The organism is Streptomyces endophyticus, from assembly GCF_035798155.1.
GTDB classification, from domain to species: Bacteria; Actinomycetota; Actinomycetes; order Streptomycetales; family Streptomycetaceae; genus Streptomyces; species Streptomyces endophyticus.
The window spans coordinates 57,672-170,482 of the sequence record NZ_JAOZYC010000013.1 but is presented as its reverse complement, the minus strand read 5'-3'; the positions used below and the strand labels follow the sequence as shown (position 1 = coordinate 170,482).

Annotated in this window: 108 protein-coding genes, 7 tRNA genes and 3 pseudogenes (2 of these 118 cut by a window edge); 81 read left to right on the top strand and 37 right to left on the bottom strand. The window is 70.4% G+C overall.

The genetic code is table 11. From position 1 onward, the window contains the following. From OKJ99_RS04140 to OKJ99_RS04130, 3 genes are all read left to right on the top strand, one after another. Positions 1–269, top strand: partial view of a PP2C family protein-serine/threonine phosphatase gene (locus OKJ99_RS04140; RefSeq protein WP_407700641.1) — the 3' portion only. It extends 817 nt beyond the left edge of the window; only the last 269 of its 1,086 coding nucleotides appear in the window; its start codon lies off the left edge, out of view; it ends in the stop codon at positions 267–269. A gap of 289 nt (positions 270–558) precedes the next feature. Then, positions 559–1,899, top strand: a complete 1,341-nt coding sequence (locus OKJ99_RS04135) for a tetratricopeptide repeat protein (RefSeq protein ID WP_326014341.1) — start codon at positions 559–561, stop codon at positions 1,897–1,899. Positions 1,900–1,971: 72 nt separating this feature from the next. Next, a complete protein-coding gene (locus OKJ99_RS04130; RefSeq protein ID WP_326014340.1) occupies positions 1,972–2,502 on the top strand; it encodes an NUDIX hydrolase in 531 nt (176 codons plus the stop codon). Between the two features lie 12 nt (positions 2,503–2,514). On the opposite strand, the gene OKJ99_RS04125 is transcribed toward OKJ99_RS04130, so the two are convergent. Next, a complete protein-coding gene (locus OKJ99_RS04125) occupies positions 2,515–2,712 on the bottom strand; it encodes a hypothetical protein (RefSeq protein WP_326014339.1) in 198 nt (65 codons plus the stop codon). Between the two features lie 253 nt (positions 2,713–2,965). Continuing rightward, positions 2,966–3,826, bottom strand: a complete 861-nt coding sequence (locus OKJ99_RS04120; protein WP_326014338.1) for a 3-hydroxybutyryl-CoA dehydrogenase — start codon at positions 3,824–3,826, stop codon at positions 2,966–2,968. A gap of 187 nt (positions 3,827–4,013) precedes the next feature. On the opposite strand from OKJ99_RS04120, the pseudogene OKJ99_RS04115 reads away from it, so the two are divergent. Continuing rightward, a pseudogene (locus tag OKJ99_RS04115) lies at positions 4,014–5,251 on the top strand (glycoside hydrolase family 10 protein). A 17-nt stretch (positions 5,252–5,268) separates the two neighbouring features. Here OKJ99_RS04115 and OKJ99_RS04110 read toward each other — a convergent pair. Together OKJ99_RS04110 and OKJ99_RS04105 are read right to left on the bottom strand one after the other, a co-directional pair. Continuing rightward, the gene (locus OKJ99_RS04110) at positions 5,269–5,466 is read right to left on the bottom strand and encodes a DUF1918 domain-containing protein (protein WP_326014337.1); all 198 of its coding nucleotides are present in this window, start codon (positions 5,464–5,466) and stop codon (positions 5,269–5,271) included. Positions 5,467–5,537: 71 nt separating this feature from the next. Continuing rightward, positions 5,538–6,491 carry a DMT family transporter gene (locus tag OKJ99_RS04105; protein WP_326014336.1) on the bottom strand — a complete coding sequence of 318 codons (954 nt, stop codon included), beginning with the start codon at positions 6,489–6,491 and terminating at the stop codon, positions 5,538–5,540. Between OKJ99_RS04105 and OKJ99_RS04100 the strand changes: the two genes are divergently transcribed. The 3 genes from OKJ99_RS04100 (at position 6,490) to OKJ99_RS04090 (ending at position 9,086) form a co-directional block, all read left to right on the top strand. Continuing rightward, positions 6,490–7,959, top strand: coding sequence for an aminotransferase-like domain-containing protein (locus tag OKJ99_RS04100; RefSeq protein ID WP_326014335.1), 1,470 nt, complete (start codon positions 6,490–6,492; stop codon positions 7,957–7,959). The genes OKJ99_RS04105 and OKJ99_RS04100 overlap by 2 nt on opposite strands. A gap of 10 nt (positions 7,960–7,969) precedes the next feature. Continuing rightward, positions 7,970–8,401, top strand: coding sequence for a GNAT family N-acetyltransferase (locus OKJ99_RS04095; protein ID WP_326014334.1), 432 nt, complete (start codon positions 7,970–7,972; stop codon positions 8,399–8,401). Between the two features lie 106 nt (positions 8,402–8,507). After that, positions 8,508–9,086, top strand: a complete 579-nt coding sequence (locus OKJ99_RS04090; protein WP_326014333.1) for a histidine phosphatase family protein — start codon at positions 8,508–8,510, stop codon at positions 9,084–9,086. Here OKJ99_RS04090 and OKJ99_RS04085 read toward each other — a convergent pair. Further along, a complete protein-coding gene (locus OKJ99_RS04085; protein ID WP_326014332.1) occupies positions 9,034–9,501 on the bottom strand; it encodes a DUF6314 family protein in 468 nt (155 codons plus the stop codon). The two genes, OKJ99_RS04090 and OKJ99_RS04085, sit on opposite strands and share 53 nt — an antisense overlap. A gap of 119 nt (positions 9,502–9,620) precedes the next feature. On the opposite strand from OKJ99_RS04085, the gene OKJ99_RS04080 reads away from it, so the two are divergent. Next, the gene (locus OKJ99_RS04080) at positions 9,621–12,134 is read left to right on the top strand and encodes an alpha-L-arabinofuranosidase C-terminal domain-containing protein (protein ID WP_326014331.1); all 2,514 of its coding nucleotides are present in this window, start codon (positions 9,621–9,623) and stop codon (positions 12,132–12,134) included. Here the strand turns inward: OKJ99_RS04080 and OKJ99_RS04075 are convergent. Both OKJ99_RS04075 and OKJ99_RS04070 read right to left on the bottom strand, forming a co-directional pair. Next, positions 12,121–12,948, bottom strand: coding sequence for an AAA family ATPase (locus tag OKJ99_RS04075; RefSeq protein WP_326014330.1), 828 nt, complete (start codon positions 12,946–12,948; stop codon positions 12,121–12,123). The genes OKJ99_RS04080 and OKJ99_RS04075 overlap by 14 nt on opposite strands. 4 nt (positions 12,949–12,952) lie before the next feature. Beyond that, on the bottom strand, positions 12,953–13,945 hold the full coding sequence (locus OKJ99_RS04070) for an aldo/keto reductase (protein WP_326014329.1): 993 nt from the start codon (positions 13,943–13,945) through the stop codon (positions 12,953–12,955). A gap of 140 nt (positions 13,946–14,085) precedes the next feature. Between OKJ99_RS04070 and OKJ99_RS04065 the strand changes: the two genes are divergently transcribed. The 6 genes from OKJ99_RS04065 to OKJ99_RS04040 all read left to right on the top strand — a co-directional run bounded on the left by OKJ99_RS04065 (position 14,086) and on the right by OKJ99_RS04040 (position 20,324). Beyond that, complete coding sequence (locus tag OKJ99_RS04065) at positions 14,086–15,306, top strand: hypothetical protein (RefSeq protein ID WP_326014328.1); 1,221 nt, start codon at positions 14,086–14,088, stop codon at positions 15,304–15,306. Between the two features lie 102 nt (positions 15,307–15,408). After that, positions 15,409–16,437 carry an N-acetyl-gamma-glutamyl-phosphate reductase gene (gene argC, locus OKJ99_RS04060; RefSeq protein ID WP_326014327.1) on the top strand — a complete coding sequence of 343 codons (1,029 nt, stop codon included), beginning with the start codon at positions 15,409–15,411 and terminating at the stop codon, positions 16,435–16,437. Next, positions 16,434–17,585 (top strand): bifunctional glutamate N-acetyltransferase/amino-acid acetyltransferase ArgJ, encoded by a 1,152-nt coding sequence (argJ, locus tag OKJ99_RS04055; RefSeq protein ID WP_326014326.1) that lies wholly within the window; start codon positions 16,434–16,436, stop codon positions 17,583–17,585. Before argC ends, argJ begins: the two co-directional genes overlap by 4 nt. Then, positions 17,582–18,556 (top strand): acetylglutamate kinase, encoded by a 975-nt coding sequence (gene argB / locus OKJ99_RS04050; protein WP_326014325.1) that lies wholly within the window; start codon positions 17,582–17,584, stop codon positions 18,554–18,556. Before argJ ends, argB begins: the two co-directional genes overlap by 4 nt. Positions 18,557–18,597: 41 nt before the next feature. Continuing rightward, complete coding sequence (locus OKJ99_RS04045) at positions 18,598–19,749, top strand: acetylornithine transaminase (RefSeq protein WP_326014350.1); 1,152 nt, start codon at positions 18,598–18,600, stop codon at positions 19,747–19,749. Positions 19,750–19,763: 14 nt separating this feature from the next. Beyond that, positions 19,764–20,324, top strand: a complete 561-nt coding sequence (locus tag OKJ99_RS04040; protein ID WP_326014324.1) for an arginine repressor — start codon at positions 19,764–19,766, stop codon at positions 20,322–20,324. 84 nt (positions 20,325–20,408) lie between these two features. Here OKJ99_RS04040 and OKJ99_RS04035 read toward each other — a convergent pair whose 3' ends face one another. From OKJ99_RS04035 to OKJ99_RS04005, 7 genes are all read right to left on the bottom strand, one after another. Then, complete coding sequence (locus OKJ99_RS04035) at positions 20,409–21,383, bottom strand: PfkB family carbohydrate kinase (RefSeq protein WP_326014323.1); 975 nt, start codon at positions 21,381–21,383, stop codon at positions 20,409–20,411. Then, a complete protein-coding gene (locus OKJ99_RS04030; RefSeq protein WP_326014322.1) occupies positions 21,380–22,855 on the bottom strand; it encodes a purine-cytosine permease family protein in 1,476 nt (491 codons plus the stop codon). Before OKJ99_RS04030 ends, OKJ99_RS04035 begins: the two co-directional genes overlap by 4 nt. 94 nt (positions 22,856–22,949) lie before the next feature. Further along, positions 22,950–23,969 (bottom strand): ADP-ribosylglycohydrolase family protein, encoded by a 1,020-nt coding sequence (locus tag OKJ99_RS04025; protein WP_326014321.1) that lies wholly within the window; start codon positions 23,967–23,969, stop codon positions 22,950–22,952. Then, the gene (locus OKJ99_RS04020) at positions 23,966–24,685 is read right to left on the bottom strand and encodes a GntR family transcriptional regulator (RefSeq protein WP_326014320.1); all 720 of its coding nucleotides are present in this window, start codon (positions 24,683–24,685) and stop codon (positions 23,966–23,968) included. The genes OKJ99_RS04025 and OKJ99_RS04020 overlap by 4 nt, the downstream gene beginning before the upstream one ends. Positions 24,686–24,780: 95 nt before the next feature. Then, a complete protein-coding gene (locus OKJ99_RS04015) occupies positions 24,781–25,806 on the bottom strand; it encodes a bile acid:sodium symporter family protein (protein ID WP_326014319.1) in 1,026 nt (341 codons plus the stop codon). Between the two features lie 150 nt (positions 25,807–25,956). Beyond that, positions 25,957–26,673, bottom strand: a complete 717-nt coding sequence (locus OKJ99_RS04010) for a L,D-transpeptidase family protein (protein WP_326014318.1) — start codon at positions 26,671–26,673, stop codon at positions 25,957–25,959. Between the two features lie 3 nt (positions 26,674–26,676). Beyond that, a complete protein-coding gene (locus OKJ99_RS04005) occupies positions 26,677–27,264 on the bottom strand; it encodes a pyridoxamine 5'-phosphate oxidase family protein (RefSeq protein ID WP_326014317.1) in 588 nt (195 codons plus the stop codon). A gap of 126 nt (positions 27,265–27,390) precedes the next feature. Between OKJ99_RS04005 and argH the strand changes: the two genes are divergently transcribed. After that, positions 27,391–28,818, top strand: coding sequence for an argininosuccinate lyase (argH, locus tag OKJ99_RS04000; RefSeq protein WP_326014316.1), 1,428 nt, complete (start codon positions 27,391–27,393; stop codon positions 28,816–28,818). A 100-nt stretch (positions 28,819–28,918) separates the two neighbouring features. On the opposite strand, the gene OKJ99_RS03995 is transcribed toward argH, so the two are convergent. Beyond that, positions 28,919–29,188 carry a hypothetical protein gene (locus OKJ99_RS03995; protein WP_326014315.1) on the bottom strand — a complete coding sequence of 90 codons (270 nt, stop codon included), beginning with the start codon at positions 29,186–29,188 and terminating at the stop codon, positions 28,919–28,921. Between the two features lie 121 nt (positions 29,189–29,309). Between OKJ99_RS03995 and OKJ99_RS03990 the strand changes: the two genes are divergently transcribed. Both OKJ99_RS03990 and OKJ99_RS03985 read left to right on the top strand, forming a co-directional pair. Next, complete coding sequence (locus OKJ99_RS03990; protein ID WP_326014314.1) at positions 29,310–29,861, top strand: TetR/AcrR family transcriptional regulator; 552 nt, start codon at positions 29,310–29,312, stop codon at positions 29,859–29,861. Then, positions 29,858–31,390 carry an MFS transporter gene (locus tag OKJ99_RS03985; protein ID WP_326014313.1) on the top strand — a complete coding sequence of 511 codons (1,533 nt, stop codon included), beginning with the start codon at positions 29,858–29,860 and terminating at the stop codon, positions 31,388–31,390. The genes OKJ99_RS03990 and OKJ99_RS03985 overlap by 4 nt, the downstream gene beginning before the upstream one ends. A 135-nt stretch (positions 31,391–31,525) precedes the next feature. Here the strand turns inward: OKJ99_RS03985 and OKJ99_RS03980 are convergent, their stop codons facing one another. Continuing rightward, a complete protein-coding gene (locus tag OKJ99_RS03980) occupies positions 31,526–32,215 on the bottom strand; it encodes a lysophospholipid acyltransferase family protein (RefSeq protein WP_326014312.1) in 690 nt (229 codons plus the stop codon). A 273-nt stretch (positions 32,216–32,488) separates the two neighbouring features. On the opposite strand from OKJ99_RS03980, the gene OKJ99_RS03975 reads away from it, so the two are divergent. The 3 genes from OKJ99_RS03975 to OKJ99_RS03965 all read left to right on the top strand — a co-directional run bounded on the left by OKJ99_RS03975 (position 32,489) and on the right by OKJ99_RS03965 (position 34,836). Continuing rightward, positions 32,489–33,700 (top strand): glycerophosphodiester phosphodiesterase, encoded by a 1,212-nt coding sequence (locus tag OKJ99_RS03975; RefSeq protein ID WP_326014311.1) that lies wholly within the window; start codon positions 32,489–32,491, stop codon positions 33,698–33,700. Between the two features lie 74 nt (positions 33,701–33,774). Next, positions 33,775–34,293, top strand: coding sequence for an RNA polymerase sigma factor (locus OKJ99_RS03970; protein WP_326014310.1), 519 nt, complete (start codon positions 33,775–33,777; stop codon positions 34,291–34,293). A 39-nt stretch (positions 34,294–34,332) separates the two neighbouring features. After that, complete coding sequence (locus OKJ99_RS03965) at positions 34,333–34,836, top strand: GNAT family N-acetyltransferase (protein WP_326014309.1); 504 nt, start codon at positions 34,333–34,335, stop codon at positions 34,834–34,836. A 3-nt stretch (positions 34,837–34,839) separates the two neighbouring features. Here OKJ99_RS03965 and OKJ99_RS03960 read toward each other — a convergent pair whose 3' ends face one another. Then, on the bottom strand, positions 34,840–35,316 hold the full coding sequence (locus tag OKJ99_RS03960; RefSeq protein ID WP_407700640.1) for a hypothetical protein: 477 nt from the start codon (positions 35,314–35,316) through the stop codon (positions 34,840–34,842). Continuing rightward, positions 35,297–35,656: a hypothetical protein gene (locus tag OKJ99_RS03955; protein ID WP_267071092.1), complete on the bottom strand. Its 360-nt coding sequence runs from the start codon at positions 35,654–35,656 to the stop codon at positions 35,297–35,299. Before OKJ99_RS03955 ends, OKJ99_RS03960 begins: the two co-directional genes overlap by 20 nt. Positions 35,657–35,727: 71 nt before the next feature. On the opposite strand from OKJ99_RS03955, the gene OKJ99_RS03950 reads away from it, so the two are divergent. The 7 genes from OKJ99_RS03950 (at position 35,728) to cbiE (ending at position 42,394) form a co-directional block, all read left to right on the top strand. Continuing rightward, the gene (locus OKJ99_RS03950; protein WP_326014308.1) at positions 35,728–36,378 is read left to right on the top strand and encodes an HAD-IA family hydrolase; all 651 of its coding nucleotides are present in this window, start codon (positions 35,728–35,730) and stop codon (positions 36,376–36,378) included. Positions 36,379–36,797: 419 nt separating this feature from the next. Next, complete coding sequence (locus tag OKJ99_RS03945) at positions 36,798–37,838, top strand: methionine ABC transporter ATP-binding protein (RefSeq protein ID WP_326014307.1); 1,041 nt, start codon at positions 36,798–36,800, stop codon at positions 37,836–37,838. Then, complete coding sequence (locus tag OKJ99_RS03940; RefSeq protein ID WP_326014306.1) at positions 37,835–38,566, top strand: methionine ABC transporter permease; 732 nt, start codon at positions 37,835–37,837, stop codon at positions 38,564–38,566. Before OKJ99_RS03945 ends, OKJ99_RS03940 begins: the two co-directional genes overlap by 4 nt. A 57-nt stretch (positions 38,567–38,623) precedes the next feature. After that, entirely contained in the window at positions 38,624–39,454 is an 831-nt protein-coding gene (locus OKJ99_RS03935) for a MetQ/NlpA family ABC transporter substrate-binding protein (protein WP_326014305.1), read from the top strand. Then, a complete protein-coding gene (locus OKJ99_RS03930; protein WP_326014304.1) occupies positions 39,454–40,272 on the top strand; it encodes a MetQ/NlpA family ABC transporter substrate-binding protein in 819 nt (272 codons plus the stop codon). Before OKJ99_RS03935 ends, OKJ99_RS03930 begins: the two co-directional genes overlap by 1 nt. A 147-nt stretch (positions 40,273–40,419) precedes the next feature. Then, positions 40,420–41,058, top strand: coding sequence for a GNAT family N-acetyltransferase (locus OKJ99_RS03925; protein ID WP_326014303.1), 639 nt, complete (start codon positions 40,420–40,422; stop codon positions 41,056–41,058). Between the two features lie 121 nt (positions 41,059–41,179). Further along, positions 41,180–42,394: a precorrin-6y C5,15-methyltransferase (decarboxylating) subunit CbiE gene (gene cbiE / locus OKJ99_RS03920; protein WP_326014302.1), complete on the top strand. Its 1,215-nt coding sequence runs from the start codon at positions 41,180–41,182 to the stop codon at positions 42,392–42,394. Between the two features lie 350 nt (positions 42,395–42,744). Here the strand turns inward: cbiE and OKJ99_RS03915 are convergent, their stop codons facing one another. Both OKJ99_RS03915 and OKJ99_RS03910 read right to left on the bottom strand, forming a co-directional pair. After that, positions 42,745–44,046 (bottom strand): hypothetical protein, encoded by a 1,302-nt coding sequence (locus OKJ99_RS03915; protein WP_326014301.1) that lies wholly within the window; start codon positions 44,044–44,046, stop codon positions 42,745–42,747. 141 nt (positions 44,047–44,187) lie between these two features. After that, positions 44,188–45,189 (bottom strand): hypothetical protein, encoded by a 1,002-nt coding sequence (locus tag OKJ99_RS03910; RefSeq protein ID WP_326014300.1) that lies wholly within the window; start codon positions 45,187–45,189, stop codon positions 44,188–44,190. Positions 45,190–45,459: 270 nt separating this feature from the next. Between OKJ99_RS03910 and cobT the strand changes: the two are divergent. From cobT to OKJ99_RS03895, 3 genes and pseudogenes are all read left to right on the top strand, one after another. Next, positions 45,460–47,190: pseudogene (gene cobT / locus OKJ99_RS03905) on the top strand (nicotinate-nucleotide--dimethylbenzimidazole phosphoribosyltransferase); the annotation flags it as partial. Between the two features lie 117 nt (positions 47,191–47,307). Then, on the top strand, positions 47,308–48,534 hold the full coding sequence (gene cobA / locus OKJ99_RS03900; protein WP_326014298.1) for a uroporphyrinogen-III C-methyltransferase: 1,227 nt from the start codon (positions 47,308–47,310) through the stop codon (positions 48,532–48,534). 64 nt (positions 48,535–48,598) lie between these two features. Beyond that, a complete protein-coding gene (locus OKJ99_RS03895) occupies positions 48,599–49,426 on the top strand; it encodes a TrmH family RNA methyltransferase (RefSeq protein ID WP_326014297.1) in 828 nt (275 codons plus the stop codon). 11 nt (positions 49,427–49,437) lie between these two features. On the opposite strand, the gene OKJ99_RS03890 is transcribed toward OKJ99_RS03895, so the two are convergent. Then, positions 49,438–50,724: a serine/threonine-protein kinase gene (locus OKJ99_RS03890; protein ID WP_326014348.1), complete on the bottom strand. Its 1,287-nt coding sequence runs from the start codon at positions 50,722–50,724 to the stop codon at positions 49,438–49,440. A gap of 199 nt (positions 50,725–50,923) precedes the next feature. Between OKJ99_RS03890 and OKJ99_RS03885 the strand changes: the two genes are divergently transcribed. The 4 genes from OKJ99_RS03885 (at position 50,924) to OKJ99_RS03870 (ending at position 53,278) form a co-directional block, all read left to right on the top strand. Then, the gene (locus OKJ99_RS03885; RefSeq protein WP_326014296.1) at positions 50,924–51,199 is read left to right on the top strand and encodes a hypothetical protein; all 276 of its coding nucleotides are present in this window, start codon (positions 50,924–50,926) and stop codon (positions 51,197–51,199) included. Between the two features lie 408 nt (positions 51,200–51,607). Continuing rightward, complete coding sequence (locus OKJ99_RS03880) at positions 51,608–51,814, top strand: hypothetical protein (protein ID WP_326014295.1); 207 nt, start codon at positions 51,608–51,610, stop codon at positions 51,812–51,814. A gap of 156 nt (positions 51,815–51,970) precedes the next feature. Next, the gene (locus OKJ99_RS03875; protein ID WP_326014294.1) at positions 51,971–52,921 is read left to right on the top strand and encodes a phosphotransferase family protein; all 951 of its coding nucleotides are present in this window, start codon (positions 51,971–51,973) and stop codon (positions 52,919–52,921) included. A 69-nt stretch (positions 52,922–52,990) separates the two neighbouring features. Next, on the top strand, positions 52,991–53,278 hold the full coding sequence (locus OKJ99_RS03870) for a TFIIB-type zinc ribbon-containing protein (protein ID WP_326014293.1): 288 nt from the start codon (positions 52,991–52,993) through the stop codon (positions 53,276–53,278). A 41-nt stretch (positions 53,279–53,319) separates the two neighbouring features. On the opposite strand, the gene OKJ99_RS03865 is transcribed toward OKJ99_RS03870, so the two are convergent. From OKJ99_RS03865 to OKJ99_RS03845, 5 genes are all read right to left on the bottom strand, one after another. Continuing rightward, positions 53,320–53,394: transfer RNA gene (locus OKJ99_RS03865), tRNA-Val, on the bottom strand. 19 nt (positions 53,395–53,413) lie between these two features. Then, positions 53,414–53,485 (bottom strand) — tRNA-Val (locus OKJ99_RS03860). A 24-nt stretch (positions 53,486–53,509) separates the two neighbouring features. After that, positions 53,510–53,581 (bottom strand) — tRNA-Val (locus OKJ99_RS03855). A gap of 1 nt (position 53,582) precedes the next feature. Then, positions 53,583–53,656 (bottom strand) — tRNA-Cys (locus tag OKJ99_RS03850). A gap of 37 nt (positions 53,657–53,693) precedes the next feature. After that, positions 53,694–53,766: transfer RNA gene (locus OKJ99_RS03845), tRNA-Gly, on the bottom strand. Positions 53,767–53,921: 155 nt separating this feature from the next. Between OKJ99_RS03845 and OKJ99_RS03840 the strand changes: the two genes are divergently transcribed. From OKJ99_RS03840 to OKJ99_RS03830, 3 genes are all read left to right on the top strand, one after another. Further along, positions 53,922–54,959 carry a chorismate-binding protein gene (locus OKJ99_RS03840; protein WP_326014292.1) on the top strand — a complete coding sequence of 346 codons (1,038 nt, stop codon included), beginning with the start codon at positions 53,922–53,924 and terminating at the stop codon, positions 54,957–54,959. 13 nt (positions 54,960–54,972) lie between these two features. After that, positions 54,973–55,797: an aminotransferase class IV gene (locus OKJ99_RS03835; protein WP_326014291.1), complete on the top strand. Its 825-nt coding sequence runs from the start codon at positions 54,973–54,975 to the stop codon at positions 55,795–55,797. Between the two features lie 138 nt (positions 55,798–55,935). Then, a complete protein-coding gene (locus OKJ99_RS03830) occupies positions 55,936–56,760 on the top strand; it encodes a GNAT family N-acetyltransferase (protein ID WP_326014290.1) in 825 nt (274 codons plus the stop codon). A 3-nt stretch (positions 56,761–56,763) separates the two neighbouring features. Here the strand turns inward: OKJ99_RS03830 and OKJ99_RS03825 are convergent, their stop codons facing one another. Continuing rightward, the gene (locus tag OKJ99_RS03825) at positions 56,764–57,267 is read right to left on the bottom strand and encodes a DsbA family protein (protein ID WP_326014289.1); all 504 of its coding nucleotides are present in this window, start codon (positions 57,265–57,267) and stop codon (positions 56,764–56,766) included. A gap of 178 nt (positions 57,268–57,445) precedes the next feature. Between OKJ99_RS03825 and OKJ99_RS03820 the strand changes: the two genes are divergently transcribed. Then, complete coding sequence (locus tag OKJ99_RS03820; protein ID WP_326014288.1) at positions 57,446–57,880, top strand: DUF2306 domain-containing protein; 435 nt, start codon at positions 57,446–57,448, stop codon at positions 57,878–57,880. 107 nt (positions 57,881–57,987) lie between these two features. Continuing rightward, positions 57,988–58,206, top strand: coding sequence for a hypothetical protein (locus OKJ99_RS03815; protein ID WP_326014287.1), 219 nt, complete (start codon positions 57,988–57,990; stop codon positions 58,204–58,206). 6 nt (positions 58,207–58,212) lie between these two features. Here OKJ99_RS03815 and OKJ99_RS03810 read toward each other — a convergent pair whose 3' ends face one another. Both OKJ99_RS03810 and OKJ99_RS03805 read right to left on the bottom strand, forming a co-directional pair. After that, complete coding sequence (locus tag OKJ99_RS03810; protein WP_326014286.1) at positions 58,213–58,773, bottom strand: CGNR zinc finger domain-containing protein; 561 nt, start codon at positions 58,771–58,773, stop codon at positions 58,213–58,215. A gap of 245 nt (positions 58,774–59,018) precedes the next feature. Continuing rightward, on the bottom strand, positions 59,019–59,432 hold the full coding sequence (locus OKJ99_RS03805) for an SsgA family sporulation/cell division regulator (protein WP_004002642.1): 414 nt from the start codon (positions 59,430–59,432) through the stop codon (positions 59,019–59,021). A 190-nt stretch (positions 59,433–59,622) separates the two neighbouring features. Between OKJ99_RS03805 and OKJ99_RS03800 the strand changes: the two genes are divergently transcribed. From OKJ99_RS03800 to OKJ99_RS03760, 9 genes are all read left to right on the top strand, one after another. Further along, positions 59,623–60,093, top strand: a complete 471-nt coding sequence (locus OKJ99_RS03800) for a TIGR02611 family protein (RefSeq protein ID WP_326014285.1) — start codon at positions 59,623–59,625, stop codon at positions 60,091–60,093. Between the two features lie 63 nt (positions 60,094–60,156). Next, positions 60,157–60,228, top strand: a tRNA-Val gene (locus OKJ99_RS03795). Positions 60,229–60,449: 221 nt separating this feature from the next. After that, positions 60,450–61,739 (top strand): ABC transporter substrate-binding protein, encoded by a 1,290-nt coding sequence (locus OKJ99_RS03790; protein WP_326014284.1) that lies wholly within the window; start codon positions 60,450–60,452, stop codon positions 61,737–61,739. Positions 61,740–61,771: 32 nt separating this feature from the next. Continuing rightward, positions 61,772–62,728 carry a carbohydrate ABC transporter permease gene (locus OKJ99_RS03785; RefSeq protein ID WP_326014283.1) on the top strand — a complete coding sequence of 319 codons (957 nt, stop codon included), beginning with the start codon at positions 61,772–61,774 and terminating at the stop codon, positions 62,726–62,728. Further along, on the top strand, positions 62,725–63,597 hold the full coding sequence (locus OKJ99_RS03780) for a carbohydrate ABC transporter permease (protein WP_326014282.1): 873 nt from the start codon (positions 62,725–62,727) through the stop codon (positions 63,595–63,597). Before OKJ99_RS03785 ends, OKJ99_RS03780 begins: the two co-directional genes overlap by 4 nt. Before the next feature lie 8 nt (positions 63,598–63,605). Then, the gene (locus OKJ99_RS03775) at positions 63,606–64,202 is read left to right on the top strand and encodes a hypothetical protein (protein WP_326014281.1); all 597 of its coding nucleotides are present in this window, start codon (positions 63,606–63,608) and stop codon (positions 64,200–64,202) included. 63 nt (positions 64,203–64,265) lie between these two features. Next, on the top strand, positions 64,266–67,010 hold the full coding sequence (locus tag OKJ99_RS03770) for an exo-rhamnogalacturonan lyase family protein (protein ID WP_326014280.1): 2,745 nt from the start codon (positions 64,266–64,268) through the stop codon (positions 67,008–67,010). A gap of 18 nt (positions 67,011–67,028) precedes the next feature. Beyond that, a complete protein-coding gene (locus OKJ99_RS03765) occupies positions 67,029–67,484 on the top strand; it encodes an SRPBCC family protein (RefSeq protein WP_326014279.1) in 456 nt (151 codons plus the stop codon). Positions 67,485–67,523: 39 nt separating this feature from the next. Then, a tRNA-Val gene (locus OKJ99_RS03760) sits at positions 67,524–67,595 on the top strand. Positions 67,596–67,670: 75 nt separating this feature from the next. Here OKJ99_RS03760 and OKJ99_RS03755 read toward each other — a convergent pair. Next, the gene (locus OKJ99_RS03755) at positions 67,671–68,396 is read right to left on the bottom strand and encodes a 3'-5' exonuclease (protein ID WP_326014278.1); all 726 of its coding nucleotides are present in this window, start codon (positions 68,394–68,396) and stop codon (positions 67,671–67,673) included. A 184-nt stretch (positions 68,397–68,580) separates the two neighbouring features. Here OKJ99_RS03755 and OKJ99_RS03750 point away from each other — a divergent pair, with 184 nt between their 5' ends. Together OKJ99_RS03750 and OKJ99_RS03745 are read left to right on the top strand one after the other, a co-directional pair. After that, complete coding sequence (locus tag OKJ99_RS03750; protein WP_326014347.1) at positions 68,581–69,147, top strand: DUF4365 domain-containing protein; 567 nt, start codon at positions 68,581–68,583, stop codon at positions 69,145–69,147. A gap of 36 nt (positions 69,148–69,183) precedes the next feature. Continuing rightward, positions 69,184–70,401, top strand: coding sequence for a hypothetical protein (locus OKJ99_RS03745; RefSeq protein ID WP_326014277.1), 1,218 nt, complete (start codon positions 69,184–69,186; stop codon positions 70,399–70,401). Positions 70,402–70,423: 22 nt separating this feature from the next. Here OKJ99_RS03745 and OKJ99_RS03740 read toward each other — a convergent pair whose 3' ends face one another. Then, positions 70,424–70,987, bottom strand: coding sequence for a DinB family protein (locus tag OKJ99_RS03740; protein WP_326014276.1), 564 nt, complete (start codon positions 70,985–70,987; stop codon positions 70,424–70,426). Positions 70,988–71,143: 156 nt separating this feature from the next. Here OKJ99_RS03740 and thrS point away from each other — a divergent pair, with 156 nt between their 5' ends. Further along, positions 71,144–73,123: a threonine--tRNA ligase gene (gene thrS / locus OKJ99_RS03735; protein ID WP_326014275.1), complete on the top strand. Its 1,980-nt coding sequence runs from the start codon at positions 71,144–71,146 to the stop codon at positions 73,121–73,123. 12 nt (positions 73,124–73,135) lie between these two features. Here thrS and OKJ99_RS03730 read toward each other — a convergent pair whose 3' ends face one another. Continuing rightward, entirely contained in the window at positions 73,136–73,819 is a 684-nt protein-coding gene (locus OKJ99_RS03730) for a potassium channel family protein (protein ID WP_326014274.1), read from the bottom strand. A gap of 67 nt (positions 73,820–73,886) precedes the next feature. On the opposite strand from OKJ99_RS03730, the gene OKJ99_RS03725 reads away from it, so the two are divergent. Next, on the top strand, positions 73,887–74,450 hold the full coding sequence (locus OKJ99_RS03725) for an HIT family protein (protein ID WP_326014273.1): 564 nt from the start codon (positions 73,887–73,889) through the stop codon (positions 74,448–74,450). 9 nt (positions 74,451–74,459) lie between these two features. Here the strand turns inward: OKJ99_RS03725 and OKJ99_RS03720 are convergent, their stop codons facing one another. Then, on the bottom strand, positions 74,460–76,208 hold the full coding sequence (locus tag OKJ99_RS03720) for a hypothetical protein (protein WP_326014346.1): 1,749 nt from the start codon (positions 76,206–76,208) through the stop codon (positions 74,460–74,462). Between the two features lie 187 nt (positions 76,209–76,395). Continuing rightward, positions 76,396–78,612 carry an elongation factor G-like protein EF-G2 gene (locus OKJ99_RS03715; protein WP_326014272.1) on the bottom strand — a complete coding sequence of 739 codons (2,217 nt, stop codon included), beginning with the start codon at positions 78,610–78,612 and terminating at the stop codon, positions 76,396–76,398. 192 nt (positions 78,613–78,804) lie between these two features. On the opposite strand from OKJ99_RS03715, the gene pgsA reads away from it, so the two are divergent. From pgsA to OKJ99_RS03640, 15 genes and pseudogenes are all read left to right on the top strand, one after another. Beyond that, positions 78,805–79,518: a phosphatidylinositol phosphate synthase gene (pgsA, locus tag OKJ99_RS03710; RefSeq protein WP_326014345.1), complete on the top strand. Its 714-nt coding sequence runs from the start codon at positions 78,805–78,807 to the stop codon at positions 79,516–79,518. Beyond that, positions 79,515–80,429, top strand: coding sequence for a phosphatidylinositol mannoside acyltransferase (locus OKJ99_RS03705; protein ID WP_326014271.1), 915 nt, complete (start codon positions 79,515–79,517; stop codon positions 80,427–80,429). Before pgsA ends, OKJ99_RS03705 begins: the two co-directional genes overlap by 4 nt. Then, a complete protein-coding gene (locus tag OKJ99_RS03700; protein ID WP_326014270.1) occupies positions 80,426–81,586 on the top strand; it encodes a glycosyltransferase family 4 protein in 1,161 nt (386 codons plus the stop codon). The genes OKJ99_RS03705 and OKJ99_RS03700 overlap by 4 nt, the downstream gene beginning before the upstream one ends. A 32-nt stretch (positions 81,587–81,618) precedes the next feature. Continuing rightward, complete coding sequence (locus OKJ99_RS03695; protein WP_326014269.1) at positions 81,619–82,164, top strand: LemA family protein; 546 nt, start codon at positions 81,619–81,621, stop codon at positions 82,162–82,164. A 108-nt stretch (positions 82,165–82,272) separates the two neighbouring features. Beyond that, positions 82,273–83,172 carry a pyridoxal 5'-phosphate synthase lyase subunit PdxS gene (pdxS, locus tag OKJ99_RS03690; protein WP_407700639.1) on the top strand — a complete coding sequence of 300 codons (900 nt, stop codon included), beginning with the start codon at positions 82,273–82,275 and terminating at the stop codon, positions 83,170–83,172. Further along, positions 83,172–83,777, top strand: coding sequence for a pyridoxal 5'-phosphate synthase glutaminase subunit PdxT (pdxT, locus tag OKJ99_RS03685; protein ID WP_326014268.1), 606 nt, complete (start codon positions 83,172–83,174; stop codon positions 83,775–83,777). The genes pdxS and pdxT overlap by 1 nt, the downstream gene beginning before the upstream one ends. 45 nt (positions 83,778–83,822) lie before the next feature. Continuing rightward, complete coding sequence (locus OKJ99_RS03680) at positions 83,823–84,575, top strand: YebC/PmpR family DNA-binding transcriptional regulator (RefSeq protein WP_326014267.1); 753 nt, start codon at positions 83,823–83,825, stop codon at positions 84,573–84,575. 105 nt (positions 84,576–84,680) lie between these two features. Next, the gene (gene ruvC, locus OKJ99_RS03675; protein WP_326014266.1) at positions 84,681–85,283 is read left to right on the top strand and encodes a crossover junction endodeoxyribonuclease RuvC; all 603 of its coding nucleotides are present in this window, start codon (positions 84,681–84,683) and stop codon (positions 85,281–85,283) included. Continuing rightward, complete coding sequence (ruvA, locus tag OKJ99_RS03670; RefSeq protein WP_326014265.1) at positions 85,280–85,891, top strand: Holliday junction branch migration protein RuvA; 612 nt, start codon at positions 85,280–85,282, stop codon at positions 85,889–85,891. Before ruvC ends, ruvA begins: the two co-directional genes overlap by 4 nt. Positions 85,892–85,938: 47 nt before the next feature. Beyond that, positions 85,939–87,018, top strand: a complete 1,080-nt coding sequence (ruvB, locus tag OKJ99_RS03665; protein ID WP_326014264.1) for a Holliday junction branch migration DNA helicase RuvB — start codon at positions 85,939–85,941, stop codon at positions 87,016–87,018. Positions 87,019–87,182: 164 nt separating this feature from the next. Further along, on the top strand, positions 87,183–87,695 hold the full coding sequence (yajC, locus tag OKJ99_RS03660) for a preprotein translocase subunit YajC (protein ID WP_326014263.1): 513 nt from the start codon (positions 87,183–87,185) through the stop codon (positions 87,693–87,695). Between the two features lie 140 nt (positions 87,696–87,835). Beyond that, positions 87,836–89,591, top strand: a pseudogene (gene secD / locus OKJ99_RS03655) (protein translocase subunit SecD). Position 89,592: 1 nt separating this feature from the next. After that, complete coding sequence (secF, locus tag OKJ99_RS03650) at positions 89,593–90,729, top strand: protein translocase subunit SecF (protein WP_326014262.1); 1,137 nt, start codon at positions 89,593–89,595, stop codon at positions 90,727–90,729. Positions 90,730–90,884: 155 nt separating this feature from the next. After that, on the top strand, positions 90,885–91,424 hold the full coding sequence (locus OKJ99_RS03645) for an adenine phosphoribosyltransferase (RefSeq protein ID WP_326014261.1): 540 nt from the start codon (positions 90,885–90,887) through the stop codon (positions 91,422–91,424). A gap of 170 nt (positions 91,425–91,594) precedes the next feature. After that, positions 91,595–94,120, top strand: a complete 2,526-nt coding sequence (locus OKJ99_RS03640) for a RelA/SpoT family protein (protein ID WP_326014260.1) — start codon at positions 91,595–91,597, stop codon at positions 94,118–94,120. Between the two features lie 63 nt (positions 94,121–94,183). Here OKJ99_RS03640 and OKJ99_RS03635 read toward each other — a convergent pair whose 3' ends face one another. Together OKJ99_RS03635 and OKJ99_RS03630 are read right to left on the bottom strand one after the other, a co-directional pair. Further along, a complete protein-coding gene (locus OKJ99_RS03635; protein ID WP_326014259.1) occupies positions 94,184–95,416 on the bottom strand; it encodes a DUF349 domain-containing protein in 1,233 nt (410 codons plus the stop codon). 202 nt (positions 95,417–95,618) lie between these two features. Continuing rightward, complete coding sequence (locus tag OKJ99_RS03630; RefSeq protein WP_326014258.1) at positions 95,619–96,398, bottom strand: peptidylprolyl isomerase; 780 nt, start codon at positions 96,396–96,398, stop codon at positions 95,619–95,621. Between the two features lie 142 nt (positions 96,399–96,540). On the opposite strand from OKJ99_RS03630, the gene OKJ99_RS03625 reads away from it, so the two are divergent. From OKJ99_RS03625 to rpsD, 5 genes are all read left to right on the top strand, one after another. After that, positions 96,541–97,251, top strand: coding sequence for an MBL fold metallo-hydrolase (locus OKJ99_RS03625; RefSeq protein WP_326014257.1), 711 nt, complete (start codon positions 96,541–96,543; stop codon positions 97,249–97,251). A gap of 12 nt (positions 97,252–97,263) precedes the next feature. Further along, positions 97,264–98,526, top strand: coding sequence for a histidine--tRNA ligase (gene hisS / locus OKJ99_RS03620; protein WP_326014256.1), 1,263 nt, complete (start codon positions 97,264–97,266; stop codon positions 98,524–98,526). 174 nt (positions 98,527–98,700) lie between these two features. Next, positions 98,701–99,342, top strand: coding sequence for a vitamin K epoxide reductase family protein (locus tag OKJ99_RS03615; RefSeq protein WP_326014255.1), 642 nt, complete (start codon positions 98,701–98,703; stop codon positions 99,340–99,342). A gap of 49 nt (positions 99,343–99,391) precedes the next feature. After that, a complete protein-coding gene (locus tag OKJ99_RS03610; RefSeq protein ID WP_326014254.1) occupies positions 99,392–100,759 on the top strand; it encodes a replication-associated recombination protein A in 1,368 nt (455 codons plus the stop codon). Between the two features lie 359 nt (positions 100,760–101,118). Next, positions 101,119–101,733 carry a 30S ribosomal protein S4 gene (gene rpsD / locus OKJ99_RS03605; RefSeq protein ID WP_266721773.1) on the top strand — a complete coding sequence of 205 codons (615 nt, stop codon included), beginning with the start codon at positions 101,119–101,121 and terminating at the stop codon, positions 101,731–101,733. A 54-nt stretch (positions 101,734–101,787) separates the two neighbouring features. Here the strand turns inward: rpsD and OKJ99_RS03600 are convergent, their stop codons facing one another. Next, positions 101,788–104,031 (bottom strand): ATP-binding protein, encoded by a 2,244-nt coding sequence (locus OKJ99_RS03600; RefSeq protein ID WP_326014253.1) that lies wholly within the window; start codon positions 104,029–104,031, stop codon positions 101,788–101,790. Positions 104,032–104,216: 185 nt separating this feature from the next. Between OKJ99_RS03600 and OKJ99_RS03595 the strand changes: the two genes are divergently transcribed. The 9 genes from OKJ99_RS03595 to aroB form a co-directional block, all read left to right on the top strand. Further along, a complete protein-coding gene (locus OKJ99_RS03595; RefSeq protein WP_326014252.1) occupies positions 104,217–104,663 on the top strand; it encodes a DUF948 domain-containing protein in 447 nt (148 codons plus the stop codon). A gap of 8 nt (positions 104,664–104,671) precedes the next feature. After that, complete coding sequence (locus OKJ99_RS03590; protein ID WP_326014251.1) at positions 104,672–105,040, top strand: DUF6167 family protein; 369 nt, start codon at positions 104,672–104,674, stop codon at positions 105,038–105,040. Continuing rightward, positions 105,040–107,712, top strand: a complete 2,673-nt coding sequence (gene alaS, locus OKJ99_RS03585) for an alanine--tRNA ligase (protein WP_326014250.1) — start codon at positions 105,040–105,042, stop codon at positions 107,710–107,712. The genes OKJ99_RS03590 and alaS overlap by 1 nt, the downstream gene beginning before the upstream one ends. After that, positions 107,712–108,176 carry a Holliday junction resolvase RuvX gene (gene ruvX / locus OKJ99_RS03580; RefSeq protein WP_326014249.1) on the top strand — a complete coding sequence of 155 codons (465 nt, stop codon included), beginning with the start codon at positions 107,712–107,714 and terminating at the stop codon, positions 108,174–108,176. The genes alaS and ruvX overlap by 1 nt, the downstream gene beginning before the upstream one ends. A 143-nt stretch (positions 108,177–108,319) precedes the next feature. After that, positions 108,320–109,990 (top strand): endolytic transglycosylase MltG, encoded by a 1,671-nt coding sequence (gene mltG, locus OKJ99_RS03575; RefSeq protein WP_326014248.1) that lies wholly within the window; start codon positions 108,320–108,322, stop codon positions 109,988–109,990. Further along, a complete protein-coding gene (locus tag OKJ99_RS03570; protein ID WP_326014247.1) occupies positions 109,971–110,804 on the top strand; it encodes a shikimate dehydrogenase in 834 nt (277 codons plus the stop codon). Before mltG ends, OKJ99_RS03570 begins: the two co-directional genes overlap by 20 nt. A 119-nt stretch (positions 110,805–110,923) precedes the next feature. Then, positions 110,924–112,108, top strand: a complete 1,185-nt coding sequence (aroC, locus tag OKJ99_RS03565) for a chorismate synthase (protein ID WP_326014246.1) — start codon at positions 110,924–110,926, stop codon at positions 112,106–112,108. Then, positions 112,105–112,623: a shikimate kinase gene (locus OKJ99_RS03560; RefSeq protein WP_326014245.1), complete on the top strand. Its 519-nt coding sequence runs from the start codon at positions 112,105–112,107 to the stop codon at positions 112,621–112,623. The genes aroC and OKJ99_RS03560 overlap by 4 nt, the downstream gene beginning before the upstream one ends. Continuing rightward, on the top strand, positions 112,620–112,811 hold the 5' end (the start) of the coding sequence (gene aroB, locus OKJ99_RS03555) for a 3-dehydroquinate synthase (protein WP_326014244.1). It continues 900 nt past the right edge of the window; the window shows 192 of its 1,092 coding nt (coding positions 1–192); its start codon is at positions 112,620–112,622; its stop codon lies beyond the right edge, outside the window. The genes OKJ99_RS03560 and aroB overlap by 4 nt, the downstream gene beginning before the upstream one ends.

Below are 112,811 nucleotides of genomic sequence, written 5' to 3'. Positions count from 1 at the left end.
AGGGGCTCCTGCTGCACACCGACGGCATAGAGGACGCCCGTGATCACCACGGCCGGTTCTTCCCGCTGCGGTCCACGCTCGACGGGGCCGTGCGGGGCCGCCCCATCACGCCGCAGGCCGTCATTCACGCCGTCTACAGCCGCCTCCTGTGCCACGTCGGCGGCCGGCTCGGTGACGACGCCGCGCTGCTCGTGCTGCGCAACGACCGGAGCCGGGTGCCCGCCCAGCACGCCGGACCCGTCGTGCGCACTGCCCACAAGGTGCTCTGAACCGCCCGCTGTTCAGGGCCGTACGAGGCCGGGGGCCGCGTCGTCCGCCCGCCGCGGAGTGTGTCGGGCAGGCGAGCGGGCGAACGACGCGGGATTCGGGCCGTCGCGCTGTACGAGGGGGAGCCGACGGCCCGGCCGGCCTCTTGCGAGGCAATTCAGTCAAGCGGGTCCCAACCAGCCACAACAGCGCGCACACGTCACGGACTTGGGCATTCCGATCACACCCCGTGTGAAGGCCCCTCGACTAGGCTGGCGGCACCGGGCCAATGAAGGGCAACGGAGGCTCTCGATGCAGCCCAACACCCTGCTCGACGCGATTCTCGACGAGGCCGGGATCTCCCATGCGGGACTCGCGGCCCATGTGAACCAGGGGGGCAAGGCGCGCGGCCTCGCCCTCCGCTACGAACACACCGCGGTCGCCCGCTGGCTGAAGGGCCAGCGGCCGCGCGGCCAGGTGCCCGACCTGATCTGCGAGGTGCTGGCGGCGCGGCTGCAGCGGCACGTCACCCTCGACGACATCGGCCTCGGCGTCTCCTGCGAGCCCCCCACCGCGCACGTGACGACGCTGTCCGGCTTCGTGGAGCGGGCCACCGCTCTGTGGCGCTCCGACCAGCAGCAGCGCCGGCACATCCTGGACGCCCCCGCCGTCACCGGCACCCCGGCCGTGATGCCCGTGTGGGAGTGGGAGAACCCGCCCGAGGACAACGACGTCTCGCGCGGCGGCCGCCACCCGGTCAGCGTCGCCGACCTGGAGATGATGCGCTCGGCCCGCGCCCACTACGAGCAGATGTACCGCAAGGCGGGCGGCATCGCGACGCGCAGCCGGATCGTCGGCTTCCTCAACGCCGAGGCGGCGCCGCTGCTGCGCGGCAGCTACACCGACGACACCGGGCGCCAACTGCACCGCGCCACCGGCGGCTTGGTGGCCATCGCGGGCATCTGCGCGTACGACTCCGACGCGCACGGACTCGCGCAGCGCTACTTCCACCAGGCGCTGCGGCTCGCGAAGGCCAGCGCGGACAGGGGACTTGGGGCCTACGTCATCGCGCTGCTCGTCAACCAGTCGCTGCACATGCGCGATCACCGGCAGGCGGTCGCCTTCGCGGAGGCCGCGCTGCGGGCCGCCGGGCGGCACATCTCGCCCGCGCTCGCCTCGGACCTGTACGCGATGCAGGCGAAGGCGTACGCGCACCTCGGTGACGGTACGAGTGCCCTGGAGTGCATCCGGCGTGCCGAGTCCGCCGCCGATCGCATCCGGCGCGGGCACGAGCCGGACGAGACGGGTTACGTGCAGCCGGGATTCGTCAACGTACAGGTGGCGGAGGCCCTGTTGAGCCTCGGGGACTACGCGGCCGCCAAGGAGCACGCGCAGGAGGCGGTGCACACCCCGGCGCACGATCGGGGGCGTGTGCACCGGCTCGCCGTGCTCAGCCAGATCCAGCTCAGACAGGGGAACGCGGAACAGGCCGTGGCCACCGCCGTGGAAATGGCCGAGACCGCTCGCGGCATGGAGTCGCAGCGCCTGCGAGACAGACTCCGGGCCGTCCGCGAACACCTTGTGCGCAGCGGATGCGCAGGTACGGCCGAGGCCGCCGAGCTCATCGACGGAGCGCTGCGCGTGCCACTGTGAGCCTTTGCGCGGGGACCCCGCGTTTGTCACTGCTGCGATATTGCCATCACCTCGACGGAAGGTGGCAGAACCGTGCAGTGGACGAAAAAGAACGAACAAACTGTGTATGCAAACCGATGGTTCAGCGTCAACCTGGCAGACGTCGCTCTACCCGACGGCCGGCACCTCGACCACTTCGTGATACGCCTGCGCGCCGTGGCCGTGGCCACGATCGTCAATGAGGCGCACGAAGTGCTTCTGTTGTGGCGGCACCGCTTCATCACCGACAGCTGGGGCTGGGAACTCGCCGCGGGTGTCGTCGAGGACGGGGAGGACATCGCGTACGCGGCGGCAAGGGAGTTGGAGGAAGAGACCGGCTGGCGGCCGGGACCGCTGCGGCACCTGATGAGCGTCGAACCGTCCAACGGCCTCACGGACGCCCGGCACCACATCTACTGGACCGACGAGGGAACGTACATCGGTCACCCCCAGGACGACTTCGAGTCGGACCGCAGGGAATGGGTCCCGCTCAAACTCGTCCCCGACATGATCGCTCGCGGAGAGGTCCCGGCCGCCAACATGGCGGCCGCACTACTTCTCCTGCACCACCTCAACCTCGGCTAGCGCCCTTCGGGGCTAGTGGCCGAGGGCCTGCCACACCGCGATGGCCAGCGCGCCGGCCGAGGTCAGCGCGGCCACCGTGGGCAGCGGCCAGCGGGCGTTCTCGAGTGCGCTGAGCCGGGTGCCGAGGTCGTCCTGATCCTTGGCGGTCTGGTCGTCGCGGTGTGTGTGCAGGGCCAGTTGACCGTCGATGCGGGCCAGTTGGACCTCCAAGACCCGTCGTAACTCTGCGAGTTCTTCAGGGACCACGGGATTATCCGGGTCGGTGGTCACGAAAACGCTCCTTCCTTGATCGTGGCATCAGTTGTGTCGTCACTGATGCACCACCGGAAGTCAACTCGCCTGGTGGACGCGGCGGGAGCGTGTGCGAAAGGCATATGCGGGTCAGTTGCGCACTCCCCGTGCGAACGCAGTGGGCCCGGTGCTCCGAAGAGCACCGGGCCCACTCGCGGATTACGCTGCGTGGTCAGGCGTAGGTGTAGAAGCCCGAACCGCTCTTGCGACCGAGCCGGCCCGCGTCGACCATCCGCTGGAGCAGCGGGGGAGCGGCGTACAGCGGCTCCTTGTACTCGTCGTACATCGAGTCCGCGATGGAGACGATGGTGTCGAGGCCGATCAGGTCGGAGAGCTTGAGCGGGCCCATCGGGTGGGCGCAGCCGAGTTCCATGCCGTTGTCGATGTCCTCGCGGCTCGCGATGCCCGACTCGAACATCCGGATGGAGGAGAGCAGGTACGGCACGAGCAGCGCGTTCACCACGAAGCCCGAGCGGTCCTGGGCGCGGATCGCGTGCTTGCCGAGGGTCTTCTCCACCATGACCTGGGCGCGGCTGATCGTGCCCTCGGACGTGGTGAGCGCCGGGATCAGCTCGACGAGCTTCTGCACCGGAGCCGGGTTGAAGAAGTGGATGCCGACCACGTGGTCCGGGCGGGACGTCGCCACGGCCAGCTTCACCAGCGGGATGGAGGAGGTGTTCGACGCGAGGATCGCGTCGGTCCGGGTCACGACCTGGTCGAGGACCTGGAAGATCTCCGTCTTCACCTGCTCGTTCTCGACGACCGCCTCGATGACGAGGTCACGGTCGGAGAACTCGCCGAGGTCCGTCGTGAAGGTGAGGCGCTCCTGCGTCTCGGCCAGCTCCTCCTCGGTGATCTTGCCGCGCGAGGCCGCCTTCGCGAGGGAGCTGAGCAGCCGGGTGCGGCCGTACTCCAGGGCCTCGCCGGTGGTTTCGGCCACCTTCACGTCGAGTCCCGCACGGGCGCAGACCTCCGCGATTCCGGCGCCCATCTGGCCGCAACCCACCACGCCGACGCGTTGGATGTCACTCAAGGGGTCCGTCACCTCGTGCCTTTCGCTCTTCGTCCGGGGATCACCGGTGCCAGGGGCACAGTGTCCAGCCGGGGGCTTCCGGATCCGCACGTTACCCCGTAGACATGAGTGGGGTGGAGCCCGGGTTAACGGCTGTTCATGCGGTCAACACCGTGTCACACGAGGTTGGGGGGAACCTATGGGACGTATCTCACGTATTTCGCGGCGCGGTTTCACGCTCGGCGCGGCCCTCGCACTGACCGCGGTGACGGCGGCGGACGCCGCCGCCTCGGCCCCGGTGCGGCGGGAGCTGCGGGGCATGTGGCTGGCTACGGTGGCCAACCGGGACTGGCCCTCGCGGGCGGGTCTGAGCCCCGCCGAGCAGCGCGCCGAGCTGATCGCGCACCTGGACACGGCCGTTCGCCGCCGGCTCAACACCGTGATCTTCCAGATCCGGCCGACCGCGGACGCCCTGTGGCCCTCCGCTCACGAACCGTGGTCCGCCGTCCTCACCGGGACGCAGGGGCAGGACCCGGGCTGGGACCCGCTGGGCACGGCGGTGGCCGAGGCGCACGCGCGCGGCCTGGAGCTGCACGCCTGGTGCAATCCGTACCGGATCGCCAACCACACGGACCCGAGCCGCCTGATCCCCACCCATCCGGCTCGGCTGCACCCAATGGGGTCTCCCCTGCTCGAGGCTGTTCGAGAGCTTGGGGAAGGGTCGTCCCCTACGGCGGCAAGCTCTACTACAACCCCGGGCTGCCGGAGGTCCGCCGCTTCGTCGTGGACGCGATGCTGGACGCGGTCGAGAAGTACGCCGTCGACGCCGTGCACTTCGACGACTACTTCTACCCGTACCCCGTCGCGGGACAGACCTTCGACGACGACGCGGCCTACGCGACGTACGGCGGTGGCTTCCCGGACCGGGCGGCCTGGCGGCGCGACAACATCGACCGGCTGATCCGGGAGATGGCGGCGCGCATCAAGAAGACCAGGCCGCGGGCCCGGTTCGGCATCAGCCCCTTCGGGGTGTGGCGCAACAGGGCGACCGATCCGCGGGGTTCGGACACCACGGCCGGTGTGCAGACCTACGACGACCTGCACGCGGACACCCGTAAGTGGGTGCGCGAGCGGTGGATCGACTACGTGGTGCCGCAGGTGTACTGGAACATCGGGTTCGCGGCGGCCGACTACGCGAAGCTCGTGCCGTGGTGGGCCCAGGTCGTACGGGGCACGGGCGTGCGCCTCTACATAGGCGAGGCGCTCTACAAGGCGGGCGACCCGGCGCAGCCCGCCGCATGGCAGGACCCGGCCGAGCTGTCCCGGCACCTCACGTTCGCGGACCGCTTTCCGGAGGTGCGCGGGCACGTCTTCTTCTCGGCCAAGGAGGTCGGGCAGGACAGGAACGGCGCGATGGCCCGCGTGGTCGCGGACCACTACTCCTGACTCAGGGCACTCCTGACTCAGGGCTTCTTCGCGGTGCCGTGCCGCACGACCGCGTCGGGCCCCGGCGACATGATCGCCTCGTGGCCGTCCTCGAACCGCACCCGGAACGGCGGATCGCCGTCCGTCCCGAGCACTTCGACGATCTGTGCCACCCGGTCGTGCTGCCCGACGATCCGGCCGTGCACCAGCAGCTGGTCCCCTACGGTTGCGCGCATCAGGAGCGACCTCCTCTACGTGCCGTACGTTGCGCCAAGTGTACGGCGGTACGCGGCGGTTGGGACCCGTCTCAGCCGCGTGCGCGTTGGGTCGCCGCGATGCACAGCAGGACCGCCGCCGCGGTGAGCGGCGCCGCGACCGGCAGCGCCTCGCCGAGCAGGGCGACCGACCAGACGAGGGTCAACAGCGGTTGTGCGAGCTGGAGTTGGCTCGCCCTCGGGATGCCGATCAGTGCCATGCCCTTGTACCAGACGATCAGACCGAGGAACTGCGAGCCGACCGCCACCCACAGCAGCCCGGCCACGGCGTGCCCGGTCAGGTGCACGGGCTCGTACGGGAGGGAGATCGCCGCGCCCGCCACGGCGAGGGGCAGGCACAGCACGAGCGCCCACGCGATGACCTGCCAGCCCGGCAGCACGGACGCGAGCCGGCCGCCCTCGGTGTAGCCCGCCGCGCAGATCAGCAGCGCCCCGAACAGGAGCAGGTCGGCCCGGGTGAGGGCGCCGCCGCTCTGCTGCACGGTGAACGCGATGACCGCGGCCGCGCCCACGCACGCGGCGATCCAGAACGTGCGCGAGGGCCGGGAGCCGGTGCGTATCGACGAGAAGACGGCGGTCGTCAGCGGCAGCAGGCCGACCACCACCGCGGAGTGCGCGGTCGTCGCGGTCTCCAGGGCGAGCGTGGTGAGCAGCGGGAAGCCGACCACCACTCCGGCGGCGACGACGGCGAGGCCCGCCCAGTGCCGCCGCTCGGGAACGCGGACGCGCAGGACCAGCAGACAGGCGCCCGCGACGAGCGCGGCCAGGACGCAGCGCACGCTGATCAGGGAGTAGGGGCCGAAGCCTTCGAGGCCCCAGACCGTGGCGGGGAAGGTGAGCGAGAAGGACGTGACGCCGATGGCGGCGAGCACGGTTCCGGCGAGCCTGCCCGGCCGGTCCTGGGGCGTGAGCGGGGCGGCCGCGGCGATCGGCCGCTCGGCAAGTGCTACCCGCTCCCGCTCGATAGCGCTATTCTGTGCTCTCATGCAACAGAGTAGCAGCGTAGGTGAACTGGCGAAACAGCTCCGATCCGAGCTGAACCGCTACTCACCAGGTGAAAAGCTGCCGTCGAGCCGCACCCTCGTCGACCGCTTCAAGGTGAGCCCGGTGACGGTCTCCCGCGCGCTCGCCCAGCTCGCCGCCGAGGGCCTCGTCGTCACCCGCCCCGGCGCCGGCGCCTACCGGGCCGAGGCGCGGGCCTCGGCCGGGCCCGTCGGCGACACCTCCTGGCAGGAGGTCGCGCTGAGCGCCGACGCCGCGACGGAGGTCGTGCCGCGCGCGGTCGACGCGGCGGGCGTCCTGGTGACGCTCTCGCCGCCGCCACCCGGCGTCATCGAGCTCAACACCGGCTATCTGCACCCGGTACTGCAACCGGGCGCCGCCATGTCCGCCGCCCTCGCGCGCGCCGGACGACGCCCCGGGGCCTGGGCCAAGCCGCCCGTCGACGGACTCCCCGAACTGCGAGAGTGGTTCGCGCGCGGCATCGGCGGGGCGGTGTCCGCCTCGGACGTGCTGATCACGTTCGGCGGGCAGTCGGCGCTCACCACCGCGCTGCGCGCGCTCGCGCCGCCGGGCGCCCCCGTCCTCGTCGAATCGCCCACGTATCCGGGCATGTTGGCGATCGCGCGGGCGGCGGGGCTGCGGCCCGTGCCGGTGCCGGTGGACCGGGACGGCGTGCGTCCCGAACTCCTCGCGCAGGCCTTCAGGGCGACAGGCGCCAGGCTCTTCGTGTGCCAGCCGCTGTTCCAGAACCCGACGGGGGCGGTGCTCTTCCCGGACCGGCGCCCCGAGGTGCTGCGGATCGCGCGGGAGGCCGGGGCGTTCATCGTCGAGGACGACTTCGTGCGCCGGCTCGTCCACGAGGACGCGGGGCCGCTGCCCCGGCCCCTCGCGTCCGACGATCCCGACGGCGTCGTCGTGCACGTCTGCTCGCTCACCAAGGCGACGTCGCCGAGCCTGCGCATCGGCTGCCTCGCCGCCCGCGGCCCCGTCCTGGAACGGCTGCGCGCGATCCAGGTCGTCGACCACCTCTTCGTCCCGCGCCCCCTCCAGGAGGCCACGCTCGAACTCGTCGGATCCCCGGCCTGGCCGCGCCATCTGCGCACCCTGGCGGGGGAGTTGAGGTCCCGCCGCGACATCCTGGCGGCCGCGATCACCACGGACCTCCCCGCGCTCGACCTCACGCACATCCCGGCCGGCGGCTACCACCTGTGGCTGCGCCTGCCGGAGGGCAGCGACGAGACGGCCCTGGTCGCGGGCGCCCTGCGCGCGGGCGTCGCGGTCGCCCCCGGCCGCCCGTACTTCTCGGCCGAACCCCCGGCCCCGCACATCCGCCTGAGCTTCGTGGGCGTCGCGGCGACCGCCGAGATCACCGAGGGCGTACGGCGCCTGAAGACGGCCTGCGCGGAGCTCCTGCCCCCGAATCCGCTCGACGCGCACGCGTCCGACCTGTGAGGATCCCCGTATGACCAGCTCCCTGCCCGACGGCTACGCGATATCCACCGACCCCGCGCGCATCGACACGGACCGCGTCCACGCATGGCTCTCCGAGGACGCGTACTGGGCACTCGGCCGCCCGCGCGCCCAGCAGGACAAGGCGCTCGCCGGATCCCTCAACTTCGGTGTGTACGACGCGGCCTCGGGCGAACAGGTCGCCTACGCGCGCGTGGTCACGGACGCGGCCACGTTCGCCTGGCTCTGCGACGTGTACGTGGACCGCTCGGTACGCGGCAAGGGCATCGGCAAGGCGATGGTGACCGCGATCCGCGACCACCTGGAGCCACTCGGCATCCGCCGCGTCCTCCTGGCGACCCAGGACGCGCACGGGGTGTACGAGGAGGTGGGCTTCAAGCCCCTGGAACACCCGGAGCGGTGGATGGCGCTGTACTTCTCCTAGAGCGGTTCCGGCACATCAAGCCCCGCTCTGTGGACGAGAGCCAGCGGGGTCCGGGGCAGAGCCCCGGGACCTTGACCCCGGCTACCCCCGAGTACACGATCAAGCGATGCAGCTGACCGTGACGCTCGTCGCCGCCGCACGCAGCTCCACCCTGCTCGACGAACGCTTCGACGACGACCGCCCGCTGGACACCACCGGCTGGCACGGAGTGCAACACGCCGCCCCGCTCCTCGCGCAGCTCGCCGCGGCCGAGCTGCGCTACTGCTCACCCACCCCCCGCAGTCGCGCGACCGGCGACGCCCTGGGCCTCTCCCCGCTCGCCCAACCCGCGCTGCGGGACTGCGACATGGGCCGTTGGCGCGGACGCACGCTCACCGAGGTCGCGGCCGTGGAACCGGCAGCCGTGGAGCACTGGCTCGGCGATCCCCGGTCGGCGCCGCACGGCGGGGAGTCACTGCTCGCCTTCATCGGCCGGATAGGCGACTGGCTGGACACCCGGCCCACCGAGGACGGCACCCGTATGGTCGCGATCGCCGAGCCGTCCGTGGTCCGCGCGGCGCTCGTCTACGCGCTGAAGGCGCCCCCGTCGACGTACTGGAACATCGACGCGCGACCGCTGTCGACGGCGGTCGTCACCGGGCACCAGGGCCGCTGGAATCTGCGGCTCGGCGGTACTCCGTCGTGAGCAGCAGATCCTTGGCGGGCCCCTTGACGCGCCACACGGTCCGCCACCGGTCCGCGCCGGACACGGTGAACTCGCCCCGGTAGAGGTCGGCCGAGCACGGGTGGTCGGCGACGTGGTGGCCCGTGCGCAGGTCCAGGTCGTGGAAGAAGCGCCCGTCGGAGAAGCGCACGACGGCGGTACCGGGGTCCTCGCCCGGCAGGTAGCGGAGCGTGCGCTCGGCGGGCCGGGCGACCCCGTGCCACTCGAACGTCCCCGACTCGAAGTGCAGCAGGCCGTCCCCCTCGGCCGTGAAGGCGGTCGTCCCGGTGAACGTCCCCGTCACGTCCGCCGCGAGATCCCGCACCGTCCGCTCGACCCGCCAGCGCCCTGCCAGGAACGCCAAGACGTCGGAAACCGGCCAGAGTTCGCCGCTCACGCACACCACTCCCGCTCACCTCTGCGCGAACCGTTGACGCGCGTACCGCTGCTTCCTATCTTGCCGTTCGCAGTTTAGGACGTCGTACGAAATACCGAACGTAAGGGTAGGGAGTGCGCATGACACGTGGACGACGCAGGCGCTGGAGACTCGGGCTCGGGGCCGCGGTGGGATCCCTGCTGGTGGGCACGGCGGTGCTGCCGTCATCGGCCGCGGACGCGGGTGGCGCGGGCGACGGAGGCGCGGTGGCCGATGCCACCGACTACTCCGTCACCGTCGACCCGAACCGCTCGGGCGCGGCCATCGACGACACGATGTACGGCGTCTTCTTCGAGGACATCAACCGGGCCGCCGACGGCGGGCTCTACGCCGAACTCGTACAGAACCGGTCCTTCGAATACTCCACCGCCGACAACAACGGCTACACCCCGCTCACCGCCTGGAAGACGAACGGCACGGCGAAGGTCGTCGACGACGACGGTCGGCTCCATGCCCGTAACCGTAACTACCTCTCCCTGGCCGCCGGCGCGAGCGCCACCAACTCCGGCTACGGCACGGGCTACACCCTCAAGAAGGGCGAGGCGTACGACTTCTCGGTCTGGGCGCGCGGCGACTCCGAGGTCACCGCGACCCTCGGCGACGCCGACGGCGCACTCGCCACGCCCCGCAAGATCCGGACGCGCGGCGGCTGGGCCCAGTACCGGGCGACGTTCACGCCGAGCCAGGACACCACGACGGGCCGCCTCACCGTCGCCACCACGAAGGACACCGCGCTCGACATGGTGTCGCTGTTCCCGCGCGACACCTACAAGGGCAGGAAGAACGGTCTGCGTAAGGACCTGGCGGAGAAGGTCGCGGACCTCAAGCCCGGATTCGTGCGCTTCCCCGGTGGCTGCCTGGTGAACACCGGCTCCATGAAGGGGTACGACGAGGCCTCCGGCTACGAGCGCAAGCGTTCGTACCAGTGGAAGGACACGGTCGGCCCGGTCGAGCAGCGCGCCACCAACGCGAACTTCTGGGGCTACAACCAGAGTTACGGGCTCGGCTACTACGAGTACTTCCAGTTCGCCGAGGACGTCGGTGCGATGCCGCTGCCCGTCGTCCCGGCCCTCGTCACCGGCTGCGGCCAGAACAAGGCCACCGACGACGACGCGCTTCTGAAGCGGCACATCCAGGACACGCTCGACCTGATCGAGTTCGCCAACGGGCCGACGAGCACCAAGTGGGGCAAGCTCCGCGCCGAGATGGGCCACCCGAAGCCCTTCCACCTGACGCACCTCGAAGTCGGCAACGAGGAGAACCTGCCGAACGAGTTCTTCGCGCGCTTCAAGCAGTTCCGCGCCGCCATCGAGGCCGAGCACCCCGACGTCACGATCATCTCCAACTCCGGCCCCGACGACAGCGGTACGACCTTCGACACGGCCTGGAAGCTCAACAAGGACGCGAAGGTCGACATGGTCGACGAGCACTATTACAACAGCACGCGGTGGTTCCTCCAGAACAACGAGCGCTACGACTCCTACGACCGGCAGGGCCCCAAGGTCTTCCTCGGCGAGTACGCCTCGCTCGGCAACCAGTGGTCCAACGCCATGTCCGAGGCCGCCTACATGACGGGCCTCGAACGCAACGCGGACGTCGTGAAACTCGCCTCGTACGCCCCGCTGTTCGCCCGCACCGACACCGTGCAGTGGAAGCCCGACATGATCTGGTTCAACGACCAGAAGTCGTGGGGTTCGGCCGACTACGAGGTGCAGAAGCTCTTCATGCGCAACGTCGGCGACCGGGTGGTTCCGTCCAGTGCCACCGCCACCCCGTCGACCCTGGAGCCGATCACCGGCGCCGTGGGCCTGTCGACATGGGCCACCAGCGCCGCGTACGACGACGTGAAGGTCACCGGTGCCGACGGGAAGACGCTGCTGAGCGACGACTTCAGCGGTGACGCGGCGCAGTGGACCGGCACGGGCAGCGGGAGCTGGAGCGTCCAGGACGGGCAGTACGTGCAGTCCGACGCGGCCGCCGAGAACACCCTGGTCACGGCGGGCGACCCGAGCTGGCAGAACTACGACCTGCACGTGAAGGCCACCAAGAAGTCCGGTAAGGAGGGCTTCCTGGTTGCCTTCGGCGTCAAGGACACCGGGAACTACTACTGGTGGAACCTGGGCGGCTGGAACAACACGCAGTCCGCCGTCGAACAGGCCGTGAACGGCGGCAAGTCGACGCTTCTGTCCAAGGCCGGATCGATCGAGACCGGCCGCGCCTACGACATCGACATCAAGGTCCGGGGCCGTCAGGTGACCCTGTACCTCGACGGTCAGGAGTGGGGCTCCTTCAAGGACGACAAGCCGGCCGAGCCGTTCCGCCAGGTCGTCACCCGCGACAAGGCCACCGGCGACCTGATCGTCAAGGTCGTCAACGCGCAGGAGTCCGCGGCCCGTACGAAGGTCGACCTCGGCGGCGCCGACGTCGCGGACTCGGCCACGGTGACGACGCTGACCGCGGCGCCCGACGCCGAGAACACGGCGACCGACCGGCCCGTGAAGCCGGTGACGTCGAGATTCGACGGAGTCGCCGACAGGTTCACGTACACGTTTCCGGGGAACTCGGTGACGTTCCTGAGGATCAAGAAGGGCTGATCCCTTCCGGTCCCTGGGCGAAGGGGCGCGCGCGGTGCCCGGCGGCAATGACAGGGGCGGCCGGGATCCTCGTCGCCGCGCGCGTCACCTTCGCGGTACAGCCGGGGGCCGCGCACTCGCAGGAGAACGCGAGCTCCCGGTCGCCGGGCTCCCCGTCCGCCCAGGGGCGGCCGAAGTACCCGGCGACCTGGGCGACCGCGGCCTCGTTGGCCTCGCGGAGCAGGGCGCGGCGCTCGGCGGGTCCCTCGGCGTGCGGCCCCTCGGCGAGCGGGTGCGCCCAGCGGCGGGCGACCTCCTCCGTGGTGTCCGTGGTGCCGTCGACGGTCAGGAAGGGCGCGCCGGACTCCCGTACCTCGTCCTCGATCTCCAGGGCGAGGCGGCGGTACAGGGCCAGCGGGCCGGGGCCCAACTCCCGTTCCGCGAGCCGCTTTTCGAGCAGCTCGGGGGTCGGCAGCAGCCACAGTGCGGCCCGGCCGGGGAGGGCTCGGGCGACAGCAGGCGTCATCGTCGTGCCCTCGGCCACCGTCAGCGGCGCCGAGGGCAGAGCCCGTACGTCGTCGACGACCATCGGGCCACGCGCGCGGTGCAGGGACATCGCGAGCAACTCGTCTACGGGTCTTGCCCAGCGCTCGTCGGGCGGCAGCGTCTCGAAGCGGACGGCCGCCTCGTGATGCGCGGCGAGCGCCCGGTCGCGGTGCGCCCACGTGCGGGTGTCGGCGTGGTAGCGGCGCAGGCCGTACCGCCGGGCGAGGCGCTCGGCGACCGTCGACTTGCCGGCGCCGGGCGCGCCGCCCAGCCACAGAACGTGCCGCACGCGCTCAGCCGTTCACGAACTTCATGCTGCCCGCGTCGTAGCGGTCACCGGCCACCTCGCCCGCCGGGGCCGCCGCGTCGATCGCGGCCAGGTCGTCCGCCGAGAGCTCCAGAGTGGCGGCCTTGAGGTTCTCCTCCAGGTACTTCTGGCGGCGCGTGCCGGGGATCGGCACCACGTCGTCGCCCTGGTGCTGCACCCAGGCGAGCGCCAACTGGCCCGCCGTGACGCCCTTCTGGGCCGCCAGCTCCTCCAGGCGGGCGACGATCGCGAGATTGCGCTCCAGGTTCCCGTCCGTGAAGCGCGGCTGGGAGCGGCGCAGATCGCCCTCCTGGAACTGCTCCGTCGACTTGTAGGCCCCGGTGAGGAAGCCGCGCCCCAGCGGCGAGAACGGGACGAGCCCGATGCCCAGCTCCCGGCACACCGGCAGGATCTCCGCCTCCAGGTCGCGCGTCCACAGCGAGAACTCGCTCTGCAGCGCCGCGATGGGGTGCGTCGCACACGCCTTGCGCAGCGTGTCCGCGCCCGCCTCCGAGAGGCCGAGGTGGCGCACCTTGCCCTCCTTCACCAGCTCCGCCATGGCGCCCACGGTCTCCTCGATGGGCACGTCGCGGTCGACGCGGTGCAGGTAGTACAGGTCGATGTGGTCGACGCCGAGCCGGCGCAGCGAGGCCTCGCAGGCCTGGCGCACGTAGGCCGCGTCGCCGCGGATCTCGACGGGCTCGCCGAGCTTGTTGGCGAAGCCGAACTTCGTGGCAAGGACGGCCTGTTCGCGGCGCCCCGGAGCGGCGAGGGCGCGGCCGATCAGCTCCTCGTTGTGCCCGCTTCCGTAGAAGTCCGAGGTGTCGAGCAGGGTGACACCGAGGTCGAGGGCGCGGTGGATCGTGCCGATCGACTGCTCGTCGTCGGACGGGCCGAAGCCGTGGCTCATGCCCATGCAGCCGAGGCCCTGCGCGGAGACGGTGAGCGCGCCCAGGCGGCGAGTGGGAAGGTTCGACATGGGGTGCTGCCTCCTGTGATGGTGCCGGTGCCGTATGCGCTCGACGGTATGACCTGGAGCGCACTCCAGGGCAAGCGATGCGCCTATGGGTACGCTGCCCGCGCGCCGGGTACGCCGGCGGGTTACGAGGGGGAGCGGTTATGAGCGCAGCGCGGATCCGGTGCGGAGGGACGGCGGTGTGCGCCGCTTTCGTGGCCTCCTTGCTCACCGTGGCGGGGTGCGCGGCGCCCGGCGGGCAGGCGAGGAAACCGGCCCCGTCCAAGGCCCAAAAGGCGGAACTCTCCTGGAAGTTCGAGCACATCGCGGACTTCAACGGCGAGCTGACCGACGTCGCGGTCCTCGCCGAGGACGACATCTGGGCGGCCGGCGCGGAGAACGACGGCAGCTACTCGTCCCTGCTCCTTCACTACGACGGCGAGCGGTGGAGCCGCGAACCCCTCCCCGAGGCGCTCGGCGACGGTGCGAGCTACCCGCCGATGCTCGAAGAGGTCGGCGACAAGGCCCTGTGGATGCGGTCGGTGCCGCGCCAGGAAGGCGTCCCGCAGGAGGACCCACAGGCGGTCAAGTGGGCCCAGTGGGACGGCACCCGCTGGTCCCCGGTGTCGAACCCACCGCCCGGTTCGGCAGCCGACCTCGACGCCGCGTCCCCCGACGACATCTGGACGCTCGCCGGTGAACAGGCCGTCGCACACTGGGACGGCAGGCGCTGGACCACGACCCGGCTCCCGTACAAGGTGGCCGATCTGGCCGTCGCGGGACCTGACGACGTCTGGGCGGTCGGCAATCGCTCCACCGGGCCCGGCACCGAGACGGTGCACGGCGAGCCGTACCCCCAGCCCGCCTCCACACACTGGGACGGCACGTCATGGAAGCCGGTGGACACGCCGCAGGCCCACTTCGAGGAGCCGACCCCGCCCGAGCCCACCGCGGGCCTGGGTCGGGTCGTCGCACTCGAAGGCGGGGAGGTGCGCGCGTACGGCGGCAACTCCTTCAACCACGGCGAGGGCGAGCCCGAACCGGAGGAGCAGGACATCCGGCTGCGCCGGGACGGCGCGAAGTGGGTCGACCAGAAGCCCGCTCCCGGTCAGTGCGAGCTGCGACTCCCGGTCGGCCAGGAAAAGGGCGGCCTCTTCCTCGACGGCAACTGGTACCTGACCGACGACAACCGCTGCGTGAAGATCAAACGCCAGCGACTGCCCCTGTCGACCGGCGCCCGCAAGGCCTCGAACCAGGGGCTGTGGCTGAAGGAGATCCACCGGGTCCCGGGCACCGACGAATGGATAGGCGCCGGGAAGGTGGAGGTCATGCAGAGCGGCGACCCGTTCGGCGCGCCCGTCGTCGTACGCCTGGAGCGCGGCTGAGCGGCCTGGGCCGCCTCCCATGGCCCATCGGCGTCGAGCACACCACTCGTTGCATAAACGTGCACAGCGACGTATAGTCATGCCATCCAAGAGGAGGGTTCCATGGCGGTACGCGCAGCAGTGGCGGGAGCGAGTGGATATGCGGGCGGCGAAGTGCTGCGCCTGCTGCTCGCCCACCCCGAGGTGGAGATCGGCGCCCTGACGGGCAACTCGAACGCGGGGCAGCACCTGGGCGCGCTCCAGCCGCACCTCTTCCCGCTCGCCGACCGAGTCCTCCAGGAGACCACGACGGAGGTGCTCGCGGGGCACGATGTCGTCTTCCTGGCGCTGCCGCACGGGCAGTCCGCCGCCGTCGCCGAGCAGCTCGGCCCGGACGTCCTCGTCGTCGACATGGGCGCCGACTTCCGGCTGAAGGACGCCGCCGACTGGGAGACGTTCTACGGCTCCCCGCACGCCGGCACGTGGCCCTACGGCCTTCCCGAACTGCCGGGTGGCCGTGCCGCGCTGGAGGGGTCCAAGCGCATCGCGGTGCCCGGTTGCTACCCGACGGCCGTCTCGCTCGCCCTCGTCCCCGCGTACGCGGCGGGGCTCGTGGAGAGCGAGGCCGTGATCGTCGCCTCCTCCGGCACCTCGGGCGCGGGCAAGGCGGCCAAGCCGCACCTGCTCGGCAGCGAGGTCATGGGGAACATGTCGCCGTACGGGGTGGGCGGCGGTCACCGACACACCCCCGAGATGATCCAGAACTTCAGCGCCGCGGCGGGGGAGCGGGTCTCCGTCTCCTTCACGCCGACGCTCGCGCCGATGCCCCGCGGCATCCTCGCCACGTGCAGCGCCAAGGCGAAGCCCGGCGTCACCGCCGACCAGGTGCGGGCCGCGTACGAGAAGGCGTACGGCGACGAGCCGTTCGTCAACGTGCTGCCCGAGGGACAGTGGCCGCAGACAGCCGCCGTGTACGGGTCGAACGCGGCGCAGATCCAGGTCGCGTACGACGCCGCCGCGGGCCGCGTCATCGTCATCAGCGCGATCGACAACCTGACCAAGGGCACCGCCGGCGGTGCCGTCCAATCCATGAACATCGCCCTCGGTCTCGACGAGACCACCGGGCTCTCGACGATCGGAGTCGCGCCGTGAGTGTGACGGCAGCCAAGGGATTCCAGGCCGCGGGCATCGCCGCCGGAATCAAGGACAGCGGGAACCCGGACCTGGCCCTCGTGGTCAACCGCGGCCCCCGCCTGGCGGCCGCGGGCGTGTTCACCTCCAACCGCGTCAAGGCCGCCCCGGTCCTCTGGTCCGAGCAGGTCCTCAAGGGCGGCCTCGTCTCCGCCGTCGTCCTCAACTCCGGTGGCGCCAACGCCTGCACCGGCCCCAAGGGCTTCCAGGACACGCACGCGACGGCCGAGAAGGTCGCCGAGGCCCTGGAGCTGAGCGCGGGTGAGGTGGCCGTCGCGTCGACCGGCCTCATCGGCGAGCTGCTGCCCATGGACAAGGTGCTGCCGGGCGTGGACAAGGCGGCGTCCCAGCTCTCCGAGCACGGCGGCGAGAAGGCCGCCATCGCCATCAAGACCACCGACAGCGTGCACAAGACCGCGGTGTACGAGGGCCACGGCTGGACCGTCGGCGGCATGGCGAAGGGCGCCGGCATGCTGGCCCCCGGCCTCGCCACCATGCTGGTCGTCCTCACCACGGACGCCGCGCTCGACAGCGAGGTCCTGGACAAGGCGCTGCGCGACGCCACCCGCGTCACCTTCGACCGGGTCGACTCCGACGGCTGCATGTCGACGAACGACACGGTGCTGCTGCTCGCCTCCGGAGCCGCCGAAGTCACCCCGGGATACGAGGAGTTCGCGAAGGCCGTCCGCCTCGTCTGCGACGACCTGGGTCGGCAGCTCATCGGTGACGCCGAGGGCGCCAGCAAGGACATCAAGGTCGAGGTGATCAACGCCGCGAGCGAGGACGAGGCCGTCGAGGTGGGCCGCTCCATCGCCCGGAACAACCTCCTCAAGTGCGCCATCCACGGCGAGGACCCCAACTGGGGCCGCGTCCTCTCCGCCATCGGCACCACGAAGGCGACCTTCGAGCCGGACGAGCTGAACGTCGCGATCAACGGCGTGTGGGTCTGCAAGAACGGCGGGGTCGGCGAGGACCGCGAGAAGGTGGACATGCGCTACCGGGAGGTCGTCGTCACCGCCGACCTCGCCGCGGGCACCGAGACCGCGACGATCTGGACCAACGACCTGACCGCCGACTACGTCCACGAGAACAGCGCGTACTCCTCATGAGCGAGACCGAAGAGACGAAAGAGACCAAGGCGACCAAGGCGGCCGGCGCGCGCAAGCACACCGCGCTCCCCAAGGCCCAGATCCTCATCGAGGCGCTGCCCTGGCTGACCCGGCACAACGGCAAGACGGTCGTCATCAAGTTCGGCGGAAACGCCATGATCGACGACGACCTGAAGGCCGCGTTCGCGCAGGACGTCGTCTTCCTGCACCACGCGGGGCTCAAGCCCGTCGTGGTGCACGGCGGCGGCCCGCAGATCAGCAAGGCGCTGGACCGGCACGGCATCGTCAGCGAATTCAAGGCGGGCCTTCGGGTCACCACCGAGGACGCCATGGACGTCGTACGGATGGTGCTCGCCGGGCAGGTGCAGCGCGAGCTGGTCGGCCTGCTCAACCAGCACGGACCGCTCGCCGTCGGTATCACCGGCGAGGACGCGCACACCATCACCGCCACCAAGCACCAGCCCCGCATCGAGGGCGAGCTGGTCGACATCGGCCGGGTCGGTGAGATCACCGAGATCGACACCGGCGCCATCGAGGCCCTGCTCGCCGACGGCCGGATCCCGGTCGTCTCCTCGATCGCCCGTTCCCAGGACGACTCGCATGTCTACAACGTCAATGCTGATACGGCGGCTGCGGCACTCGCTGCTGCGCTGGACGCCGAGACGCTGATGGTGCTGACCGACGTCGAGGGCCTCTACGAGGACTGGCCCCACTCAGACGAGGTCATCAGCCGGCTCACCGCCACCGAACTCGAGAAGCTGCTCCCGGAGCTGGCGAGCGGCATGGTCCCGAAGATGGAGGGCTGCCTGCACGCCGTGCGCAACGGCGTGCACACCGCCCGCGTCATCGACGGGCGGGTCCAGCACTCGATCCTGCTGGAGATCTTCACCGACGAAGGCATCGGCACGATGGTCATGGCCGACAAAGAGGGCGACACAAAAGGCGACACAGAGGGGGAGAACAACTCGTGACTGCCAACCAGGAGTTGACGGCACGCTGGCAGGGCGCGCTGATGAACAACTACGGCACCCCGAGGCTGCCCCTCGTCAAGGGCGCGGGCGCCAAGCTGTGGGACGCCGACGGCAAGGAGTACCTGGACTTCGTCGGCGGCATCGCGGTCAACGCGCTCGGTCACGCCCACCCGGCGGTCGTCGAGGCCGTCTCCACGCAGATCGCCTCCCTCGGTCACGTCTCGAACCTCTTCGTCGCCGAACCGCCGGTCGCGCTCGCCGAGCGGCTGCTCCAGCTCTTCGGCCGGGACGGCGCGGTCTTCTTCTGCAACTCGGGCGCCGAGGCCAACGAGGGCGCGTTCAAGATCGGCCGGCTCACGGGCCGGACGCACATGGTCGCCACGACCGGCGGCTTCCACGGCCGCACCATGGGCTCCCTCGCGCTGACAGGACAGCCCGGAAAGCAGGACGGCTTCACGCCGATGCCGGGTGACGTCACGCACGTCCCGTACGGGGACGTGGACGCGCTCAGGGCAGCGGTCACCGACGAGACGGCCTTCGTCATCATCGAGCCGATCCAGGGGGAGAACGGCGTCGTGGTGCCGCCCGCCGGCTACCTCAAGGCGGCCCGCGAGATCACCCGCGCCACCGGCACCCTGCTCGTGCTCGACGAGGTGCAGACGGGCGTCGGCAGGACCGGGCACTGGTTCGCGTACCAGGCGGAGGAGGGCATCGAGCCCGACGTCGTCACGCTCGCCAAGGGCCTCGGCGGCGGGCTCCCGCTGGGCGCGACGATCGCCTTCGGCGAGACGGCGAAGCTCCTCAAGCCGGGCCAGCACGGCACGACGTTCGGCGGCAACCCGGTCGCCTGCGCGGCGGGCCTCGCGGTCCTCGACACGATCGCGGGCGAAGGACTCCTGGAGAACACCAAGGCCGTCGGCGAGCGCCTCAAGGCCGGCGTCGAGGCCCTCGGACACCCGCTGATCGGCCATGTCAGGGGCGAGGGACTGCTGCTGGGTATCGTGCTCACCGGGCCGCGCGCACCGCAGGTGCAGCAGGCGGCCCAGGACGCGGGCCTCCTGGTGAACGCGCCCGCACCCGACGTCGTCCGGCTGATGCCGCCGCTGAACCTGAGCGACGCCGAGGCGGACGCGTTCCTCGCGGCGCTGCCCGCCGTACTGGACACGGCAGCCGAGGACGAAGGACGAGCCTGAGGAATGGGACGACGATGAGCAGCAAAGCGGAGAGAGACGTATCTGCGGCCACGAACCTGGCGCACGCGGCGTCGGCCGTACCGCAGACCCGCGCCGCGCGGCACCGCCGGATAGTGGACATCCTCAACCGTCAACCGGTGCGCTCCCAGAGCCAGTTGGCGAAACTGCTGTCCGACGACGGGCTCACGGTCACGCAGGCGACGCTCTCCCGCGACCTGGACGAGCTGGGCGCGGTCAAGATCCGCAACACCGGTGGTGAGCTGATCTACGCCGTGCCCAGCGAGGGCGGCTTCCGCACCCCGCAGGCCCCGCTCGGCGAATCGGCCAAGGAGGAGCGGATGCGCCGCCTGGCCGGCGAACTGCTCATCTCGGCGGAGGCCTCGGCGAATCTGGTGGTTCTGCGTACGCCTCCGGGCGCGGCCCAGTTCCTCGCCTCGGCGATCGACCAGGCCGAACTGCACGTCATCCTCGGCACGATCGCGGGAGACGACACGGTGATGCTGATCAGCCGCGACCCGGCGGGCGGCCAGGCACTTGCGGACCACATGCTCCGCGTGGCGCAGAACGACCACTAGTTTCAGCCCCTGCGGCGTTTGAGCAGCGGGGTCCGGGGTCCGGGTCCCCGAGGCGTCAGGGGCGGGCTGGGCGAGGGGGACTCCTCAGCCCAGCCCCACCGCCCGCGCCCCGTCCGCGCCGTCCGCCCCGAGGAACGTCACCAGCTCCGGCAGGGTCGGCGCCGTGGCAGGACCCCGCCGGGTGACCGCCAACGCCGCGGCCGCGTTGGCCGCCCGCGCCGCGTCGAACGCCGGCAACCCCCGCCCGAGCAGTGCCAGGAACGCCCCGACATGCGCGTCCCCGGCCCCGTTGCTGTCCACGGCGTCCACGGGGAACCCGGGCACATGCACCACGCCCCCCGCACCCGGCGCAGCCAGCCAGCAGCCGTCCTTGTCGGCCCGCACCAGCACCCCGGCCCCGGCACGGAGCCGCTCGCGCAAGGCGGCGGCCGCCTCCCGGGGATCGGTGACCCCGGTCATGATCCCGGCCTCGCGCGCATTGCAGCTCAGCCAGTCCGTGCGGGCGAGGACCGGATCGAGGACCTCGGCCGGGATGTCGGCCACCAGCGGCGCCGGGTCGAAACAGACCCGCACGTCGTCGGGGAGGCCCGCCACCAGCTTCGCGAGCAGCGGCCCGTTGACCTCCATGACCAGGCCGTACCCGGACACCTGGACGAGGTCGCCGCCGTGCACGGCGGCGCCGATCGCCGTCGCCTCGTCCTGCGTCATCCGGGAGTCGACGCCGAAGCTCGTCACGAACGTCCGCTCGCCGCCGTCGTCGACCATCGCCACACAGAACCCGGTGTCGCCGTCGCCGCGCACCGGAAGCAGTGTCCCGATGCCCTCCGCGGCGAGCGCCGAGCGCACCAACTCCCCGTAGGGGCCGGTGCCGTGGACCCCCGCGAAGACGGCTTCGGCGCCCAGCCGACGGGCGGCCGTGAGCGTGTTGAAGCCGCCGCCCGCGTACAGCGCGGTGCGGGTGCCGATGACGTCGCCGCCGCGCTCGGGCAGCGCGGGAACGTCGATGACGAGGTCGGCGATGACGTTCCCGGCGAGAACGACACGGTGGTCGGCGGTCATCGCGTGGCCTCCTCAAGTGCGGCGGAACCGGTGTCGGGGGAGTCGAGGGTCACCTTCGTACGACGTCCGAGCAGCGCGTACAGCGCACCGCCCACGACGATCGCGACGAGCCAGCCGAGCCCGTTGGCGCCGAGCCAGGACCCGGCCAGCGGGCCCTTGAACCAGACGTCGTCCGCGCTGGTCGAGGCCGTGGTGAACAGCAGCCCGACCACGATCGCCACCACCCAGGCGGCGACGGCGGGCAGATGGAAACCGCCGGTGTACCAGTAGCGGCTGGTGCGCCCGGTGTCCATCACGCCCTCGGGGTCGTAACTCCGGCCCCGGACCATGTCGACGACGATCACGCCGATCCACGCCGAGATCGGCACGGCGAGCAGCGTCAGGAACGTACTGAACGGGCCGTAGAAGTCGCCCGCGATCAGCATGAAGTAGACGCCGCCGAGGAACATCAGGGCGACATCCACGCAGACCGCCCAGGCCCGCGGCACCCGCAGGCCGAGCGTGATCATCGTGAGCCCGGCCGAGTACGTGGACAGATGGTTGGACATCAGCAGTCCGCCGAACGCCGCGATCAGATACGGCACGGCCATCCACGACGGCAGCATCGCGTTGATCGCCGAGACCGGGTCGGAGGAGGTCGCGAGCGAAGAGTCGCCCGCCGTGAGCAGGGAGCCGAGCGAGATCATCAGCACCAGCGGGATGCCCGCGCCGAACGCGGAGGCCTGCACGAGCCGGCCGCCCGGGATGGACCGCGGCAGGTAACGGGCGTAGTCCGCACCGGCGTTGGCCCAGCCGATGCCGGTGCCCGCGGCGATGAAGCCGATGCCCGCGATCACACCGCTGAGCGGTCCCGCGGGGGCGTCGAGGACCTTCGTCCAGTCGACGGTCGCGACGAGGAAGCCCATCACGACCAGGTTCAGGATCCCGAAGGCGACGGTCGCCCACTTGTTGATCCACATGATCGTGGCGTGCCCGAGCCCGCTGATCAGCAGCGTGCAGGCGATGAAGACGAGGAGGCAGATCAGGGTGAGGACGGTGCCCCGGCCGAACCCGAAGAGCGTGTTGAGCAGGGCGAGCAGCGCGTACGCCGCCGTGGTCGTGGTGATCGTCTCCCAGCCGATCCGGCTGAGCCAGCTGATCAGCGTGGGCCCGTGGTTGCCGCGCTGCCCGAACACCGCGCGCGACAGCGTCAGTGCGGGCGCGCCGCCCTTCTTGCCGGCCAGGCTGAGCGCGCCGACGAGCGCGAAGGAGCCCACCGAGCCGACGACCGCGACGATCACGGCCTGCCAGATGTTCAGGCCGCGGAAGGCGACGAGCGTCGCGCCGAGCGGCAGCCCGAGGATCGAGATGTTGGCGGCGAACCACGTCCAGAACATCTGGCTCGCGTGGCCGTGCCGCTCGCTGTCGGGGACCGGTTCGATCCCTCGGGTCTCCACGGCGCCGACGCGGTCGTTCTTCGTTGAATCGGCCATGGCGGAACCTCCTTGCTCTAGCTCGGTGCGGACGGGGTGAAGACCGTCAGCGGCTGGATCAGTTGGATCAGTTGGATCAGTTGGTTCGGTGGGGTCAGTTGGTTCGGTAGGTGAGCAACTGCCTGGTCAGCGGCTCCAGGTCGAGGCCGTTCACCTCGCGCAGCGTGCGTACGGCGTCGGCGGGGAGGGCGGTGAGGCCGTGCAGGGAACCGGCGATCGCGCCGGCCATCGCGGCGATCGTGTCGCTGTCGCCGCCGAGGTTCGCCGCGAGGAGCGTGGCCCGCCACGGGTCGGCGCCGGCCAGCGCGAGCACCGCGAACGCCGCGGGGACCGACTCCTGGCTGGCGACGCTGGTGCCGATGAGCGCGACGACACGGTCGAGCGCCGCGGCCTCGTCGAGGCCCGCGATCAGCTCGCGCACCGAGGCGATCCGCGCCGAGATGCTGGCGCCCGCGATCCAGTGACCACGCCGCGCACCGGCCGCGGAGGCGGCGATCGCGGCGTCGAAGACGTCGTCGAGGGTGCCGCCCGCGATGCCGGTGGAGACGGCCGCGGCGACGGCGGCCGCGCCCGCGATACCGATGTTCGTGTCGTGCGTGACCTGGCAGGACTCGACGACCCGGTCCAGGAAGGCCGCGCTGTCGGCAGCGTCGTAGGAGTAGGCGATGCCGACCGGGGTGACCCGCATCGCGGACCCGTTCGTGGTGCCGTACTTTCCGGCCTCCGCGGGGTCGGCGCCCCGGTCCACGGCGTCGAGCGCCGCCTTGGTCGACGGGCCGAGCAGATCGAACGATCCCTTGGCCTTCATCTCCCGCTCCCAGGACAGGAGTTCCCCGGCGAACCGCAGCGGGTCGACGTGCCCGCCGCCCTCCACGATCAGCCGCGCCACGATGACGGCCTGGTCGGTGTCGTCCGTGACGGACCCGGCGGGCATTCCGGCACTGACCGGGTTGTCCGGCTGTGCGGGCTCGAAGCCGCTCAGCGTGCCGTAGACGCGTACGACGTCCTCGCGCGACATGACCTGGGTCGGCATGCCGAGCGCGTCGCCGAGCGCGAGTCCGTAGAAGGCTCCGGCAGCGCGGTCGAAGAGAGCGGAATCGGGGGTGGTACTCACGGTTGGCCTCCTCGGCCTGTACGTATGTGCAGTTGGAACCGGGAGGGGTCGAGCAGGCTCGTGACCTGCTCGACCACGCCCCCGTCCGCGTCGCGGAACACCTGGGCGACACGGAGGAAGGACTCGCCGGGGGAGCGGTGCAGGGTCGCTGCGTCGCCGTCGTCGAGTCCGGCTACGGCGATGTGCGCGTCACCGGAGTCGCGGACCCGGCCCGCCGCGGCGAGCGTCTGGTCCAGGGAGCCTCCGTCGAGGCCGCGCTCGACCAGATCGGCCAGCGGCCCGACGGCGGGCACCCGGCTGAACTCCAGCGAGACGCCCTGCCCGTCGGGCTGCCGGCGGACGCGATCGAGGGCGATGAACTCGTCCGATTCCAGACCGAGTTCGGCGGCGAGCGCCGCATCCCGTATCCGCTCGAAGCGCAAGGTCTGCGTCGTCAGCTCGGTGCCCTGTGCGGCCAGCGCCCTGGTCCAGCCGAGATGCTGGTCGAGCGGGGCACCGTCGAACGTGACGATCGAGCCGATCCCGGCGTGCGTCTCGATGAGGCCCTGCTCGCCCAAGAGGCCGAGGGCCTGCCGCACGGTCGTCCGGCTGACCCCGAACCGCTCCCGGAGCGCGTGCTCACCGGGCAGCTTGCTGCCGTCGGCGTGCACACCGGTGCGGATCTCCTCGGCGAGGACGCGGGCGACGCGATGGTGCTTGTGAACCTGTCCAGGCATGTCTAGAGGGTAGATCTGAAGAAGCCGACCTGTCTACACCTGTCCAGTGTCGACTCGGCCGGCTTCCTGAGCGTGTGCGCGGGGGAGTGCGGAACCTACTCCTTCTCGGCGGCCCGCGCCCGGTACGACATCCACGCCGCGACCAGGGCGCCCGACACGTTGTGCCAGACCGAGAACACGGCGGCGGGCAGCGCGGCCAGCGGGCTGAAGTGGGCCGTGGCCAGGGAGGCGGCGAGGCCCGAGTTCTGCATGCCGACCTCGAAGGCCATGGCGCGCGACGCGGGCTTGCCCAGTCGGCCGAGCTTTCCGGCGCCGTAGCCGAGCGCGAGGCCGAGACCGTTGTGCAGCACGACGGCGACCAGGACGAGCGCGGCGGCCGACTTGATGGCGTCGGCGCTGCCCGCCACCACCACGGCCACGATCACGGCGATGGTCAGGGCGGACAGCCACGGGAGGACCTTGAGCAGCCGGTCGACGTACCGGCCGAGCACGAGACGCACGACCAGGCCCGCGATCACCGGGAGCAGCACGGTCTTCAGGATGTCCGTCATCATCGAACCCGCGTCCACCGGCAGGTACGCGCCCGCGAGCAGCAGCGTCAGCGGCGGCGTGATCAGCGGCGCGAGCACCGTGGAGACGGTCGCCACGGACACCGAAAGGGCGACGTCGCCGCGCGCCAGATACGTCACGACGTTGGACGCGGTACCGCTGGGCGCGCAGCCCACGAGGATGACACCGGCCGCCAACTGCGGGGACAGGCCCAGCGCGTGGGCGATCGCCCAGCCGAGCCCCGGCATGATCACGTAGTGCGCGACGAGCCCGAGCCCCACGGCCCACGGCCGCTGCGCGACACCCTTGAAGTCCGTGAGGGTCATGGTGAGACCCATGCAGAACATCACGACGCCCAGCAGGTAGGGCACGTTGGTGCCCCAGCCGGTGAACGTGCCGGGGGAGGCGAGCCCCCAGGCGCCCGCGACGAGGACGAGCACGGGGAAGACGGTGACCGCGAGCCGGGCGGCGCGGTCGGTGGCCCCGTTCTCGGTCGGTGCCTCGGCCGTGGCCTCGGTGGCGGTCTCCGCTGCGGGAGAGTCGGGGGACGTCTGTTCGGATTCGCTTCGCACCGGGCGATGCAACGCCTCGGCGGCGAATCCACGCAACCCCGTCTCGTTATGTGGTCCCTACACGAGAGCCGGTAACCGCATACGCACCCATATCCGTATACGTATCGGTACCCAGTGATTCGGAACCCAGTGATTCGGTACCCAGTGGTTTCAGTACTTGGTCAGGGACGTCGCCCCGCCCGCCGTCCCGATCGCGATGTGCGGGGACCGCTCGGGGCGCACCCAGGTCAGGATCCGGCGCATGGCGTCCTTCGGCACGGACACGCAGCCGGCCGTGGCCCCGCGCCCGTTGACGTGCAGGAAGATTCCGGCTCCGCGGCCGTGCACGGGGCGGTGGTAGTTGAAGCCGACCACGAGCGCGTGCGCGTACTGCGTCGCGTAGTCGGCGAGGTGCTCGGACTCGGCGGCGCGGCAGTCGCGGGGGCGCGGCTCGGTCCAGCGGTTGTACGAGCGGGACGCGTTGTCCTGGCACCACCAGGAGTCGCGGTGCACGCGCCGGTACGTCGTCGTGGTCCCCTCGGGCGCCGCCTTGACGCCGAACGCGAAGGGCAGGTCGTAGAGGCCGGTCGGCGTCGTGTTGGTGCTCTGCTTGCGCTTGCTCCCCGCCACGAGCCCCTTCGCCCCGAACCGCGCGGGCGCCGAACCGGCCTTCACCCAACGCCCGTTGGCGCCCCGGTCCCACCAGGTGACGGTGCCGGTGGTGGAGGACGTACGGGGCGCCTCCGCGGTGATCAGCTGGCGGCCGCCGCCCGTGTCCGCCATGCGGGCGGGCAGCGGGTCGGCGGCGGACGCGGCGGGGGAGGGGGCCGCCCCGAGGGCGGCGCAGGCGGCGACGGCGGTGGCGATACCTGCTCGAAGTGGACGCATGGGTCAGAACGTAGCGGGCGGCAGCGGCAATGGCAGCCCGGGCAGTCCGTCCAGGCTCTTCGCGATGTACTCCTTCTTCTGGAAGTACGCGTCGAGCCCCGCGTCGTCCTCGCGCGCGAAGCGCTTGCCGTGCAGGTCGCGGTCCTCGTCGTACGTCATGAAGGGCACGGCGTAGCCGCAGGTGTCGCGGATGTGTTCGGCGTGCACGACGATGATCGCGCGCAGGCCGTTGCGGGTCGGGTCGATGTCGGGGAAGTGGCCGATCAGCTCGGTGAAGCGGGGGTCGTCGCGGAACACGGGCTCGCCGCGGCCGTGCACCCGGACGATGTTCGGCGGACCCTGGAACGCGCACCACATCAGCGTGATCCGGCCGTTCTCACGCAGGTGGGCGATGGTCTCCGCGTTGGAACCGGCGAAGTCCAGGTAGGCGACGGTCCGTTCGTCGAGCACGGCGAAGGAGCCCTTGAGGCCCTTGGGGGAGAGGTTGACCGTCCCGTCGTCGGAGAGCGGCGCCGTGGCGGTGAAGAAGATCGGCTGGTCCTCGATGAACGTGCGCAGCCGCCCGTCTATGCGTTCATGACTTTTTCCCATACCGGGATGATGCCCGGAAGGGGCGGCCCGGGGGGAGTGATTGACGAATCATGCATGACCCTGCATAATCATGCACAACGACAAACGCACCGGCATTCAGATCCACCGGCCCGAGGAGCAGAGCACGTGAGCAGCAACACCGGCGATGTCCGCCTCTGGGGCGGCCGGTTCGCCGACGGCCCGGCCGAGGCCCTGGCGAAACTCTCCGCCTCCGTCCACTTCGACTGGCGCCTCGCCCCGTACGACATCGCGGGCTCCCGTGCCCACGCGCGCGTGCTCAACAAGGCGGGACTGCTCACCGAGGACGAGCTGACCCGCATGACCGCCGGCCTCGACCAGCTGGAGACGGACGTCGCGGACGGCTCCTTCGTCGGCACGATCGCCGACGAGGACGTGCACACGGCTCTTGAGCGCGGCCTCCTTGAGCGCCTCGGCCCGGACCTCGGCGGCAAGCTGCGCGCGGGCCGCTCGCGCAACGACCAGGTGGCGACGCTCTTCCGGATGTACCTGCGCGACGAGGCGCGGGCCATCGGCGGCCTGATCGCCGACCTCCAGGAGGCCCTCGTCGGCCTCGCGGAGGCGCACCCGGACACCGCGATGCCCGGTCGTACGCACCTCCAGCACGCCCAGCCGGTGCTCTTCGCGCACCACGTCCTGGCGCACGTCCAGTCCCTGTCCCGGGACGCGGAGCGGCTGCGCCAGTGGGACGAGCGGACGGCGGTATCGCCGTACGGCTCCGGCGCCCTGGCGGGCAGCAGCCTCGGCCTCGACCCGGAGGCGGTGGCGCGGGACCTCGGCTTCGAGCACGGCAGCTCCGCCAACTCCATCGACGGCACGGCCTCCCGTGACTTCGTCGCCGAGTTCACCTTCATCACCGCGATGATCGGCGTGAACCTCTCGCGGATCGCCGAGGAGATCATCCTGTGGAACACGAAGGAGTTCTCCTTCGTCACGCTCCACGACGCCTTCTCCACCGGCTCGTCGATCATGCCGCAGAAGAAGAACCCGGACATCGCGGAGCTGGCGCGCGGCAAGTCGGGCCGCCTCATCGGCAACCTCACGGGCCTGATGGCGACGCTCAAGGCGCTCCCGCTCGCGTACAACCGTGACCTCCAGGAGGACAAGGAGCCGGTCTTCGACTCCTGCGACCAACTGCGGCTGCTGCTCCCGGCGTTCACCGGCATGATGGCGACGCTCACGGTCAACCGGGAGCGCATGGAGGAGCTGGCCCCGGCCGGCTTCTCGCTCGCCACGGACATCGCCGAGTGGCTCGTGAAGCAGGGCGTGCCGTTCCGTGTCGCGCACGATGTCGCGGGTGAGTGCGTCAAGGTCGCCGAGGCGGAGGGCAAGGAGCTCGACGGCCTCACCGACGAGCAGTTCGCCAAGATCTCCGAGCACCTCACACCCGAGGTGCGCACGGTGCTCAACGTTCCGGGCGCCCTGGCCTCCCGCTCGGGCCGCGGTGGCACGGCGCCGAGCGCGGTCGCCGTCCAGCTCGCCGAGATCAAGCAGGACCTGACGGTGCAGCGCACCTGGGCCGACGCGAAGAAGTAGGCCCGCGGGTACCGACAAGGGCCCGGTTCGTCCATCCGTGGACGAACCGGGCCCTTCGGCGTGCGTAGGTACTACGTACGTCGGTGTGGGGGCGGGAGTGTCAGCGGCGTGCCCGCGCGCCGCCTCCGTAGCTCGACAGGTCGAGCAGCAGACCGAAGACGATCACGATCCAGCCGATCCCGCCGACGCCGACCACGGGCGCGTACGCGATGACGTAGCCCAGGGTCGTCCACGGAAGCAGGATCAGGCCGATGAGCGGCAGCAGAACGCCGTTGAAGGCGCGGTCCACAAGGTTGGTGAACAGCCACGTGATCACCAGGGCCACGCGTGGGCCGATGGCGGCCATCGCCGCGAAGATGCAGCACCCCATGCCGGTACCTCCCGAGAGTCGGACGTCCCGACAGTCGTAACACTGCGTGAGGGGCGCGGCCACCGGAGGCGACCGGATTGCGCGTGAGACATTTATGTCTCATCTGAGGTACTCTCGTCTCATGCCAGTCGATCGCGCTCAGGTACTGCACAGCGCCGCCGCCCTGCTGACCCGCAGGTCCACTGCCACCATGGACGAGGTGGCGCGGGCCGCCGGCATCAGCCGTGCGACCCTGCACCGCCAGTTCGCGGGCCGGGACGCGCTGGTCCGCGCGCTGGAGGAACTCGGCCTCGCCGAGTGCGAATCGGCGCTCGACCGGGCCCGGCTCGACGAGGGCCGGTCCGCGGACGCGCTGCGCGGCCTCATCCGCGAACTCGAACCCTCGGCGCCCCTGCTCGCCTTCCTCGTCACGGAGAACCAGCTCTTCGAGGGCGAGCAGCAGAACGAGGGCTGGGCCCGTCTGGACGCCCGCATCGAAGCGCTCTTCCGGCGCGGCCAGGAAGCGGGCGAGTTCCGGATCGACCTGACACCCGCCTGGCTGACCGAGGCGCTCTACGGCCTCATCGGCAGCGGCGCCTGGGCGGTACAGGACGGCCGCGTCGCGGCCAAGGACTTCCAATTCATGATCGTCGAGCTGCTGCTCGGCGGCGCACTACGGAGAGTGGAACCATGACCGGCACATCACAGCGCACCCCTGCGGCGGAGGTGGTGGCGTCCCGTCCCGCGCGGTGGCTCGCCCTCTCCGTCCTCGTGCTGGCCGTGCTGCTCGTCGCCGTCGACGCGACCGTCCTCGGCCTCGCGACCCCGTACATCAGCGAGGACCTGAAGCCCTCCGGCACCCAGCTGCTCTGGATCGGCGACGTCTACTCGTTCGTCATCGCGGGACTGCTCGTCTCGATGGGCAGCCTCGGCGACCGCATCGGCCGCAAGAAGCTGCTCCTTGTGGGAGCGGTCGCGTTCGGCGCGGTCTCGGTGCTCAACGCGTACGCGACGACGCCCGAACTGATGATCCTGGCGCGCGCCCTGCTGGGCGTCGCGGGCGCGACCCTGATGCCCTCCACGCTGGCCCTGATCCGCAACATCTTCCACGACCCGCGCGAGCGTTCGCTGGCCATCGGCATCTGGGGTGCCATGGCCTCGGCGGGTGCGGCGGTCGGTCCTGTCGTCGGTGGATTCCTGCTGGAGCACTTCTGGTGGGGCTCGGTCTTCCTGATCAACCTGCCCGTGATGGCGATCCTGGTGGTCGTCGGCGCGAAGCTCATCCCCGAGTCGAAGAACCCGGTGCCGGGTCCGTGGGACGTGCTGAGCGTGGTGCTGTCCCTCGTCGGCATGATCGGTGTCGTCTACGCGGTGAAGGAGGCGGCGGCGCACGGGTTCGGCCTCGGCGTGGGGGCGTCGGCGGTGCTCGGCGTGGCGGCGCTCGTGTGGTTCGTACGCCGCCAACTCACGCTCCAGGCACCTCTGTTGAACATGCACCTGTTCCGCAACCGCGGCTTCTCGGGCGCGGTACTCGCCGACCTCCTGACCATTCTCGGCCTCGCGGGCCTGGTCTTCTTCCTGTCGCAGTTCCTGCAACTGGTGCAGGGGCGTTCGCCGTTCGAAGCGGGGCTCGCCGAACTCCCTGCGGCAGTGGGGGCGGTGGTGGCCGGCCTGATCGCCGGTACGGTGGCGCGCCGCTTCTCGGTACGTTCCGTGGTCGCGGGCGGGCTCGCGGCGGTGGGCCTGGCCCTCGCCGCGCTCACCACGCTGAGCCAGTCGACCGGATACCCGCTGTTGGGCGTGGTGCTGCTCGTCGTCGGCGTCGGCGCGGGCTTCTCGTTCACGGTGACGGCCGACGTGATCCTCTCCAGCGTGCCCAAGGAGCAGGCGGGCGCGGCGTCGGCGGTGTCCGAGACGGCGTACGAACTCGGTACGGCGCTCGGTATCGCGCTGCTCGGCTCGATCGTGACCGGCGTCTACTCGGGGTTCACGGTTCCGGCGGGCACGCCGGAGGACGTCGCGGTGGCGGCGCACGACTCGCTCGGCGGGGCGGTCGAGGCGGCGTCCGGCCTGCCGGCCGCGCAGGGAGACGCGCTCCTCGCCGGTGCGCAGTCGGCCTTCGTGGACGGCCTCCAGCTGGCGGCGGGCATCGGCGCGGTGGTGCTGCTGGCGACGTCGGTGGCGGCCTGGTTCCTCCTCCGCGGCCAACGCCTGGAGCAGTAACGCATTTCAAGCCTCTGCGGCGTTTGAGCAGCGGGGTCCGGGGCGGAGCCCCGTGAGCGGAGGACGGCACCGCAGCAAAAGACCCGGTTCACCGGAATGAATCGGTGAACCGGGCCCACACACCCGTAAGAGCGGCTACGCCGCCTTCGCCTTCGAGGCGTACATGTCCACGTACTCCTGGCCGGACAGCCGCATGACCTCGGTCATCACGGAATCCGTCACGGCCCGCAGCACGTACCGGTCGCGCCCCATCCCGTCGTAGCGCGAGAACTCCATCGGCTCGCCGAAGCGCACGGTCACCTTGCCCGGACGCGGAATCCCCGCACCCCCGGGCTGCAACTTGTCCGTGCCGATCATGGCGAAGGGGACGACGGGCGCACCCGTCATCAACGTCAGACGGGCGATACCGGTCCGGCCGCGGTACAGGCGTCCGTCGGGGGAGCGCGTGCCCTCGGGGTAGATCCCGAAGATATTGCCCTCCTCCAGGATGCGGCGGCCGGTCATCAGCGCCGCCACTCCGCCGTTGGCCCCGTCGCGGTCGACCGGGATCATGCCGACCCCGATGAAGAACCACGCCATGAGGCGGCCCTTGAGGGACTTGCCGGTGACGTACTCGTCCTTGCCGATGAAGAAGACCTGCCGGTCACAGACGAGCGGCAGCAGCATCGAGTCGATGAACGTCAGGTGGTTGCCCGCCAGAATGACGGGACCGTTCCCCGGGATCTTCTCTGCGCCTTCCACACGTAGGCGGAACATCAGGCGCATGATCGGACCGAGCACTGCCTTGATGAGCGCGAAGCGGGACAACGAGCCCTCCGATGTCAAGGAATGAGTGGTGGTGAACACCTGGTTTGGACTGAGGAGTCTGTGCAGGTGAGGACGATACTCGCGGACGAGTACCCGTTGCACATCGGGTTCACCGACTGGATACGTGGAGTTGACCGAAGTTTGCGCCCCGTTGATGTGCGGGCAACGCCTGGACGCCATGCCGCATCACCTGGACGTTCCTTCCAGGGTCTCCCACTCGTCACTTCCCCACCCCTACGATCGGTCTCGCTTTGACAGGTGCAAGGCAGTACTTGGTGGGAGGAGTGCTTCATGGGGAACAAGGGGAACGAGAAGTCACAGGCCACGCAGGGTGCGCAGCAGCCACGGGGCATCGCGGCACTCGGCCGGCGCTCACTGCTCGGCGCCGCGGTCCTCGGCGCGGGAGCCACGGCACTCGGGGCGGCCGGAACGGCGAGAGCCGCCGAGAGAGAAAGTGGCGCGAATAACATGAACAAGGGTCTCGCGGGCCTCCCTGTGCCCACGGTCATCGCGCACCGCGGCACCAGTGGCTACCGGCCGGAGCACACCCTCGGCTCGTACCAGCTGGCGCTCGACATGGGCGCGCACATCATCGAGGCGGGCGACCTATGCCCGACCAAGGACGGGCATCTCGTATGCCGTCACGAGCCGGAAATCGGCGGCACGACCAATGTGTCGGACCACCCCGAGTTCGCCGGCCGCAAGACGACGAAGAGCCTCGACGGGGTGGCCACCACCGGCTGGTTCACCGAGGACTTCACGCTCGCCGAGCTGAAGACGCTGCGGGCCAAGGAGCGCATCCCCGGCACCCGCCAGCACAACACCCTCTACGACGGCCGTTGGGAGATCCCCACCTTCGAGGAGGTCCTGCGCTGGCGCGCCCAGCAGAGCAAGAAGCTCGGCCGCGAGGTCTGGATCTACCCGGAGCTCAAGCACCCCACGTACTTCCGCAAGCAGAACCTCGGCCTGGAGGAGCGCGTCGCCAAGGTGCTGCGCGCCCACGGACTGCACCGGAAGAACTCGCCCGTCATCATCCAGTCCTTCGAGCCGACGAGCATCCAGCGCATGAACAAGCTGGTCGACAACCCGCTGGCCGTCCTCCTGTCCACGGCGAAGTCGCGCCCGTACGACTTCGTGGACACCGGCGACCCGCGCACCGTCGCCGACCTGATCACGCCCAAGGGGCTCGCGGAGATCGCGACGTACGCGAACGGCATCGGCCCGACCCTCGACCTGATCATCCCGAAGGACGCGAACGGCAAGCTGCTGGCGCCCACGACCCTGGTCGGGGACGCGCACAAGGCGGGCCTCATCCTGCACCCCTACACGATGCGCAACGAGAACACCTTCCTGCCGGCCGACTTCAAGAAGGGCACCGACCCCAACGCCTACGGCGACGCGTTCGGCGCCTTCAAGGCGTACTACGGGACCGGCATCGACGGCATCTTCTCGGACAACTGCGACACGGCGCTCCTCGCCCGCGAGGACTTCGTCAACGGGTGACCTCCGCCCGCCGGTTGGAGTGAGACCCGGCCGCCCCGGCAACCGGCCGCCGGGGCGGCCCCGTCCCGCCGTACATGACGTACGACACCGTGATCGAGCCCCTGCGTCCCCTCCTCGCGGCCGAGGTCCGTGCCGAACTCCCGGGCGTTACCGGCGACCCGGGCGACCTCGAACAGGCCGTCTGGGTCCGCCTCCTGGAACGCCTCGGCACCCACGGTCCACCGGACGACCCGGCCGCCTGGCTCCGCGAGGCGGTCCGCGCCGAGGCCCGCCTCCAGCGGAGTACGGCACTGCGCGAGCTGCCGTACGGCCTGCGGCCCGCCGCCGACCGGGACGCCGCCGACCCCGAATGCCGCGCGCTCACCCAGGAACGCGACCAGGCGCTGCGCAGTGCGGTGCGCCGGCTGCCAGGGCGCTGCCCGCGCCTCATCGGTGCGCTGCTGTCCCCGCAAGACCTCACTTACCGTGAGATCGCGGGTGAGTTGGGTATCTCACAGGGCAGCCTTGGGCCGGAACGTTCCAGATGTCTGGGTTGCCTGCGCAGAATCCTGCCCTCCGAGGTTGCGCTCACGGTCCGTCGGGGAAAAGGGTGAAGGACAACCGGCGAACAGGTGAGCGGGAGGCATGCACACATGGGCATGAGCGTGACCATCTCTGCGGCGACCGAAGCGGATGCCGAGCAGATCCTGAAGTTGCAGTACCTCTGCTACCAGAGCGAGGCGCAGCTCTACGGGGACTACTCGATCGAACCGCTCACACAGTCCCTGGCCTCGATCAGGGCCGAACTCGACAGCGGCACCGTGCTCGTGGCGCGCCTCGGCGACGAGGTGGTGGCCTCCGTGCGCGGCACGATCGACGCCGACGGCACGGCGCACATCAACAAGCTGATCACCCACCCGCGCATGCAGCGGCACGGCCTGGGCGGCCGACTGCTCACCGCCGTGGAGGCCGAGCTGGGTTCGGCGGGCACGACCAAGCGCTTCCAGCTGTTCACCGGCCATCGCAGCGACCACAATCTGCGCCTGTACCGCCAGCACGGCTACGAGCCCGTGTCGACGCAGCGGGTCGACGAGCGCCTCACGTTGGTGACGCTCGCCAAGGACACCGAGGCGAACGCGTTCGCGGCGAGCGCCTGAGGGTCAGCTCTCCGGCTGCTGCCGCTGCAGCACACCCTTGCGCAGCCAGTACATCGCGCTCAGCGGCAGCAGCACCGGGATGAACAGATAGCCCACGCCGAAGTCCGACCACACGGTCGCGTCCGGGAACGCGGACGGCTCCACCAGCGTCCACGTACCGACGATCAGCACACCCGCCAACTCCAGGGCGCAGCACACGAACGCGGCCCGCCGCGCCGTGTCCCCGCCGCGCACCAGCGAGTACGTGATGAAGGCGTACACGAGCCCCGCCACCGCCGACAGCGAGTACGCCAGCGGCGCCTTGTCGAACTCGGTGGAGATCTGCACCGCCGAGCGCGACACGGCCCCGACGACCATCACGCCGTAGAGCCACACGAGAAGCATGCCGGGCCCGCTGATGAGGCGGCTCCGCTTCTGCTCGTCCTTCGCGGTGTCCTTCTTCTCAGCGGTCACAGCCACCTCAGCCTCCCCAGATGTCAAAGAGCCGCACCTCGAGAACGGCGAGCACCACGCCGCCCGCGGCGACCGTCACCGAACCCCAGCGGGTGCGCTCGGCAAGCGACATGAAGCCCGCCGCCGGAACACACGCGAACGCCCCGATCAGATACGCGACGAAGATCGTCGTGCCCTGGTCCGGCTTCTCGCCCCGCGCGAGCTGCACGATCCCGACCACCAGCTGCGCCAGCGCGAGCACCGACACCACGGCCATGCCGATGAAGTGCCAGTCCTTGGTCGGCTGGTCGCGATACGCGGCGAAACCGCACCAGGCCGCGAGCGCCAGCGCGGCGAGACCCGTCACCAGGGTCAGGACATCAAGCATGGCCGTGAGCCTATTACGGGCCAAAAGACCCGATGCGCTCGACCCCGTCATGGCCCGTACCCTCGGGAACCATGAAGATCACCGCTGACGCCCTGCTGTTCGACAACGACGGAACCCTGCTCTCGTCGATGGAGTCGGTGTACCGCTGCTGGACCCGCTGGGCCGAGGAGTACGGGATCACCGCCGAGGCCTTCGCCGCCGTCGAACTGCACGGCCGCCCCGCCGCCGAAATCGCCGCCGACCTGCTGCCCGCCGAGAAGGTCGCGGACGCCGTGAAGCGCATCGAGGAGCTGGAGGTCGAGGACGTGCCGAACGGCGGCACCCACGTCCTGCCCGGCACGCTCGACCTGCTCACCTCGCTGCCCGACGAGAACTGGGCCGTCGTCACCTCCGCCACCCGTCGTCTGGCCGAGGCCAGGCTCGCCGCGGTCGGCATCAGGACGCCGCTGCTCATCGCCGCCGACGACATCACGCACGGCAAGCCCAACCCCGAGCCGTTCCTGCTCGCCGCCGGGAAGCTGGGCGTGGACCCGGAGCGCTGCGTCGTCTTCGAGGACGCCCCGGCCGGTCTCACCGCGGGCCGCGTCGGCGGCATGAAGACCGTGGCGTTGACCACAACGCACGAGGCGGACGAGCTCTCCGCGGACGTCGTGGTGAAGGATCTCTCCGCGGTGTCCGCGCAGGTCACGGACGCGGGTGTGGAGATCACCGCCGCCGTCTGACCCTCCTTGAACGAGCGGCCCCCGCTGTCCGAATACCGGACGGCGGGGGCCGCTCGCGTCCTCACGTCTGCTTTACTTGCCGACATGACCACGACGAGCAGCCGCACCCTTGCGACCGAGGCGACCATGACGCCCGGTGCTGCTTGTATGTGTCGAATGTGCGCCTTCTGAGGGCCCCCATCACGCCTGTTCTCGCGCCCCGAAGCGAGACCCGCGCGCCCTGTTCCGTAGGGAGTGACTCCGCAGGGAGAAACCATTCGCCTACGTGACCGGGTCTGCCCCGCGCACAGCCTCTCCTCACCGGTTCATCCACCTCTGTGAGACCTGTCGCGCGCCCGGAAACTCAAGCCAAGTTCCCGACCGAATGCCCCGTGCCCGGCGCCACCCGTGCCGCGCACTCGACAGCTACGGAAACCCACGTGATCACCACCAAGGGCCTCACCAAGGTCTACCGCTCGCGCGGCCGAGAGGTCACCGCCCTCGACGGCGTCGATCTGCACGTGCGCGAAGGCGAGGTGTACGGCGTCATCGGACAGTCCGGCGCCGGCAAGTCCTCGCTGATCCGCTGCGTGAACCTGCTGGAGCGTCCGACCTCCGGCACCGTGACCGTCGCGGGACAGGACCTCACCGCCCTCGTCGGCCGCGGCTCGCGCGCAGGCAAGGAACTGCGCGAGGCGCGCAGCCGTATCGGCATGGTCTTCCAGCACTTCAACCTGCTGTCCTCGCGGACCGTGCAGGACAACATCGAGCTGCCGCTCGAAATCCTCGGTAAGTCGGGGAAGGAACGTTCCACCAAGGCGCTGGAACTGCTCGACCTGGTCGGCCTCGCCGACAAGGCCAAGTCCTACCCGGCCCAGCTCTCCGGCGGTCAGAAGCAGCGCGTCGGCATCGCCCGTGCGCTCGCAGGCGACCCGAAGGTGCTGCTCTCCGACGAGGCGACCAGCGCCCTCGACCCGGAGACCACCCGCTCGATCCTCCAGCTGCTGCGCGACCTCAACCGGCAGCTCGGCCTGACCGTGCTGCTCATCACGCACGAGATGGACGTCGTCAAGACCGTCTGCGACTCCGCCGCCCTCATGGAGCGCGGGCGGATCGTCGAGTCCGGCACCGTCAGCGAGCTCCTCGCGACGCCCGGCTCCGAGCTCGCCTCCGCGCTCTTCCCGGTCAGCGGCGAGGCCTCCGGCGACGACCGCACCGTCATCGACGTCACCTTCCACGGCGAGTCGACGACCCAGCCGGTCATCTCGCAGCTCTCCCGCACCTACAACGTCGACATCTCGATCCTCGGCGCCGCGATGGACACCGTCGCGGGCAAGCAGGTCGGCCGCATGCGCATCGAACTGCCCGGCCGCTACGACGACAACGTCGTACCGATCGGCTTCCTGCGCGAACAGGGCCTCCAGGTCGACGTCCAGGGCGCCGCGCCCGCCGCTCTGCAGAAGGAAGGTGTCACCAAGTGACCTGGTCGGAGATGCAGCCCCTGCTGTCCCAGGCGTGTTGGGACACCTTCTACATGGTCGGCTGGTCCACGCTGATCGCGATCGTCGTCGGCCTGCCGCTCGGTGTGCTGCTCGTCCTCACGGACCGCGGCGGACTGCTGCAGAACGCGTTCGTGAACAAGGTCATCGGGCAGGTCGTGAACATCGTCCGCTCGATGCCCTTCATCATCCTGATGGTCGCCCTCATGGGCTTCACGCGCGCGGTCGTCGGCACCACCATCGGCCGCGAGGCCGCCATCGTGCCGCTCGCCATCGGCGCCATCCCGTTCTTCGCGCGGCTCGTCGAGACGTCCGTACGCGAGGTCGACGGCGGCCTGATCGAGGCCGTGCAGTCGATGGGCGGCAACACCTGGACCGTCGTACGCAAGGTCCTCGTGCCGGAGTCGCTGCCCTCGCTGATCTCGGCGACCACCACGACGATCGTCGCGCTCATCGGCTACTCGGCCATGGCCGGCACGGTCGGCGCGGGCGGCCTCGGTGACATCGCGATCCGCTACGGCTACCAGCGCTTCGAGGCCAACCTGATGTGGATCACGGTGGCGATCCTCGCCGTCGTCATCTCGCTCATCCAGTTCGCGGGCGACAGCGGCGCCCGGGTCCTGCACCGCCGCGCGGGCAAGGGCGGCGACCCGATCCGCTTCAACCTCTTCGCCGGCCGTACGGCCGTGACCGCCACCAAGTCCGGCTGAATCCCGTTCTCCCCGTCCTGTCCGGCGGGTTGCACCACTGATGGAAAGGCACTTTTCGTGCGTAACACCACCAAGATCACCGCAGCTGTCCTCGCCACCGGCGCCCTCACCCTGGGTCTGACCGCCTGCGGCTCCGACAAGGCCGACACCAAGGCCAAGGCCTCCGACCCGTTGGTCGTCGCCGCGACTCCCGTCCCGCACGCCGAGATCCTCAACTTCATCAAGAAGGACCTGGCGAAGAAGGAAGGCCTCAAGCTCGAGGTCAAGGAGTTCACCGACTACGTCACGCCGAACAACGCCACCGAGGACGGTTCGGTCGACGCCAACTACTTCCAGACGACGCCCTACCTGGAAGACTTCAACAAGAAGAACGGCACGCACCTCAAGTCGGTCGCCACCGTCCACCTGGAGCCGCTCGGCCTCTACTCGCAGAAGGCCAAGAAGCTCGAAGGGCTCAAGAAGGGCGGCACCGTCGCCCTCCCGAACGACGCCGACAACGAGAGCCGCGCGCTGCGCTTCCTCGCCGCCAATGACCTGATCACCCTCAAGAAGGGCTCGGAGTCCGCCGCGACCCCGCAGGACATCGCGAAGAACCCGAAGGACCTCCAGTTCAAGGAGGTCGAGGCGGCGCAGACCCCGCGCTCCCTCAAGGACGTCGACGCCGCGGTGATCAACGGCAACTACGCCATCGGTGCGGACCTCAGCCCCGCCAAGGACGCCCTCGCCCTGGAGTCCACGAAGAACAACGAGTACAACAACGTGCTCGCCATCAAGGACGGCAACCAGGACGACCCGCGCATCAAGAAGCTCGCGAAGCTCCTGACGTCGCCCGAGGTGAAGAAGTTCATCGAGGACAAGTACAAGGGCTCGGTGCTCCCCTCCTTCTGATGTCCATTTCCTTGAAGTCCACGATTCCCGCCGCCGTGATCGCCGGGGCACTCGTCCTCGGCCTCACGGCCTGCGGTTCAGACAAGGCGGACGCGAGCGAGAAGCTGGTCGTCGGGGCCACCCCGACCCCGGCCGGCGAAGTCCTCACGTACGTACAGAAGAACCTGGCGAAGAAGGCCGGACTCGACCTGGAGATCAAGGAGTTCACGGACTACGTCCTGCCGAACACCGCGCTCCAGCAGGGCGACCTCGACGCCAACCTGTTCCAGCACACGCCGTACCTGAAGGACTTCAACAAGTCCAAGGGCACGACGCTCGCGCCGGTCACCCAGATCTATCTGCCGCCGCTCGGCTTCTACTCCAAGAAGACGAAGGACGTCACGAAGCTGCGCGCCGGGGCGACCGTCGCGCTGCCGAACGACATCACCAACGAGGGCAGGGCGCTCGAACTCCTCGCCTCCCAGGGCGTGATCGGGCTCAAGAAGGGCGCCGGTCTGAACGCGACGCCCAAGGACGTCGCGAAGAACCCCAAGGGGCTCAAGTTCAAGGAGCTCGAAGCGGCCCAGCTGCCGCGCTCGTTGGACGATGTCGATGTGGCCGCCGTCAACAACAACTTCGCGATGGACGCGGGACTGAACCCGAAGAAGGACGCCATCCTTCTGGAGTCCGTCAAGGACAACCCGTACAACAACATCCTCGCCGTCAAGAAGGGCGAAGAGGACGACCCGCGGGTCAAGAAGCTGGCGAAGCTGCTGACTTCACCCGAGGTCAAGAAGTTCATCGAGACCAAGTACAAGGGTTCGGTGCTCCCCGTCTGAGGGACCCGCTGCACGCCCTTCCATGGGGGCCGTTCCTGGCAACAGGGGCGGCCCCCATGTGCAGTTACGTGCCTTCATGCTGCATGCTGGGCAGTTCACGAGGCCCGACGCGAAGGTAGAAGGCCAACGAAGGTTACGGAGCGGCGCATGACGAACACCTTCCCCAGGATCTCCATCAGTACGGAGCGCTTGGTGCTGCGTCCGCTCGACGAGGACGACGTACCCGCGCTCACGGAGATGATGAACGACGAGCTGGTCACCGCCTGGACGTCGGTGCCGCAGCCGTTCACGGAGGAGGGTGCCCGCCGCTGGATCGCCGAGGACGTGCCGAGGCGGCGGGCGCGCGGCGCCGGACTCGACCTCGCCGTCACCGAGTTCCTCACCCAGCGGCTCGTCGGCACCGTCCGGCTCACCAACACCGACTGGCACGTGCGGTCCACCGAGCTCTCGTACATCGTCGCCCCCTGGGCACGCGGTGAGGGCTACGCCTCCGAGGCCGCGCTCGCCACGGCCCAGTGGCTCTTCCGCGACCAGCGCCTGGAGCGCATCGAACTGCGCACCGCCGCCGACAACACCGCGGCCCAGCAGGTCGCCCAGAAGATCGGCTGCATCAGCGAGGGCGTCCTGCGCAACGCGTGCATAGCGCGTACGCGCACCGAGGACGGCGGCCTCGCCGAGGCCCGCACGGACTTCATCGTGTGGAGCCTGCTGCCCGAGGACCTGGAGGGCGTCACCGAGCAACTGGCGGAGGCCGGGGGTTTCACCTCCTTCTCGGACTGGAACTGACCTCACGGGCGGTCGACAGGCCGGGCAGGTACGCTCACGGTGCCCCGACCCCGGCGGCACCCTTGACCTCCGTGCCGCATGGGCACGTACGTACCCGAGCACACCCTGGAGACTGACGACGATGGCCGACCGGGTCACGGTGATCGGCTGGGACGGTTCGCCGCTGACGGAAGCGGCCCGCTCAGCACTCGGTGCGGCCACGCTCGTGGCGGGCGCCGCGCACCACCTGGCGCTGCGCGAAGTGCCCGAGCGCGCCGAGCGCGTCCGGCTCGGCAGCGTGGCCCTCGCCGCCCGCCGCATCGCAGGCCACCGCGGCACCGCCGTCGTGCTCGCGGACGGCGACCCCGGCTTCTTCGGCGTCGTACGCACCCTGCGCGCGCCCCAGTACGGCCTTGAGGTCGAGGTCGTGCCCGCCGTGTCCTCGGTCGCCCAGGCGTTCGCCCGAGCGGGCATGCCATGGGACGACGCGCAGGTGGTCGTCGCACACCGTCGCACCCTGCGACGCGCGGTGAATGTGTGCCGCGCCCACACCAAGGTCGCCGTCCTCACCTCACCGGGCGCCGGGCCCGCCGAACTGGGCCTGTTGCTGGAGGGCGTCCACCGCACCTTCGTCATCTGCGAGGAGCTCGGCACCGACCGCGAACAGGTCACCGTCGTCACCTCCGACAAGGCCGCCGACCACGCGTGGCGCGACCCCAATGTCGTCATCGTCATCGGAGGCCCGGTCACCGGCGCCTCGGAGAACGGGGGCTGGCTGGCCGGCGGCGACCCCGACGCGGGACCGCGCGGCTGGGCCCTGCCCGCGCACGAGTACGCGGGACCGTTCGGCGAGGGCGAGACCGAACTGCTGCGCGCCGCCCAACTGGCCCGCCTGGGGCCGCGCGCGGGCGACCTCGTGTGGGACATCGGCTGCGGCAGCGGAGCGTTCACCGCGGAGGCCGGGCGGTTCGGTGCGGCCGTCATCGCCGTCGACCGGGACGCCGACGCCTGCGCCCGCACCCTCGCCGTCGCCCGGCGCTTCGGCGTCCAGGTCCAGATCGTGAACGGCACCGCCCCGCACGACCTCGAAGACCTCCCGGAGCCCGACGTCGTCCGCGTCGGGGGCGGGGGAGCGGCCGTCGTGTCGGCCGTCGCGGACCGGCGCCCCGCCCGCATCGTCACGCACGCCGCGACACGCGACGACGCCGAACTCATCGGCAGGGACCTGACGGAGCACGGATACGACGTCGAGTGCGCCCTCCTGCAATCCGTCGAACTGGACACTCGTGCCTGGACGGAGAAGGAGCGGACCGTGGGGTTCCTCCTCTCCGGGCGCCTCCCCGTCCGCCACCCGTGAGCCGGGCGGCGCGCCGCGCGCGGTAGGCTGGCCGATCGTTGTACCGCACCGGGACGTTCGGTTCTTCGTACGCCAATGTCCCGAAAACGCACCACTTTTGAGGTGCGTGTGGTACGGCAGCGACCGGAGGATGCGCAACGTGGCGCAGTCCACAGAAGGCCATGGTCGAACTACGTTCCGTGGCCGCGGTCCGACCGGGACAATGCCTGTTGTCCGGAGCGGTTCGTGCCGCGCGGCGCGTGCGCTCGTTCTTGTTGACGGGCGGTCGACGTGTCGCCCCGGACGGCGAAACAGTCAAGCGTGAAGGCGCTCGCAGTTCCGGCGGACGGCCGGGGGCGGCCAGGAAGTTCTCATTCGATGGGCGAGGGGTAGGCATGACCGACACCGGTCAGGTTCCGGGCGAAGGGCTGCCGGAGGACGCAGGTACGGCGGAGCCGCCGGGCGTTCCCGCACCCGGCGCGTACACCTACCTCGATCCCTCCGACGCCACGGCCGAGGACGACGAGATCCTTCTGATGCCCGGTTCGCAGGGCGCCTGGGGGCAGCCGCAGGCGCAGCCCACGGACCAGAGCCACAGCCAGGGGCAGGGCCAGCAGTACGCCCAGGCCCAGGCCCAGCCCCGTCGTCCGCTGCACATGGGACCGGCCGTTCCCGACACCAACGGCAGCCCTGTTCGCTCGCTCGCCGACCGCGGCCCCGCCCAGCAGGCCCCGATGCCGACCCGCCAGTCGGGCCCGCCCACCACCGGCCCGGAGTACCTGGACATCCCGCCGCAGGGCGCCGCCCCGTGGCAGCCGGCCCAGGCGCAGCAGGCGCCGGCCCCCGCAGAAACGGTCGCTCCGCAGTACGCGCAGCCCGAAACGCCCGCGCACGCCCAGGAGTTCGCCCAGGTCGGCGCGTACGCGGGCCAGGCCCCGTACGCCGCGCACGAGCACGGCCAGGGCGGCTACGACCACCCGCAGCAGCCGGACTACGCGGCGCACGGATACGCCCAGCAGCCCGCCGCGAACCAGACCCTCGGCCAGTTCGTCCCGGTGGACGGCATCATCCCCACGACCCCGCACCTGGCGCCGACCCCGCCGCAGCCGATGGTGGTCCCACCACTCCCGGAGGAGCAGTCCCCGGAGGGCGCGCAGGACTCCGCTCAGCAGCAACTCGGCGTCGACGAGCAGTACGCCGCGGCCGGGCAGGAGGGTGCTGCCCCGCGGAAGGCCGGCGCCGGTCGGCAGAGCGTGAGCCGCCGTCGGGTCGCGGCCGACCAGCAGAGTGTGGGGGGCCCACAGGGCGCTACCGCGCAGGAGTTCGGCGCGGGTCGGCAGGCCGCGACCTCGCAGGAGTCCGGCGCCGGCCAGGAAGGTGTGGCGGGTCGACTGGGCACGGTGGAGCAGCAGACCGCTGTCGGCGAGCAGCCTGTTCCCGACACGTCGGGCGCGGTCGACCAGCAGGACACCGCGGCCCGGCACGACCAGCAAGTCCTCGGCGACCCGCAAGGCGTGGCCGACCTCCAGGCCACTGCCGACCAGCAGCCCGCAGGCGACGACGCAGACGCGGCCGACCGACAGGCCGCTGCCGGTCAGCAGCCCGTGGGCGGCCAGCAGGCCGCCGCCGAACCGCAAGCCGTTGGCGATCACGCTGCCGCTGCCGGGCAGCATGCCGCTGCTGGACAGCAGGCCACCGCCGACCAGGCAGGCGATGCCGACCTGAATGCTGTTGCTGGCCAGCAGGCCGGTGGCGACCCCGCAGGTGTGGCCGACCTCCAGGCCGCTGCTGGGCAGCAGCCCGTGGGCGGTCAGTCAGCCGCTGCCGAGCCGCAAGCCGTTGGCGATCACGCTGCCGCTGCCGGGCAGCAGGCGGCAGGCGACCGTGTAGGCGCAGCGGACCAGCATGCCGCCGCCGGGCAGCATGCCGCTGCGGGGCAGCATGCCGCTGCGGGGCAGCATGCCGCTGCGGGGCAGCATGCCGCTGCGGGGCAGCAGGCCACCGTCGACCAGCAGGCCACCGTCGACCAGCAGACCGCTGGCGACCAGGCAGGCGATGCCGACCTGAATACTGTTGCTGGCCAGCAGGCCGCTGGCGATCACGCAGCCGTTGCTGGTCAGCAGCCCGCAGGCGACCACGCAGGTGTGGCCGACCTCCAGGCCGCTGCCGAGCAGCAGCCCGTGGGCGGCCAGCCGGCCACTGCCGAACCGCAAGCCGCAGGCGACCACGCAGCCGCCGTCGGGCAGCAGCCCGCAGGCGACCACACAGGCGCGGCCGACAGACAGGCCGCTGCCGGGCAGCAGCCCGTTGGTGACCAGCAGGCCGCCGGCGATCACGCAGGTGTGGCCGACAGACAGGCCGCTGCCGGGCAGCAGCCCGTGGGTGGCCAGCAGGCCACTGCCGCCCCGCAAGTCGATGGCGATCACGCAGAATTCGCCGACCAGCAGGCCGCTGCCGGTCAGCAAGCCGCTGGCGACTACGTAGGCATCGCCGCCCATCAAGCCGCAGGCGATCACGCAGCCGCAGCCGACCAGCAGGTCGCGGCTGACCAGCGAGCCGCTGGCGACTACGTAGACGCCGCCGCTCATCAAGCCGCAGGCGACCAGCAGGCCGCTGGCGACCGCCAGGCCGCTGCCGACCAGCAGTCCACCGCCGACCACCTGGCTACCGCCGACCAGCAGGCCGCTGCCGGTCAGCCGTCCACCGCCGACCACCCGGCTCACGCCGACCAGCAGGCCGCAGCTGACCCGCACTTCGCCCCCGGTCAGCCGGACCTCGCCGCCCCCCAGGCCGTTATCGACCCGCAGGATCCGCACGCCATGGCCAACCAGCAGTCCGCCGAACAGGCGCCCGTGGGCGACGAGTCGGTCGCCCCCGAGAACGTCGCGCAGTGGGGTGCCCCGGGCCCCGAATCCGCCGAGGTCCCCCCGGAGGGAGCCGCGAGCGTGCCCGCCCCGCGGGAAGGCGACTCCGGCGCGATCCCGCTGCCCGAGGCCGCCGACACCGAGGACCCCGCGGAGCAGACCGTCACGCCCGCCGAGCTGACGGGCGAGCCCGAGCACCTCGCGCCGGAGCGCGAGGCGCACCCCGCCGCTCCCGCCTACGACGACACCGAGCGCGAGGCGGTGCTGCGCGTGATGCGCGAGCGCCGCGACATCCGCAACGGCTTCCGCAGCGACCCGATCCCGCACGAGGTGCTGCTGCGCGTCCTGGAGGCGGCCCACACGGCGCCGTCCGTGGGCCACTCGCAGCCCTGGGACTTCGTGGTCATCCGCTCCGCGGACACCCGCCGCGCGATGCACGAACTGGCCATGCGGCAGAAGGACGCGTACGCCAAGTCCCTGCCCAAGGGCCGCGCGAAGCAGTTCAAGGAACTGAAGATCGAGGCCATCCTCGACACCCCGGTGAACATCGTCGTCACCGCCGACCCGACCCGCGGCGGCCGCCACACACTGGGCCGTCACACGCAGCCGCAGATGGCCCCGTACTCCTCCGCGCTCGCGGTCGAGAACCTGTGGCTCGCGGCCCGCGCCGAGGGCCTCGGCGTCGGCTGGGTCAGCTTCTTCGACGAGCGCGAGATGGTCCGCTCCCTCGACCTGCCGGAACACCTCGAAGTCGTGGCGTACCTCTGCGTCGGCTACGTCGACGAGTTCCCGGAGGAGCCGGAGCTGATGCAGGCCGGCTGGTCCAAGCGCCGCCCGCTCTCCTGGGTCGTGCACGAGGAGACGTACGGCCGCCGCGCCCTGCCCGGCGAGGACCCGCACGACCTGCTCGCGGAGACCGTCTCCAACATCCGCCCGCTGGACGCCAAGGCGCTCGGCGAGGCGTGGGAGCGGCAGAAGCGGATGACGAAGCCCCCGGGCGCGCTCGGCATGCTGGAGATCATCTCCGCCCAGCTGTCCGGCCTGTCCCGCATGTGCCCGCCGCCGATCCCGGAGCCCGCCGCCGTCGCGATCTTCGCCGGTGACCACGGTGTGCACGCCCAGGGCGTCACCCCCTGGCCGCAGGAGGTGACCGGCCAGATGGTCGCCAACTTCCTGGGCGGCGGCGCGGTCTGCAACGCGTTCGCGAGCCAGGTCGGCGCCGAGGTCTGCGTCATCGACGTCGGCGTGGCCGGCGAACTCCCCGCCACGCCCGGCCTGTTGCCCCGCAAGGTCCGCGCCGGCACCGCCGACATGACGACGGGCCCCGCCCTGACCCGCGAAGAGGTCAAGGAAGCCATCGAGGTCGGCATCGAGACGGCCCGCGACCTCGTGGCGGCCGGCAACAAGGCGCTGCTGACCGGCGAGATGGGCATCGCGAACACCACCGCGTCCGCCGCCCTGATCTCCGTCTACACCGAGGTCGACCCCGCCGAGGTGACCGGTCGTGGCACCGGCATCAACGACGAGACGCACGCCCGCAAGGTCGAGGTCGTACGCCGCGCCCTCGACCTGCACAAGCCCGACCCGGCCGACCCGATCGGCGTCCTCGCGGCGGTCGGCGGCCTGGAGCACGCGGCCATGGTCGGCCTGCTCCTGGGCGGCGCCTCGCTGCGTACCCCGGTGATCCTCGACGGTGTCAGTGCCGGTGCGGCCGCCCTGGTCGCCCGCGCCGTCGCCCCCGAGGTCCTCGCCGCCTGCATCGCGGGCCACCGCAGCGCCGAGCCCGGCCACGTCGCCGCGCTCAACAAGCTGGGCCTGCGCCCGCTCGTCGACCTGGACCTGCGCCTCGGTGAGGGCACCGGAGCCCTGCTGGCCCTGCCGATCGTGCAGAGCGCGGCCCGCGCGATGCACGAGGTGGCCACGTTCGACTCGGCCGGTGTCACCGAGAAGTAGTTCGGTACGTGGACGTGGGGGCGCCAAGATGTGGCGCCCCCACGTAGTCTGACCTGCACATCAACGGGAGCTCCAGCGCCGAAGCCCCCTCACAGCCCGCCCGAGGAGCAGCGCCTCATGCCCGCCGCACAGCACCCCGCCTACCCGGTAGGACTCCGCCTCACCGGCCGCAGGACCGTCGTCATCGGCGGCGGCCAGGTAGCCCAGCGCCGCCTCCCGGCCCTCATCGCGGCGGGCGCCGACATCACCCTGATCTCCCCCTCGGCCACCCCCTCCGTCGAGGCCATGGCGGACGCCGGCGAGCTGACCTGGGTCAGGCGCCGCTACGAGCACGGCGACCTCGCCGACGCCTGGTACGTCCTGATCGCCACGGCCGACCGCACGGCCAACGACGAGGCCTCCGCCGAGGCCGAGGCGGACCGCACCTGGTGCGTCCGCTCCGACGACGCCGAGGCCGCCACCGCCTGGACCCCGGCCACCGGCCGCACCGAGGGCGTCACGATCGCGGTCCTGTCCACCGAGGCCGCCGACCGCGACCCGCGCCGCACCGCCGCCGTCCGCGACGCCCTCGTCGAGGCCCTGCGCGACGGCACGGTCAGCACCGAGCGCACCCGCACCCCCGGCGTCGCCCTCGTCGGCGGCGGCCCCGGCGACCCGGACCTCATCACCGTGCGCGGCCGCCGCCTCCTCGCCGAGGCCGACGTCGTGATCGCCGACCGGCTCGGCCCGCGCGACCTCCTCGACGAACTCCCGCCGCACGTCGAGGTGATCGATGCCGCGAAGATCCCGTACGGCCGCCAGATGGTCCAGGAGGCCATCAACCAGGCCCTGATCGACCACGCCAAGCAGGGCAAGGCCGTGGTCCGGCTCAAGGGCGGCGACCCGTTCGTCTTCGGCCGCGGCATGGAGGAGGCCCAGGCGCTCGCCGCCGAGGGCATCCCGGTCACGGTCGTCCCCGGCATCTCCAGTTCCATCAGCGTCCCCGGCGCGGTCGGCATCCCGGTCACCCACCGCGGCGTCGCCCACGAGTTCACCGTCGTCAGCGGCCACGTGGCGCCGGACGACGAGCGCTCCCTGGTCGACTGGGAGGCGATGGCGAAGCTGACCGGCACCCTCGTGATCCTCATGGGCGTCGACAAGATCGCAAAGATCGCCGAGGCCCTCGTCGCGTACGGCAAGGCCCCCGACACCCCCGTCGCCCTCGTCCAGGAAGGCACGACGGCGGCCCAGCGCCGCGTCGACGCCACCCTCGCGACGGTCGGCGAAAGGGCCGTCTCCGAAGGGGTCAGGCCGCCGGCCGTCATCGTGATCGGCGACGTGGTGCGCGAGGGACCAAAAAAGTAACCAGCGGTAACACAACTCGTTCCGAGCCGTTGGCACCACACCCAGAACAAGGCAGTATCGACCCGTGGCTGAACCCCAAGGTCTCATCACCATCGATGACCCCGACGACCCGCGCCTGTCCGACTACACGGGCCTGACCGACGTAGAACTGCGTCGCAAACGCGAACCGGCCGAGGGCCTGTTCATCGCCGAGGGCGAGAAGGTCATCCGGCGCGCCAAGCTCGCCGGGTACGAGATGCGCTCGATGCTGCTGTCCGCGAAGTGGGTCGACGTCATGCGCGACGTCATCGACGAGGTCCCCGCCCCGGTCTACGCGGTCGCCCCCGACCTCGCCGAACAGGTCACCGGCTACCACGTGCACCGCGGCGCCCTCGCCTCCATGCAGCGCAAGCCGCTGCCGACGGCCGACGAACTCCTCACCACCGCCCGCCGCGTGGTCGTCATGGAGTCGGTCAACGACCACACCAACATCGGCGCGATCTTCCGAAGCGCCGCCGCCCTCGGCATGGACGCGGTCCTGCTCTCCCCGGACTGCGCCGACCCGCTCTACCGCCGCTCCGTGAAGGTCTCCATGGGCGCGGTCTTCTCCGTGCCGTACGCGCGTCTGGACGCCTGGCCGAAGTCCCTGGAGACGGTCCGCGACGCCGGCTTCGAACTCCTCGCGCTCACCCCCGCCGAGCAGGCCAAGTCCCTGGACGAGGTGGCGCCGCACCGCATGGACCGCGTCGCGCTGATGCTCGGCGCGGAGGGCGACGGTCTGTCGACCAAGGCCCTGATGGCGGCGGACGAATGGGTCCGCATCCCGATGGCCCACGGAGTCGACTCGCTCAACGTGGGCGCGGCGGCCGCCGTCGCGTTCTACGCGGTGGCGACGGGCCGCCCCGAACTCTGACGCACAGGCTCTCAGCCTTCGGGAGGGCTCTGCGTAAGCGGCAGCGCCTGCGCGGACGTCGTCCTCTGTACGTCGCTGTCACCGAGGCCGCGCGTCGGCCCCTGGCAGCCCTGCGCCGCCGCGATCGCCAGCGCCACGAGCAGCGTCACGACGACGAACACGAAGAGCCGCTGCCGCAGCAGCCGCGGATTCGCGGGCCGCAGCTTCTTGCCGCCGCCCGTGCCGTTCGTGCGCGGCGCCGGGCGCCCCGCACCGCTGCGCGGCCCGGACCTGCTGTTGCCCGGGCGGCTGTTGGTGTTCCGAGCGGGCGCCGACCCGTTGCTCCTGCCGTTGCTGGGGCGCGACGTCGGAGTCCCCGGCTGCGTACGCCGCTGGGTGCGCTGCCCCTCGTGGGTGTCGGCGAGCCGTCCCGTCGGGCGGTCCTGCTCGGCGGCGCGCGGCGCGGGCGGGCGCGGCTCCGCGGCGATGCCCTGCGCCTCACGGGCCGCGATCTCCTTGAGCCGCAGCGACAGTTGCAGCGTGCTGGGCCGCTCCTCCGGGTCCTTCGCGAGGCACGCGCGCAGCAGCGGCGCGAGCGCGTCCGGCACCCCGGCCAGCTGCGCCTCCTCGTGCACCACCCGGTAGAGCATGACCTCGGAACTGCCGTGCCCGAAGGGCGAGTCACCCATGGCCGTGTACGCGAGCGTGGCCCCCAGGGCGAACACATCGGTCGCGGGCGTCACGGTGGCGCCCCGCACCTGCTCGGGCGCGAGGAAGCCGGGGGAGCCGACAGCGGTGCCCACGTGGGTCAGTGTCGAGGCGCCGGTCGCCCACGCGATACCGAAGTCGATGATCCGCGGCCCCTTCGGGGACAGCAGGATGTTGGACGGCTTGAGGTCGCGGTGCACGACCCCGGCCTCATGGACGGCGACGAGCCCTTCGGACAGCGCGGCACCGACGGCCGCCACGTCCGAGGCGGCCAGCGGACCCTCCTCGGCCACCTTGTCGTGCAGCGAGGGACCCGGCACGTACTGCGTCGCGAACCACGGCCGCTCCGCCTCCAGATCGGCGGCGACGAGCCGGGCGGTGCAGCCGCCCCGGATCCGCCGGGCGGCGGACACCTCGCGCGCGAACCGCGAGCGGAACTCCTGGTCCTCCGCCAGATCAGGCCTGATCACCTTGAGCGCGACCCGCTGGCCACGCCGGTCGGACCCGAGGTAGACCACGCCCATCCCGCCGGCCCCGAGGCGTCTGTGAAGCCTGAACGAGCCGACGACGCGCGGGTCCTCGCGCCTCAGGCGCATCATCGCCATGTTCATCCCCGCTGCTGCCCGGTCCGTCTGACGAGCCACAGCTTACGTTTTCGCGCACGGCGGCGCGCAAAGGCCGCGCCCTCGTGGCCGATTCGATTGTCAGTGCTCGGTGGGAAACTTGAAGGGTGGTCAGGGAGCGCGGGAGCGGGGCGGCTTGTCGCGGGCCCGCAAGCCAACAGGGCGGCGTTAAAGGGGGATTGGACCCATGAAGGGTGACCGGGTCGAGATAGTCGTGGATGCCGGGGACACGACGCGTACGTACGAGGTGACGGCGGGCCGGGCGGGTCGAAGGGTGGAGACGGCGGTGCGCAGAGGGGTGGTGGAAGTGAGCGAAGTCACCCGTTCCGGATCTGTGGTGCGCACCGCGCGCTTCATGGCGACCAGGGTGCTGGCGCTGGTGGAACACCCGGTCCCGCGCGAGGAGCCCGCCGAGCGGGAGGCCCGCGTCGGCCGCCCCCTCGGGGATGACCCCGAGGTCTAGGGCCCTTCTGACGGATCAGGCTGGACGCGGACGGCGTCAATGGGCGGTGCAGGCGAGTGGGGTCTGGTGCGTGCAGCTGCAAGGCGGAGGAGGGCGTCAACGCGGAGCGTTGGCAACCGACGACAACGCCGCAGATGGGCGTGCCAGGGCCCACGACTCCGGCAAGATCCGTCAGAAGGGCCCTAGGTCCTCGTCTCCACCCAGGGGAGTACGTCGGCCGGAGGTGGTCATCCTCCGGGAGGCCCGGCAATCGGTACGAGGGCATGACGTCTCACGCGCCCGCCGCTCGTAGATTTGAGGTCAAGCGGCGGGTGCAGCACTCGTCCCCCGAGGTCAGGTACCCGCCGCTTGCCAAGGCGCAAGAACTCGACAGACGCAAGAACTCAAGATTTCGACCGGGAGAGGACCATGGCGGACACGGCACCGCGGACGACAGCGTTCCGCACAGCGGCCCGCAGGGCGGGCCTTTTCGGTGGCCCCGCGACCGACCGCCGGCATCCGCTGGTGGCCGCGGCCATGGTTCTCCCTCTCGCGGCCCTTCTCGTCGTCGTTTTCGGCGGCTGGGACGCGGTGGTCACACAGGCGTCGTCCGTGGGCGTGATGCTGGGGCGCTGAGCGGCGCTCCCAGGCCCGGAAGAGCGGTCCGGGCGGGGACATCCGGCCATGAAACCCCGTGGGGACGGGGGTGCGGCGGACGGCACAAATGCTGCGCGCAGCTGGGGAGCTGCGCGCAGCATTATTTTGTGCGGGCCGCCCCCGTAGGCTGCGGCCGTGACCACGCTCATCGTTCCCGCGCTCAGGGCCGAGGCCCGGGGTGCGGCCCATCCGTCGGGGATCGCCTGCGTATGCGGCGCCACGACCCTCGCCGACCGCCCCGACGCCACGGTGGTCCGGCACGGCGACACCGTCGCCAAGGCGCACGCCCCCGACACCGACCCGGCCGAGCTGAACCTGCGGCTGACCGTGGCCGCCCACCCGGCCCTGGCCGGCGTACTGCTGCGGCCGCTGCGCCCGACGGCCGCCGCCCTGGACGACCGGCTCGTCACGTTCTGGCCGCACGGCACCCCCGTGGACCCGGACCACCCGGAGCACGCCCCCTGGGACGCCGTGGGCGCCCTCCTCGCCCGCCTGCACTGCACCCCGGCGCACGAACTGCCGCCCGCGCTCCCGCCCATGCGCGGCCCGCTCAAGGCGGCCCGCGCCGTGGCCCGCCTCCAGACCTCGGCGCCCGGCCACCCGGCCGCCCGGCCGATCCTCGACGCCTGGCACACCCTGCCGCCCTGGGCCCGCGCCGAAGCCCCGTACGAGCACGCGAGCACCCTCTGCCACGGCGATCTGCACCTCGGCCAGCTGGTCAGCCACCCCGCCGACTCCGCCGCGTGGACGCTCATCGACGTCGACGACCTCGGGATCGGCGCCCCTGCCTGGGACTTGGCCCGCCCCGCCGCCTGGTTCGCCTGCGGACTGCTGTCCGCCGAGGACTGGACCATCTTCCTCGGCGCGTACCAACGCACAGGCGGCGCAAAGGAGCTGAGCGTCCCCGACCCCTGGCCAGCCCTGGACGTACCCGCCCGCGCCCTGACCGTGCAGACCGCCGCGCTCGCCGTCGCGAAGGCCACCGACGCGGGCCGGGCGCTCGACGAGGTGGAGGAGGCGGTGATCGAGGCCTGTGCCCGGATGGCTTCGGTCCCGCCGCAGTTGGAGGGCGATTCGGCCAAGTAGGGTGCGGGGGAAGGAAGCCGGGAAGTGTTCCGGCGAAGCAGCACCGAACGGCAGGGAGTTGAGCCGAGCATGCAGTGTCCGAAGTGTCACGCACCGATGCACACGTACAACCGCAATGGCGTCCAGATCGAGCAGTGCAGCGGGTGCCGCGGGATATTCCTGGACTACGGCGAGCTGGAGTCGCTGACCCGCATGGAGTCGCAGTGGCAGCAGCAGGCTCCGCCCCCGCCCGCCCCCCAGGGCTACCCGGCCCCGGCCCCCGCGGCCCCGGCGTGGGGAGCCCCGCACCACGGCGGTCACCACGGGCACCACGGTCACCACAACCGTGGCTTCGGTCGGATGCTGTTCTCCTCCTGACATGAAGAAGCCCCCGGCCACGAGGACCGGGGGCTTCTTGCTGGTGCGCGATACTGGGATTGAACCAGTGACCTCTTCCGTGTCAGGGAAGCGCTCTCCCGCTGAGCTAATCGCGCGGGAACCCACAGGGGGCAGTGGACGATACTGGGATTGAACCAGTGACCTCTTCCGTGTCAGGGAAGCGCTCTCCCGCTGAGCTAATCGTCCGGGATGGAAGCCTTGCGGCTTCAGTGCGCGATACTGGGATTGAACCAGTGACCTCTTCCGTGTCAGGGAAGCGCTCTCCCGCTGAGCTAATCGCGCTTGGAGGTGGAGACGGGATTTGAACCCGTGTAGACGGCTTTGCAGGCCGTTGCCTCGCCTCTCGGCCACTCCACCAGGAGCGTAGGGGTTCGGGAAGATCCCCCACATCCTGAGCGAACGACCGGGTTCGAACCGGCGACCTCAACCTTGGCAAGGTTGCGCTCTACCAACTGAGCTACATTCGCGTGTCTTTCCGGTCGGCTTCCGCGTCCCGGCGACGTGTTGAACTCTAGCGGATTCCTGGGCCAGTACAAAAACGCGTTTGCGCAGCGTGCTGCGGTGCCACCGACGAAGGTCCTGCTCAGTTGGGCCCGTCGTCATCGGCCATAGACTCGAAGGCGTGCACGACCTCCCTGCTCTGGCCCGCTTCGGCGGGCTCGTCGCGACCGATCTGCGCGACGTCACCAGCGATCCCGCGGCCCTCGACTCCACCGGTTTCTGGGCCGTCTGCGCCGATTTCGAGGGCCGCCTCGTCTGCGCCCGCTTCGCTACCGTGCGCAAGGAACCGGTGCCCGCCCCGCGGCCCGGCGCCTGGCCCGGACCTGCGCCGACGCACTGGACGACGTCACTCGATCACGCCGCGTACACGGAAGGCGTGCGGCGCATCCGCGCCCACATCGCGACCGGCGAGGTCTACCAGGCCAACCTCTGCCGCGTGCTGTCCGCGCCCATCTCCCCCTACGCCGACGTGGACGCCCTCACCGCCCTCCTCGCCCGCGGGAACCCCGCTCCGTACGCGGGCACCATCCGGCTCCCCGGCCACGGCGTGGAGGTCGCGACGGCCTCGCCCGAGCTGTTCCTGCGCAGGGACGGCCGGGTCGTCGAATCCGGGCCGATCAAGGGGACCGGGCGCACCGAGGCGGACCTCCTCGACAAGGACCACGCCGAGAACGTGATGATCGTGGACCTGGTCCGTAACGACCTGGGCGTCGTCTGCGCCACCGGCAGCGTGACCGTTCCGGAACTGTGCGTGGTCGAGAAGCACCCGGGCCTCGTCCACCTCGTCTCCACCGTGCGCGGCGAGCTGCCCGAGACGGCCGGCTGGCCCGAGCTCCTCGACGCCGCGTTCCCGCCCGGCTCCGTCACCGGCGCCCCGAAGTCCAGCGCCCTGCGGATCATCGCCGACCTGGAGACGGCGCCGCGCGGCCCGTACTGCGGCGGCATCGGCTGGGTGGACGCGGACCGAGGGAGCGGGGAACTGGCCGTCGGGATCCGGACGTTCTGGATGGACCGCGGCGCCGACGGCGTTTTCCTGCGCTTCGGCACCGGCGCCGGGATCACCTGGGGCTCCGACCCGGAGCGGGAGTGGCGGGAGACCGAGCTGAAGGCGGCGCGGCTGTTGGCGGTAGCGTCGGGAACGTACGTACCAGAACAGTGAGAGGCAAGGACCCGTGAAGATCTGGCTCGACGGCCGGCTGCAGGACACCGAGGCGGCGCGCGTCTCCGTCTTCGACCACGGGCTCACCGTGGGCGACGGCATCTTCGAAACGGTGAAGGCCGTCGAAGGGGAGCCCTTCGCGCTCACCCGCCACCTCGACCGGCTCGCCCGCTCGGCCCGCGGGCTCGGCCTGCCCGAGCCCGACCTCGACGAGGTGCGCCGTGCCTGCGCCGCCGTCCTGGAGGCCAACCCGATGGCCCTCGGGCGCCTGCGCATCACCTACACCGGCGGCCTCTCGCCGCTCGGCTCCGACCGCGGCGACCACGGCACCACTCTCGTCGTCGCCCTCGGCGAGGTCACGCGACGCCCCGACACCACCGCCGCGATCACCGTCCCCTGGACCCGCAACGAGCGCGGCGCCCTCGCGGGCCTGAAGACCACCTCGTACGCGGAGAACGTCGTCGCGCTGGCCCGCGCCCGCGAACACGGCGCGTCCGAGGCACTGTTCGCGAACACGGTGGGACAGCTGTGCGAGGGCACGGGCTCCAACGTCTTCGTCGTCCTCGACGGCGAGATCCACACCCCGCCGCTCGCCGCGGGCCCGCTGGCCGGCATCACGCGCGCCCTGGCCGTCGAATGGACGGGCGCCAAGGAGACGGACCTGCCGCTGTCGGTGCTCTCGGAGGCCGACGAGGTGTTCCTGACGTCGACGCTGCGCGACATCCAGGCCGTGCACCGCGTCGACGACCGGAACCTGGCGGACGCACCGGGCCCCGTCACCGCGAAGGCGATGCGTGTGTGGGACGAGCGGGCAGCAGACCGGCTCGACCCGTGCTGATTTCTTTCGGGGGGTAACCCCCGAACCCCCAGCCGGAACGACAGCCCACCCGGAGCGGCCGGGACGGGCGGGCAGCAGAGCGACCGGACTCGTAAATCCGTTGTCGCGTCGGGGGCGCGTACGGGTACAACACCCGTGATGACCACGACCCTGCGGCCGACCGAGCCGCTCCAGCGCACCCCCGACGGTTCGCGGCGCCGCCACTACGCGGTGTGTGTGAACAGCCGCCCCGTCGGCGCCCTGCACCTCGCCACGCACCCGGTCTTCGGCCCGTCCGTCGCCCAGATAATCGAGCTGCGCATCGACGAGAAGGACCGGGGGCGCGGCCGCGGCACCGTCGCGGCGCTCGCCGCCGAGGAGGTCGCCCGCTCCTGGAACTGCCGCCGCGTCGAGCTGACCGTCCCCGCCGACGCGCAGGGCATGCTCCGCCTCGCGGGCGCCCTCGGCTACGTGGAGCGCAACCGGAACATGGCGAAGGCCCTGCCCGAACAGCCACCCGGCCTCCCCGAAGGCAGCGTGGGGCGGCGCATGACGGAGGCCGAGTACGGGCCGTGGCTCGCGCACACCAAGGCCGCGTACGCACGCACCTGGGTCGAGCGCGGCGCCACCGAGGAGGAGGCCCGCCAGAAGGCGGAGCACGATCACACCGCGCTGCTCCCGGAGGGCGTCGCCACCCCGGACGTCCTGCTCAGCGTGTTGGAGCAGGACGGCGAGCGGGTCGGAACGCTCTGGGTGGCACAGCGCCCCGACGGGGCGTTCGTCTTCGACGTCGAGGTGTCCGCCGAGCACCGGGGGCGCGGCCACGGGCGCTCGCTGATGCTGCTCGCCGAGGCCGACTCGATCGCCGCGGGCGCCACCCGGATCGGCCTCAACGTCTTCGCGCGCAACGAGGCCGCCCTGTGCCTGTACGAATCGCTCGGCTACGAGCCGACCGGCCACTACCTCTACAAACAGCTGCAGTGAGGCTCAGGCCCGCTCGGCGAGGAGCCGGTCCGCGATCGCCTCGATCCGCTCGCGCAGCCCTTCCTGGCTCTTTCCGCCGTGCAGAAGCTCCCCGCCGATCTCGTACGTGGGCGTACCGGTCACGCCGATGACCTTGCCCTCGGCCTGGTCGGCGTCGACGATCAGGATGTGCCGGCCGTCGACCAGCGCGGTGTCGAACTCCTCGGCGTCCAGGCCGAGTTCGCCCGCCACCTCGACGAGGAACGGCTCGCCCTTGCGGTCGAACTCCTCGACCCGCCCGAGCACGGCCTCCACGTACGGCCACCCCTTGCCCTGCGCGAACGCCTCCTCGGCGGCCTGCGCACCGGCGAAGGAGTGCTTGTGCTTCTCGAGCGGGAAGTGCCGCAGGCGCAGCTCGACGCGGTCGCCGTAGCGCTCGCGCAGCGCGCGGAGGTCGTCCAGGGCCGAGCGGCAGTCGGGGCACTGCAGCTCGCACCACACGTCAAGGATCGGGTTCGGGGCGTTCATGGGATCAAGTCTCCCAGGACTGTCCGCCGCGCCCCAACCTGGACCTGCGGAGGAGCGGCGACCCCGAGATGTCCCCCAGATGTGGCCGAGGTGGGCCCCGGACATGGCCCGCGGACCCCCGGGCGGTGCAGGATGGGAGGGGGAAGCGCCCCATGATGTCCGAACTCGGGAGGACCGGATGATTGCCGAGACCGTGTGTTCCGCCGTTGCCGTGGCGGGCCTGGGCATCGCCGGGGTTCTCGCCTTCCGCAAGCGGTTCCTCAAGGCCGCCCGCACCGCCGCCTACGCCCTCGTACCGCTGGGCCTGGTGATGACGGGCGCGGTCGAGTGGATCGTGGACACGGCGTTCAGTCCGACCGCCTGGGCCGGCTTCGGCGTGCTCGGCGTCGCCTGGCTGATGTTCATGGGGACGCGGGCCGTCGAGAGGCGCCGCTCCGGCCGCTCCGGCAAGGAGCGCGAGGCCGCCATCGCCCCCGCGGCGTCGGCGCCCTCTCTCGGCGAGAGCCGGCGCCCCACGCCCGCGGTGCAGCCGAAGCAGCCGAAGCAGGCGAAGGCCGAGCCCGCGGAGGACTTCAGCGACATCGAGGCGATCCTCAAGAAGCACGGCATCTGACGCCAACCGGCGGATGCCGCCCGCTGTCACGGGTTGTCGTGAACTGCCCCCCAAAAGTGGTGGGTTGAGTGACCGTCACCCGGTAAGTGCGCCATCATCGCGACGAGATGCTGGACACACCGCAGCTGCCCGACCAGCTGGACGCCGACCAGGGGCAGGCGCCTCCCAGTGAGCCCGCGCCGCCCGTTCCCGTACGAACCGAGAAGCGGACCGAGAGCCCGCGCGGCTGCCTCTTCGCGCTCTCCCAACCCCCGCTGATGATCTTCCTGGGGGTGATCGGCAGCCTGCTCCTGATGGCCGCGCTGCACGACCTGCTGCTGCTGTGAACGGATTCAGCCCGTGGCTTCCTTGCGGCGTGCCCGGTAGGCCGCGACGTGCAGCCGGTTCCCGCACGTACGGCTGTCGCAGTAGCGGCGCGAACGATTGCGGGACAGGTCGACGAACGCGAACCGGCAGTCGGGCGCCTCGCAGCGCCGCAGCCGCTCCTGCTCGCCCGCGACCACGAAGAACGCCAGGGCCATCCCGCAGTCGGCCGCCAGGTGGTCGGCGACGGAGGCGCCGGGCGCGAAGTAGTGCATGTGCCAGTCGTAGCCGTCGTGGTCAGTGAGGCGCGGAGTGGTGCCGGCCTCGGCGACCAGTTCGTTGATCACCGCCGCCGCGGCCCGCTGGTCACTCGCCGCGAACACCGCCGCGAAGCGGTCACGCACCGTACGCACCGACTGGAGATCATCTTCGGTCATCACGCCGACATCGCTGACATCGTTCCTTCGTACGAAATCCGCCAGCGCGGCCGAACTCGCGAGCCCGTCCGTCACCGCGCCGCCGTCCGGTGACGTGTTCACCAGATCGACCACGGTGTCGAGCGCACACCGGGTGTCGTGGGTGATCAGCACGATTCGCTCCCTGGCCTGGGGTAGGGCTCCCGCCCGCCGATGCCGCACGAGCCTAGTACCTGCGGGCCTCCAGGAACGCACCTGCGCCGCCCCCGTGGAAACTCCCACGGCGGCGGCGCCGGTGTATGCCGTATGCGGTTGTCCCGACCGTGATGCCGTGTCGTCTCCCCGAGTGGACGGCACGGCACGCTCTCGCGCTGCTCACGCCGACCGGGTGCCGGCGGGGGCTTCCTCGTTCCGCGGCGCTAGCTTTCCGCGAGGATGTGCGACAGCTCCTGGTCGAGGTCGAAATGGCGGTGTTCCGTGCCAGGTGGCACGGCGGCGTCCGTTCGCTTCAGGAACGACTCCAGGGCCCGCGCCGGGGCCTCGAGCAATGCCTCGCCCTCGGGAGAGCTCAGGGCGATGCAGACAACGCCCTGACCGTGACTACGGGACGGCCAGACTCGGACGTCTCCGGTGCCGGTCGGCCGGTGAAGGCCTTCGGCGAGGAGGTCGCGGGCAAACACCCATTCGACTGTCTCCTCGGCTCCGGTGTGGAAGGTGGCGTGCACGGCATAGGGATCGGCCGTGTCATACCGCAGACCTGCGGGAACGGGCAGTGAGGACTCGCTCGACACAACGAGGCGCAGGTGCAGCTCGCAGCTGACCGTGGTGTTCATAAGCGCCAGGGCCTTTCGCTCAGTGTGCGCTCGGGGATTCGCACGTCGGCGAAATCGACATGCCACCTACGGTGCCGTTGTAAACCCCTCTGAGTGTTTTGAGCGTCTTTAGGTAGCTCGTACGGCCGAGTCTTATCTGTGGGAGAACGCCCATTCCGGTGACGCGAAAGAGTCGGGTAGGTTTGAGTACATGAATACGGGGAGTGACAAGGGGGCCAAGGAGCCCGAGGCGCCAGAGACGGCCGACGCGGCCTCCGGTGCCGGTGTCGACAGCGGGACGTCCGGGGAGAAGCCGCTCGGCTCGCGGGCGCCGGGGTTCATCCAGGCCCGGCGGACGCTGCATCTGAGCTGGCAGGTCGGCGTCTTCGTCGTCGGGCTCGCGGTCGTCGTGGCCGGCGTGATCATGCTGCCGCTGCCGGGACCCGGCTGGCTGGTGATCTTCGGCGGCATGGCGATCTGGGCGACCGAGTTCGTCTGGGCGCAACTGGTCCTGCGCTGGACGAAGCGGAAGGTCACGGAGGCGACGCAGCGCGCGCTCGACCCGAAGGTGCGGCGGCGGAACATCATCCTGACCACGATCGGCGTGGTGATCATCGCCGTGCTCGGCGGGGTCTACGTATGGAAGTTCGGGCTCGAGATGCCGTGGAACATCAAGCAGTGACCGAGGGCGGCGCAGGGTGGTCCCAGGCACCGCCTGACATGGGGTAATGTTCTTCCTGCGCCCGGGCGATTAGCTCAGTGGGAGAGCGCTTCGTTCACACCGAAGAGGTCACTGGTTCGAACCCAGTATCGCCCACCCGGACCGACGGCCCCGGAGACATCGAGTCTCCGGGGCCGTCGGCGTTTTTCGTGGTCGACCTGGGCGTTCGAAGCGCTTCGACCCAAATCTTTGTCCGAACTGTTGACGCACCCCCCACCCGTCTCTACTTTTGCTCGGCAAGCGCTTACCTAAAACGATTCAATGCGCAGGTGGAGGGGCTGGCTGTGCCTATGAACAGGGATCTTGATCGGCGGGGCGTGCTGAAGGTCACGGGGGCGTCGGTCGCCGTGCTCGGCCTGACGGCGGCCGGGTGCGGTGGTGACGGTGGGTCAGGGGATGCGGGAAACGCGGACGGTCCGGCGACCCTGCGGTTCGCCTGGTGGGGCGGTGAACCGCGTGCCGTGAAAATCAAGAAGGCGATCGCGCTCTTCGAGAAGAAGAATCCGAAGATCAAAATCAAGCCTGAATTCACCGATTACCAGGCATTCTGGGAGAAGTTCCAGACGCAGGCCTCGGGCGGAAATCCTCCGGATGTATTCCTCAACTCCGTTGCCTTCCTTGCGAAGTACGACAAGCGGGGAGTTCTGCTCGACCTCAAGTCCCAGGTGGAAGCCGGGAATCTGAGTCTCAAACAGTTCCGCGGCGGCGTCGAGACGGCCGGTCAGGTCTCCGGCGGCAAGCAGGTCGCGGTTCCGGTCGGCGCCAACACCATGTCGCTCGTCATCGACAAGAAGGCCTGGGACAAGGCGGGCGTGCGGCCCAAGTTCGGCTGGACCTGGGACGAGTACTTCGCGTCGCTGCAGACCATTCAGGACAAGTTGAAGATCGCGGGCGACACGGGCTACGCCGGCGTCATGTACCTCTACGACCTGTACCTCCGGCAGAACGGCAAGGCCTTCTTCAAGGACGGCGAACTTGGCTTCACCCAGGACGACCTGACGCAGTGGTGGTCCGACTACTACAAGCGCGTGAAGTCCGGGATCGTCGCGGACCCCAAGAAGATCGAGCAGGTCAAGCCGAAGTCCGGGCTCTCCGCCGGGCTCGCGGGCGCCGAGTTCACCTGGGACAACTTCTCGGTGCGCTACGAGGGCGAGGGCGACTCCGACTACGCGCTCGCGCCGATCCCGACCACCGACGGCAAGGACACCGGCCAGTACCTCGGCTCGCTGATGCTGTCGATCTCCACCAAGTGCAAGGCCCAGGCGCAGGCCGCCACGTTCATCGACTTCATGGTCCACGACCCCGAGGTCGGCAAGGTCCTGGGCTACGACATGGGTGTGCTCGCCACCGACGAGCAGTTCGACGCGTACAAGCCGGGCGCGGAGACCGACAAGGCGGTCGCCGAGGCCAACAAGGGCATCTCCGCGTACGAGACCGAGGTCGACAAGGCCGGCGTGCTCGGCAAGATCACGCCGCACCCGTCCGGCGCGGATGTCGTGGAGGCCGCGTTCCTGCGCATCGCCGGTGACGTCGCCAACGCCAAGCAGAAGGTCCCGGCAGCGGTGAAGCAGTTCTTCAGCGAGGCCGAGGCAGCCTTCCAGGCCTGACAGCCCCTACGTTTCCGAGGGGAAACAGCACCATGTCGCTCGTCAAGGACGCCACAGTCCTGGCCGACGAGAGGAACGTCGTTCGACCCGTCGCACAGAAGCGACGGGGACGGCGTGACAACCTCGCCGGCTATCTGTTCATGTCGCCGTGGCTCGCCGGGTTCCTGCTGCTCACGGCGGGGCCGATGATCGCCTCGCTCTACTACGCGTTCACGGACTACAACCTGTTCGCGGCGCCCAAGTGGATCGGCCTCGACAACTTCACCGCCATGTTCGACGACCCGCGCTGGCAGAAGTCGGTGCAGGTCACCCTCAAATACGTGGTCATCGGCACCCCGTTGAAGCTGCTGCTCGCCCTCGGTGTCGCGCTGCTGCTCAACCAGAGCCGCCGCGGCCAGGGCCTGTACCGGGCCGCGTTCTACGCGCCGTCGCTGATCGGCGCCAGCGTCTCGGTCGGCTTCGTCTGGCGGGCGCTGTTCTCCGACAACGCCGTCGTCGACAAGGGGCTCGGCTCCCTCGGCCTGAACCTCGGCGGCTGGATCGGCGACCCCGATCTGATCCTCTACTCGCTCGTCGCGCTCACCGTCTGGCAGTTCGGCGCTCCGATGGTCATCTTCCTGGCCGGGCTCAAACAGGTGCCGCGCGAGCTGTACGAGGCCGCCGCCGTCGACGGCGCGGGACCGCTGCGCCGGTTCTGGAACATCACGCTGCCGATGATCTCCCCGGTGCTCTTCTTCAACGTCCTGCTGGAGTCGATCCACTCGTTCCAGATCTTCGGCTCCGCGTACGTCGTCTCCAACACGTTCTGCGGACCGGCCGACGCCACCCTCGTCTACACCTGCTACCTGTACCAAAAGGGCTTCCAGCAGTCCCAGATGGGCTTCGCGTCCGCCATGGCCTGGATGCTGCTGCTCGCCGTAGCGCTCGTCACCGCCGTCCTGTTCTGGTCCCAGAAGAAGTGGGTGCACTACGAGGAGGACGTCAAGTGACCACGTTGACAACCGAGTTGAACAGCGGGGCCAACCCGCGCAAGCGCACCGGGTCCCTCGTCTGGCACGTCTTCGCGCTCGCCGTGCTCTGCGTCGTCCTCTACCCGGTCGTCTGGGTGATCGGCGCCGCCTTCAAACCCGGCAAGAAGATCGTCGGCTCGCTCGACCTGCTCCCCGCCGACCCGATCCTCGACAACGTCAAAGGTCTCGCCGACGGCATCGCCGGAATCTCCATCGGCACGTTCTTCACCAACTCGCTGTTCTACGCGGGCATGGCGGTCGTCGGCGTCGTCATCTCCAGCTCCCTGACCGCGTACGCCTTCGCGAAGATCCCCTTCCGGGGCCGGAACCTGCTCTTCGCGCTGATGATCGGCACGCTGCTGCTTCCGTACCACGTGCTGCTCATCCCGCAGTACGTCATGTTCCAGAAGCTGGAGCTCATCAACACGTACGTGCCGCTGCTCGCGGGCAAGTTCCTGGCGACCGAGGCCTTCTTCGTCTTCCTCATGGTGCAGTTCATGCGCGGCCTGCCGCGCGAACTGGACGAGGCGGCGCGCCTCGACGGCTGCGGCCATCTGCGGATCTACTGGTCGATCGTGCTGCCGCTGTGCAGGCCCGCCCTGATCACCAGCGCGATCTTCACGTTCATCAACGCCTGGAACGACTTCATGGGCCCGCTGATCTACCTCAACGAGCCGTCCAAATACACCGTCTCGCTCGGCCTGATGATGTTCCGCGACCAGCAGGGCATCTCCGACTACGGCGGTCAGATCGCCATGGCGATGATGGCGCTCATCCCGGTCATCGCCTTCTTCATGGCCTTCCAGCGGTACCTGATCGACGGCATGGCCACGTCGGGGCTCAAGTGAGGGGCGCGGTGCGGGGTGCGGTGCGGGGCGCGGTCCCGGTGGCCGAGTCGCGGCGGCGCGTCGGGTTCTCCGTCTTCGCCGAGTCCCTGCTCACCGGGGTGTGGATCGCGCTCGCGTCCGTCCCGCTGGTCACAGCCCCGGCCGCCTTCGCCGCAGGCGGCCGGCACCTGCGGCGCCGGATCGGTGAACAGAGCGGCGGTTGGCGGGAGTTCGCGGCCGACGTCCGGGTCGCGGCGCGCCGAGGCTGGCTCGTCGGCCTTGCGGGCCTGGGCGCCCTGGTAGCCGTATGGGTCGACCTGCGCGTGGCGCGGTCCGGGCTCCCGGGCGGTCAACTCGCCGCCGCCGTCGGCGTGTTCGCGCTCATCGCGGGCGCCGTGACCGTACTGCGGGCCACCGCCGTCTGGGAGCCGGGCCTGGCCTGGCGGCCCCTGCTCGGCGACGCCGCCCGGCGCACCGTACGGGAACCCGGCGGGTCCCTGCTCCTCGTGTGCGGGATCGCGCTGGTGATCCTCAGCGCGGAGTTCCTCACGCCGCTCGCGGTCCCGGTGCTCGGCATCCTCGCCGCGGCGGCGGTCGCGGTGGAGGAACGCGGCCGGGCCCGCTGAACCGCCCGCCCCCTCAACCCCCTTCTCGTACAGCACGTTTGGCATGCACGGAAAGGAACGACGATGTCCCCCATTCCCCGCAGGTCCCTCCTCAAGGCCGCCGCGGTCGCCGGCGCCGCCGCGCAGTTCAGCTGGGCGCTCGGCGGCAAGGAGGCGCAGGCCGCACCGACCGCCGCACCCGCGGCGGCCGATCCCGTCACGCTCGGCTGGCTGGAGAGCGGCGGGCTCGGCGCGGCTCCCGGCTCCACCGTCGGCGTGCCCTGGCCCAAGGGCGCGTACGAGAAGGGGCAGGAGTTCGCCCTCACCACTGAGGACGGCAAGCAGGTCCCCGTCCAGACCTGGCCGCTCGCCCAGTGGCCCGACGGCTCGCTGAAGTGGACCGCGCACGCCGTCGGCCCCGGGGTCGGCGAGGGCAAGCTGAGACTTGCCGCCGGGAACGCCGCCGCACCCGACAAGAAGGTGAGCGTCTCGACGAGCGGGGGAGTCGTCACCGTAGACACCGGCGTCGTCGTCACCAAGCTCGGCAAGAGCGGATCGAGCCTGGTCAAGTCCGTCACCCGCGGCTCCACCGAGATCGCCAAGGACGGCCGGCTCGTCCTCCTGCGGCAGGGCGAGATCGAGGACGGCGACCAGGGCACGCAGAAGTACGAGCGGTTCGAGAGCGTCATCGAGGAGACGAAGGTCGAGCAGGACGGGCCCGTCCGCGCCGTCGTCCGCATCGACGGCAAGCACCGCAAGGGAAGCCGGAGTTGGCTGCCCTTCTCCGTCCGGTTCTACTTCTACGCGGGCGCCGAATCGTTCCGCATGGTGCACACCATCACGTACGACGGCACCCAGGAGCCCGGCAAGGCCTCCGGCGACTTCATCCGCGGGCTCGGCGTCCGGTTCACCGTGCCGATGCGTGACAAGGCGTACGACCGGCACATCCGGATCGGCGGCGAGGGCACCGGCATGCTCCGGGAGGCCGTCCAGGGCATCACAGGACTGCGCCGCGACCCGGGCGCCGCCGTGCAGGCCGCCCAGTTCGCGGGCGAGAAGCTGCCCGACCCCGCCACCTGGGACCAGCGCGTCACGACCCGCCTCCAGTACATCCCCGAATGGGGCGACTACACCCTCTCCCAGCTCTCCGCGGACGGCTTCACGCTCAAGAAGCGCACGAAGAGCGGGCACGGCTGGATCGCTGCCGGCGGTGGGCGCAGGGCCGGCGGCTTCGGCTACGTCGGCGGGCCCAGCGGAGGACTCTCCTTCGGCCTCCGCGACTTCTGGGAGAAGCACCCGGCAGGACTCGACATCCGCGGCGCCCACACCGACGAGGCCGAGGTCACCCTCTGGCTCTGGTCGCCCGAGGCCCAGCCCATGGACCTGCGCTTCTACCACGACGGCCTGGGCCAGGACACGTACGCGGAGCAGCTCGAAGGCCTCAACATCACGTACGAGGACTACGAGCCCGAGTTCGGCACCCCCTACGGCATCGCCCGCACCAGCGAGCTGATGTTCTGGGCGAACGACGCGACACCGAAGCCCGAGGCGTTCGCCCAGCAGGTCGAGGCCGTGCGCGTGCTGCCGCAGCTCGCCGCCCCGCCCGAGCAGCTCATCAAGGCGAAGGCCTTCGGGCCCGGCCTCTACTCCGAGCCCGACCGCTCCACCCCCGCCAAGGCCAGGATCGAGGACCACCTCGACTTCCTCTTCACCTACTACAAGGACCAGGTGGAGATGCGCCGTTGGTACGGCTTCTGGGACTACGGCGATGTGATGCACTCCTACGACCCGGCGCGCCATCAGTGGCGTTACGACGTGGGCGGCTACGCGTGGGACAACTCCGAGCTCTCGCCCGACATCTGGCTCTGGTTCGCGTATCTGCGCTCCGGGCGCGCCGACATCTTCCGCTTCGCCGAGGCCATGACCCGGCACACCGGCGAGGTCGACGTCTACCACCTCGGAGAATGGGCCGGCCTCGGCACCCGGCACGGCGTCCAGCACTACGCCGACTCCGCGAAGCAGCAGCGCATCGCCAACACCACGTACCGCCGCTACTACTACTTCCTCACCGGCGACGAGCGCGTCGGCGACCTCATGCACGCCAACGTCGACTCCGACGAGACGTTCCTCGTGCTCGACCCGCAGCGCAAGGTCCGCCCCGACCCCGACTACAAGCCCGACCCGCACGCCCTGTCCATCGGCTTCGGCACCGACTGGAGCGGACTCGTCTCGGCCTGGCTCACCGAGTGGGAGCGGCGCGGGCCCAAGTGGGAGAAGGCGAAGGCGCGGGTCCTGTCGACCATGGAGACGATCGCCGCGCAGCCCAACGGGTTCGTGCAGGGCAGCGGGCTCTACGACCTCGACACCGGCAGGTTCGCCATCGCCGACAAGCCGGTCGTCGGCGTCTCCCACCTCTCCGCGGTCTTCGGCCTCAACGAGCTGTGCGCGGAGCTGATCGACCAGGTCGACATGCCGAAGTTCGAGGAGGCTTACTACGACTACTGCCGCTACTTCAACGCCACGAAGGCGGAGCAGAAGGAACGGTACGGCTCGGACTTCGGCTCGCTCATCCTCTTCCAGGGCCACTCCCGGCTCGACGCCTACGCCGCCGTGCGCACCGGCGAAGACAAGCTGGCCGAGCGGGCCTGGGAGAAGTTCTTCAAGAGCGACGGCTACACCGAGGCGTCGCCGTGGAAGACGGAGAAGGTGACAGGACCGGTGACGCTCGTCGCGGGCACCGAGGCGAACTGGGTCTACACCAACGACACGGCCCTGTACGGACTCGCCGCCATCGAGAACCTGGCGCTGGTCGGGGACAAGATGCCCTGACCCCGGCAGACTCGGGCCATGGACTGGAACCGGTACCGCTTTCGCAGCGTGTGGGAACTGCCCGCCCCGCCGGGCGCCGTGTACGCGGTGCTCGAGCGGGCCGAGGAGTACCCGCGGTGGTGGCCCCAGGTCCGCTCGGTGACGCCGCTGGACGGCAGCGCGACCAGCGGCGTCACCGTCTTCCGGTCCTTCCTCCCGTACGAGCTGCACGTCACGGCGCGCGAGACGCGCCGTGACCCGGCCGCCGGGATCCTGGAGATCGAGATGACCGGGGATCTGGAGGGCTGGGCCCGCTGGACGCTGACGCTGCTGCCGGGCGGCGGCACCCACGCCGTCTACGACCAGGAGGTCGAGGTGGGCAAACCGCTGATGCGCCGGTTCGCGCTGCCCGGGCGGCCGGTGTTCCTCGCGAACCACGCGTGGATGATGCGCGGCGGGCGGCGGGGGCTTGCCGCCTATCTGCGACCGGTTTGAACACAGGGCGCGGCGACCTGTATTGTTCAACGCGTTCCCGGGCGATTAGCTCAGTGGGAGAGCGCTTCGTTCACACCGAAGAGGTCACTGGTTCGAACCCAGTATCGCCCACCCGGGAAGGACCGGTCCGCCGCACAGGCGGGCCGGTTTTTCGTTTCTGCCTTGAGGGCCCCGACGGGGGAACGATCAGGCCGCCGCCGGAAGTTCCGGGCGCAGCGGCCATGCCGGGTCCACCGTCTCCGGGTTGCCGCTGCGGGCGAACCAGGCCTGCAGGCCGCGGGCCTGCGCCGCGTGCCAGACCGCCTGCAAGGTGTGCAGCTCGGCGGGGGAGAGCCGCTCCAGGCGCGACGCGAACCGGCGGCCCACCTCCCGCACCAGGTCGAGGGAGGCCTGCGCGTCCGCACCCGCGTCGTGCGCACCCGCCAGCTCCACCTCGTAGTGCTCGCACAGATCGGTCAGCGTGCGGCGGCCCTTGCGGTAACGGTCCAGATGCTTGTCCAGGACGCGCGGATCGACCACGCACAGGGACGAAGTCTCCAAGTAGTGGGAGAGCGACGAGGCCCGGTGCCGCTTCAACTCGCGGTCCAGCAGCGTCAGATCGAACGGGGCGTTCATCACGACGAGCGGGCGGCCCGCCGCGGCCTGCTCGGCGAGCGCGCGCCCGACCTCCTCCATCACAGGCGCCGGCCAGCGCCCGTTGCGTTGCAGATGTTCGTCGGTCAGGCCGTGCACCTCGGTGGCGCCGGGCGGCACCGGCACCCCGGGGTTCACCAGCCAGCGCGATGTCCGCGGCCGCGTTCCCGCGGCGTCCTGCACCACGACCGCGGCGGACACGATGCGATCGTTCTCCACGTCCACGCCGGTCGTCTCGGTGTCGAAGGCGGCCAGGGGACCCTCGTACCAGCACGTCATGATCTCTCAACTCCTGGTTCCCGTGCGGCAGATGACGTCCGGTCGACGTGTTGTCCCTGCCCCAAGCGGTGATACCCGCGCTGTTTGCGTCGTACGCCGAGCGGTGACAACACAGGTACGAGTCATGGCAGTTCAGCGGGGTGCCATCGGCGTGAACCCGCTTTCCCGGAAGGTCAGTCGGCCCATGGCGCTCGCGCGGCCCGAACGAGGCGGGCTGCTGCCCGAGCGGATCCCACCGCCGCGCGGCACACTCGCCACCACCGCCTGCATGGAGACCTTGCAGGTGGGCTATCTGCATGCCGTGGCCGCTGCCGCGGGGTGCTCGCTCTCGCAGCCCTTTCCGGACAACGGCATCGACTGGCACGTCAGTCACACCTCGCCCGGACACGTGGTCGACGACGAGGTCACCATCAAGGTGCAGCTCAAGGCGACGTACCAGGTCGCGCCCGACCCGCCGGGTCCGACCTTCGCCTTCACGCTCGACAACGCGCACCTGGAGAAGCTCGCCCGCACCCCGGTCTCGGTGCACAAGATCCTCGTCGTGATGCTCGTACCGCGCTCCCAGGACGACTGGCTGCGGGCCGCCCACGACCGGCTCGACCTGCGGCACTGCTGCTACTGGATGAACCTCGCGGGACACCCGGTCACCGGCCGCCGCAGGACCACTGTGCGCGTCCCGACGGCGCGGATCTTCGACGACCGCGCGCTCTGCGAGATCATGGCCAGGGTGGGCGCGGGTGGACGGCCCTGACGGTTCAACTCGGCCTGGGCCGAAGGGAGTTGTGTGATGCAGCATCGCCCGATCGAGGAACCCCTGCGTCCGCTCGGCGCGGGGCGCGGCCACCCCGTCGACCTCGTCGGCCCCGAGCCGGGGCAGGTCGACCCCGCGGTGCTCGGCGCCCTGCTCGACCGGCACGGCTGGCGGCGGCGCGGCGGGGCCACCGGTCGGTACGCGCGCTGGACGCTGCCGGGGGCCGGGGGCCGTACGAGCCTGCTCGTGCCGGAGAGCCGGGCCTTTCCGGACAGCGAGGAACTGCTCGGCGAGGCGCTCATCGCCCTCGAACGGAGCGGTACGCCGTCCGCGCGCGAGGTGCTGGTCTCGCTCGCCGTGCCCAGCGACGAGATCCGCTGGACGCGCGATGTCCCGGCGGGGCCCGCGGGCGTCTCGTCCTGGCCCGCCGAGGAGCAACTGCGGGGCGCCGCACGGCAGATGCTCCTCGCGGGAGCCCTCGCCGCGCGCGGCCGCGCCGGGTACTACGGGGCCAGGCACCGGCGGCCCGCGGCCGCGGTCCTGGAGAACGTCCTGGTGCAGACGGCGTCCGGCGGGCGCCGTCTCACCGCGTTCGTGCCCGTGGCCACGGGGCGGGCGCTCGCCGTCCGGCTGCACCAGGCGCTGTACGCGGTGCGCGAGGCCATCGACTACCGGCGGGCCACCGGCGGCATGGACGCGTTCGACAGCGCGATCGAGGCGGGCGTCAGCCATGAACTGACCGAGGCGCTCGTCGCGCTGGTCCGCGGCACCGAGGGCGCGCGCGTCGGCGTGTCCTGGGCGCCCGCCGCCGGGGTGCCGCAGGAGTGCACGGACGGCGACGCCCCCGTCGAGTTCTCACCCGGCGACCTCGACGTGCTGCGCGAGGCCGGCGCCCGCTTCCTGTACGCCGAACCCGCCGTCTCCGTCCGCGTCACCGGCACCGTCGTCCGCATGCGCAGGACGGGGCCGCGCGGCGCGGGCACGGTGCGGCTGCGGGTGCTCGCGGGCGTCGAGGTGCCGCACGTGCGGATGACGCTGGACGAGGAGGCGTACCGGATCGCGGGGCACGCGCACCTGGTGGGCCTGCCGATCCGCGTGCACGGGCGGCTGGAGAGCCGGGGCGGATTCCGCCGCCTCACCGGGGCGACCGGCGTCGTACCCGTACAGGTGGAGGAGGCCGAGCGGGACCGGATGATGAAGTCGCTCCAGGAGAACCTGGACTTCTTCGAGGAGGCGTGCGCGGGGGAGGACTAGCGGGCCGGACTAGCGGGGCGGACTAGCCGGTGGCCCGGTGCGCGTACAGGTCTCTGAGCAGGGCGATCTCCGCCGTGTGGTGCAGCATCTCGCGGTTGATGTGCAGCACGAGCGTCGCCATCGGCTCCTTCTCGAACTCGCCCTCGGCCGATCCGCACGGGCGGGCCAGCGCCGCCTCGTCCAGTCCGCGCACGCCCGCGATCCACTGCGCGTACGCGGCGTCGAGACGGTCCAGGGCCCCGGCGGCCGTGCCCGGATAGTCGTACGACATGTAGTCCACCGGCTCCGCCCCGAAGTGCGACGCGTTCCGGGCCCCGAGCACGCCGACCAGAATGTGGCCGAGGCGCCACGCGATCGTCGTCACCGGGGCGGGGACCGGCTCCGGGTATTCGAAGTCGATCGTGAGGTCTCCGGAGCCGCCCTGGATGGCGGCCGTGCCGGTGCCGCGCGGGTGCAGCGTCCAGCAGTCCGGCACGGGCTCCCAGAAGTACTCGTCGTCGGTGAGCCCCGCCAGGCGGTCGCGGAGCTGGTGGCGCCAGTGCCAGTCGAGCTGGTCGGCGAGGAGCGTGTTCCAGTCGAGTGTCATACGTCTCACGCTAGAGCCCGGCACTGACAGTCGCCCGGCCGCCGGACCGCCCGCTGCTTAACCGTTTCGCGAGCGGCCCTGGTGACTCGGTACGATCGTGGCTGCGCGCGTCACTGGTAATGGCGCGGCGTTCCATCTTCAGGTAGGAGAAGTACGGTGTCTGACGTCCGTGTGGCCATCCAACGCGATTCCGAGCGGGAAGAGCGCGTGGTGACGACGGGCACTACGGCCGCCGAGCTCTTCGCCGGCGAGCGCAGCATCGTCGCGGCCCGCGTGGCCGGTGAGCTGAAGGACCTCGCGTACGAGGTCGCCGACGGCGAGACCGTCGAGCCCGTGGAGATCTCCTCCGAGGACGGCCTGAACATCCTGCGGCACTCGACCGCGCACGTCATGGCGCAGGCCGTGCAGGAGCTGTTCCCCGACGCCAAGCTCGGCATCGGCCCGCCCATCAAGGACGGCTTCTACTACGACTTCGACGTCAAGGAGCCGTTCACCCCCGAGGACATCAAGCGCATCGAGAAGAAGATGCAGGAGATCCAGAAGCGGGGGCAGCGCTTCTCGCGACGCGTCACCACCGACGCGGACGCCGCCGTCGAGCTCGCCGACGAGCCGTACAAGCTGGAGCTCATCGGCCTCAAGGGCAACGCGGCGCAGGCCGCCGACGGCGCGGACGCCGAGGTGGGCGGCGGCGAGCTGACCATCTACGACAACATCGACGCCAAGACCGGTGACCTGTGCTGGAAGGACCTCTGCCGAGGCCCGCACCTGCCGACCACCCGCGTCATCCCCGCGTTCAAGCTGATGCGCTCGGCCGCCGCCTACTGGCGGGGCAGCGAGAAGAACCCGCAGCTCCAGCGCATCTACGGCACCGCGTGGCCGTCGAAGGACGAGCTGAAGGCGTACCTGGAGTTCCTCGCCGAGGCCGAGAAGCGCGACCACCGCAAGCTGGGCGCCGAGCTGGACCTGTTCTCCTTCCCGGACGAGCTGGGCCCCGGCCTCGCGGTCTTCCACCCCAAGGGTGGCGTGATCCGCAAGGTCATGGAGGACTACTCGCGCCGCCGCCACGAGGCCTCCGGCTACGAGTTCGTGAACACCCCGCACATCTCGAAGGAAGCACTCTTCGAGACCTCGGGGCACCTGCCGCACTACGCGGAGGGCATGTTCCCGCCCATCCAGTTCGACGAGCAGAACTACCGCCTCAAGGCGATGAACTGCCCGATGCACAACCTGATCTTCAAGTCCCGCGGGCGTTCCTACCGTGAACTGCCGCTGCGGCTCTTCGAGTTCGGCACCGTGTACCGCTACGAGAAGTCGGGCGTCGTGCACGGCCTGACCCGGTCCAGGGGCTTCACGCAGGACGACTCGCACATCTACTGCACCAAGGAGCAGATGGCGGAGGAGCTCGACAAGCTCCTCACCTTCGTCCTGGACCTGCTGCGCGACTACGGCCTGACCGAGTTCGAGCTGGAGCTGTCCACCCGCGACGACTCCGACAAGTTCATCGGCACGGACGAGGACTGGGCGGAGGCCACCGAGGCGCTGCGCACCGCCGCCGAGAAGCAGGGCCTTCCGCTCGTGCCCGACCCGGGCGGCGCCGCGTACTACGGCCCGAAGATCTCCGTGCAGGCCAAGGACGCCATCGGCCGCTCCTGGCAGATGTCGACCCTCCAGGTCGACTTCAACCAGCCCAAGCGGTTCGGCCTGGAGTACACCGCGGCGGACGGCTCGCGCCAGCAGCCCGTCATGCTGCACCGCGCCCTGTTCGGCTCGATCGAGCGGTTCTTCGGCGTGCTCCTCGAGCACTACGCGGGTGCGTTCCCGGCGTGGCTCGCCCCCGTCCAGGCCGTCGGCATCCCGATCGGCGACGGCCACGTGACGTACCTGGAGGAGTTCGCCGAGAAGGCGCGCGCCCAGGGCCTGCGCGTCGAGGTCGACAAGTCCTCGGACCGCATGCAGAAGAAGATCCGCAACCAGCAGAAGGCCAAGGTGCCCTTCATGGTCATCGCGGGCGACGAGGACATGAACGCCGGTTCGGTGTCCTTCCGTTACCGCGACGGCTCGCAGGAGAACGGCATCCCGGTCGACGAGGCCATCGCGAAGATCGCGAAGGTCGTCGAGGAGCGGGCGCAGGTCTGACCACCTGGTCCGTCAGTCGGTATCGCGTCGAGAGGCCTCCGGAGCGTGCTCCGGGGGCCTCTCCCCTTCCCGCGCGAACACCTGCAACAGCCACGACGAGAACGAGCCGGTGACCGCGCCGAGCAGGGCCAGGCCGCAGGCCATCACACCCACCGCCACGAGCCGGCCGAGCGGAGTGACAGGCGCCAGGTCGCCGTAGCCCACGGTCGACAGCGTCGTGCACGTGAACCACACCGCGTCGCCGTACGTACGAATGTCCGCGCCGGGCGCCATGTGCTCCTGCTGGTACAGGGCCAGCGACCCCGCGAAGCCGAGCAGTGTCACCGAGAGGCCCGCGTACGCGATCACGCGCGCGTGCAGCGACAGTCGCGGCTCGTTCTGTCGGCGCTGCACCGCCTCGTAGGCCTGCACGATCCGTACGGGCCGCAGCAGCGGAAGCAGCAGGACGAGCGTGTCCAGCCAGTGCGTGCGGATGAAGCGCGGCCAGCGCCGCCCGCTCAGGTGCCGGCGCACCACGTAGTCCACGATGAACACCGCCCACGCGGCGAGCGTGAGGGCGAGGCACAGGGCCCGAAGGGCTTCGGGCAGTGCCTGGCCGAGGACCCGGACCGCGTACCCGGCGAGGTAGACGAGCGAGGCCACCGCCAGGACGACGCCGTTGTGCCGCTCCCAGCGGGCGAGTGGGGTGTCGGTCATCCCGACAGCATCGCCCGCGCCGACCTGGGGTGGTACCCGCCGACACGCCTCTGTGAGGTGACGCAATATGCTGCATTGCATGACGAGTGAGCCGGAGCAGCAGGTCGGTCCAGTGGGTGAGCCGGACGGATTCGGGCGTCTGTGGACCCCGCACCGCATCGCGTACATCCAGGGCGAGGGCAAACCGAGCGGCCCCGGGGCCGACGACGGCTGTCCCTTCTGCACGGCTCCCGGCAAGTCCGACGAGGACGCGCTGATCGTGGCCCGCGGCAGCCACGTCTTCGCGATCCTCAACCTGTACCCGTACAACGGCGGGCACATGATGGTGCTGCCCTACCGGCACGTCGCCGACTACACCGACCTCGACCCGAACGAGACGGCGGAACTCGCCGACTTCACCAAGCGCGCCATGTCCGCGCTGCGCTCGGCCTCGGGCGCGCACGGCTTCAACATCGGCATGAACCAGGGCGCGGTCGCGGGGGCCGGCATCGCGGCCCATCTGCACCAGCACATCGTTCCGCGCTGGGGCGGCGACACCAACTTCATGCCGGTCGTCGGCCACACCAAGGTGCTGCCGCAGATGCTCGCCGACACGCGCACGGCGCTGGCGAAGGCCTGGCCGGGCGAGTGAGCACGCGCCCTACGCGTTGTACGTGTCCGCCTTCCCCGGTGTCGGGTCCTGGACCGCGCCGCTGAGGAAGCCCGAGCGATTGCCGAACTTCTCGGTGTCCACGCCGTTCTCGTCGAGCACCCTGATGGCCGCCGCGTGCACCACGCGCAGCACGGGCGTGGCCGTGCGCAGTGCGTCGTCCGCCATGAAGCGGTGCCGCCACGGCTGATCGGCCCAGGCGTGCCGCAGGCCGAACGGCTCGGGCAGCACCAGCTTGCCGCCGAGGTGGTCCAGGAGTGGCGGATACCAGGTGAAGGGGGCGCGGACCGCGATCCGGACCGCCTCGTCCGAGGTGATCAGCGGGAGCGTCTTCTCCGTGGTCTCCCAGAACCGTATGGGCTTGGAGATCTCCTTCTTCTTCGGCTCGGGCTTCGACGTGAACAGGGAGTGCACCGGACCGAGCGCGTGCCCGGTCACTTCTATCCGCAGTGTCTGGTGCAGCACCGTCACCGTGATCAGCATCGTGATCACCAACTGGCCGTCCCAGAGCGTGAACTGGACGCCCAGGTAGTGGCGGCTGCCGCCGCCGAACTGCTGCTCGTTGCAGATCCGCTCTATCTCGTGCGTCCTGGTCTCGAACGCATCGACGTTCACGCCGGAGGGGCGGGTCACGCTCTTCGCGTTCTCACCGATCGGCGAGACGATCCAGTGCTTGACCGAAGGCGTGGGAAAGCCGCCCGTGTGGATGGGCTTGCGCTCCAGGAGGCGGAGCTGGTCGTGGATCGCGCGGATCACGTCCCAGCTGCGGAACGGGTGGATGTCCTTGCCGGGCTCCTTGGACACCAGGTCCTCGGCCAGCTGCCAGCCGCCCCAGCGCGTGCCCATGCCCAGGATGCCCTTGGGGCCGGCGTAGAACACGGAGTTCGACTGCTGCTCGGCCGACAACTTGGCGAGATTCTGCCGCAGTTGCTCCGCGGCGGTCTCACCCGGGCTGCCGGGCACCGCCTCCGGGATCTTCGCACCGATCCCGCCGCCCGACAGCAGCCCGCCCCAGCGGTCCCGCAGGTCCCGCGCGGTGCGCTCACAGATCCGCCGCGCCCAGATGCCGCCGATCACGGGCGCCACGAAACAGGCGCGCAGATACCAGGTCCAGCCGCTGTCGGACGGAAGCTTGACGAGCACGATCACGACGGCGACGAACACGACGGCCAGCACCGCCATGGTGAGGGCGGCCCGGCCGCGCGCCGCACGCTCGTGCTTCTTGGCCTCGCGCTTCTCCTTGGCGCCCTTGCCCTCGGCCTCCTGGACCTCCTTCTCGGCCAGAGCCACCCGGATGTTGTCCCTGCGGCGGATCTCGAACGCGGTCACCCAGAGCAGGAAACCGGGCAGGAAGAGGAAGCCGAACACCACCGTCACCAGCGTGAGCAGGCTGTCGCGCTGGCGCCGGATCCGATTGGCCGCGAGGCAGTGCTCCACGACGACCTGCGGTTCGGTGCCGAACGACTGGATGAGCGGCTTGCGCGCGCCGCCCAGCATCCGCACCTGCACCGCCCGCGCGAAGGCCTCACCGAGGTTCGGCGCGAACAGTGACCACATCCCCTTCTTCACCTGGGACTTGTGCCACTCGTTGTTGGTGTCCTCGATCTTCACCGCCGGGTCGTCCCGGTACGCGGCCGAGGCGATGGCGAACGTCGCGGCGGTCTGGCCCGCGGAACCCTGCAGCGGGATCTGCGCGCCCGGTCGGAAGTCGAAAATTCCGTCGGCCGAAGCCGGCTTCATCGTGTCCGCCACTGCCACCCCCATCACCGCGAGCCGTCGCTGCGGCTTTTCCCGACTTGCCCGCCCCGCACACCTGTTGGGCGCGCCGTCGGCCGGATCCGGCTGATCTTCGACCAGCGTAGCGGCCGCCACCGACACCGGCCCCGAGGAACGGGAAGCCGGGGCCGGTGTGCGGCCCTGGGGTCGACTACGGGACGTCCTGGGCCTGTTCGCGGATCCGCTCGCTCAACTGGGCAGGCATCGGCTCGTGCCGGGCGTACTCGCGGCTGAAACGCGCGGTGCCGTGCGACAGGGAGCGCAGGTCCACGGCGTACCGGCCGATCTCGATCTCCGGCACCTCGGCCCGGATCAACGTCCGCCCGCCCGATGCCTGTTCGGTGCCGACGACGCGGCCGCGCCGCCCGGACAGATCGCTCATCACGGTTCCCACATAGTCGTCGCCGACGAGGACCTCGACCTCGGCCACCGGCTCCAGGAGATGGATCCGCACATCGGCCGCGGCCTCGCGCAGCGCGAGCGCCCCAGCCGTCTGGAATGCCGCGTCGGACGAGTCCACCGAGTGCGCCTTGCCGTCGAGCAGGGTCACCCGCACGTCGATGAGCGGATATCCCGCCGCGACGCCCTTCGTCGCCTGCGCCCGCACGCCCTTCTCCACGGACGGGATGAACTGCCGGGGGACCGCGCCGCCGACGACCTTGTCCACGAACTCGATGCCCGAGCCGCCGGGCAGCGGCTCCACCTCGATCTCGCAGATCGCGTACTGGCCGTGGCCACCGGACTGCTTCACGTGCCGGCCGCGCCCCGCCGACCTGCCCGCGAACGTCTCCCGAAGGGAGACCTTGTGCGGGATGACGTCGACCTGCACCCCGTACCGGCTGCGCAGCCGTTCGAGGGCGACGTCCGCGTGCGCCTCGCCGAGGCACCACAGCACCACCTGGTGCGTGTCCTGGTTCTGTTCCAGGCGCATCGTCGGGTCCTCGGCGACCAGGCGTGAAAGACCCTGCGAGAGCTTGTCCTCGTCGGCCTTGCTGTGCGCCTGGATGGCCAGCGGAAGCAGCGGGTCGGGCATCTCCCACGGCGACATGAGCAGCGGCGCCTCCTTCGCCGACAGCGTGTCCCCGGTCTCCGCCCGGCTCAGCTTCGCGACGCACGCCAGATCGCCTGCGATGCAGTGGGTCAACGTGCGCTGCTGCTTCCCGAAGGGGGCCGAGAGCGCCCCGATCCGTTCGTCCGCCTCGTGCAGGGCGCGGGTCTCGTGCCCGTGGTCGGAAAGCCCGTGGCCCGAGACGTGCACCGTCTCGTCGGGACGCAGGGTGCCGGAGAAGACGCGGACGAGCGAGACCCGCCCCACGTACGGGTCGGACGCGGTCTTCACGACCTCCGCCACCAGCGGCCCTTCCGGGTCGCAGGCGTGGATGTCGAGCTCCTTCCCGTCGCGCCCGCGCACGTCGGGAGCGGCCCGCTCCAAGGGCGTCGGGAAGCCGCCGGTGATCAGTTCGAGGAGTTCGACGGTGCCGATGCCCTGCCGTGCGTCCTCCGGCGCCGGGGCCGCCGCGAGGACCGGGTGGAAGACGCCGCGCGCGACGGCCCGCTCCAGGTCGTCGATGAGCGTCTTGACGTCGATCTCCTCGCCGCCCAGATAGCGGTCCATGAGGGTCTCGTCCTCGCTCTCCGAGATGATCCCCTCGATGAGCCGGTTGCGGGCCTCCTCGATCAACGAGGCCTGGTCGGCGTCCGGTTCCGACTCCTTGCGTTCGCCCGACGCGTAGTCGAAGAGGCGCTGCGAGAGCAGCCCGATCAGGCCCGTCACGGGCGCGTGCCCGTCCGGCGCCCGTTCGCCGCGCAGCGGGAGGTACAGCGGAAGCACGGCGTCCGGGTCGTCGCCACCGAAGACCTCGGCGCAGGTCCGCGTCATGTCCTCGAAGTCGGCGCGCGCCGCCTCCAGGTGCGTGATCACGATGGCCCGCGGCATGCCGACCGCCGCGCACTCCTCCCACACCATGCGCGTCGCGCCGGCCATCGTCTCGGGCCCGTCGGCCGCGGAGACGATGAAAAGGGCCGCGTCCGCAGCCCGCAGACCGGCCCTCAGCTCCCCGACGAAATCCGCGTAGCCGGGGGTGTCCAGTAGATTGATCTTGAACCCGTCCCACTCCAGAGGGACGAGCGAGAGCTGGACCGAGCGCTGCTGGCGATGCTCGATCTCGTCGTAGTCGGAGACGGATGTGCCGTCCTCGACACGGCCCGCCCTGTTCACCGCCCCCGCGGTCAGCGCGAGGGCCTCCACCAAGGTCGTCTTGCCCGATCCGCTGTGGCCGACCAGCACCACATTCCGTACGGACGCGGGATGGTCGGCCGTCGCTGCCCTGCCGGCGGCTCCGGGGTGTCCGTTGCTCTTGTCGCCCATGCCTTGCCTCCCGGTTGCTTGCTCGGTGAGGTCGTGAGGGCGCGGACACGCGAATCCGCGTGCGGAGGCGGCTTCGGCGACGCCCGCGGTGTCTTCGAGCTTTCCACTCGGGTCACTGTGCGTCCATACGTCGTACCGGATCGCACGCGCGCGGGGCGGCCCGTCGGCGGTTCGTACGTGTGCGTGGCTACGATGGGCCAGCCGGTGGCCAGAGGGGCCGCGCGGCCACCGACCCTCGGGAAGGCCATGCTGAACAAGTACGCGCGTGCATTCTTCACGCGTGTCCTCACACCGTTCGCCGCGTTTCTCATCCGCCGCGGAGTCAGCCCCGACGCGGTCACGCTCCTGGGCACCGCCGGAGTCGTGGCCGGTGCGCTGGTCTTCTATCCGCGCGGTGAGTTCTTCTGGGGAACCGTCGTCATCACGCTGTTCGTGTTCTCGGACCTCGTGGACGGCAATATGGCGCGCCAGCTGGGCCGCTCCAGCCGCTGGGGCGCCTTCTTGGACTCCACGCTCGACCGGGTCGCCGACAGCGCCATCTTCGGCGGCCTGGCGCTCTGGTACGCCGGTGGCGGCAACGACAGCGTCCTGTGCGCCGTGTCGATCTTCTGCCTCGCCAGCGGCCAGGTCGTGTCCTACACGAAGGCACGTGGAGAATCGATCGGCCTGCCCGTCGCCGTGAACGGGCTCATCGAGCGGGCCGAGCGGCTCGTCATCTCGCTCGTCGCCGCGGGCTTCGCCGGGCTGCACAAGTTCGGCGTGCCCGGCATCCAGTACCTGCTGCCGGTCGCCCTGTGGATCGTCGCCGTGGGCAGCCTGGTCACGCTGATCCAGCGCGTGGTCACGGTGCGCCGCGAGTCCGCCGAGGCCGACGCGGCGGCCGCCGAGGAGGGGGCCACCTCGTGAGCGGGACGCAGGAGCGGATCACCGACACGCTGTACGGGCTCGGCTGGGCGACCGTCAAGAAGCTGCCCGAGCCGGTCGCGCAGCGCCTCGGCCGCACGATCGCCGACGCCGCCTGGAAGAAGCGCGGCAAGGGTGTGCAGCGCCTGGAGGCCAACCTCGCGCGCGTGGTGCCCGATGCCACTCCACAGCGTCTGCGACAGCTCTCCAAGAAGGGCATGCGCTCCTACTTGCGCTACTGGATGGAGTCCTTCCGGCTCCCCGCGTGGAGCAAGGAGCGCATCCAGGAGGGCTTCTCGGTCAAGGACGTCCACTACCTCACCGAGGGCCTGGACGCCGGCAAGGGTGTCGTCCTCGCGCTGCCCCACATGGGCAATTACGACCTGGCGGGCGCCTGGGTCACCACCGAGCTGGACATCCCGTTCACGACCGTCGCCGAGCGGCTCAAGCCGGAGACCCTGTACGACCGTTTCGTCGCCTACCGGGAGGGCCTCGGTATGGAGGTGCTGCCGCACACGGGCGGCGCCGCCTTCGGGACGCTCGCCCGGCGGCTGCGTGCGGGCGGCCTGGTCTGCCTGGTCGCGGACCGGGACCTGTCGTCCTCCGGTGTGGAGGTCAAGTTCTTCGGTGAGTCGACGCGGATGCCCGCCGGGCCCGCGATGCTCGCCCAGCAGACCGGCGCGCCGCTGCTCCCGGTCACCCTCTGGTACGACGGCTCGCCCATAATGCGGGGTCGCATCCATCCACCCGTCGACGTGCCGGAGACAGGTACGCGGGCCGAGAAGACGTCTGTGATGACGCAGGCGCTGGCCGATGCCTTCGCCACAGGGATCGCGGACCATCCGGAGGACTGGCACATGCTCCAGCGCTTGTGGCTCGCCGACCTCGACCATTTCGAAGAGAGGCCGGCGTGAGGATCGGAATCGTCTGCCCGTACTCCTGGGACGTGCCGGGCGGCGTCCAGTTCCACATCCGCGATCTGGCGGAGCACCTCATCGCCCTGGGGCACGAGGTGTCCGTCCTCGCCCCCGCGGACGACGAGACCCCGCTGCAGCCGTACGTCGTGTCGGCGGGCCGCGCGGTTCCCGTGCCGTACAACGGCTCGGTGGCGCGCCTGAACTTCGGTTTCCTGAGCGCCGCGCGCGTACGCAGGTGGCTGCACGACGGCACGTTCGACGTGATCCACATCCACGAACCGGCGTCCCCGTCGCTGGGCCTCCTGACCTGCTGGGCCGCGCAGGGCCCGATCGTCGCGACCTTCCACACGTCCAACCCGCGCTCGCGCGCCATGATCGCCGCGTATCCGATCCTGCAGCCCGCCCTGGAGAAGATCAGCGCGCGCATCGCGGTGAGCGAGTACGCGCGCCGTACGTTGGTCGAGCACCTGGGCGGCGACGCGGTCACCATCCCGAACGGCGTCGACGTCGACTTCTTCGCGCGGGCCGAACCCAAGCCCGAGTGGCAGGGTGACACGATCGGCTTCGTCGGCCGCATCGACGAGCCCCGCAAGGGCCTGCCGGTGCTCATGAAGGCGCTGCCGAAGATCCTCGCGGAGCGCCCGCAGACCCGGCTCCTGGTCGCGGGGCGGGGCGACGAGGACGAGGCGGTGGCCTCGCTGCCCAAGGAGATGCGCGACCGCGTCGAGTTCCTCGGCATGGTCAGCGACGAGGACAAGGCGCGCCTGCTGGCGAGCGTCGACGTGTACGTCGCGCCCAACACCGGAGGCGAGAGCTTCGGCATCATCCTCGTCGAGGCGATGTCGGCGGGCGCACCCGTACTCGCCTCCGACCTGGACGCCTTCGCCCAGGTCCTCGACCAGGGCGCGGCAGGCGAACTCTTCACCAACGAGGACGCGGACGACCTCTCCGTCGCGGCCCTGCGCCTCTTGGGCGACCCGGACCGCCGTGCCGAACTACGCGCGCGTGGCAGCAAGCACGTCCGCCGCTTCGACTGGTCCACGGTCGCCGCTGACATCCTCTCGGTCTACGAGACGGTGACCCAGGGCGCGGCCGCTGTGGCGACGGACGAGCGGACGGGCCTCAGGGCGCGCTTCGGGCTGGCGCGGGACTGACGCCCGCCGCGACCCCGGTAGCCTTGCCGCCCGTGACCGTCACCCTCATCTGGATCGCCGTAGCCCTCTTCGCGATCGGGCTCTATCTGAGCTGGACCGCAGGAAGGCTCGACCGCCTGCACGCCCGAATCGACGCGGCCCGCGCCGCCCTCGACGCCCAACTCCTGCGCCGCGCCTCGGTCGCCCAGGAACTGGCCACGTCGGGCGTGCTCGACCCGGCCGCGTCGATCGTGCTGTACGAGGCGGCACACGCCGCGCGCCAGGCCGAGGAGGAGCAGCGCGAGGTCGCGGAGAGCGAGCTCAGCCAGGCGCTCAGGGCGATCTTCAGCGAGCCCGACCAGGTCGGGGTGGTCCGCGAGGCCCCCGGCGGTGACGAGGCCGCTGAGGAGCTCGCCCAGGCGGTCCGCCGCGTCCCCATGGCCCGCCGCTTCCACAACGACGCCGTGCGCGCGGCCCGCGCGCTGCGCCGCCACCGCACGGTCCGCTGGTTCCGGCTCGCCGGGCACGCCCCGTTCCCGCTGGCCTTCGAGATGGACGACGAGCCGCCGGCGGCGCTGGCCGACCGGGCCACCCACTAGTTCCCAGGCCAAAAGGAGCCACCGGCTACCCATTGGCCCTTGTAGTGGCCTGCTCCCCAGAGGTTTCCTCAGTGCTGAAAGAGCCTTCTTCACCGAGTGAGGTCACCCGTGTCCACTTCTGAAAACACCGCCACCGGCACCGCCCGCGTCAAGCGAGGCATGGCCGAGCAGCTCAAGGGTGGCGTCATCATGGACGTCGTCACGCCCGAGCAGGCGAAGATCGCCGAGGACGCCGGCGCCGTCGCCGTGATGGCCCTGGAGCGGGTTCCGGCCGACATCCGTAAGGACGGCGGCGTGGCCCGGATGTCCGACCCGGACATGATCGAGGGCATCATCGGCGCCGTCTCGATCCCGGTGATGGCCAAGTCCCGCATCGGTCACTTCGTAGAGGCCCAGGTGCTGCAGTCCCTCGGCGTCGACTACATCGACGAGTCCGAGGTGCTCACCCCGGCCGACGAGGTCAACCACAGCGACAAGTTCGCCTTCACGACCCCGTTCGTCTGTGGCGCCACCAACCTGGGCGAGGCCCTGCGCCGCATCGCCGAGGGCGCCGCGATGATCCGCTCCAAGGGTGAGGCCGGCACCGGCAACGTCGTCGAGGCCGTCCGCCACATGCGCCAGATCAAGCACGAGATCGCCAAGCTGCGCGGCTTCGACAACAACGAGCTGTACGCCGCCGCCAAGGACCTGCGCGCCCCGTACGAGCTGGTCAAGGAGGTCGCCGAGCTCGGCAAGCTGCCGGTCGTGCTGTTCTCCGCCGGTGGCGTCGCCACCCCCGCCGACGCGGCGCTGATGCGCCAGCTCGGCGCCGAGGGCGTCTTCGTCGGCTCGGGCATCTTCAAGTCCGGCGACCCGGCCAAGCGCGCCGCCGCCATCGTGAAGGCCACCACCTTCTTCGACGACCCGAAGATCATCGCGGAGGCGTCCCGCAACCTCGGCGAGGCCATGGTCGGCATCAACTGCGACACGCTGCCCGAAGGCGAGCGCTACGCGAACCGGGGCTGGTGATGACCACTCCCGTGGTCGGAGTGCTCGCGCTCCAGGGCGACGTGCGGGAGCACCTCGTCGCCCTGGCCGCGTCCGACGCCGTGGCCAGACCCGTGCGGCGCCCCGAAGAACTGGCCGAGATCGACGGCCTCGTGATCCCCGGCGGCGAGTCGACCACCATCTCGAAGCTGGCCCACCTCTTCGGCCTGATGGAGCCCCTTCGCGCGCGCGTGCGTGACGGTCTGCCCGTCTACGGGACGTGCGCCGGCCTGATCATGCTCGCCGACAAGATCCTCGACCCGCGCTCGGGCCAGGAGACCATCGGCGGCATCGACATGATCGTGCGGCGCAACGCCTTCGGGCGGCAGAACGAGTCCTTCGAAGCGGCGGTCGACGTCCGGGGCGTCGAGGGCGAGCCTGTCGAGGGCGTCTTCATCCGGGCTCCCTGGGTGGAGTCCGTGGGCGCCGAGGTGGAGGTGCTCGCCGAGTACGAGGGACACATCGTGGCCGTGCGCCAGGGCGACGCCCTCGCGACGTCCTTCCACCCGGAACTCACGGGGGACCACCGGATCCACGCCCTGTTCGTGGATATGGTGCGGGCGAGGGGCGCTTCGGGTTCCTTGTAGGATCTCTGGCGTTCGTAAAGTTGGTTACGCGAAGGAGACAGGCAGATGTCCGGCCACTCTAAATGGGCTACGACGAAGCACAAGAAGGCCGTGGTCGACGCCAAGCGCGGCAAGCTCTTCGCGAAGCTGATCAAGAACATCGAGGTTGCGGCGCGCTCCGGCGGCATCGACCCCGATGGAAACCCGACGCTCGTCGACGCCATCCAGAAGGCCAAGAAGAGCTCGGTCCCGAACAAGAACATCGACTCCGCGGTCAAGCGCGGCGGCGGCCTCGAGGCCGGCGGCGCCGACTACGAGACGATCATGTACGAGGGCTACGGCCCGAACGGTGTCGCGGTGCTCATCGAGTGCCTCACCGACAACCGCAACCGTGCCGCCTCCGACGTCCGTGTCGCCATGACCCGCAACGGCGGCAACATGGCCGACCCCGGTTCGGTCTCGTACCTCTTCAACCGCAAGGGCGTCGTGGTCGTCCCCAAGGGCGAGCTGTCCGAGGACGACGTCCTGGGTGCCGTGCTCGACGCGGGCGCCGAGGAGGTCAACGACCTGGGTGAGTCCTTCGAGGTGCTCTCCGAGGCCACCGACCTGGTCGCGGTCCGCACCGCGCTCCAGGAGGCCGGGATCGACTACGACTCGGCGGACGCCAACTTCGTCCCGACCATGCAGGTCGAGCTGGACGAGGAGGGCGCGCGCAAGATCTTCAAGCTCATCGACGCGCTCGAGGACAGCGACGACGTGCAGAACGTCTTCGCCAACTTCGACGTCTCCGACGAGGTCATGGAGAAGGTCGACGCCTGACGTGACATCAGCGGCGGGCCGATGGGACACACCCCGTCGGCCCGCCGCTTTGTCAGTGGCACCCGATAGCCTGCACAAACAGGCGATCGAAGGTTGGGGGCAGTCGTGCGCGTTCTCGGGGTGGACCCGGGTCTCACCCGGTGCGGTGTCGGCGTGGTCGAGGGGATCGCGGGACGGCCGCTGACGATGCGCGGCGTCGGGGTCGTCCGGACGCCCGCGGACGCCGAGTTGGGGCACCGCCTCGTCGCCATCGAGCAGGGCATCGAGCAGTGGCTCGACGAGCACAGGCCCGAAGTCCTCGCCGTGGAGCGGGTGTTCAGCCAGCACAACGTCAGTACGGTGATGGGCACCGCCCAGGCCAGCGCCGTCGCCATGCTGTGCGCCTCGCGCCGCGGCATCCCCGTGGCGCTGCACACGCCCAGCGAGGTCAAGGCCGCCGTCACCGGCACGGGCCGCGCGGACAAGGCGCAGGTGGGCGCCATGGTGACGCGCCTGCTGAGGCTCGACGCGCCGCCCAAGCCGGCCGACGCGGCCGATGCGCTCGCCCTCGCCATCTGCCACATCTGGCGCGCCCCCGCGCAGAACCGACTGCAGCAGGCCGTGGCACAGCACGCGGCCCAGGCGTCCAGGACCTCCCAAGCCACCCGCGCTTCCCACGCACCGAACGCATCGCACGCATCGAACGCACCGAAAGGCCGTACCGCATGATCGCCTTCGTCAGCGGCCCCGTCGCCGCCCTCGCCCCCGACGCCGCGGTGGTCGAGGTGGGCGGTGTCGGCATGGCCCTCCAGTGCACGCCGAACACGCTGTCCACGCTGCGTATCGGCCAGCAGGCCAAGCTCGCCACCTCCCTCGTCGTGCGCGAGGACTCGCTCACCCTGTACGGCTTCGTGGACGACGACGAGAAGCAGACGTTCGAGCTGCTGCAGACGGCGAGCGGCGTCGGCCCGCGCCTGGCGCAGGCGATGCTCGCCGTGCACAGCCCGGACGCGCTGCGCAGAGCGGTCTCCACGGGTGACGAGAAGTCGCTCACGGCCGTCCCCGGCATCGGTAAGAAAGGCGCCCAGAAGCTGCTCCTCGAACTGAAGGACCGGCTCGGCGAGCCGCTCGGCACGGGCGGCCCGGCCATCGGTACGGCCGTCACCAGCGGCTGGCGCGAGCAGTTGCACGCCGCACTGATCGGCCTCGGCTACGCCACCCGCGAGGCCGACGAGGCGGTCGACGCGGTCGCCCCGCAGGCCGAGGCCACGGACGGCACGCCGCAGGTGGGCCGGCTCCTGAAGGCGGCCCTGCAGACCCTCAACCGCACCCGCTAGCCGACCGCCCCACCACCCGCACCCACCCGTAACGCGAGGCACCACACATGAACTGGGACGAGACCACCGAAGACGCCGCGACGCCGCAGGCCGACCGGCTCGTTGGTGCGTCCGCCGACCATGAGGACCAGGCCGTAGAGGCGGCCCTGCGTCCCAAGGACCTGGGTGAGTTCATCGGTCAGGAGAGGGTCAGGGAGCAGCTCGACCTGGTCCTGCGCGCCGCCCGCGTGCGCGGGGCCACCGCCGACCACGTCCTGCTCTCCGGCGCCCCCGGCCTCGGCAAGACCACCCTCTCCATGATCATCGCGGCCGAGATGGGCGCCCCGATCCGGATCACCTCCGGCCCCGCGATCCAGCACGCGGGCGACCTCGCGGCGATCCTCTCCTCGCTCCAGGAGGGCGAGGTCCTCTTCCTCGACGAGATCCACCGGATGTCGCGGCCAGCCGAGGAGATGCTCTACATGGCGATGGAGGACTTCCGGGTCGACGTCATCGTCGGCAAGGGCCCCGGCGCCACCGCCATCCCGCTGGAGCTGCCGCCCTTCACCCTCGTCGGCGCGACCACGCGCGCGGGGCTGCTGCCGCCGCCGCTGCGCGACCGCTTCGGCTTCACCGCGCACATGGAGTTCTACGGGCCCCCCGAGCTCGAGCGGGTGATCCACCGCTCGGCGAGCCTCCTCGATGTGGAGATCGACACGGCGGGTGCCGCCGAGATCGCCGGGCGCGCCCGCGGCACCCCCCGCATCGCCAACCGCCTGCTGCGCCGCGTCCGTGACTATGCGCAGGTCAAGGCCGACGGACAGATCAACAGGGACATCGCGTCCGTCGCGCTCGGCGTCTACGAAGTGGACGGTCGCGGCCTCGACCGCCTGGACCGCGCCGTGCTCGAAGCCCTGCTCAAGCTGTTCAGCGGTGGGCCTGTGGGACTTTCGACACTGGCCGTCGCCGTGGGGGAGGAGCGTGAGACGGTGGAAGAGGTCGCCGAGCCCTTCCTCGTCAGGGAGGGACTCCTGGCGCGCACCCCCAGGGGACGTGTGGCGACTCCCGCCGCGTGGGCCCACCTGGGACTCACCGCACCCCAAGGGAGACCTGGGGCAGGCGGACAACCTGACCTCTTCGGGGCATGACGGCGCGCGTACTCGCGGGAGCTGGAACCCCGGTGCCACGCTGAGCGTTGTTCCCACAGTGCGGACTCGCTTAGACTCCGCCGACGTCGCCTTTACGACGGCGCAATACCCCATCATCGATACGGCTGCTCTTCGTCGCGGCCGAATGAAGGAAGTTCCTACCCGTGAGTCCTGTGACCCTCCTCCCGTTCATTGTGCTCATCGGGGCCATGTTCCTGATGACCCGGTCTGCCAAGAAGAAGCAGAAGCAAGCCGCGGACATGCGCAATGAGATGCAGCCCGGCTCCGGCGTCCGCACGATCGGGGGCATGTACGGCACGGTCAAGGAGGTCCACGACGACGCCGTGCTCCTCGACGCCGGCCCCGGGGTCCACCTCATGTTCGCGAAGAACGCCATCGGCGCCGTGCTCACCGATGACGAGTACAACCGCATCGTTCACGGCGAGGAAGTCGTTGATGATGACGAACTGACCAACGACGCCGTCGTGCCCGACGACGCCTCTTCCCTCACCGAGACCGACGAGACCGCCGCCGCTGACGACTCGCGCATCGACCTCGGCAAGAAGGACGAGCCTGCCGAGGACGCCGAGGCTGCCGAGGCCGAGAAGGCCGAGAAGGCTTCCAAGGCCGACGACGCCGAGGCGAAGAAGACCGACGGCGAGTCCGACGCGAAGTAGTACGGCCGGAACCGTGGGGCGTCCGCTCGATGTGCCCCGCGGTTCCTGTTCGTGCGTGACCCGCGCGGACTCTCGACCATTTCATGGCCGCCTGGGCACCCAACCCCGATGCCGGGCGGATGGAGAGGGAGTACGAGAAGGTGGCCACACCTAAGAACAGCCGAGGGGCAGGTGCCCAGTCGAAGCCCGGGCGCGCCCTGGGCCTGATCGTGATCATCATGGTCGCGCTCGTCGGGGGGATGTTCGCCTCCGGCACGTTCACCCCGCGCCTTGGTATCGACCTCGCGGGCGGCACCAGCATCACGCTGGAGGCCAAGAACGAGCCGGGCAAGCCCAACGCGATCAACAAGACCAACATGGACACGGCGGCGGACATCATCAACCGCCGTGTCAACGGCATGGGTGTCTCCGAGGCCGAGGTCCAGACGCAGGGCAAGAGCAACATCATCGTCAACATCCCGCGAGGGACGAACGAGAAGCAGGCTCGCGAGCAGGTCGGTACGACCGCGCAGCTCTACTTCCGTCCGGTGCTCACGATGACCTCCGGCCAGCCGGCCGGCAAGGGTGACAAGTCGGCCACCCCGTCCCCGAGCGCCTCGACCGGCGGCAAGGCGACCGACAAGACCACCGGCTCGGACAAGGCGACCGACACGTCGACGGCCAAGCCGTCCCCGAGCGCCACGACGCAGGGCCGCGCCGTCACCGACAGCCTCAAGGCCGACGCGACGCCGAGCGCCTCCGCGAAGACCGGCGACGACGCCCAGGCGACCCCGAGCGCCAGCACGGACCCGGCGACCGCCGCGCTGCAGAAGAAGTTCATGCAGCTCGACTGCACGGACAAGGCCGCCCGCACAAAGATCAACGAGGGCGCGAAGTCCTCCGACCCGATCATTGCCTGCGGGCAGAGCCAGGGCCAGTGGCAGAAGTACGTTCTCGGCCCGTCCGAGGTGGGCGGCAAGGACGTCAAGAAGTCCCAGGCGACCATCAACCAGCAGAACGGCCAGTGGGTCGTGAACATGGAGTTCACGGGCTTCCGGATCGAAGAAGTTCGCCGCGACGACCAGCAAGCTCAAGAGCCAGCAGTCGCCGATGAACCAGTTCGCCATCGTGCTCGACGGCGACGTGGTCTCCGCCCCCAGCGTCAGCTCCACCCTGAGCCAGAACGCCGAGATCTCCGGCTCCTTCACCCAGGAGTCCGCCCAGGACCTCGCGAACGTGCTGTCCTACGGCGCCCTGCCGCTGACCTTCCACGAGCAGAGCGTCACCTCGGTGACCGCCGCGCTCGGCGGTGAGCAGCTCAACGCCGGCCTGATCGCGGGCGCCATCGGCCTCGCGCTGGTCATCATCTACCTGGTGGTCTACTACCGGGGCCTGTCGATCGTCGCCCTCGCCTCGCTGCTCACCTCCGGCATCCTCACGTACACCCTGATGACGCTGCTCGGCCCGGCCATCGGCTTCGCGCTGAACCTGCCGGCCGTCTGTGGTGCCATCGTGGCGATCGGTATCACCGCGGACTCGTTCATCGTGTACTTCGAGCGAATCCGGGACGAGATCAGAGAGGGACGCACCGTGCGCCCCGCGGTGGAGCGCGCCTGGCCGCGGGCCCGACGCACCATCCTGGTCTCGGACTTCGTGTCGTTCCTCGCGGCCGCGGTGCTCTACATCGTGACCGTCGGCAAGGTGCAGGGCTTCGCGTTCACGCTCGGCCTGACCACCCTGCTCGACGTCGTCGTGGTCTTCCTCTTCACCAAGCCGCTGATGACGGCCCTGGCCCGCACCAAGTTCTTCACCGGCGGGCACAAGTGGTCCGGCCTCGACCCGAAGCGCCTCGGCGTGCAGCCTCCGCTGCGTCGCACCCGCCGCGCCACCCGCCCTGTCGACCCGAAGGAGGCGTGAGATGTCGAAGCTGGGCAATCTCGGCGCCAAGCTGTATCGCGGTGATGTCGGGTACGACTTCATCGGGAAGCGCAAGATCTGGTACGGCGTCTCGATCCTGATCACCATCGCGGCCATCCTCGGCCTGACGGTGCGCGGCCTGAACATGGGCATCGAGTTCGAGGGCGGCGCGATCTTCACGACGCCCAAGACCAGCGTCTCGGCCCAGAAGGCCGAGGAGTACGCGGCGGAGGCCTCGGGCCACCCGGCCGTGGTGCAGGAGCTCGGCTCGGGCGGTCTGCGCATCCAGGTCGCGGGCGTCGACACCGCCAAGTCGGACCAGATCAAGGCCGAGCTGTCCAAGGACATGGACATCAAGGCCGACGACATCAACGCCGACCTGGTGGGCCCCAGTTGGGGCGCCTCGATCGCCAACAAAGCATGGCAGGGCCTGGCCATCTTCATGGTCCTCGTCGTGATCTATCTGGCGATCGCCTTCGAGTGGCGGATGGCGCTCGCGGCACTCGTCGCGCTCATCCACGACATCACGATCACGGTCGGGATCTACGCGCTGGTGGGCTTCGAGGTCACCCAGGGCACGGTGATCGGTCTGTTGACGATCCTTGGTTATTCGCTCTACGACACGGTCGTCGTCTTCGACTCCCTCAAGGAACAGACGAAGGGCCTGGAGAAGCAGACCCGCTTCACGTACAGCGAGGTCGCCAACCGGTCGATCAACAGCACCCTGGTCCGCTCGATCAACACCACGATCGTGGCGCTCCTCCCGGTCGGCGGCCTGCTGTTCATCGGCGGCGGCTTCCTCGGCGCGGGCATGCTGAACGACATCTCGCTGTCGCTCTTCGTGGGCCTCGCCGCCGGTGCGTACTCGTCGATCTTCATCGCCACTCCGCTGGTCGCCGACCTCAAGGAGCGCGACCCGAAGATGAAGGCGCTCAAGAAGCGGGTGCTCGCCAAGCGGGCCGCCGCCTCGGCGAAGGCCGATGAGGCCGTCGTGGGCCACCAGGCCGACGGCTCGCCGGGCACGGAGGCCGAGCCGGAGGACGCCGCCCCCGCGGGCGCCGGTTCCGCTGCTTCGGGACCGCGCAACCAGCCGGCCCGTAACCGCGGCCGCGGCCGCCCCTCGGGCAAGCGCCGCTGAGCCAGTCCTTCACCGTCGCCACAAGGGCGCCAGGAGCCTTCGGGGCCCTGGCGCCCTTGGCGTTCGTCGACAGCGGCGACTGCTAGGGTTGGCGGTCGCCGCAAAGCGGTCGAATCTCCCGGAAAAACTCTTCATATACTCGCTGAGGTGCAGAAATGACCGACATCAAGGAGCTGCTCCTCAGCCGCATCCGCGATGTGCAGGACTATCCGGAGCCCGGCGTCCTTTTCAAGGACATCACCCCGCTGCTCGCGGACCCGGCGGCCTTCACGGCCCTCACCGACACGCTCGCGGAGCTCTGCGTCCGTAACGGCGCCACGAAGATCGTCGGCCTGGAGGCGCGCGGCTTCATCCTGGGCGCCCCCGTCGCGATCCGTGCGGGCCTCGGCTTCATCCCCGTACGCAAGGCGGGCAAGCTCCCCGGTGCGACGCTCACGCAGTCGTACGACCTGGAGTACGGCTCCGCCGAGATCGAGGTGCACGCCGAGGACCTCGGCGCCGACGACCGCGTCATGGTGATCGACGACGTGTTGGCCACCGGCGGCACCGCCGAGGCCGCGGTGCACCTGATCCGCCGTGCGGGCGCAGAGGTCGCGGGCTGCGCCGTCCTCATGGAGCTGGGTTTTCTGCCGGGCCGAGGACGACTGGAATCCGCCCTCCAGGGCGCGCCGCTCGACGCCCTGCTTGTGGTATAAAACCGCAGTTCACAGCCTCGGCGGCGGGCCCGGAGGAATCCGGTGCCCGCCTCTGGTGTTTCACCAGTACGAAGGCGTCCCAGCAGCCCAGGGCGAGCCGAGGACGCCGGATCGATACCATGGGCTCTCCGGGACCTGAACGGGGGACCCGTCGCGCACGAGGAGCGCCGTTGCCAGACGAGGCCAAGCCACTCTCCGCCGCCACGCATGACGAACAGGCCACTCGCGCCGCGGCTCCTTCCGGCACGCCCGAGAAGGACGCGAAGCCGGCGAGGCCTGCGCCGCCGAGCGGCACGGCGGCCGAGCAGCCGCGCACCAAGCCCCCGACCAACCAGCCGCGCCCCACACCCCCGCCGGCGATCCGCGCGGCCACGAACCAGCCGGCCTCGCGCTCCGGCTCCTCCAACCGCGTCCGAGCCCGCCTGGCCCGCCTCGGCGTGCAGCGCTCGAACCCGTACAACCCGGTCCTGGAGCCGCTGCTGCGGATAGTGCGCAGCAACGACCCGAAGATCGAGACGTCCACGCTGCGCCAGGTCGAGCGCGCCTACCAGGTCGCCGAGCGCTGGCACCGCGGTCAGAAGCGCAAGAGCGGCGACCCGTACATCACGCACCCGCTCGCGGTGACGACGATCCTCGCCGAGCTCGGCATGGACCCGGCGACGCTCATGGCCGGGCTCCTCCACGACACGGTCGAGGACACCGAGTACGGCCTGGACACCCTCAAGCGCGACTTCGGCGACCAGGTCGCCCTGCTCGTCGACGGCGTCACCAAGCTGGACAAGGTCAAGTTCGGCGAGGCCGCGCAGGCCGAGACCGTGCGCAAGATGGTCGTCGCCATGGCCAAGGACCCGCGCGTCCTGGTCATCAAGCTCGCCGACCGCCTGCACAACATGCGCACCATGCGCTACCTCAAGCGCGAGAAGCAGGAGAAGAAGGCCCGCGAGACGCTGGAGATCTACGCTCCGCTGGCGCACCGCCTGGGCATGAACACCATCAAGTGGGAGCTGGAGGACCTCGCGTTCGCGATCCTCTACCCCAAGATGTACGACGAGATCGTGCGGCTCGTGGCCGAGCGCGCGCCCAAGCGCGACGAGTACCTGGCCATAGTGACCGACGAGGTGCAGTCCGACCTGCGCGCGGCCCGCATCAAGGCGACCGTCACAGGCCGCCCGAAGCACTACTACAGCGTTTACCAGAAGATGATCGTCCGCGGCCGTGACTTCGCGGAGATCTACGACCTGGTGGGCATCCGCGTCCTCGTCGACACGGTCCGCGACTGCTACGCGGCACTGGGCACCGTCCACGCCCGCTGGAACCCGGTTCCGGGGCGGTTCAAGGACTACATCGCGATGCCCAAGTTCAACATGTACCAGTCGCTGCACACGACGGTGATCGGCCCCAGCGGCAAGCCCGTCGAGCTCCAGATCCGTACGTTCGACATGCACCGCCGCGCCGAGTACGGCATCGCCGCGCACTGGAAGTACAAGCAGGAGCCGTCCGCCGGCGCCTCCAAGGTGCGCACCGACGTGCCCAAGTCCTCCGGCAAGGGCGGCAAGGACGACCACCTCAACGACATGGCGTGGCTGCGCCAGCTGCTCGACTGGCAGAAGGAGACCGAGGACCCGGGCGAGTTCCTGGAGTCCCTGCGCTTCGACCTGTCGCGCAACGAGGTCTTCGTGTTCACGCCGAAGGGCGACGTCATAGCGCTCCCGGCCGGGGCGACACCGGTGGACTTCTCGTACGCGGTCCACACGGAGGTCGGCCACCGGACCATAGGAGCACGCGTCAACGGGCGGCTCGTACCGCTCGAATCGACGCTGGACAACGGCGACCTGGTGGAGGTCTTCACCTCCAAGGCGCAGGGCGCGGGCCCGTCCCGCGACTGGCTGGGCTTCGTGAAGTCGCCGCGTGCGCGGAACAAGATCCGGGCCTGGTTCTCCAAGGAGCGCCGCGAAGAGGCGATCGAGCAGGGCAAGGACGCCATCGCGCGCGCCATGCGCAAGCAGAACCTGCCGATCCAGCGGATCCTGACGGGCGACTCGCTCGTGACGCTCGCGCACGAGATGCGCTACCCGGACATCTCGTCCCTGTACGCCGCCATCGGCGAGGGCCATGTCACGGCGCAGTCCGTCGTGCAGAAGCTCGTGCAGGCGCTCGGCGGCGAGGAGGCCGCCAACGAGGACATCGCCGAGAGCGCACCGCCCTCGCGCGGCCGCTCCAAGCGCCGTTCGAACGCGGACCCGGGCGTGGTGGTCAAGGGCGTCGACGACGTCTGGGTGAAGCTGGCGCGCTGCTGCACGCCGGTGCCCGGCGACCCGATCATCGGCTTCGTCACGCGCGGCAGTGGCGTATCGGTTCACCGCAGCGACTGCGTCAACGTCGACTCGCTGTCCCGCGAGCCGGAGCGCATCCTCGAGGTCGAGTGGGCGCCCACCCAGTCGTCCGTCTTCCTGGTCGCCATACAGGTCGAGGCGCTGGACCGCTCGCGGCTCCTGTCCGACGTGACCCGGGTCCTGTCGGACCAGCACGTGAACATCCTGTCCGCGGCGGTACAGACGTCCCGCGACCGGGTGGCCACCTCCCGCTTCACGTTCGAGATGGGCGACCCGAAGCACCTGGGCCACGTCCTGAAGGCGGTACGCGGGGTCGAGGGCGTGTACGACGTGTACCGGGTGACGTCGGCGCGACGGCCATAGTCATCAACTACGTAGAGGGGCCCCGGCACCAAGTGCCGGGGCCCCTCTACGTAGGAGAGTCCGTCACCCTCCGAACTCGTGCAGCCCCTTCACCGCCTGGTCCAACAGCGCCTGACGGCCGTCCAGTTCCCTCTGGAGCTTGTCCGCCTTCGCGTTGTTGCCCTGCGTGCGCGCCTGCTCGACCTGACCGCTCAGCTTGTCGACCGCCGCCTGCAGCTGGCCGGTGAGGCCCTCCGCACGCGCGCGTGCCTCCGGGTTCGTGCGGCGCCACTCGGCTTCCTCGGACTCCTGGATGGCGCGCTCCACGGTGTGCATCCGGCCCTCGACCTTCGGGCGGGCGTCCCGCGGGACGTGACCGATGGCCTCCCACCGCTCGTTGATCGAACGGAACGCGGCGCGTGCCGACTTCAGGTCCCCGATCGGCAGCAGCTTCTCGGCCTCGTCGGCGAGCACCTCCTTGAGCTTGAGGTTCTCGCCCTGCTCGGCGTCGCGCTCGGCGAACACCGCGCTGCGGGCCGCGAAGAAGACGTCCTGGGCGCCGCGGAAGCGGTTCCACAGGTCGTCCTCGTGCTCGCGCTGCGCGCGGCCCGCGGCCTTCCAGTCCGTCATCAGGTCGCGGTAACGGGCCGCCGTGGCGCCCCAGTCCGTCGAGTTCGACAGCGACTCGGCCTCCGCGACCAGCTTCTCCTTGGTCTTGCGGGCCTCCTCGCGCTGCGCGTCCAGCGAGGCGAAGTGCGCCTTGCGGCGCTTGGAGAACGCCGAGCGGGCGTGCGAGAAGCGGTGCCACAGCTCGTCGTCCGACTTGCGGTCCAGGCGCGGCAGGCCCTTCCAGGTGTCCACCAGCGCGCGCAGCCGCTCGCCGGCCGCCCGCCACTGCTCGGACTGGGCCAGCTCCTCCGCCTCGACGACCAGCGCCTCCTTGGAGTGCCGCGCCTCGTCGGACTGCTTGGCCTTCTGGACCTTGCGCTCCTCGCGGCGCGCCTCGACGCTCTCCACCAGCTTGTCGAGCCGCTTGCCGAGCGCTTCCAGGTCGCCGATCGCGTGGGCGTCCGTGACCTGCTCACGCAGGTGCTCGATCGCCGTCATGGCGTCCTTGGCCGACAGGTCGGTCGTCTTCACCCGGCGTTCGAGGAGCCCGATCTCGACGACCAGGCCGTCGTACTTGCGCTTGAAGTAGGCCAGGGCCTCGTCAGGAGACCCCGCCTTCCACGAACCGACCTCTCGCTCGCTGCCGTCGGCCGAACGCACGTACACGGTCCCCGTCTCGTCGACGCGGCCCCACGGGTCGCTGCTCACAGCGCCTCCTCCACATGATGCCTGCGCGGGGTGTCTCGCCCCTGGGCATCGTCCACAGTTTCCCGGCGGGCCCGGCCCGCCCTCCACAACGCGGCTCGAATCCGCGCCGCACGAAGCCAATCTAGGCGACCGGCCACCCCACTGTCCGCACTCAGCGCGGCTCAATTCCGTGCCTACGCGCGCGTGGGGCGGCCCTGTGGCCTCACTTCTTGGTGACCGTCGCCTTGCTCACCTTGACGGCCTCCTTGGGCGCCCCGTCCTCCGAGCCGCCGGTGACGCCCTTCGCGGCGACATCCTTGACGACCTTGAGGCCCTTGGCGTCCATCGTGCCGACGGGCGTGTACGTAGGCGTCAGCTTGCTGTCCTTGTAGACAAGGAAGAACTGGCTGCCGCCGGAGTCCGGCTGCCCCGTGTTGGCCATCGCGACCGTGCCCGCCTTGTAGGTCACCGAGCCGTCCTTGGCCGGCTTGCCGAGCCCGTCCAGACCCTCGTCGGGGATCGTGTAGCCGGGGCCGCCCGCGCCGGTGCCCTCGGGGTCGCCGCACTGCAGGACGTAGATGCCCTTGGTGGTGAGGCGGTGGCACTTCGTCCCGTCGAAGAAGCCCTTGTCCGCGAGGTGCTTGAACGAGTTCACGGTGTGCGGGGTCTTCGCCGCGTCCATGGCGACCGTGATGTCACCGGCACTCGTCTTGAAGGCCATGTCGTACGTGGCCTTCTTGTCGATCGCCATCTTGGGCTCCGACGCCTTCTTGCTCGGCGAGGCGGACGGGCTCGCCGCCGCGTCGGAGGTGTCCTTCTTGCCGTCACCGCTGAAGGCCCCGGCGGCGTATGCGCCGCCCGTGCCGAGGACGGCCACCGCGAGCACGGATGCGATCACGGTGTTGCGGGTGCGCGCCTTGCGTCGAGCGGACTCGCGCCGCTGCTGCTGGCGCAGGAACTTCTCCCGGGCGAGCTGACGCTGCCGCTGATCCTTGCTGACCACCGGGTCTTCTCCTCGTACGTCTCGTGACCTTCTTCGGGCCCCTGATAGTGCCCCGTACCGTATATGGGTTCGCTGTGGAATCGGCCGCGCCGGTAGGCTCTGATCCGCCGCATTCCGTTTCGACGACATACGAAGGACGAACGTGCTGATTGCCGGGTTCCCCGCCGGAGCCTGGGGCACCAACTGTTATCTGGTTGCCCCTGCCGCGGGTGAGGAGTGCGTGATCATCGACCCCGGCCACCAGGCCGCTCAAGGAGTCGAGGAAGCGCTCAAGAAGCACCGCCTCAAGCCGGTGGCGGTCGTCCTCACGCACGGGCACATCGACCATGTCGCCTCGGTCGTCCCGGTCTGCGGGGCGCACGACGTCCCGGCCTGGATCCACCCCGACGACCGCTACATGATGAGCGATCCGGAGAAGGGCATCGGCCGCTCCATCGGCATGCCGTTGATGGGCGAGCTGTCCGTGGGGGAGCCGGACGACGTGCGGGAGCTGTCCGACGGCGCGCAGCTGAAGCTCGCCGGGCTCGACTTCGGCGTCGCGCACGCGCCGGGCCATACCAAGGGGTCGGTGACCTTCCAGATGCCCGAGGCGGCGGACATCCCGTCCGTCTTCTTCTCGGGCGATCTGCTCTTCGCCGGCTCCATCGGACGCACCGACCTTCCCGGTGGCTCCATGGACGACATGCTCGAATCGCTGGGCCGTGTGTGCCTGCCGCTCGACGACTCGACCGTGGTGCTGTCCGGACACGGCTCCCAGACGACCATCGGCCAGGAGCGCGCCACCAACCCGTATCTGCGGCAGGTGGCCGCCGGCCAGGGACCCTCCACCGAGGCTCCCCGACGAGGAATGTGACGAGAACCTCCCGTGAGTACCTTCCAGGCCCCCAAGGGCACCTACGACCTGCTTCCGCCGGACTCCGCGACGTATCTCGCGGTCCGTGAGGCGATCTCCGCCCCGCTGCGGAACTCCGGCTACGGCTACGTAGAGACGCCCGGCTTTGAGAACGTCGAGCTCTTCGCGCGCGGTGTCGGCGAGTCCACCGACATCGTCACCAAGGAGATGTACGCCTTCGAGACCAAGGGCGGCGACAGGCTCGCGCTGCGCCCCGAGGGCACCGCGTCCGTGCTGCGCGCCGCCCTGGAGGCCAACCTCCACAAGGCGGGCAACCTCCCGGTCAAGCTCTGGTACTCGGGCTCGTACTACCGCTACGAGCGCCCCCAGAAGGGCCGTTACCGGCACTTCTCCCAGGTGGGCGCCGAGGCGATCGGTGCCGAGGACCCGGCCCTGGACGCCGAGTTGATCATCCTGGCCGACCAGGCGTACCGCTCGCTCGGCCTGCGCGACTTCCGCATCCTGCTCAACTCGCTCGGTGACAAGGAGTGCCGTCCCGTCTACCGGGCCGCGCTCCAGGACTTCCTGCACGGCCTCGACCTCGACGAGGAGACGCTGCGCCGCGCCGACATCAACCCGCTGCGCGTCCTCGACGACAAGCGGCCCGACGTGCAGAAGCAGCTCACGGACGCGCCGATGCTGCGCGACTACCTGTGCGACGCCTGCAAGGCGTACCACGAGCAGGTGCGCGAGCTGCTGACCGCCGAGGGCGTCGCCTTCGAGGACGACGAGAAGCTGGTCCGCGGGCTGGACTACTACACCCGTACGACCTTCGAGTTCGTCCACGACGGTCTCGGCTCGCAGTCCGCGGTCGGCGGCGGCGGCCGCTACGACGGCCTGTCCGAGATGATCGGCGGCCCCTCGCTGCCGTCGGTCGGCTGGGCGCTCGGCGTGGACCGTACGGTCCTGGCCCTGGAGGCGGAGGGCGTCGCGCTCGAACTGCCCGCCACCACCAGCGTGTTCGCGGTGCCGCTCGGCGAAGAGGCGCGGCGCGTGCTGTTCGCCAAGGTGACCGAGCTGCGCAAGGCCGGGGTCTCGGCGGACTTCTCGTTCGGCGGCAAGGGCCTCAAGGGCGCCATGAAGAATGCCAACCGGTCGGGCGCGCGGTTCACGCTCGTCGCCGGTGAGCGGGATCTGGCCGAGGGTGTCGTGCAGCTCAAGGACATGGAGTCGGGCGAGCAGGACGCCGTCGCGGTCGACGAGATCGTGAACGTGCTCACCGCGAAGCTGAAGTAGGCGGATTTGCACACTTGATGTTCGAGGCTCCGGAACACGCTTCCGGAGCCTCGAACGTTTTCGCCCCCGAGGGCGTACATGCTTATGTCCAACGAACGGTGGACACAGGGGCCGGTGCGGCAGAATGAACGCGACCGCAGCACCCACTCGCGTACTCACCTACGGATCGGCGTGATGAGCAAGACGACGACAGTAAGCGACACCGGTTCCCGTGACGCCGGTGCCGAGCCCGCACCGCGATCCGTCGGTGGCAGCCGAGCCTTCGGGCTGCTTCTGGTGATCACAGGGGCGGCCGGGCTGCTCGCCTCGTGGATCATCACTCTCGACAAGCTCAAGCTGGCCGAGGATCCGAACTTCACGCCGGGCTGCTCCCTGAACCCGGTCATCTCCTGCGGCAACATCATGAAGAGCGACCAGGCGACGGCCTTCGGCTTCCCGAACCCGTGGCTCGGCCTCGTCACCTACGCCATCGTGATCGGCGTCGGCATGAGCCTGCTGGCCCGCGCGCGGTTCCCGCGCTGGTACTGGCTGACCTTCAACTTCGGCTGCCTCTTCGGCGTCTGCTTCGTGTCCTGGCTGCAGTTCCAGTCCCTGTACCGGATCAACGCGCTGTGCCTGTGGTGCTGCCTCGCCTGGGTCGCCACGATCATCATGTTCTGGTACGTCACGTCGTCCAACATCCGCAACGGCTTCCTGCCGGCGCCGCGCCCGGTCAAGACGTTCTTCGAGGACTTCACCTGGGCCCTGCCGGTGCTGCACATCGGCATCATCGCCGTGCTGATCTTCACGCGCTGGGGCTCCACGCTCTGGGCCTGAGCGGCCCGCGCCCGCGGCGTTGTCAGTGGCGTGACTTAGGGTTCTGATCGTGGAACCCGACCTGTTCACCGCCGCAGCCGAAGACCGCCAGGAGAAGGACCCGACCGCGAGCCCCCTGGCCGTCCGGATGCGCCCACGCGTCCTCGACGAGGTCGTCGGCCAGCAGCACCTGCTCAAGCGGGGCTCGCCGCTGCGCCGGCTCGTCGGCGAGGGCGGTTCCGGTCCCGCGGGCGCCTCGTCGGTGATCCTCTGGGGCCCGCCGGGCATCGGCAAGACGACGCTCGCGTACGTCGTGTCCAAGGCGACGAACAAGCGGTTCGTGGAGCTGTCCGCGATCACCTCGGGCGTCAAGGAAGTGCGCGCCGTCATCGAGGGTGCCCGGCGCGCGATGGGCGGGCACGGCAAGGAGACCGTCCTCTTCCTCGACGAGATCCACCGCTTCAGCAAGGCCCAGCAGGACTCGCTGCTGCCCGCCGTCGAGAACCGCTGGGTGACGCTGATCGCGGCGACCACGGAGAATCCGTACTTCTCGGTGATCTCCCCGCTCCTGTCCCGCTCCCTGCTGCTCACCCTCGAATCGCTCACCGACGACGACCTGCGCGGACTGCTCGCGCGTGCGCTCACCGAGGAGCGCGGCCTCGCCGGTGCGGTGACGCTCGCCGAGGACGCCGAGGGGCACATCCTGCGCGTGGCCGGCGGCGACGCCCGGCGCGCGCTCACCGCCCTGGAGGCGGCGGCCGGCGCGGCCATCGCCAAGGGCGAGGAGACCATCACCCTCGAAAGCGTCGAGGAGTCGGTGAACCGCGCGGCGGTGACGTACGACAGGGACGGGGACCAGCACTACGACGTGGCGAGCGCCCTCATCAAGTCCATCCGCGGCTCGGACGTGGACGCGGCGCTGCACTACCTGGCCCGCATGATCGAGGCCGGTGAGGACCCCCGCTTCATCGCCCGCCGCCTGATGATCTCCGCGAGCGAGGACATCGGCCTCGCGGATCCGACGGCCCTGCCGACCGCCGTCGCCGCCGCCCAGGCCGTCGCGATGATCGGCTTCCCGGAGGCGGCGCTCACCCTGAGCCACGCGACGATCGCCCTCGCCCTGGCCCCGAAGTCGAACGCGGCGACGACGGCGATCGGCGCCGCCATGGAGGACGTACGCAAGGGCCTGGCCGGAGCCGTGCCCGCGCACCTGCGCGACGGGCACTACAAGGGAGCCGCCAAGCTGGGCCACGCGCAGGGCTATGTGTATCCGCACGATGTGCCCGGCGGCATCGCCGCCCAGCAGTACGCGCCGGACGCGATAGCGGGCCGCCGCTACTACCAGCCGACGCGCTACGGGGCGGAGGCCCGGTACGCGGACGTGGTGGAGCGGGTCCGCGAGCGGCTGGGGGGCCCTGGCGGCGAGGGGTCCGACTGATCCGGTAGACTGCCCCGAAGTGCTGTGTCCCGTGCCCGGGATCCCGAAAGGGAGACCGGCACCACCAGAGCGGGACACCAAGCCGGATCCCCCGAACCGCGCGTTCTTCGCACGGCACAGGAGATCCAGGAGCGTCGCGCACCGTCGAAGGTGTCGCGGGCAGCCCACCACCAGCCCGGCCCGCAAGGGCCAGGAGTCCGGTCGGTGGGCCACTCGCGTGCTGCACGTATGTGCCCAGACCTGGGAACGGCTGCCCTGCCGTCCGCAAGGACAGCGGTGGGGTTTCCCGGGCTGCGGATGCGACCTCCCCGAACCCTGGTGAAGCCGTATTCACATCAGAAACACGAGGTGTTTGGTTCATGCCGAACCAGTCCCGTCCCAAGGTCAAGAAGTCGCGTGCCCTCGGCATTGCGCTGACCCCGAAGGCCGTCAAGTACTTCGAGGCCCGCCCCTACCCGCCGGGCGAGCACGGCCGTGGCCGTAAGCAGAACTCGGACTACAAGGTCCGTCTGCTCGAGAAGCAGCGTCTGCGCGCTCAGTACGACCTGAGCGAGAAGCAGATGGCCCGCGCCTACGACCGCGCGAAGAAGGCCGAAGGCAAGACCGGCGAGGCCCTGGTCATCGAGCTCGAGCGTCGTCTCGACGCCCTGGTTCTCCGTTCGGGCATCGCCCGCACGATCTACCAGGCCCGTCAGATGGTCGGCCACGGCCACATCGAGGTCAACGGTGGCAAGGTCGACAAGCCGTCGTTCCGTGTCCGTCCCGACGACGTCGTGATGGTTCGCGAGCGCAGCCGCAACAAGCCGCTGTTCCAGGTCGCGCGTGAGGGTGGCTTCGCCCCCGACGGCGAGACCCCGCGTTACCTCCAGGTGAACCTGAAGGCTCTGGCCTTCCGCCTGGACCGTGACCCGAACCGCAAGGAGATCCCCGTGATCTGCGACGAGCAGCTCGTCGTCGAGTACTACGCCCGCTGATCTCCCTTACCGGAGTCTCCCGCAAGGGAGAGCGGACGTAGTCTCACCTGCGTTTCAACCCGCCGTCTCCCCGCCCTTCCAGGTGCGGGAGGCGGCGGGTTCGCGTTTCTGACCGACCGGTTCCGCGAGGCGGGCCGGATGCGGGACCGCCGTGGTCGGGCGCTGCCGCCGGCCGCGGCTCAGCGCGCGGGCCACCGCCTCGTCGTGCTCCAACTGCTCGCCCGAGCGCGCGAGTTCCGCGAAGCGGGCGTCGCCGAGCGCCTGCCGTGCCTGTGTCTCGCACCGCTCGTGCGGCGTGTTGTAGTGGGCCGAGCCGAACAACGGCAACCCCACGGACGGCCACATCCGGGCCGCCGCCCCCTGCAGCACCGCGGCCTCGGCGGCGTCCCCCTCTTCAAGAGTGACCAGGGCGAGCAGCTCCATCGACAGCACCGTGCCCAGCAGGTCGTGGAACTCGTGGTCGATGGCCAGGCACTCGTCGAGCAGCCCGCGCGCCTGCGCGTAACCCCCCTCCATCCACTGCGCGTACGCCAGCACATAGAGCGCGTACGCGAGGGTCCAGCGCTCCCCGTGGTCCTCGCACACCTGTCGTACGTCCGCGCAGAGCGCCACGGCCTCCGCCAGATCGCCCTGGAAGGCGAGCGCCATCGCCAGCTCGACCTGGCCCATCAGCACGTTGCTGTTGAGCTCGCCGATCTCCCGGTAGCCGGCCAGCGCGGTGCGCAGCAGGTCCTCGGCGCGCGGCATGTCGTCCGTGACCAGGGCCAGGCACCCGGTGCGGTGCACCGCGTACGCGAGCGCCGTGGCGTCGCCGGTGCGCTCCGCCTCCTCGCGGCACTCCTGCAGCGCGGCGAGCGCGGGCACCGTGTCGCCCTGCAGGATCGCGACGTAGCCGAGCACCCACAGCGCCTTGAGGCGCGAGGCCCCGTACTCCGTGTCCTCGTCGACGAACCCGGGGCAGACGTCACCGTCGTCGAACTCGACGTCCAGGCCGACGCTGCGGTCCAGCCAGTGCCGCCCCTCGGACAGCCGCCCGCAGCCCGCCCAGTAGAACCAGAGCGTGCCCGCCAGGTACTGGCCCAGATGCGTCTCGCCCGGTTCCGTCAGACAGTGTTCGAGGGCCGCCCGCAGATTCGGCAGCTCCGTCTCGACCCGGGCCGCCACCTCGCCCTGCCGGGGCGAGAACCAGTCCAGCTCGCACCAGGTGGCCAGGCCCATGTACCAGTCGCGGTGCCTGCGCCGCATCCGGCGGCCGTCGCCCAGACTGTCCAGCCACTCGGCCCCGTACGCGCGCACCGTGTCGAGCATCCGGTAGCGCACCTCGCCCCGGGCCTCCTCGCGGACGACCACGGACTGCGCGAGCAGTTCGTCCAGGACGTCGACGACGTCGTCCGCGAGCAGGCTCTCGCCACCGCACACGTACTCCGCCGCCTCCAGGTCGAACGAGCCGGAGAACACCGAAAGGCGCGCCCACAGCAACCGCTCCTGGGGCGTGCACAGTTCATGGCTCCAGCCGATCGTGGTGCGCAGCGTCTGGTGGCGCGGCAGCGCATCCCTGCCGCCTCCACGCAGCAGCCGGAACCGGTCGTCGAGCCGCTCCATCAGCTGCGGAGGCGACAGCACCCGCAGCCGCCCGGCCGCGAGCTCCACCGCGAGCGGCAGACAGTCGAGGCGCCGGCACACCTCCAGTACGTCGATCAGTGTGCGCCCGTCCAACTGGAAGCCGGGCAGCAGCGCCGTGGCCCGGTCGGCGAACAGCTCCGCCGCGTCGGCCGGCGTCAGCGGCGCCAGCGGGAAGGCCTGCTCCCCGTCGACGGCGAGCGGCCTGCGACCCACCGCGATCACCCGGAGCCCCGGCGCCGCGCGCAGCAGGTCCCGTATGAGGGAGGCGCAGGCGTCGACGAGGTGTTCGAACCCGTCGAGCACGAGCACGAGCCGGCGCTCGGCGAGGTGGTCCACCAGCACCTGACGGGGCGCGCGGGTGGTGTGGTCGGTGAGGCCGAGGGCCTCGGCGAGCGTGTACTCGACGAGCTCCGGCAGCCGCACGGTCGCCAGCTCCACCCGCCACACCCCGTCGGGACACAGGGACCGCGGGAGCCGGGCGGCGGCGTGCGCGGCGAAACGGGACTTGCCGACGCCGCCGACTCCGGTGACCGTGACCAGGCGGCCCGACTCCAGGGCCGCTACCAGCGCCGCGAGTTCGGCGGCACGGCCGACGAAACGATTGAGTTCGTGGGAGAGGTTGCCGGGTTGTGGGGGACCGGCGGGGACATCTGTGGGGCGCGAAGTGCGTCGCATGGGGCACAGAGCGTACTCAGGCGTGCGCGCTCCGTACAATCACTCTGCCGAATGTCCACCGCTCGGGACGCGAATGCGGTACGGAGCGCGGGGTCGGGCGCGATAGGCTCGGGGGACGACTTTTTGATGTTCAGTAGCTGTGCGTTCGTACAGAGTCCTCGTACAGAGCTAGGGAGCGGTGCCACGTGTCCGGTGGAGAGGTTGCCGGGATTCTGGTGGCTGTCTTCTGGGCGATCCTGGTCTCCTTCCTCGCGGTGGCGCTCGTGAGGCTGACCCAGACGCTCAGGGCGACCACCAAGCTGGTCGCGGACGTGACCGAACAGGCCGTCCCGCTGCTCGCCGACGCCTCCGCCGCGGTGCGCTCCGCGCAGACCCAGATCGACCGTGTCGACTCGATCGCCTCGGACGTCCAGGAAGTCACGTCGAACGCGTCGGCGCTCTCCTCCACCGTGGCCTCCACCTTCGGCGGCCCGCTGGTCAAGGTGGCCGCGTTCGGCTACGGAGTGCGCCGGGCCATCGGCGGCCGGGGCAAGGACGCGCCCGCCAAGGAGCCGCGTCGTACCGTGATCGTGGGGCGCCCGCTCCCCGGGGCGCGCCGGGCCAAGCGGGCCAATCGGAACCAGAGGGACTGACCGAAGACATGTTCCGCCGTACGTTCTGGTTCACCGCGGGCGCAGCCGCCGGCGTATGGGCCACCACCAAGGTCAATCGCAAGATCAAGCAGCTGACGCCGGAGTCGCTCGCTGCCCAGGCCGCCAACAAGGCGGTCGAAGCGGGCCACAAGCTCAAGGACTTCGCCCTCGACGTCCGCGACAACATGGCCGAACGCGAGGCCGAACTGGGCGACGCCCTCGGCATCAACGAGGCGCCGGATCCCGAACTGGCGCCGCAGAGCCGCTTCGCGGTCCTCCAGAACACCTTCACCACGAAGCAGACCAAGCAACTCAAGCAACCCAAGTACCTCGAGAACACGCGGTACTCGATCAACAATCGGAATGAGGACCACTGATGGAGTCGGCTGAAATCCGTCGCCGCTGGCTGAGCTTCTTCGAGGAGCGTGGCCACAAGGTCGTGCCCTCGGCGTCGCTCATCGCGGACGACCCGACTCTGCTGCTCGTCCCCGCAGGCATGGTCCCGTTCAAGCCCTACTTCCTGGGTGAGGTCAAGCCGCCCGCGCCGCGCGCCACTTCGGTCCAGAAGTGCGTGCGCACGCCGGACATCGAAGAGGTCGGCAAGACCACGCGGCACGGCACGTTCTTCCAGATGTGCGGCAACTTCTCCTTCGGCGACTACTTCAAGGAAGGCGCCATCAAGTACGCCTGGGAGCTGCTCACCAGCTCCGTGGCGGACGGTGGCTACGGTCTGGAGCCCGAGAAGCTCTGGATCACCGTCTACCTCGACGACGACGAGGCCGAGCGGATCTGGCACGAGGTCGTCGGCGTGCCGAAGGAGCGCATCCAGCGCCTGGGCAAGAAGGACAACTTCTGGTCCATGGGCGTCCCGGGCCCCTGCGGCCCCTGCTCCGAGATCAACTACGACCGCGGCCCCGAGTTCGGCGAAGAGGGCGGCCCGATCGTCAACGACGAGCGCTACGTGGAGATCTGGAACCTGGTCTTCATGCAGTACGAGCGCGGCGCCGGCATCGGCAAGGAGGACTTCGAGATCCTCGGCGACCTGCCGTCGCAGAACATCGACACGGGTCTCGGCCTCGAGCGCCTCGCCATGATCCTGCAGGGCGTACAGAACATGTACGAGACGGACACCCTGCGCGTCATCATCGACAAGGCCACCGAGCTGACCGGCGTCGCCTACGGCGCCAAGCACGAGTCGGACGTCTCGCTGCGCGTCGTCGCCGACCACATGCGTACGTCGACGATGCTCATCGGTGACGGCGTCACGCCCGGCAACGAGGGCCGCGGCTATGTGCTGCGCCGCATCATGCGCCGCGCCATCCGCAACATGCGCCTCATGGGCGCCACCGGGCCGGTCGTGCAGGAGCTGCTCGACGTCGTGATCGACACGATGGGGCTGCAGTACCCGGAGCTGATCTCCGACCGCAAGCGCATCGAGACGGTCGCGCTCGCCGAGGAGGCCGCGTTCCTCAAGGCCCTCAAGGGCGGCACGAACATCCTGGACACCGCCGTCACCGAGACGAAGGCCGCGGGCAAGTCGGTCCTCGCCGGCGACAAGGCGTTCCTGCTCCACGACACGTGGGGCTTCCCGATCGACCTCACCCTGGAGATGGCCGCCGAGCAGGGCCTGTCCGTGGACGAGGACGGCTTCCGGCGCCTGATGAAGGAGCAGCGGGAGCGCGCCAAGGCGGACGCCCAGGCCAAGAAGACGGGCCACGTCAACGTCGGCGCGTACCGCGAGATCGCCGACGCCGCCGGTGCCACGGACTTCATCGGCTACGCGTCGACCGAGGGTGAGTCCCGCATCGTCGGCCTGCTGGTGGGTGGCGTCTCCTCGCCGGCCGCCACCGAGGGCGACGAGGTGGAGGTCGTGCTCGACCGCACCCCGTTCTACGCCGAGGGCGGTGGCCAGATCGGCGACACCGGCCGCATCAAGCTGGACAACGGCGCGGTCATCGAGGTCCGCGACTGCCAGAAGCCGGTCCCCGGCGTGTACGTCCACAAGGGCGTCGTGCAGGTCGGCGAGGTGACCGTCGGAGCCCCGGCCCAGGCGATCATCGACGTGACCCGCCGCCGCGCCATCGCCCGCGCCCACTCCGCCACGCACCTGACCCACCAGGCGCTGCGCGACGCGCTCGGCCCGACGGCCGCGCAGGCCGGTTCCGAGAACCAGCCGGGCCGCTTCCGCTTCGACTTCGGTTCGCCGTCCGCCGTGCCCACGGCCGTGATGACGGACGTCGAGCAGAAGATCAACGAGGTCCTGGCCCGCGAGCTCGACGTGCACGCCGAGGTCATGTCGATCGATGACGCCAAGAAGCAGGGCGCCATCGCCGAGTTCGGCGAGAAGTACGGTGAGCGCGTCCGCGTCGTCACGATGGGCGACTTCTCCAAGGAGCTGTGCGGCGGCACGCACGTGCACAACACCGCCCAGCTGGGTCTGGTGAAGCTGCTCGGCGAATCCTCCATCGGCTCCGGCGTGCGCCGCATCGAGGCCCTCGTCGGCGTGGACGCGTACAACTTCCTCGCCAAGGAGCACACGGTCGTCGCCCAGCTCCAGGAGCTGGTCAAGGGCCGCTCCGAGGAGCTGCCCGACAAGATCTCCGCGATGCTCGGCAAGCTCAAGGACGCCGAGAAGGAGATCGAGAAGTTCCGCGCGGAGAAGGTCCTCCAGGCCGCCGGCGGTCTCGCCGAGGGAGCCAAGGACGTGCGGGGCGTGGCCCTCGTCACCGGCCAGGTCCCGGACGGCACGTCCGCCGACGACCTGCGCAAGCTGGTCCTCGACGTGCGCGGCCGCATCCAGGGCGGCCGCCCCGCGGTCGTCGCCCTCTTCACCACGGTGAACGGCAAGCCGCTCACGGTCATCGCCACCAACGACGCCGCGCGCGACCGCGGCCTCAAGGCCGGCGACCTGGTCCGTACGGCCGCCAAGACCCTCGGCGGCGGTGGCGGTGGCAAGCCGGACGTCGCACAGGGCGGCGGCCAGAACCCGGCCGCGATCGGCGACGCCATCGACGCCGTCGAGCGCCTCGTCGCGGAGACCGCGAACTGATGCGCCGAGGCCGCCGTTTGGCGATCGACGTCGGGGACGCCCGGATCGGGGTCGCGTCCTGCGACCCCGACGGGATCCTCGCGACGCCGGTGGAGACCGTGCCGGGACGCGATGTCCCGGCCGCCCACCGGCGCCTGAAGCAGATCGTCGAGGAGTACGAGCCGATCGAGATCGTCGTCGGACTCCCTCGCTCCCTCAAGGGCGGCGAGGGTCCGGCGGCCGCCAAGGTCCGCGGCTTCGCCCAGGAACTCGCCCGAGGCGTGGCACCCGTTCCGGTGAGACTCCTCGACGAGAGGATGACCACAGTGACGGCCAGTCAGGGCCTGCGGGCCAGCGGTGTTAAGTCCAAAAAGGGCCGCTCTGTCATCGACCAGGCGGCCGCCGTCATCATCCTTCAGCAGGCCCTGGAGTCCGAACGGGCGTCAGGAACTGCTCCGGGCGAGGGCGTCGAAGTGGTTGTCTGATCGCGATACGGTAACGTTCCGCGCGACCGGCGGTGTTCGAATAGCCGCCGCACAGCATCAAGAGGCGGAACGGTTGCCCTTCCTGATCGGGCCTTCCTGATCGGACAGCGGCCCACACCTGCCTCGCGGCTTGTAGGGGACCGATGACTGAGTATGGCCGGGGCCAAGGCTCCGAACCGTGGCATCCCACGGACCCGCTGTACGGGGACCAGGGGTGGGGGCAGCAGGCCGGACACGGCCAAGCTGCCTACGGCGGCCAGGGGAGTTACGACCCTCAGCAGGCCTACGACGGCGACTGGGACACCAACGGTCAGCAGGGCTATGGCTACGGCCAGGACCCCAGCTATGGTCAGGATCCCGGCTATGGCCAGGACCCCCACTACGGTCAGGACTCCGGCTACGGCCAGCAGTCGTACGGCGGACAGCAGGGCCAGGGCGGCTGGGACAACAGCGGCCCGCATGCCCAGCCCCCCTACGGCGTGGACCCCGCGGACCCGTACGGCACCGGTCAGCACGCCGCGTACAACGGCGAGGAGCCGGACTACTACAACACCCCCGGCGCCTACCCGCCGCCGGAGCCGCCCGGCCACCGCCGCCCGCAGGACCCGGGGACCGGCTGGGACGCCGGCCCCGACCAGGGCGAGGAAGCGTTCTTCAACGGCGGTGGCGACGACGAGGACGACTACGACGAGGGGCGCGGCGGGCGCCGGGGCCGCGGCGGCAAGAAGCCGAAGAAGCGGCGCAGCGGCTGCGCCTGCCTGGTCCTGACCGTGATCTTCGCGGCCGGTGTCGGCGGCGTCGGCTACTTCGGCTACCAGTTCTACCAGGACCGTTTCGGCACGGCGCCGGACTACGCGGGCGAGGGCAACGGCGAGCAGGTCACCGTCGTCATCCCGAAGGGCTCCGGCGGCTACACCATCGGGCAGAAGCTGAAGGATGCCGGCGTCGTGCAGAGCGTCGACGCGTTCGTCGCCGCCCAGTCGGCCGACCCGAAGGGCAAGTCGATCCAGGACGGCGCGTACGTCATGGAGAAGCAGATGTCCGCGTCGAGCGCCGTCGAGCTGCTGCTCAGCCCGGAGAGCCACGCCAACCTCACGATCCCCGAGGGCTGGCGCAACGCCAAGGTCTACGAGCTGATCGACAAGAAGCTGAAGGTCGACAAGGGCACCACGGCCAAGGTCGCGAAGAAGGACTACAAGGACCTCGGGCTGCCCGACTGGGCGCTGAACCGCCGCGGCGTGAAGGACCCGCTGGAGGGCTTCCTCTACCCGTCGAGCTACGCGGCCGCCAAGGGCATGAAGCCCGATGAGGTCCTGAAGGACATGGTGGCGCGGGCCGACGACAAGTACCAGCGGCTCGACCTCGAGGGCGAGGCCAAGAAGCTCCGCCTCGAAAACCCGTGGCAGGTGCTCACCGTCGCGAGCCTCGTGCAGGCCGAGGGCAAGACGCACGACGACTTCCGGAAGATGGCCGAGGTCGTCTACAACCGCCTCAAGACGTCGAACACGGAGACCAACCAGCTCCTGCAGTTCGACTCGACCTTCAATTACCTCAAGGGTCAGAGCAACATCAACATCGGCGAGTCCGAGATCAACAGCAATAAGGACCCGTACAACACCTACACGCGCAAGGGGCTGCCGCCGGGCCCGATCGGCAACCCCGGTGACGTGGCCCTCGCCGCGACGCTCAACCCGACGGACAACGGCTGGATCTACTTCGTGGCCACGGACGGCATGCACAAGACCGAGTTCGCGAAGACCAACGCCGAGTTCGAGAAGCTGAAGGAAAAGTTCAATGCCAGCCAGTCCAACTGACGTGCGCAGGGCGGCAGTTCTCGGCTCGCCCATCGTCCACTCCCTCTCGCCGCAGCTGCACAACGCGGCGTACGCGGAGCTGGGTCTGGACGAGTGGCGGTACGACCGGTTCGAGACCGACGAGGTGGCGCTGCCCGGCTTCCTCGCCGGGCTCGGTCCCGAGTGGGCCGGTCTCTCGCTGACGATGCCGCTGAAGCGCGCCGTGATCCCGCTGCTCGACGAGGTCACCGAGACCGCGCGCTCCGTGGAGGCCGTGAACACGGTGGTGCTGCGCGCCGACGGGCGGAAGGTCGGCGACAACACCGACATCCCGGGGCTGATAGCGGCGCTGCACGAGCGCGGCGTGGAGAAGGTCGAGTCGGCGGCGATCCTCGGCGCGGGCGCCACCGCGTCCTCCGCGCTCGCCGCGCTCTCCCGGATCTGCACCGGCGAGGTCGTCACCTACGTACGCAGCGAGCAGCGCGCCGACGAGATGCGCGGCTGGGGCGAGCGCCTCGGGGTCCGGGTGCGCACGGCCGACTGGGCCGACGCCGCGCAGGCCTTCGAGGCCCCGCTGGTGATCGCCACGACGCCGAAGGGCGGCACGGACCACCTGGTCGAGGCGGTGCCCGAGAGCGTCGGCACGCTCTTCGACGTCCTCTACGACCCCTGGCCCACGCCGCTGGCAGCCGCCTGGGAGCGGCGCGGCGGGGCGGTGCTCAGCGGGCTCGACCTGCTCGTGCACCAGGCCGTCTTCCAGTTCGAGCAGTTCACCGGGGACACCCGTCCGGTGCTCGCCGCCATGCGCGCGGCGGGCGTGAAGGCGCTCGGCTGACCCCTGCGTGTGTGGCTCGCGTCTCATGTGGCGTCCGCACCCCGGACACCGGAAACGTCGGGCTCTGCGGGCATGGGAGGATCGTTCCCATACACAGAGCGCGAGCATGAGGAGCACCGTTGAGCAGGTTGCGCTGGCTGACCGCGGGGGAGTCGCACGGCCCCGCACTCGTCGCGACGCTGGAGGGGCTTCCCGCCGGCGTTCCGATCACCACGGAGATGGTGGCGGACCACCTGGCACGGCGCCGCCTCGGCTATGGCCGCGGCGCGCGGATGAAATTCGAGCGTGACGAGGTCACGTTCCTCGGCGGTGTCCGGCACGGGCTCACCATGGGTTCCCCGGTCGCGATCATGGTCGGCAACACCGAGTGGCCCAAGTGGGAACAGGTCATGTCCGGTGACCCGGTCGACCCGGAGATCCTCAAGGACCTGGCGCGCAACGCGCCGCTGACCCGCCCGCGCCCCGGCCACGCCGACCTCGCGGGCATGCAGAAGTACGGCTTCGACGAGGCCCGCCCGATCCTGGAGCGTGCCTCCGCCCGCGAGACGGCCGCCCGGGTCGCGCTCGGCGCGGTCGCCCGGTCGTACCTCAAGGAGACGGCCGGCATCGAGATCGTCAGCCACGTCGTCGAGCTGTGTTCGGTGAAGGCGCCGCAGGGCGTCTACCCGACGCCGGCCGACGTCGAGAAGCTGGACGCCGACCCGCTGCGCTGCCTGGACGCGGACGCGTCGAAGCAGATGGTGGCCGAGGTCGACCAGGCCCACAAGGACGGCGACACGCTCGGCGGCGTCGTCGAGGTCCTCGCCTACGACGTGCCGGTGGGTCTCGGCTCGCACGTGCACTGGGACCGCAAGCTCGATGCCCGTCTGGCCGGTGCGCTCATGGGTATCCAGGCCATCAAGGGCGTCGAGATCGGCGACGGCTTCGACCTCGCGCGGGTGCCCGGTTCGCAGGCGCACGACGAGATCGTGAAGACGGACGACGGCATCCGCCGCGTCTCCGGCCACGCGGGCGGCACCGAGGGCGGCCTGAGCACGGGTGAGCTGCTGCGCGTGCGCGCCGCGATGAAGCCGATCGCGACCGTGCCGCGCGCCCTGAAGACCGTGGACGTCGCCACCGGTGAGGCCACGCAGGCCCACCACCAGCGTTCCGACGTCTCCGCCGTGCCGGCCGCCGGCATCGTCGCCGAGGCGATGGTCGCGCTCGTCCTCGCGGACGCGGTCGCGGAGAAGTTCGGCGGCGACAGCGTGCCCGAGACCCGGCGCAACGTCACCTCGTACCTCGACAACCTCCAGATCCGGTGAGCGGCCCGCAGATCGTCCTCGTCGGACCGATGGGGGTCGGCAAGTCGACGGTGGGCGCGCTGCTCGCCGAGCGGCTCGGCTGCGCCTACCGGGACACCGACGACGACATCGTCACCGCGCAGGGCCGCGCCATCGCGGAGATCTTCGTCGACGAGGGCGAGGCGCACTTCCGTGCCCTGGAGAAGGCCTCCGTGGCGGCCGCGCTGGCCGGCCACGAGGGCGTGCTCTCGCTGGGTGGCGGCGCGATCCTCGACGCCGACACCCGCGCCCTGCTGGACGCCCACCCGACCGTCGTCTATCTCTCGATGGATGTCGAGGAGGCGGCTCGGCGGACCGGACTGAACACGGCCCGGCCGCTGCTCGCCGTCAACCCCCGCAAGCAGTGGCGGGAGTTGATGGAGGCGCGCAGGCATCTGTACACCGAGGTCGCCCGAGTGGTCGTGGCCACCGACGGCCGCACCCCCGAAGAGGTCGCCGAAGCGGTCCTCGACGCACTGGAGTTGAAGCAGGCATGAGCGAGGAAGCCACCCGAATCCACGTCGGCGGCACCGCCGGAACGGACCCGTACGAGGTCCTGGTGGGGCGTCAACTCCTGGGTGAACTGGGCTCGTTGATCGGCGACAAGGTCAAGCGCGTCGCCATCGTGCACCCGGAGGCGCTCGCCGAGACCGGTGAGGCGCTCCGCGGCGACCTGGCCGACCAG

Bases quoted from the DNA above. Each gene is read 5' to 3' on its own strand.
- OKJ99_RS03730 (WP_326014274.1), bottom strand. From the start codon at position 73,819: ATGACCGACACCCCACTCGCCCGCTGGGAGCGGCACAACGGCGTCGTC.
- cobA (WP_326014298.1), top strand. From the start codon at position 47,308: ATGCCCGCCGCACAGCACCCCGCCTACCCGGTAGGACTCCGCCTCACC.
- OKJ99_RS03825 (WP_326014289.1), bottom strand. From the start codon at position 57,267: ATGAACGCCCCGAACCCGATCCTTGACGTGTGGTGCGAGCTGCAGTGC.
- OKJ99_RS03915 (WP_326014301.1), bottom strand. From the start codon at position 44,046: ATGCTGCCCGGCAGCGGCAGCGTGATCGCCAACGGCTTGCGGTTCGGC.
- pgsA (WP_326014345.1), top strand. From the start codon at position 78,805: ATGGGCCAGCCGGTGGCCAGAGGGGCCGCGCGGCCACCGACCCTCGGG.
- OKJ99_RS04070 (WP_326014329.1), bottom strand. From the start codon at position 13,945: ATGTCGAACCTTCCCACTCGCCGCCTGGGCGCGCTCACCGTCTCCGCG.
- OKJ99_RS04090 (WP_326014333.1), top strand. From the start codon at position 8,508: ATGCAGCTGACCGTGACGCTCGTCGCCGCCGCACGCAGCTCCACCCTG.
- OKJ99_RS03985 (WP_326014313.1), top strand. From the start codon at position 29,858: ATGACCGGCACATCACAGCGCACCCCTGCGGCGGAGGTGGTGGCGTCC.
- OKJ99_RS03770 (WP_326014280.1), top strand. From the start codon at position 64,266: ATGTCCCCCATTCCCCGCAGGTCCCTCCTCAAGGCCGCCGCGGTCGCC.
- OKJ99_RS03880 (WP_326014295.1), top strand. From the start codon at position 51,608: ATGGCGGACACGGCACCGCGGACGACAGCGTTCCGCACAGCGGCCCGC.
- pdxT (WP_326014268.1), top strand. From the start codon at position 83,172: ATGACCACTCCCGTGGTCGGAGTGCTCGCGCTCCAGGGCGACGTGCGG.
- OKJ99_RS03765 (WP_326014279.1), top strand. From the start codon at position 67,029: ATGGACTGGAACCGGTACCGCTTTCGCAGCGTGTGGGAACTGCCCGCC.
- argB (WP_326014325.1), top strand. From the start codon at position 17,582: ATGAGCGAGACCGAAGAGACGAAAGAGACCAAGGCGACCAAGGCGGCC.
- OKJ99_RS04040 (WP_326014324.1), top strand. From the start codon at position 19,764: ATGAGCAGCAAAGCGGAGAGAGACGTATCTGCGGCCACGAACCTGGCG.
- OKJ99_RS04030 (WP_326014322.1), bottom strand. From the start codon at position 22,855: ATGGCCGATTCAACGAAGAACGACCGCGTCGGCGCCGTGGAGACCCGA.
- OKJ99_RS03805 (WP_004002642.1), bottom strand. From the start codon at position 59,432: ATGAACACCACGGTCAGCTGCGAGCTGCACCTGCGCCTCGTTGTGTCG.
- OKJ99_RS03785 (WP_326014283.1), top strand. From the start codon at position 61,772: ATGTCGCTCGTCAAGGACGCCACAGTCCTGGCCGACGAGAGGAACGTC.
- OKJ99_RS03600 (WP_326014253.1), bottom strand. From the start codon at position 104,031: ATGCGACGCACTTCGCGCCCCACAGATGTCCCCGCCGGTCCCCCACAA.
- ruvX (WP_326014249.1), top strand. From the start codon at position 107,712: ATGCGCCGAGGCCGCCGTTTGGCGATCGACGTCGGGGACGCCCGGATC.
- OKJ99_RS03955 (WP_267071092.1), bottom strand. From the start codon at position 35,656: ATGCTTGATGTCCTGACCCTGGTGACGGGTCTCGCCGCGCTGGCGCTC.
- OKJ99_RS03975 (WP_326014311.1), top strand. From the start codon at position 32,489: ATGGGGAACAAGGGGAACGAGAAGTCACAGGCCACGCAGGGTGCGCAG.
- OKJ99_RS03870 (WP_326014293.1), top strand. From the start codon at position 52,991: ATGCAGTGTCCGAAGTGTCACGCACCGATGCACACGTACAACCGCAAT.
- OKJ99_RS04035 (WP_326014323.1), bottom strand. From the start codon at position 21,383: ATGACCGCCGACCACCGTGTCGTTCTCGCCGGGAACGTCATCGCCGAC.
- OKJ99_RS04110 (WP_326014337.1), bottom strand. From the start codon at position 5,466: ATGCGCGCAACCGTAGGGGACCAGCTGCTGGTGCACGGCCGGATCGTC.
- OKJ99_RS03990 (WP_326014314.1), top strand. From the start codon at position 29,310: ATGCCAGTCGATCGCGCTCAGGTACTGCACAGCGCCGCCGCCCTGCTG.
- OKJ99_RS03815 (WP_326014287.1), top strand. From the start codon at position 57,988: ATGCTGGACACACCGCAGCTGCCCGACCAGCTGGACGCCGACCAGGGG.
- alaS (WP_326014250.1), top strand. From the start codon at position 105,040: ATGGAGTCGGCTGAAATCCGTCGCCGCTGGCTGAGCTTCTTCGAGGAG.
- OKJ99_RS03890 (WP_326014348.1), bottom strand. From the start codon at position 50,724: ATGAACATGGCGATGATGCGCCTGAGGCGCGAGGACCCGCGCGTCGTC.
- OKJ99_RS04105 (WP_326014336.1), bottom strand. From the start codon at position 6,491: ATGAGAGCACAGAATAGCGCTATCGAGCGGGAGCGGGTAGCACTTGCC.
- OKJ99_RS03970 (WP_326014310.1), top strand. From the start codon at position 33,775: ATGACGTACGACACCGTGATCGAGCCCCTGCGTCCCCTCCTCGCGGCC.
- ruvA (WP_326014265.1), top strand. From the start codon at position 85,280: ATGATCGCCTTCGTCAGCGGCCCCGTCGCCGCCCTCGCCCCCGACGCC.
- OKJ99_RS03930 (WP_326014304.1), top strand. From the start codon at position 39,454: ATGTCCATTTCCTTGAAGTCCACGATTCCCGCCGCCGTGATCGCCGGG.
- OKJ99_RS03725 (WP_326014273.1), top strand. From the start codon at position 73,887: ATGCTGCATTGCATGACGAGTGAGCCGGAGCAGCAGGTCGGTCCAGTG.
- OKJ99_RS03830 (WP_326014290.1), top strand. From the start codon at position 55,936: ATGACCACGACCCTGCGGCCGACCGAGCCGCTCCAGCGCACCCCCGAC.
- secF (WP_326014262.1), top strand. From the start codon at position 89,593: ATGTCGAAGCTGGGCAATCTCGGCGCCAAGCTGTATCGCGGTGATGTC.
- OKJ99_RS04010 (WP_326014318.1), bottom strand. From the start codon at position 26,673: ATGCGTCCACTTCGAGCAGGTATCGCCACCGCCGTCGCCGCCTGCGCC.
- OKJ99_RS04045 (WP_326014350.1), top strand. From the start codon at position 18,598: ATGAACAACTACGGCACCCCGAGGCTGCCCCTCGTCAAGGGCGCGGGC.
- OKJ99_RS03885 (WP_326014296.1), top strand. From the start codon at position 50,924: ATGAAGGGTGACCGGGTCGAGATAGTCGTGGATGCCGGGGACACGACG.
- OKJ99_RS03615 (WP_326014255.1), top strand. From the start codon at position 98,701: ATGAGCAAGACGACGACAGTAAGCGACACCGGTTCCCGTGACGCCGGT.
- OKJ99_RS03800 (WP_326014285.1), top strand. From the start codon at position 59,623: ATGAATACGGGGAGTGACAAGGGGGCCAAGGAGCCCGAGGCGCCAGAG.
- OKJ99_RS03925 (WP_326014303.1), top strand. From the start codon at position 40,420: ATGACGAACACCTTCCCCAGGATCTCCATCAGTACGGAGCGCTTGGTG.
- OKJ99_RS03720 (WP_326014346.1), bottom strand. From the start codon at position 76,208: ATGAAGCCGGCTTCGGCCGACGGAATTTTCGACTTCCGACCGGGCGCG.
- OKJ99_RS04005 (WP_326014317.1), bottom strand. From the start codon at position 27,264: ATGGGAAAAAGTCATGAACGCATAGACGGGCGGCTGCGCACGTTCATC.
- OKJ99_RS03645 (WP_326014261.1), top strand. From the start codon at position 90,885: ATGACCGACATCAAGGAGCTGCTCCTCAGCCGCATCCGCGATGTGCAG.
- mltG (WP_326014248.1), top strand. From the start codon at position 108,320: ATGACTGAGTATGGCCGGGGCCAAGGCTCCGAACCGTGGCATCCCACG.
- OKJ99_RS04065 (WP_326014328.1), top strand. From the start codon at position 14,086: ATGAGCGCAGCGCGGATCCGGTGCGGAGGGACGGCGGTGTGCGCCGCT.
- OKJ99_RS03820 (WP_326014288.1), top strand. From the start codon at position 57,446: ATGATTGCCGAGACCGTGTGTTCCGCCGTTGCCGTGGCGGGCCTGGGC.
- OKJ99_RS03755 (WP_326014278.1), bottom strand. From the start codon at position 68,396: ATGACGTGCTGGTACGAGGGTCCCCTGGCCGCCTTCGACACCGAGACG.
- OKJ99_RS03995 (WP_326014315.1), bottom strand. From the start codon at position 29,188: ATGGGGTGCTGCATCTTCGCGGCGATGGCCGCCATCGGCCCACGCGTG.
- OKJ99_RS03680 (WP_326014267.1), top strand. From the start codon at position 83,823: ATGTCCGGCCACTCTAAATGGGCTACGACGAAGCACAAGAAGGCCGTG.
- OKJ99_RS03590 (WP_326014251.1), top strand. From the start codon at position 104,672: ATGTTCCGCCGTACGTTCTGGTTCACCGCGGGCGCAGCCGCCGGCGTA.
- OKJ99_RS03745 (WP_326014277.1), top strand. From the start codon at position 69,184: ATGCAGCATCGCCCGATCGAGGAACCCCTGCGTCCGCTCGGCGCGGGG.
- OKJ99_RS03570 (WP_326014247.1), top strand. From the start codon at position 109,971: ATGCCAGCCAGTCCAACTGACGTGCGCAGGGCGGCAGTTCTCGGCTCG.
- OKJ99_RS03715 (WP_326014272.1), bottom strand. From the start codon at position 78,612: ATGGGCGACAAGAGCAACGGACACCCCGGAGCCGCCGGCAGGGCAGCG.
- OKJ99_RS04135 (WP_326014341.1), top strand. From the start codon at position 559: ATGCAGCCCAACACCCTGCTCGACGCGATTCTCGACGAGGCCGGGATC.
- OKJ99_RS03965 (WP_326014309.1), top strand. From the start codon at position 34,333: ATGGGCATGAGCGTGACCATCTCTGCGGCGACCGAAGCGGATGCCGAG.
- ruvB (WP_326014264.1), top strand. From the start codon at position 85,939: ATGAACTGGGACGAGACCACCGAAGACGCCGCGACGCCGCAGGCCGAC.
- OKJ99_RS03750 (WP_326014347.1), top strand. From the start codon at position 68,581: ATGGCGCTCGCGCGGCCCGAACGAGGCGGGCTGCTGCCCGAGCGGATC.
- rpsD (WP_266721773.1), top strand. From the start codon at position 101,119: ATGCCGAACCAGTCCCGTCCCAAGGTCAAGAAGTCGCGTGCCCTCGGC.
- cbiE (WP_326014302.1), top strand. From the start codon at position 41,180: ATGGCCGACCGGGTCACGGTGATCGGCTGGGACGGTTCGCCGCTGACG.
- OKJ99_RS04020 (WP_326014320.1), bottom strand. From the start codon at position 24,685: ATGCCTGGACAGGTTCACAAGCACCATCGCGTCGCCCGCGTCCTCGCC.
- argC (WP_326014327.1), top strand. From the start codon at position 15,409: ATGGCGGTACGCGCAGCAGTGGCGGGAGCGAGTGGATATGCGGGCGGC.
- OKJ99_RS03950 (WP_326014308.1), top strand. From the start codon at position 35,728: ATGAAGATCACCGCTGACGCCCTGCTGTTCGACAACGACGGAACCCTG.
- OKJ99_RS03740 (WP_326014276.1), bottom strand. From the start codon at position 70,987: ATGACACTCGACTGGAACACGCTCCTCGCCGACCAGCTCGACTGGCAC.
- OKJ99_RS04080 (WP_326014331.1), top strand. From the start codon at position 9,621: ATGACACGTGGACGACGCAGGCGCTGGAGACTCGGGCTCGGGGCCGCG.
- OKJ99_RS04100 (WP_326014335.1), top strand. From the start codon at position 6,490: ATGCAACAGAGTAGCAGCGTAGGTGAACTGGCGAAACAGCTCCGATCC.
- OKJ99_RS04095 (WP_326014334.1), top strand. From the start codon at position 7,970: ATGACCAGCTCCCTGCCCGACGGCTACGCGATATCCACCGACCCCGCG.